Consider the following 85,118-nt stretch of genomic DNA (forward strand, 5'->3'; position numbering starts at 1 on the left):
GCCGGTCCCGCCCCGGTTCGACGGATCAGGCGGGTGTGCGGGTCCGCAGCGCCCAGGCGGTCGATACGGCCGCGACGACCAGAATCGCGGCGGCGACGGCGCTGGTGGTGTGGATGCCGCCGAGGAAGGCTGCGTGGGCGGCCGACAGCAGCGACTCGCCCTGCGAGCTGCCGAGTTCGGTGGCCGTGGCGGCCGCGGAGGCGATGCCCTCACCCGCGTCCGCCAGGGCGTCCGCGGAGACGCCCGGGGGCGTGCCGAGAGCCGAGCGGTAGGACGACAGGAGGACGCTGCCGAGGATCGCGATGCCGAGCGCGGCGCCGAGTTCGTAGCCGGTCTCCGACACGGCCGAGGCCGCGCCCGCCCGGTCCTCCGGTGCGGCGGACAGCACCGCGTCGTTGGTGAGGCTCTGGGTGAGTCCCATGCCGAAGCAGATGAGGGCGAAGGCGACGATGAGGTAGGGCAGGTGCGGCCCCGCGGCGAGCTGGGTGAACAGGGCGAAGCCCAGGGCCATCAGGGCCAGGCCCACGACCAGGACGGCGGTGACGCCCCACCACCGGGCCAGGGCCACGGCGAGGAAGCCCGCGACGATGGCGCACGTCAATCCGGGCAGGAGCACCAGGCCCGCCTGGAGGGGCGAGATCTCGCGGACGATCTGGAGGTACTGGGTGAGGAAGAACAGCGCGGCGATCATCGCGAACAGCGTGATCAGGTTGAGCATCACCCCGACGCTGAACTGAGGGATGCGGAACAGGCGCACGTCCAGCATGGGCGCCGCGCTGGCCAGCTGCCTGCGGACGAACAGCACTCCCACGGCCACGCCGACCGCGACGCAGAGCAGTGGCAGCGGGTCCGGACCGCCGACCGCTGCCTTCTTGACCCCGTACACCATCGGGAACATGGCGGCGGCCAGCAGGGCGACGCTGAGCGGGTCCAACCGGCCCGGCTCCTTCGCCCGGGACTCCCGGATCAGCACCGGCGCGAGGACCAGGATGAGGAGGGTCACCGGCACGTTGATGAGGAACAGCGAGCCCCACCAGTAGAACTCCAGCAGCGCACCGCCCAGCACCGGCCCCAGCGCCGATCCGCCGGACAGTGCGGCGGCCCAGATCGCGATGGCGATCTTGCGCTGGTTCTCGTCGTGGAACATGCTGCGGATGAGGGACAGGGTGGACGGCATCAGGGTCGCACCGGCCAGGCCCAGGAGGGCGCGGGCCCCGATCATCGCGGCCGCGGTGGGCGCGAGGGCGGCGGCCAGGGACGCGAGTCCGAAGCCGGCGGCTCCGAACACCAGGAGTCGGCGCCGTCCGATCCGGTCGCCCAGGGAGCCCATCGTGACCAGCAGCGCGGCCAGCACGAAGGAGTAGACGTCGACGATCCACAGCAACTGGACCGAGGTGGGCTGCAGATCCTCCCCGATGTGGGGCACGGCGAAGCTGAGCACCGTCATGTCCACGGAGATGAGGAGGACGGGGAGGATGAGGACGGCGAGTCCGGCCCACTGCTTCGCCCCAGCCCGGTCGGGTGCCGGTGGGGCCGTCGGGGCTCCGGTGTGGTAGTGAGTGCCCATTATTCTTTTCTGATTGTTGCGTGAGCGGCCAAAAACGTCTCCACTGCCATGACTGCTTGATCAGCATTCAGGCGTGGATCACAAGCGGATCGGTAGTCACAGAATTCGATCACGTCCTCTCCGGGGAGAAGTGATGTGCGTTCGATGACCAGGTCGGGCGTCGTTTCCAGATGAAGCCCACCCGGCCAGCCTCCGTGACCGGCCACCATTTCGACGAGCTGCTCGATCTCCTGGAAAATCACCGGAAGTGATCTGGTCTTGATGCCGCCTGGAGTACTGAAGGTGTTTTCGGGCATCGGATCGCACAGCCAGACGACCGGCACTTTCGCGTCCCGGATCGTACGGACGATGACGGTAAGTATCTCGGAAATGCGACCGGTTCCCATGCGGACGATGAACGTGAGGCGTCCTGGAGATTTCTCCGGGTTCAGCGTCGCCGGGAGTTCCAGGACGTCCCAGGGCGTGACCTCGGGTCCGCTCTTCACCCCCACCGGGTTCTCGGCGGACCGCGCCGGCTCGACGTGGGCGCCGCCCCCGCCAGCTCTCGCGGAGTGTGTCGAGAACGAGGCGCGCGCAGTTGTGGACGGTGAGCATGAGCTGCGGCTCGGGAGGGCGTAGGCGCAGGTCAGGGGTGAGGCTGTTCACCGCGTCCCCCCGGAAGATCTGCACGAGGACCGCGTGAGGCGCCCGTTGCGTGGGGACGGCGCGCGGTTTGGCGTACTGGTCGGCCATGTGTCCGACCGCGACGACGAGCAGTCCGGTGCCTCGCGCCTGAAGGAGGAGAGATCGCGAACTGACCGACTTCTCCGCGGACGGCGGCGGAGCCGCGGTCCGCGAACCGCTTCACGCAGTCTCCGTCCTGGAGGAGAAGGGCGGAGCCGCACGCCACGGTGGCGAGTCGGACTCTCGGCATGGCTGTCTCTTCCGGGGCGGTGAGCGGCGGCTGTTCCGCGATACGTCGCTCGACCTGGGCGACGGCTTCGCCGTCGGCTCAGGGCGACTGCTGTAATGCGGGAAGGCTCGTGGAATGGGGCGGACTACTCCTGACGGTGGTTGATCCAATTGCTTGACGCGGCAGGGTGCATCGTATGCAGAGCGAAAGCGCCTTCGACGCCCCGGTCGTACCTCACATTGGGATTTCGATGGCGATTGCGTTGCCGAGCTGCGGTCAGAATGCCCCGTTCAACCAAGCGAGGAACACGCTACACACGCGCACTCGGGCCGGTCCACCGAGAACTCTGACGGAGCGCCAGAAATCAGCCACTGGGCTGACCGGAAGTGAGGTCCTGCCGCGAACCGGAACTTGGGGCGACAGGGCCTCTTTGCCGATTGCTTTACCTCGGGCATGCTCCGCCTTTACCAGCACGGACGGGGCGTGGTCCGCCCTCGGAGGCATGTCGTCGGGAGGGCCCCCGTGCGGGTCGGCCTGTGCGCCGGGCCCGCCGGTCGGTCGGAGAATCCGCCGAAAATGGTCCCACCGAGAGGTCTGTTTCTGCTCGGAGCCGCCGCCCGAATCATGTCGGTCTCCGGGTCCCCTGCATGCCGGGAATCCTCTGGCCAGGCAGGGAGTCGCCCCGACAGTTGCGGGTCCCTCCTGCGCGCCGAAGGGAAGAGGGGCCGAGCGGACGGCCGTCACGCGCACGAGATGCCACCCCAGAACAAATCCCCTCTACCTGGGAAGTACCTCTCACCCTTGTTCCTGGGGGTCAAGGCGTCGCAGGCTCACATCTTGTCGTCCCGGCTGGGGTCAGTCGCAGGTGAGGGCCGGTTTCGGAGCGACCCGAAACCGGCCCTCGATCATTTCTGCGGACCGGTTGGGGTCCGGCGTCCTTGACCGGGGCAGCGGGTCAGGACGATGCGGGCGACAACCCGTGACGTGTTTCGCCGACGGCCTGGTCCTCCAGCCGTCCCGCGACACCGTGGGCAGGGTGGCCCGTCGCTGCTCCGGCGAGCTCCCGGCAGGCGCACGCCGCCCCCTCTGCCACCCGGACGGCGGGGTGGTCGGTGGCCGCCAAAGGCTCTGCCGCGGAATCGAGGAACACGGGTCACGAGCCCGGCTGCCCAGCGAGAACGCGGGAGTTCTGGCTCTCCTCGGCCATGACCTGAGGAGCGCGGTCGCGCGGGTGGAGAAGGCGGAAGCCGATGCCGGCGGCCGCGCCACCGGCGAGGGTCGCGATCAGGTAGACCCACAGGGCGGACCAGGCGAAGAGGCCGGCGAGAGCTCCGCCGAGCGCCACAGCCGGGTTGAACACGGCACCGGATATCCCGCCGACCGTCACCGCGCCCGCCAGTACGGTGAAGCCGATGGCGAGCCCGTAGAACGAGTTGTCGGGGTGGCTGGAGCTGGTCGCGACGTTCAGGACGACATAGGCCAGGGCGAAGGCGAACAGCGCTTCGACCACCGAAGCGGCGGCCAGCTGGTGGCCGGAGAGCGACAGGCGCTGCGTGGCCTCCGGAGACGCGACCCACCGGGCGACGGGCCCGGCTGCCAGGGCGGCCAGCACCTGCGCGCAGACGTACCCCGCCGCGGTCGCCGTGCTGANGATCCGGCCGCGGATCAGCACGGCGAGGGTGACCGCTGGGTTGTAGTGCGCGCCGGAGACATGGCCCCCGGCGTAGACCATGACCATCAGGACCGCTCCGATGGCCAGCGGGGCTAAGGGCGCTTCGGAGAGCACCGCTGTGCCCACGGTGAGGACGAGGAAGAAGGTACCGATGAATTCGACCGCGTAGCTGCGCAAGGGGGGCTCCTCGGAACGGGGTTCGCGTGGTCGGCTCTGCGACCGCGTCCCGGCCCGGCCTCAGGTGCGCGAGGGCACGGCGTGGCATGAGCTCAAGAACGCGACCGCATGGTGAAAGTAGTCACTCCCAGCCCGGGGACCCCAGTGGTGTCCGCCTTACAGAAGCGTGACGTCGATCGGCTCCGCCGCGGGTGGCCCGCCCCGGCTGACGTATCGCGGGCCCACCCCTCCCGGCATGCCGATGAAGGGTGCTGACAGGGTGCCAGTGGTGGTGGCCCCGACGAGTGCGAACGCGGGAGCAGGGCCCCTGCCGACCCCCGCGCCACATCCGTCGGCCCACCGCGACCAGCACGGATTCAGTGCCCAGGCTGTTCCAGCCCGGGGGCGCTCACGGGCCGGACAGGCCTCAGGCTGTTGCGGGAGCTGGAAGGACCGCCCGGCTCCTCAGGTGAGCAGCCTCGCCTTGGCCCTGTCGTACTCCTCCGCAGTGAGCGCGCCCTTGTCCTTGAGCTCCGCGAGCTTCGCCAGATCGCTCACATGGCCGCTCCCGCCGACCGGTCCGCCCGCCTCCGACGTGCCCGCGGCGTCGCGCACGTACGCGCGGAAGGCCGCCTCCGAGTCCTTCGCCAGCTTCGCGTCGCGCTCGTGCATGCTGCGCCCGCGCGCGATGAGGTAGAGGAGCACACCCAGGTAGGGCAGCAGGATCACCAGGATCAGCCACCCCGCCTTGGCCCAGCCGTTCAGCGAGTGGTCCCGGAAGAGGTCGGTCACCACCTTGAACAACAGGAAGAACCACATGACCCAGAGGAACAGGTACAACATGGTCAGAAAGACGTTCAGGAGCGGGTAGTCGTCCATGAGGGCCTACTCCGATCGTGGAGATGGTCCCTTATTCATACAGCTCGCCCGAGTAGTCCGCATCTGCGCCGCGACTGCGGTGTCCCTGACATCGCCCGCCCGCTGTCACTCGGCGAGCAGCTCCAGGAATCCGTGCAGCTTGTCGCGGGTCCGCTGTATCTGCTGTTCCAGCGTCAGCGACTCCTCGAACCGGCTGCCGGGCGCGGCCGCCTTCTTGCCCCGCACGTACAGCGAGCAGTCGAGATCGGTGCAGAGGTAGATCCCGACGGAATTGCCGTCCCGGCCGGACTGGCCCCGCTTGCGGGCGGTCATCAGGGAGACCCCGCTGCCCGGGTGGGTGGTCAGGCAGACCGAGCACATGCTCCGGTGCAGGAATCCGCGCTGATGGGAGGGGAAGCGCAGGGTGATGCCGACGAGCGTGCCGTGCAGCTCGGTGACGATGTAGCTCCGGTCCGGTGCGGAGAGGTCGCGCCATCCCAGGAAGTCCAGATCGTCCCACGGCCGCTCGTCCAGATCGCGGGGGAGCGGCAGACGCTTCGCTTCGCCCTTCGAGCAGTTGACGAACGATGTGCGGATGTCCTGTTCGGTCACGGCTTTCATGCCGACGACGCTAAGAGGACGCGCGGCCTCCGGGCAAACGATTAAGGGGCCGTCGGCCGGCGGAGTGCCAGGTCAGGCCCTGCTTTTGCCCGGGGCGATCCGCAGCAGACGGGCGGGCGGAGGGGCGAGGCCCAGCTCCGGCCGCCAGGCCGCCAGAATCTGTGCCGACGGGTCGAAGAGCGGTTGCGGCAGCTGGTCGAGCGCGGTCCACCGCCAGGCGCTGATCAGATGCGGCTCGGTGACTTCCGGCACACCTGTGGGGAGCCGCACGACGGCCGCCATGCTGATGCGGTTGATCCCGCCGATCACGTCGTGGAGCATCGCGAAGACGTCCACGGCCGCCTCCTCGACCACGAGACCGGTCTCCTCGCGAAGCTCCCGCGCGGCGGCCGCCGCGATGGACTCGTGCGTCGCGTCGACCTTGCCGCCCGGCAGCTCCCACGTACCGCTGTGATGGCGTCCCAGCAGTACGCGCCCCCGACCGTCCTCGACGACCACTCCGACCCCGAGGGCCGCCTGCGCGGTGGGCGGTCGGGTGTTGCGGGTGGGCCCGGTGGCATGGTCGGTGGTCATGGCGCTGGGTCTCCGTTCTGCTGGGCGGCGCCCACCACCGTAGCGAAGCGCTGGCGGCGGTCCGGGCCCCGCCCGGGCCCGCGCTCAGGGCGGCGGTCGCGGCGCCGTCGCGGTCGGCGTGCCGGCGAGAGGCGGGGGCTTCTCGCCGTACGTTCCCGGGAGCTTCGTCGAGCACGGGCGGCCGGTGACCNCCGCGGAGATCACCGGCCGCCCGGATCGCACGCCGCCCCCGTCCCCACGGTGCGGCGCCCGGTGGGCCGGCCCCATCCGCTGGGAGGGGCGGCCCACGTCTTTCAGGACTGCGGCGTCCGGGCCGCCAGTCCGAGGCTCGGAAGGATCGCGTCCCGCACGAACCTGGTCAGATACGCCGCGTCGGCGTAGCGCCCCTCCAGCAGCGGCCGGGCGCGCATCACGCCGAGCAGCTGGGCTGCCACGTAGTCGGCGGCCGGGTGGTCGGACGGGATCTCGCCGCGCTCCTGGCCTCGGCGGACCATCGCGTCGATCGCCGCCACCTCCGGGACGACCAGCGCCTCGCGCAGCGCGCTCAGCAGCTCCGGGCTCTGGAGCGCGGCGTGGCTGAGCGCGTGCATCAGCGGGGTGTCGCGCCCGGAGGCCTCGCCGATCGCCCGCGCCGCCTCCAGCAGGTCCCCCGTCAGTGTTCCGGTGTCGATCTTCGGGAGCCGCATGCGGCGGGTGCCGTGCAGCGCGGCGACGACCAGCTCCGGCTTGGAGCCCCACTGCCGGTACAGCGTCGACTTCCCGCAGCGGGTGCGCGCGGCGACGCCCTCCATGGTCAACGACTCGTAGCCGCTCTCCCGCAACAGGTCCAGCACCGCTGTGTAGAGCTCCTGCGCCCGCTCCGGTGTGATTTTCGACCGGGGGGACGTGAGGGCTGACTCCGGTGCGGAATCGGGCGACGGCATGGGCTGTACCTCCTGCGGCGGTGCGGTGAGGCTCTCGGTACGCCAGTGTACCGATACGGATGTGTACCGATACGACGACGTATCGGTACACTGGCGTATCGATAGGGCATGGGTCGCACCATGCCTCCTGACACCGCTTCGCATCCAAGGGGGCACCGGGTGGCATACGCCCGCACCGAGCCCGCGGACCAGGAGCCGGACATACGTGCCCGACCGCCCCTCGTCCGCGAGCTCCTTCTCGTGGCCGGCCTCTTCCTGGCCTACAAGTTCGGCCGCCGGGCGGCCAACGGACATGTCGAGGAGGCGTTCCGCAACGCGGGGGACGTGTGGGGCCTCGAACGGGCCCTGCACCTCCCCGGCGAAGGCATCGTCCAGGATCTGCTGCTGCACAGCCAGACCCTGATCCACGCGGCGAACACCTACTACGCCACCGTGCACTTCCCCGCCACGGCCCTCTTCCTGGTCTGGCTGTACTGGCGCCGCCCCCGGCACTACGTGTGGTCGCGCCGCGTCCTCGCCGTGCTCACCGCCTCCGCCCTGGTGCTGCACCTGGTGTTCCCGCTGGCCCCGCCCCGGATGCTCGCCGTCGCCGGCCTGGTCGACACCGGTCAGGTCTACGGACCGACGGTCTACGGACAGACGCCCGCGACCGACTCGATGGCGAACCAGTTCGCCGCGATGCCCTCGCTGCACGTGGGCTGGGCGCTGGTGGTCGCCCTCGGACTGATCGCCGCCACCCGCTCCCGCCTGCGCGGGCTGTGGCTGCTGCACCCCGCGCTGACCCTGCTCGTCGTGGTGGGCACCGCGAACCACTACTGGCTCGACGCGATCGTCGCCGTCGGGCTGCTCGCCGTCCTTCTCGCCGTGTGCGGGCTGCCCCGGTTCCCCCGGTCCGGCGGGGAAGAGACCGTGCCGGGCGCGGCCCCGGCGCCCGCGTACGCGCAGGAGGCCCGCGGGGAAGCGCGGTCGCGCGGCGTCCCGGCGGAGACCGGCGGCGCAGCCGCATCGGCGCGCGGGGACGGCGGCGCGGCGGCGGGGCCCGGGGCGCAGGCCCCTGCGGCGGTCTGTGGACCTTGGCAACCGGTACGCGCCACCGGTGCGACCGCAGCGCCCCGGGACCGGACCGGGGTCGCGCGATGAGCGCGACCCTGCTCGCCGTGGCGCTGTCCCTCGTCTCGGCGGGCGCCTACGCGGCCGCCGCCGTGGCCCAGTCCCGGCTGGCCGCCCGCACAGAGCCCGCCGCCGGAGCTCTGGGGCTGCTGGGCCGCGGTGCGTGGTGGTCGGCGGTCGGCCTCAACGCCGCGGGCGCGCTGCTGCACGTCGCCGCGCTCAACTACGGTCCGCTCACCCTGGTCCAGCCGCTCGGCGCGCTCACCCTCGTCGCCGCCGTCCCGCTCGGAGCGCGCGCCGCCGGGCGCCGGGCCGGCCGCACCGAGTGGCGCGGCACGGCCTTGGCCCTGCTCGGGCTCGGCGCGCTGTTGCTGACCGCGGGCGGCTCCGCCCCGCACGAGACCCTCAGCCTGCCCGAGGCCCTCGGCGTCGGTGCGGCCACCATGGCGGTCGTCGCCGGACTCGGCCGGCCGGGGGCCCGCCCGGGGCTGCGGCACGCGGCGGCCTCCGGCATCACCTCCGGTGTGGCGTCCGCCCTCACGCAGACCCTCACGGTCGCCGTCACCGACCACACCGGCGGCCCGCTCCTCAGCTGGCGGCTGCTGACGGTGGCCCTGCTCGTCTCCGCCTTCGCGATGGGCGGTCTGCTGCTGTCGCAGACCGCCTACCGGGGCGGGCTCGGCGCTCCGCTCGCCGTGGTCACCCTCGCCAACCCGGTCGCCGCCGCCGCGATCGGCCTGGCCCTCCTCGGCGAGCGCCTCCAGGGCGGCCCGGCCGGCCTCGCCCTGGCCCTCGTGGGCGCGGCGGCCGCCGTACGCGGGGTGGTCCTGCTCAGCCGGGCCCAGGCGCGACGGACGGACCGGTGCCGGGACGCGGCGGTCGACGCCCCGGACGTGGCCGCCCCGGCGCTCTCGCGGGTCGTCATCGCAAGCCCCCGGCCTGCGGAGAGCGCTTCCCTCGCCGCGGAACCCGGCACCGCGCGGGCGAGCGGCTGACCGGCCGCGGCGAAAGGCGCGGGGGTCACCCGCCGGTCCTGGACGCTCAGTGGTCCAGTTCGGTGATCGCCCGGGTCAGCCAGCCGACCCAGAACGTCTCCAGATCGATGCCGCCGCGCAGGACCAGGTGGCGCAGCCGACCCTCGTCCGTCGTCGGCGCGGGGGTGAAGTCCCGCTCCTCGATCTCCTGGTACTCGGCCAACTGGCGCTCGTGCAGAGCGAGATGCCGACACAGCTCCGCACCCAGCCCGTCCCTCCCGACGACCGCCGCCGCGCGCATCCGCAGCAGCAGCGGATCACGGACCGGCCGGGGGTCCTCGGGGAGCGCCACCCAGGCCGCCAGCTCCTCGCGGCCCGCGGGCAACACCTCGTACTCCTTCTTCTGCCCTCGCGCGGGCACGGCCGCGGGCAGCTCCCTGATCCGCCCGGCCTGTTCAAGTCTGCCCAGTTCGCGATAGATCTGCTGATGGGTGGAGGACCAGAAGTAGCCGATCGACCGGTCGAACCTGCGGGTCAGCTCCAGGCCCGAGGACGGCTTCTCCAGCAGTGCGGTGAGGATCGCGTGCGGCAGTGACATGGGGTGATCCTAAGGACGTGCGGTGACGGGGGCGCCGGGCAGGTGGAGCGGCGCCCCCGGGGCTCACAGGGCCGCGGCCAGCTCCGTGCCCTGACGGATGGCCCGTTTGGCGTCCAGCTCGGCCGCCACGTCCGCGCCGCCGATCAGATGGACCGTACGACCCGCCGCACGCAGCTCCTCGTACAGCTCCCGGCGGGGTTCCTGACCGGCGCACAGCACCACGGTGTCGACCGGCAGCACCCGTCGCTCACCGTCCACGGTGAGATGGAGCCCCTCGTCGTCGATCAGGTCGTAGGAGGCCCCGGCGATCATCTCGACGCCCCGGTGGCGCAGTTCCGTCCGGTGAATCCAGCCGGTGGTCCTGCCGAGTCCCGCGCCGACCTTGCTGGTCTTGCGCTGGATCAGATGGACAGTGCGCGGCGACGTGGGGCGCTCGGGGGCGCGCAGCCCTCCGCGATCGGCGTAGGCGGTGTCCACGCCCCACTGCCGGAAGAACGCGTCCGCGTCCAGGCTCGCCGCCTCGCCGCCGTCGGTGAGGAACTCCGCGACGTCGAAGCCGATGCCGCCCGCGCCCACGATCGCGACCCGGTCGCCGACCGGCGCCCCGCCGCGCAGCACGTCCAGGTAGCTGACCACGCCGGGGCGGCCGGCGCCGGGGATGGCCGGCGTACGCGGCTCGACGCCGGTGGCGAGCACGATGGCGTCGAAGCCGTCCAGGGCCGCGACGTCCGCCGGGGCGCCCAGGCGCAGTTCGACGTCCAGCTCCGCCAGCCGCGTGCGGAAGTAGCGCAGCGTCTCGCCGAACTCCTCCTTTCCGGGCACGCGGCGTGCCACGTTCAGCTGCCCGCCGATCTCCTCCGCCATGTCGAACAGGGTCACCGCGTGGCCCCGCTCGGCAGCCGTCACCGAGCAGGCGAGCCCCGCCGGCCCGGCGCCGACGACGGCGACGCGCCGGCGGGCCCGGGTGGGGCTGAGAACCAGCTCGGTCTCGTGGCAGGCGCGCGGATTGACCAGGCAGGAGGTGATCTGGAGGCTGAAGACGTGGTCCAGGCAGGCCTGGTTGCACCCGATGCAGGTGTTGATCGCGTCGGCCCGGCCCGCGGCGGCCTTGGCGACGAACTCCGGGTCGGCGAGGAAGGGCCTGGCCATGGAGACCATGTCGGCCCGGCCGGAGGCGAGGATCTCCTCCGCCACCTCGGGGGTGTTGATGCGGTTGCTCGTCACCAGCGGTACGGAGACCGCGCCGCGTACCTTCTCGGTCACCCAGGTGAACGCGCCGCGGGGCACGGAGGTCGCGATGGTGGGGATGCGCGCCTCGTGCCAGCCGATGCCGGTGTTGATGATGGTCGCGCCCGCCGCCTCGATCTCCCTCGCCAGCGACACGACCTCCTCCAGCGTCGAACCGCCGGGGACCAGATCCAGCATGGAGAGCCGGTAGATCAGGATGAAGTCGCTGCCCACCCGCTCACGGACCCGGCGCACGATCTCCACGGGAAACCGGACGCGGTTCTCGTACGAGCCGCCCCAGCGGTCGGTGCGGTGGTTGGTCGCGGAGACGATGAACTCGTTGATCAGATAGCCCTCAGAGCCCATGATCTCGACGCCGTCGTAGCCCGCGAGGCGGGCCAGCTCGGCCGCCCGGACGAACTCCTCTATGGTCTCCTCGACCTCGTCGCCGGTCAGCGCCCGTGGGGTGAACCCGCTGATGGGGGCCTTGAGCGCGCTCGGGGCCACCAGGTCGGCGTGGTGGGCGTACCTGCCGAAGTGCAGGATCTGCATCGCGATCCGGCCGCCCGCCGCGTGCACCGCGGAGGTGATCCGGGCGTGCTGCGCCGCCTCCGCCTCATCCGTCATCTTGGCCCCGCCGGGGAAGGAGCAGGCCCGCTCGCTGGGCGCTATGCCCCCGGTGACGATGAGACCGGCCCCACCGCGGGCGCGTTCGGCGTAGAAGGCGGCCATCCGCTCGAAGCCGTGCTCGGCCTCCTCCAGACCGGTGTGCATGGAGCCCATGAGCACCCGGTTGGGAAGGGTGGTGAAACCGAGGTCCAGGGGGCTCAGCAGGTGCGGGTACGGGCTCATCCGGATCTCCTCGGCGCGGGGTCGTCGCGTCAGTTGTAGACCACCGCGACGCTGTTATGCAACTAGTTGCACAATGATCCGTGCCGCAGCGCGCCCCCTCCCGGCCGGGCCGCCACCCGTACGGCCCAGCCAGACCGGCCACTGCGGCCCGGGCCGACGACAGTGGAGCCGTGACGGAGATCCACTCCGTGTCCCTCACCCCGGGAGTTCCCATGGTCTGCGTCAATCGGCGTGACGTCGGTCTGCTCGCCCTGCGCGTCGGCACCGGCGGCGTGCTCGCGGCACACGGCAGCCAGAAGCTGGCGGGCTGGTTCGGCGGCGGCGGAATCCAGGGCACCACGGCGGCGATGGAGGCGATGGGCTTCCATCCGCCCCGGCACAGCGCCGTGGCCGCCGGGCTCGGCGAGGCGGGCGGCGGTGTGCTGCTGGCGCTGGGCCTCGCCACTCCGGCGGCCGGCGCGGCGGCCGCCGGAGCGATGGCGGGCGCGGTGGCCGTGCATGCCCCGGCGGGCTTCTTCGCCCAGGGCGGCGGCTACGAATACCCGGCGTTCCTCGGCTTCGCCGCAGCCGCCATCGGCCTCACCGGCCCCGGGCGCTACTCCGTGGACCACGCCACCTGTCATGTCTTCGACCGCCCGTGGGTGGTCGCGCTGGCCTTCGCGGGCAGCGCGGTCGCCGCCGCCGCGGTGGTGGGCAGGCGGTCCAGGGGGCAGGCCCGGTCGCAGGAGGAAACGTGACGCGGGCCCGCCCCCGCACGCCTATCGGGGTCCGGTCCCGGCCGCCGCCCCGCTCCGGTGGGAGGTCCCCTCGCGGCTCAGCGCCCCGGGCCACCACGCCGTCGGGCCGATGTCCCTGACCAGGGCCGGGACGAGGAGCGACCGGACGACCAGGGTGTCCAGGAGTACGCCGAAGGCGACGATGAACGCGATCTGCAGCAGGAAGGCCAACGGGATGATGCCCAGAGCCGCGAACGTGGCGGCCAGCACCACACCGGCCGACGTGATCACCCCGCCGGTCGCGGTCAGTCCGCGCAGGATGCCCTCCCTGGCGCCGTGGCGCAGCGACTCCTCCCGCACCCGGGACATCAGGAAGATGTTGTAGTCGACGCCCAGGGCGACCAGGAAGACGAACCCGTACAGCGGCACCGAGGAGTCCGTGCCACTGAAGCCGAACACGTGCGTGAAGACCAGTGAGGAAACACCCAGAGTGGCGAGGAAGTTCAGGGCCACGGTGACGACGAGCAGCACCGGCATCAGCAGGGACCGCAGCAGGAAGACCAGAATCACCAGGATGATCGCCAGCACCACCGGCACGATCAGCGTGCGGTCGTCCTCCGCGGTCCGCTGTGTGTCGTACTGCTGGGCGGTGTAGCCGCCGACCAGGGCGTCCGCCTCCGGGACGGCGTGCACGGCCTCGCGCAGCGCAGCCACCGTGCTCTTGGCCGCGTCGCTGTCGGCCGCGTCCGCGAGGGTCGCGTCGAGGCGGACCCGCCCGTCGACGACCAGCGGCTCGCCGCCGCCCGGCCGCCCGCCGGCGGTCACCGGGGCTACCGAATCGACGCCGTCGACGCTTTCCGCGGCAGCCGCCACCGGCCCGAGCGCGTCGGCAGAGGCGATGATCACCGCAGGGTTTCCGGAGCCGCCGGGGAAGTGCTCGCTCAGCGTCTTCTGGGCCGCCACGGACGGAGCGTCGTTGACGAAGATCTCATCCAGCGGCACGCCCTTGGACGTGAGGGTCGGAGCGAACGCCGCACAGGCGATGAGGGCCGCCAGGGTGATCGCCCAGACCTTGCGGGGCGCCCGGTCGACCAGCTCGGCGATCCGGCTCCAGATGCCGTGGCTGCCCGCCTTCTCCGCGGCCGACCGGGGCTTGGCCGGCCAGTAGGCGCTGCGGCCCAGCAGCACCAGGACCGCGGGCAGGAAGGTGAGGGTGCTCAGGACCGCGCACACGATGCCGATCGCGCCGACGGGGCCCAGGGCGCGGTTGTTCGTGAGGTCGCTCAGGAGCAGGGCGAGCAGACCGAGGGCCACCGTGGCCGCGCTGGCCGTGATCGGTCCGAACGACTCGCGCAGCGCGGAGCGCATGGCCGCGATCCGGTCGCCGTGGACGGCGAGCTCCTCCCGGAAGCGGGCGGTGAGCAGCAGGGCGTAGTCCGTGGCCGCGCCGATCACCAGGATCGACAGGATGCCCTGGACCTGCCCGTCGACGCGCACGATGTCGTGGTCGGCCAGCGCGTAGACGATCGCGCAGGCGAGCCCGAGGGCGAAGACCGCGCCGATGATGATGACGAGCGGCAGCAGCACGCTTCGGTAGACGAGCAGCAGAATGACCAGTACGGCGCTCAGAGCCACGCCGAGGAGCAGCCCGTCGATGCCCGCGAAGGCGTCGGACAGATCGGCCTGGCTCGCGGCCGGGCCCGCCACCTGCACCGACGTGCCCTCGACGGACGCGCCGGCCTGTTCGAGGCGTTCCAGGACGTCCGGCAGTTCTTCCCCGAGATCGGGGCGGAGCTGCACGATGCCCTGGAGTGCGAGACCGTCCTCGGAGACGAGTGCGGGGGAGGGGCGGCCCGCGATCCACTCGGTTCCGCTCAGCGACTCCAGCGCCCGCGTGGCCTCCGCCCGTTGCCGTCCGCTCACGGCGTCGCCCTGGTCCGAAGCGGTCCACAGGAGGATCGCGGGCAGCGTCTCGTCCTGCTGGAACGCCTTCTGTGCCTCGATGACCTGCGTCGACTCCGCGTTCCGGGGCAGGAAAGCGGCCTGGTCGTTGGTGGCGACCTCGCCGAGTTTGCCCGCGTACGGGCCCAGCCCGCCGCCGATGCCCAACCAGGCGATCAGCAGAACGACGGGGATGATCCAGCGGGCCGGCCGTGCGGCGGTGAACATGCCTCTCCCGGGGGTGGTGCCAGTATCTCAATGATAAACAATCTCAATCGTTGAAATAGATTACCCCGGAGAGCGGCCAGCACACGCCTGGCGGGCGCGCCGACGCGCGGGGAGCCCCGCCCGCCCAGGGGAGAGGGGAGAGGGGCGCGCCTCAGCGGCGCGGCGGGAGCTCCCGGTCCAGCTCCTCGTTCATGGCGAGGAGGAACCGCAGGACGGTGGCCAGCTCGTCGTCGTCGAAGCGCGCCCTGGCCTGGGCCGTGGCAGCGGCGAGCGGCATGAAGTAGTCACGGGCGGCGAGCCTGGCGCTCGGTTCGTAGTGCACGTGGACCACCCGGCGGTCCGGGCTCTCCCTGACCCGGCGGACGTGACCCGCCCGCTCCAGTCGGTCCAGGCATGCGGTGACCGCGCCGGAGGTCAGCCCCAGGTGCTCCCGCAACGCCCCCGGCGTCAGGGGGGCGGGGGCGTCCAGGATGGCGGCCAGCGCCTGGACGTCGGTGGCGTGAAGGCCCTGACGCGTGGCGAAGCCGTGGGTCATGCGGTTGATCCAGCCGTTCATCCGGCGGAGCTCCACCGCGTACGCCTGAAGGTCGGCGGACGCCCCGCCTCCCGGGGCGCCGCCCCGGCTCTCACGGCTGTCGGCGCTGGTCACCTGCCCAGCGTATAGAACGCGGGCGCCCGGGCCGCGCGCGGAGCGGACCCGGTCCGCCGTCGGCGGGGCGCCCGCCGCCGTCACTGGTCCGGCATCAGCACGGTGTCGATCAGATTGACCGTGGCGTTGGCCGTCGGCACGTCACCACAGACGATCTTGGCCGTGTCGTTCACCGTGAACGTGGTGTCGGACCCCTGCGTCGTGAGCGTGCTTCCCTCCAGCGTCTTGAAGGAGCCGTCCTCCAGCTGTTGCGTCGTCAGTTTCTCGCCCACCACGTGATAGGTGAGGACCTTGGTCAGTTGCTCCTTGTCGTTGAGCAGAGCGTCAAGGTCAGCCTGCGGGATCTTCTCGAACGCCTCGTTCGTCGGCGCGAAGAGGGTGATGTTCTCCGCGTTGTTGAGTGTGTCGACCAGGCCGGCCTTCTTCACGGCGCTGACCAGCGTGGAGAGTTCGGGATTGCTGGACGCCGCGGTGGCGACCGGGTCCTTCGCCATGTCCTCGAGGCTGCCGGCGCCCTCCTCGGGCACTGCGGAACACCCCGGCCCGAACGGCTGGGCCGGGGTGGCGGCCTGGGCCGGCGGAGCGAGGAACGCCAGCGAGGCGGGGAGGGCGAGAGCCGCGAGGGCCGCGGCCGAGCGCTGCAGACGGGTGATGCTCATGGTGTCTCCTGAGGCGAGCGGGGCGCCCCGGACGTCGGGGCCCCCGGTGCGGACAGCGGGCCGCGTCGGCCCGCTCCGGTCGGCTGGGCCGTGAGCGCGTGGTCCGTGTGCCGCGGGCTTCTCCGCTCCCGAGATCACCCGGAAAGCTGACGCCTGTGGGTTCTCTCTCCGCGCACGTGACGACACATATCGTCGGGCCGTGAATGCCGTATTGCCAGTAGTGCACAGAATTCCCGGTCGGTCAACAGGTGTCGTCCATGCGCCGCGCTGACACGGAAAGGGCTGCGGTGGTGTGGGTGCGCCTTTCCCACGGGTGCGCGGAAGTGATCCGCACGGTATGCGGCAGCATTGCCAATCGACGCAGAATCGATGCGTCAAGACGGCGGGGCGTGGTCGCGCGAGACTGGTGGAGAGGCCGAGGAGACCGCTCGGCAGGAGAGCGGGCGATGATCGTCGCAGTGCCTCACCGACCAGGCTTGACCAGCGAAGTCGCAGCTGTTGCCTTCGAGGCGATCGGGCTGACCGGCGTTTCGTGGGGGTCGCTGTCGGGGTCCGGGCCGGGGTCGGGGCGTGAGGAGTCGAATCTGTCGACCGACGGGCGTCGTCACCGGAGAGAAGGTGCTGAGTTTCTCAGGACGGGAAATATCCTTGAATCAGTGGGGAAAGAGGGCGGCCGATGGCACGGAGTACGACTGCGAGTTCCGTACAGGGAAATCACGGCCGTGCCCGACGACTCGGGAAAGCGCCCTTGTGGGCGGGACGGAGAAAACGGACGCCTCACGCATTCCCTTTCCGTTTCCCGCCGGGAGGGAATCCTGGAACGTTCCGTCGTGGCCGCGTGCCCCGGCTCGTCCTTCGCGCGGCCATGCATCGTGGGAACGTGAGGGGGCATCCGGCCTCACATGGATACCCAAACGGCAACAGCGCGGGGTCGCGGTCAGGCGAGACGAGTCGCCCACAGCACGGCGATGGAGGGCGCGGCCCGTGCGGGCTTCGTCGCCCGCGGCGTCATCTATCTCCTCGTCGGCGCACTCGCCCTGCGCATCGCGTTCCCCGGCGGAGGGAACCAGCAGGCCGACCGCGGGGGAGCGATCTCGGAGGTGGCGAGCCGGCCCTTCGGCGCGGTGCTTCTGTGGCTGCTCGGCGCCGCCCTGGTGGGCATGGCCCTGTGGCGTCTGTCCGAAGCCCTGTTCGGCCAGGCCGGCCCCGACGGCCACAAGCCCGCCAAACGGGCCGCGGCCGCGGGCAGGTTCCTCTTCTACAGCTTCGTCGCCTACTCCGTCCTCGCCTTCGCGGCCGGCGACTCCGGCAGCGGATCGTCCGACCAGCAGACACGGGACGTCACCGCCCTGGCCCTCAAACTGCCCGCAGGGCAGTGGGTCGTCGGCCTCGGAGGGCTCGCCGTCGGCGTCGCCGGACTGTGGATCGCCGGGCGGGCGCTTCTGCGGAAGTTCCGCAAGCGCCTCAATATGTCCGGTGCCTCCAGGGCGGTGCGCCGGGCGGTGGACTTCGTCGGCATGTTCGGCGGGGCGGCCCGCGGTGCCGTGTTCGCCACGGCGGGCGGATTCGCCGTCGCCGCGGCCGTGCGGCACGCGCCCGGAGAGTCCAAGGGGATGGACGACACGCTGAGGTCCTTCGCGAGCACCCCCGTCGGACCGTGGCTGCTGGTCCTGATAGCCGTCGGCCTTCTCGCTTTCGGCGTCTTCTCGTGGGCCAACGCCCGCTACCGCAAGGTCTGACCCCGCTCGGAGCCCGGCGTGCCGGCCGAGCAGCCCGACCCCGTGGCGGGAGAGGGGACAGGAGGCGCACGACGGAAGGGCGGCGGCAAGCCGGACAGGAGACGGACGGAGACGGACATGGACAGGGAACTCGAAGGCCGCCGGGTGCTGGTGGCCGGAGCCACCGGCGCGATCGGCGGTGCGCTGGCCGGGGAGCTCGCGGATCGCGGTGCCCTCCTCGCGGTGGCCGGACGCGACCGTACGGCCCTGGAGACGGTGGCCGCCCGCTGCGGGAACGCGCCCGCCGAGCGGTTCGACGCGTACGCCCTGGACGTCCTCGCCGGGCTTCCGTCCTGGGCGGCCGGCCGTCTCGGCGCTCTGGACGCCGTCGTGTGCGCTGTCGGCGCCGTGGCGTTCGGCGATGCCGCGCAGACGCCGGACGCCGTCGCCGAACACCTCATGACCGTGAACGCCCTGGCCCCGATGGCCCTGCTGCGCGGAGCGCTCCCGGTGCTGGCTGCCCGGGGCACGGTCGCAGCTCTGACCGGTGTGGTGGCCGAGCACCCCCAGCCGTCGATGGCCGACTACAGCGCGTCGAAGGCCGCCCTGGCCGCCTGGCTGACCGCCGTACGCAAGGAGCAGCACCGCGGGGGTCACGACGCGGTGCGGGTGCTCGAAGTGAGCCTGCCGCACCTGGACACCGGCTTCGCCGGGCGCGCGGTGCGAGGCGCCCCGGGGCCGCTGCCCCCGGGGGCCGATCTCGGCGCGGCCGTCCGCCTCGTCGCCGACGCCCTCGCCGACGGCGCCGAGCGCATCGCCGCCGGGCGCGACGGAAGGCCGGTACGGGAACACCCCGCCCATCGCCCGCGCCGCTCGGTGGCCCGGTCTCAGGCCTCGGGCAGCCGCGAGCCGGGCTCACGGGACACGGCGCGTGACCCGGCGCCGCCGGTGAGCCGGGGCGGGCCGCCGGCCGCCGCGCCCCCGCGGACAGCGTCCTCCCGGGCGGCCTGCTCCGGATGACGGCTGCGCCAGTACGGGTTGTCGTGCGGCAGACCGCCGCTGACCCGCCCGTACATACCGAACGTGAGGATCAACAGCCCCATGACGAAGCTGAAGATGACGTTGGACATGCCGAAGTCGAGGATGTTGACGGACTTGTCCAGAATGAAGAGGTGGACGAATCCACTGAGCAGGAAGAGCGCTCCGACGACCATGTTCAGGGTGGACGCGGCGTCACCGCCCACCACCGCTCCGGCGATCAGCAGTCCGCCGACGATCACCGAGATCAGGCTGAGGAGACCGTTGGTCGACAGCCCCGCGATCTGGCTGCCGCTCGTGTCGAAGAAGGCCAGCCGGTTCGCGAAGCCGAGGATGCCGAACACCAGCAGGATGACACCGCACAGACCTGCGCCGACGCGGTACACGGTCGCGAGCCGGTGATCAACGGGGAGTTCGTCACTCAGTTTCATTGCCGTCTCCTGATGGGTGTGAGGGCCCTGGGGCCGCCTGCCCCCCTGCTTCCCCCGCCTTTCCCCTCTCCCTTCATCCTGGGTCCTCCCCGGCCCCTTCCGCCACCGCCAGCCGGATGCGCCGCATGCCCCGCCGGGCGTGACTCTTCACCGTGCCCAGCGGCAGGCCGGTCCGCTCGGAGATCTGGGCGTGCGTGAGGTCGTCGAAGAACGCCATGCGCAGCACGTCCCTCTGCGGCCCCGGCAGGCGGCCCAGCTCCTGCGCCACGAGCACGCGGTCCAGAGCTGCCTCCGGCCGGTCGCCGGCGGCCGACGGGACGAGTTCCTCGCGCGCGGCCGCCGCCGCGGCCAGCTCCGAGCGGCGGGTCCGTGCCGCATGGGCGTCCGCGATCTTGCGACGGGCGATTCCGATCAGCCACCCCGGCAGCGGGCCGCGCAGCGGGTGGTATCCCTGCCGACCGCGCCAGGCGGCGAGGAATGTCTGCTGGGCGACGTCCTCGGCCTCCCGGGCGTCCCCCAGCGAACGCGCGGCCAGCGTGTGCACGAGGGCGCCCCATCGCCGGTACACGAGAGCGAAGGAGTCCTCGTCCCCCCGCACGAAGCCCTCTATGAGTTCCCGCACCTCCGCGGCGTCGTCGCCGGGGGCGACGGCCGCCGCCACTCCCGACGGGCCGACGAGCGTGGTCATGACTGTCCGTCCTCTCCACCAGGGGAACCGGTCTGCCGCCGGAGGCCGACGCCCCCCACCGGCCACGAGCCCGCGAGAGCCCGGCGGCAGGCGGCAGAACAGTCCGCTGCGTCCCGTCGGCCACAGACAACCGCCTGGCCGACTCCCGGGCAACATGCATCGTTTCTGCGTCGTATGGTGGGTTCATGGAACCGGACGGCAGCATGCTCGCGGACGCGCCGGCGAAGTCCGCCGGGGGCCCGGCCGGCACGGGCCTGACCACCGGCGCGGTGGCCCGCCTCATCGGCGTCGCGCCGACGACCCTGCGCTCCTGGGACCGCCGCTACGGCATCGGCCCCGCCACCAGGGAGGGCGGTCGGCACCGCCGCTGGACCGACGCCGACATCGCCGCCCTGAGGGCCATGTGCCGCCTGACGAGCGCGGGCATGCCCCCTGCCGAGGCCGCCCGCACGGTGCTGGCGGGTTCCTCCCTGCCGGCCGCGGTGACGCCGTCGGCGACCCGGCGCGCCTCCCGGGCCCCCGGCCCTCTGCCGCTCGGCAGGGTCCGCCGGGAGAGCCGGGGCCTCGCCCGCGCTGCGGTCCGGCTCGACGCGCAGGCGATGGACGACCTGCTGGCCGAGGTGCTCCACCGGTACGGACTGCCGGCGGCCTGGGACGAGGTGATCATGCCGACGCTGCACGCCGTGGGGCGGAAATGGCAGTCCACGGGAGAGCGTTACGTCGAAGTCGAGCACCTGCTGTCCTGGCATGTCTCCAGCGCGCTGCGGCGGATCGCGGCGCCCTGCCCGCCCACCGTCTCGTCAGACGTCTCGCTGCTGGCCTGCACCCCGGGCGAGTCCCACACCCTCGCTCTTGAGGCGCTCGCCGTCGGACTCGCCCAACAGGCCCTCCCGGTACGGATGTTCGGCGCCGCTCTGCCTGCCGGAGCGTTGGAGGAGGCGGTGCGCCGCACGGGCCCCGCGGCCGTCGTGCTGTGGTCCCAGTCCCGCACCACCGCCAGCTCCTCACTCGTGGCGCGGGTGGAGTCGATCGAGTGGGGCGTACGGGGCGCACGCCGACGGCCGGAGGTCCTCGTGGCCGGTCCGGGATGGGCCGGGCGCCGGCCGCCCGGCGCCCGGCACCCGGCCTCTCTGGGCGAAGCCATGGACGCCCTCGCCGCGATCAGCGGGCGCTGAGCCCCGCTCCCCCTCCCGGCGCGGTAGGCCCGTCAGCGCAGAAAGTCCGCCAGCCCCGTCAGAAGCCGGTCGACGTCGTCCGCGTCGTTGTACGCGGACAGCCCGACGCGCAGTCCGCCGCCGTCGCCGAGGCCCAGGTGACGGGAGGCCTCCAGGGCGTAGAAGGAACCGGCGGGAGCGTGCACGCCCGAGCGGGCCAGGAAGCGGTAGGCGTCCGTCGCCTCCCTGCCCTCGAAGGTGAGGAGCAGCGTGGGGGTGCGCTCACCGGCCCGGGAGTGCACCGTCACCCCGTCCAACCGACGCAGTCCCGCCTCGACGCTCTGCCGCAGCGCCGCCTCGTGGGCCTCGATCGCCGCGTAGGCCGCCCGCAGCCGCTCCGGCCGGCCGTCCGCCGTGCTGCCGCCCAGGCCGGCGATGAAGTCCACTGCCGCGCGCGTCCCCGCCAGCGACTCGTACGGCAGAGTACCCAGCTCGAAGCGTTCCGGCACGGCGTCGGTGGACGGGGCGAGCTTGTCCGGGCGCAGGGTGTCGAGCAGTTGTGGCCGGGCGCTGAGCACTCCGTGGTGGGGCCCGAAGAACTTGTAGGGCGAGCAGACGAAGAAGTCCGCGCCGAGCCGCCGGAGGTCCACCGGGTGATGGGCGGTGAGATGGACGCCGTCCACCCACAGCAGCGCGCCCGCCCGGTGGACGAGCTCGGCGATGGCCGGGACGTCGGGCCGGGTGCCGATCAGATTGGACGCCCCCGTCACCGCGACCAGCCGGGTCCGCTCGGTGAGGTGTGCCTCGACGGACCGCGCGGGCAGCTCCCCGGTGGCCGGGTCGAAATCGGCCCATCGCACCACCGCCCCCGCCCGTCCGGCGGCCTGTACCCAGGGGCGGATGTTGGCGTCGTGGTCGAGTCGGCTGACCACGACCTCGTCCCCCGGCCTCCAGGTGTCGGCCAGGGTGCGTGAGAAGTCATACGTGAGCTGGGTGGCGCTGCGGCCGAACACGATCCCCGCCGGATCCGCGCCCAGCAGGTCCGCCATCGCCCGCCGGAACGCGACGACGATCGTCTCCGCGTTGACCTCGCCGGGCAGGCCGGCGCCCCGGATCGACAGGGGCCGGCTCCACGCCTCACCGACCGCGGCGATGACGGACGCCGGGGTCTGTGTGCCGCCCGGCCCGTCGAAGTGCGCCGTCCCCGACCGCAGGGCGGGAAACCGCTCACGCACCGCGTTGACGTCGTACGACATGCCAGGCTCCTCACTTCGCTGCACGGACGGGACGATCATCGCAGGGCGGCGTCGCACGGTGGAAGGGCCGACGGCGCCGAAAGCCCTCCCCGCACCGGGGGCCGCTCGAAAGGCGGGGGCGCGCCGGGCGGGCAGCGTTTTCGCGCGGGCGCACTGCCCCGCACCGCATATGCGCCTTGGCGTGCGAGATAACGCCCAGGGCGTGCGGAAATACGCCGTCCCGCGTCGGGGAGATCATCCTATGAAGCAATTTCTCGCGCAGGGGGAACTGTTCCGGCTTCCCGTTCCTTCCGGTATTCCGAACCCGGGCGAATCCCCTCTGCTTTCGATGGTCTGGTGGAGATTAAAGCCGTGGAAAGAGGAAATAGATGAGCTGGGCCGATGAAGCTGGGGGGCATCGGTTCACGTCACGGTCCGATGGTGTCGGAGCCGGGCGTCCGGAAGGCGCCGGCGCAGAGCCGGCTGCTGCCTCCCCGGCTGGTCCATCGCCCCATCAAGCTGCTCTGAACTGCATCGATGGTACGAGCGATGGTCTCTCTCCTGGATTGCGTTCGCGTGTGGAGGGTCACGGATGGGCGAGTTCGAGCGGTCCGTCGATGGCAAGATATATTCGACCGGATATCCGGTCGGGAAGAGGGGCGGGGGCGCATTGTGCCCAGCGCGCGCCCTGCGTGTGACTGCCTACCCCATACTCTTACTGGCCGTCGTCCTGGTGGGCTCGGCGGCACTGCGGTTCGATTGGGACCCCTCTCGGGTGAGCCCGCTTTTCCTCGTCGCGACGCTCCTCTACCTGGCCCTGCTCGAACGGCTGATTCCTTACGACCGGAACTGGCACCCGAGAAATGAGGAGTGGCGCTGGTACGGCGCCTACTTCCTGCTCACCATGGGCGGCAGCGCACTGGCGCAACTCCTGGTCACGCTGGCCGTCGGATGGCTCTCCCCCCAGGAGCCGGCCCGCCACCTCGCAATCGAGGTCCCCGGAGCCCTCCTGGCCGGATCGCTCGTCGGCTATCTGGCTCACCGGCTGGGTCACACCAACCCCCTGCTGTGGCGGCTGCACGGCATCCACCACGTTCCGCAGAAGGTCAACGTCGCCAACAACGGCGTCAACCACGTGCTGGACATCGTCCTGGTCCAGAGCCTCGTCCAACTGACTCTGGCCCTCGCGGGGTTCTCCCGCTCAGCCGTGCTGGTGACCGGGCTCTTCGTCGCCGCACAGGGGTACTTCGTCCACGCCAACATCGACGTGCGCATCGGCCCGTTCAACCATCTGCTGGCCAGTCCGGAGCAGCACCGACTCCACCACAGCACCGACCTTGCCGAGGCCGGGCACTACGGCTCCGACCTGTCGTGCTGGGACCACCTCTTCGGCAGCTTCACCTGGCGCCCCGGCCGCGAACCGGCAGCGGTCGGCCTCCACGACCCCGCCTCGTTCCCCGGCACCGGCGACATCTTCGCAGGCCTCCTGCACCCCTGGCGACGGAGACCCGAACCGGACCTCCGACCGGACTGACCGCCGACCCTTCGACGCGGTTCACCACGACTTGAGGAGCTCGACATGGCCGACGCGAACAACCGGGCGTCACGGAGCAAGGTGGCGATCGTCGGGATGGGCTGCCGGCTGCCCGGCGGCGCATCGGACCACCGCGCCTTCTGGCGCAACCTGGTGGAGGGCAAGGACTGCGTCACACCGACACCGCCCGACCGGTACGACGTCGGCACGCTCGGCAGCCGTTCCCGGGACCGGCCCGGACGCCTGGTGGGCTGCCGTGGCGGATACATCGACGGTTTCGACGAGTTCGACCCGGAGTTCTTCGGCATCAGCCCCCGCGAGGCCGACCACATGGACCCGCAGCAGCGCAAACTCCTGGAGGTGGCCTGGGAGACGCTGGAGGACGCCGGACAACGGCCCGCGGACCTCGCCGGCGGCCGGGTCGCCGTCTACGTCGGCGCGTTCACCCTGGACTACAAGATCCTCCAGTTCGCCGACCTGGGCTTCACCTCACTGGCCGCGCACACGGCGACCGGGACGATGATGACCATGGTGTCGAACCGCATCTCGTACTGCTTCGACTTCCGCGGCCCCAGCCTGTCGATCGACACCGCGTGCAGCTCCTCCCTGGTCGCCGTGCACCTGGCGTGCCAGGCCCTCGGCAACGGCGAGAGCGACGTCGCCCTGGCCGGCGGCACCCTGTTGCACATGGCCCCGCAGTACACGATCGCGGAGACCAAGGGCGGCTTCCTCTCGCCGGAGGGCCGCTCCCGCCCCTTCGACGCCGCCGCCGACGGCTATGTGCGGGCCGAGGGCGTCGGCCTCGTCGCGCTGAAGCGGCTGGAGGACGCCCTGCGCGACGGCGACCGGATTCATGCCGTGATCCTCGGCAGCGGGGTCAACCAGGACGGGCGCACCAACGGGATCACCGTGCCCAACCCCGACGCACAGACCGACCTCATCCACCGGGTCTGCGGCGAGGCGGGCATCACCCCCGGCGCGCTCCAGTACATGGAGGCGCACGGCACCTCGACCCCGGTCGGCGACCCGATCGAGGCGGGCGCCCTGGCCCGCGCCCTGGCGGTCGGGCGCGCGCCGGGCGCCCGCGCGTACGTCGGCTCGGTGAAGGCGAACATCGGGCACACCGAGTCCGCCGCCGGAATCGCCGGACTGATCAAGACCGTCCTGTGCCTCGAACACCGGCAGATCCCGCCCCAGATCAACCTGGAACACCTCAACCCCGCCATCGACCCGGCGTCCCTGCCCTACGAGATCCCCACCCGCCTCACCGCCTGGCCCGACCACGAGGGGCCCGCCCGCGCCGGGGTCAACTCCTTCGGATTCGGCGGCACCAACGCCCACGTGGTGCTGGAGGAAGCCCCGCCGCACCCACCGGAGGCGGGCCCGGAGCCGCCCCCAGAGCGCGGCTGGAGCATCCTGCCGCTGAGCGCCCGGCGTCCGGACGCCCTCGCCGCGATGGCGACCGGCATCCGCGGCGAACTGGCCGGCGGGCCCGGCCCGGCCGTGTCCCTCGCCGACCTCGGCCACACCCTGGCGCACCGCCGCCAGCACCTCCCGGAGCGGCTGTCTGTCGTCTACACCTCCCGCGCCTCCCTCGACGAGGCACTGGCCGCCCACGAGCGCGGCGAGCCCCACCCCCGTGTCGTCCAGGGCCGCGTGCGGGAGGCCGACGGGCGGCGCTCGGTGTGGGTCTTCACCGGCATGGGTCCCCAGTGGTGGGGCATGGGCCGCCAACTGCTGCGGGAGGAGCCGGTGTTCCGCGACGCCGTCCTTCGGTGCGACCGGGCCGTCGCGGAGTTCGCCGACTGGTCCCTGCTCGATGAGATGTCCGCCGACGAACCCGACTCCCGGATGGAGGAGACCTGGCTCGCCCAGCCGGCGAACTTCGCCGTGCAGGTCGGCCTGGCGGCGCTGTGGCGGTCCTACGGGGTGCGCCCGGACGCGGTGGTCGGGCACAGCACCGGTGAGATCGCCGCGTTCTACGAGGCGGGCGTCTACTCACTGCGCGACGCGGCCCGGATCGCGGTCCACCGCAGCCGGCTCCAGCAGAACCTGGCCGGCGCCGGCGCCATGCTCGCGGTGAGCCTGCCGGAGGCCGAGGCGGAGCGCCGGGTGCGCCCCCACCGCGACCGGATCTCGATCGCCGCCGTCAACAGCCCCGCCTCGGTCACCCTGGCAGGCGAGGAGGCGGCGCTGACCCTGCTGGCCGAGGAGCTGCGGGCCGAGCAGAGGTTCGCGAAGTTCCTCACCGTCCAAGTCCCGTACCACAGTCCCGCGATGGAGCGGATCAAGGACGAACTGCTCGCGGAACTCGCCCCTCTCGCGCCGCGACCGGCCCACACACCCCTCTACCTCACGGGCGCCGAGGGAACGGCTCGGGGCGAGGAGCTGGACGCCGCGTACTGGTGGCGGAACGTCCGCGACCGGGTCCGGTTCCGGGCGGCCGTGGACCGCCTCGCAGAGGACGGCCACCACCTCTTCCTGGAGATCGGCCCGCACCCGGTGCTCGCGCACGCGATCCGCGAATGCCTCGACGCACACGACGCTCAGGGGACCGTCCTCCCCTCGATCCGCCGCCGGGAGAACGAGACCGAGCGCTTCGCCGCATCCCTCGCCTCACTCCACACCCTGGGCGTCGACATCGACTGGCACGCCCTCCAGCCCACCGGCCACCCGGTCACCCTGCCCCGCCACCCCTTCCGTCGGGACCGCCACTGGACCGAGCCCCCCGCGGTCGCCCAGATCCGCCTGGGCCACCGCGACCACCCGCTGCTGGGCCGCCGCACCGACCGCACCGAACCGACCTGGCAGGCCCGCCTGGACACGGAGTCGCTGCCCTACCTCGCCGATCACCGCATCCAGGGCGCCGTGGTCTTCCCCGCCGCCGGATACCTGGAGATGGCGGCCCAGGCCGTCCTGCGACTCACCGGCCGCTCCACCGCCGTACTCGCCGACATCGACCTGCGCAAGGCGCTCTTCCTGCCCGACGGCGAGGACCGCGCCGTAGAGGTCTCCCTCTCCCTGGAGACCGCCGCCTTCACCGTCGCCTCTGCGGCAGGGGAGGGCGGGGAGCGGTCCGTGCACGCGAGCGGCGTCGTCCGCACCGGGCAGCGCCGCAGGACCGGCCCGCCCCTCGACGCCGACGCCGTCCGCACCCGAACCGTCCGGCGGCTCGACGGGCCGGCCTGCTACGCCGCGCTCGCCGCGCTCGGCTACCACTACGGGCCCGCCTTCCAGGCCGTCGAGGAGGTCTGGATCGGGGGCGGAGAAGCCCTCGCCCGCATCCGCCCTCCGCGCGCCGTCGGCGACGACGCCGCCCGACACCACCTCCACCCCGTCCTCCTCGACGCCTGCTTCCAGGCCCTGCTGACGCCGCAGCTCCTCGAAGACCCGGCGCCCGGCTCGGGGATCAGGCTGCCGCTCTCCCTCGACGAGATCGCGCTCGAACCGATCGGGGACCAGCCCTTCTGGGCGCACGCCACCCTGCTCCCCGGCGAGGAGGGCGCCACGCGGGGAGACATCGCCCTGTACGCAGAGGACGGCACGCCGCTCGGCCGAATTCACGGGTTCCGCGCCGCCGACGTGGAGAAGGCCGCGACCGCCGTCGCCCGCACCACGATCGACTCCTGGCTCGCGGAACCCGTCTGGAAGGACTGCGCGCCCACCCCAGGAGAGGCGGACGCCTCGCCGCCTCCCGGGGGCCGGGTCGTGACCGGCGCCCCGGCGGCCGGGAGCGACGCACCCGGGCGGCCGCCCGGTGCGGACAGCCGGTCCGGGCCCGCCGCGGCCGCGCGGGACCACGGCTGGCTGGTCCTCGCCGACACCCAGGGAGTGGCGGACGCCTTCGCCGCGCTCGCCGCGGCCCGGGGCGAGCGGTGCCGGCTGGTACGGCGGGGCGCGGCGTACACCGAGTCCCCGGACGGCGACACGTTCACCGTAGATCCCGCGTCCGACGCCGACCTGGAACGCCTCTTCGCCGTCGTGGACCGCGGCGACGGCCCGTTCGGCGGGGCCATTCTGCACCTGTGGAACCTCGACCGGCCGGACCTCTCGGCATGCGACCGGCAGGCTCTCGACGACCACACCGGCGCCGGGGCCTACTCACTCATCGCCCTGGCCCGGATTCTGCTGGCCCGAGGCGGCGGAGGAAGCCTGCACGTGGTCACCCGCGGGGCCCAGCCCGCCCTGCCCGGCGAGGCCGTCGAACCCCTCGGAGCGCCCGCCTGGGGCATCGGCCGCGTGCTGCGGCACCAGGAACTCACCGACCACCGGGGCAAGCTGATCGACCTCGACCCCCGACGGCGGCCGGGCCCCGGCGGTGACCGCGCCGACGCCGAGGCTCTGCTGCGCGAGGTGCTCAGCGACGACGAGGAGGAGATCGCCCTGCGTGACGGCGTCCGCCGCACCAGCCGCCTCCGCCCCACCGAAGGGCTCTCCCGCCCCCTGCCGCTGCGGCTGCGGGCCGACGGCAGCTATCTGGTGACCGGCGCGTTCGGCGCACTGGGACGGCTGTTGTGCCGCACTCTCGTACGGCGCGGGGCCCGCAGGATCGTCCTCATGGGCCGCACCCCCCTGCCCGCCCGCGAGAAATGGGCCGGCCTCGACCCCGCCACCGCGGAGGGGCGCGCCGTGCACCTGTTGCGGGAGCTGGAGACGCTCGGCGCACAGGCCGTCCCGGCGTGCCTGGACATCACGGAAGAGGACGCCCTGACCGGCTGGCTCGACGCCCACCGGCGGAGCGGCGCGCCACCCGTGCGCGGGGTGTTCCATCTCGCGGGCCAGGTCCGCGACACCCTGGTCACCGACCTGGACCGGCCCGTCTTCGACGCGGTGCACGACCCCAAGACCGTCGGCGCGTACCTCCTGCACCGCCATCTGCGGGACGAACCCCTGGAGCACTTCGTTCTCTTCGCCTCGGTCGCGTCCTTGCTGACCACGGCGGGCCAGACCAACTACGCAGCGGGCAACGCCTTCCTGGACGCCCTCGCCCACCACCGCCGCGCCCAGGGCCTGCCCGCCCTCAGCCTGGACTGGGGCCCCTGGGCCACCGGAATGATCGAGGAACTCGGTCTGGTCGACCACTACGTGCACAGCCGCGGCATGAGCTCGCTCTCCCCGGAAGCCGGCATGGCCGTCCTGGAACGCGTCATCGGACAGGACCACGCACAACTGGTCGTCGCCACCGTCATCGACTGGCCGACCTTCCTCGCCTGGTACCCCGCCCCGCCGCCGCTCGTCGCCGACCTGGCGGCGGCCTCCGCCCCGCCGCCTGACGCGGCGGCGGGCCACGGGTTCCTCGACTCCTTCCGCGCCGCCGACGAACAGACGCGCCGCACGCTGGTGACCGAGAGGTTCGCCGCTCTGTGCGCCGCGGTGCTCCGTACCGACGCCGACCGCGTCGACCCCGCGACCGGACTCGGCGAGCTCGGTCTCGACTCCCTGCTCGCCATGGAGCTGCGGGCCCGTATCCACGCCGACCTCGGCGTCGCCCTGCCCGTGGTCGCCCTGCTCAGCGGCGCGCCGGCCGGCGAACTGGCCGCCCAGCTCCACGACGGACTGACCGCCCTGGCCGCCGCCGACACCCCCGACGGCCCCGCCGGCGCCGTCGAACTCCACAGGGACGAGAGGAAGTACCCGCTGACGCACAATCAGAAGGCGCTCTGGTTCCTCAAACACCTCAACCCCGACGGGTACGCGTACAACATCGGCGGGGCCGTCGAGGTGAACGTGGAGCTCGAACCGGAGCTGATGTTCGAGGCCGTCCGCCGCCTCATCGCCCGGCACCCGGCGCTGCGCACCAACTTCCTGCTGGAGGACGGGCAGGCCGTGCAGCGGGTCTCCGCGGACGCCGAGCCGGACCTGGGCCTCTTCGACGTCCAGGACCAGGGCTGGGACACCATCCACGCGGCGATCGTCGCGGAGTACCGCCGGCCCTACGACCTCGCCCATGACCCGCTGGTCCGCTTCCGCCTCTTCAAGCGGGGCCCGGACCGCTGGGTGATCATGAAGGCCGTCCACCACATCGTCTCCGACGCCATCTCGACCTTCACCTTCATCGAGGAACTCCTCGCCGTGTACGAGGCGCTGCGCCACGGGCGCGAACCCGGGCTGCCGCCGGTAGAGGCGCGATACCTCGACTTCCTCAACCAGCAGAACGCCTTTCTGGCCGGCCCCGCGGCGGCGGGCATGCTCGAATACTGGCGCTCCCACCTGCCGGCCGAGGTGCCGCTCCTGGACCTCCCCGTCGACAAGCCGCGCCCGGCCGTCCAGACGCACAACGGGGCCTCGCAGTTCTTCGTCCTCGACGCAGAACTCAGCGCCCGCGTCCACGCCCTGGCCCGAGCCCACCGCGTCACCCCGTTCATGGTGCTGCTGAGCGGGTACTACCTCCTGCTCCACCGCTACTCGGGGCAGGACCACATCGTCGTCGGCAGTCCGGTGACCGGCCGCACCCGGCAGGACTTCTCCTCCGTGTACGGCTACTTCGTCAATCCGCTCCCGTTCCACGCCGACCTGTCCGGCGACCCGACCGTCGCCGAACTGCTGGAGCAGGTGCGCAGGACCGTGCTGGGCGGCCTGGACAACCAGGAGTACCCCTTCGTCCTGCTCGTCGAGGAACTGGGCCTCCAGCACGACCCCAGCCGCTCGGCGGTGTTCCAGGCGATGTTCATCCTCCTCACCCACAAAGTGGCGACCGAGCAGTACGGCTACCGCCTGGAGTACATCGAACTGCCGGAGGAGGAAGGACAGTTCGACGTGACGCTGTCCGTCTACGAGGACGAGGCGGACAGTCGCTTCCACTGCGTCCTCAAGTACAACACCGACCTCTTCCTCCCCGAGACCATGCGCCGCATGGCCGACCACTACACCCGCCTCCTGGACCGGATGACCCGGGCCCCGGGCGACCTGCCCGCCTCCCGCCTGGAGATGCTCGGAGCGGCCGAGCGGGAACGGCTCGTCGGCGAGTGGAGCCGCCCCGCCCTGCCCGCCGCCCCTCCGGACCCGGCCGGCCGGGCCGGGCGCGAGCCGTGCACCCCGGTCCCCGCGCGGATCGCCCGCGTCGCCGCCGAGCATCCCGCCGCGGTCGCCGTCACGTGGCCCTCCCCGCACGGCGACGCCTGCCGCATGACCTACGCCGAACTGGAGCGGCGGGCCGGCGACACCGCCGCCCGGCTGCGCGCCCTCGGCATCGGCGGCGGATCGGTGGTCGTGGTGTGCCTGGACAAGTCCCCGGAGCTCGTCGTCACCCTGCTCGCCGTGCTCAAGACCGGCGCGGCCTACCTCCCACTGAAGCCCGACCAGCCCGCCGACCGGCTCGCGCACCTCGTGCGGACCACCGGAGCCGGGCTGATCGTCACCGCCGGCGGCACGGGGGCAGGCCCCGCCGAGGACCTGCCCGCCCCGGCGGTGACCCCGCAGGAGCTCGACGGGACCGAACCGCACCCGGACGGCCCGCCCGCCGACGTGGACCCCGACTCCCCGGCCTACGTCATCACCACCTCCGGATCGACCGGCCGTCCCAAGGCCGTCCGGGTCAGCCACCGCAACCTCGCCTCCGCCTACGCCGCGTGGCGCGAGACGTACCGGCTGGAGACGGACGTGCGGGTGCACCTCCAGATGGCCGAACCCTCGTTCGACGTCTTCACCGGCGACCTGGTCCGTGCCCTGTGCTCCGGCGGCAACCTCGTCCTGGCCGACCGCGATCTTCTCTTCGACACCACACGCCTGTACCGGACGATGCGTCAGCACAAGGTGGACTGCGCCGAATTCGTGCCGGCTGTGGTGCGAGGGCTGATGGACCACTGTGAGCGCGAGGGGCTGCGACTGGACTTCCTGAGGTTGCTGGTGGTCGGGTCCGACGCCTGGAACGTGGGGGAGTACCGGCGGCTGAGCGCCCTGTGCGCTCCCGGCACACGCGTGGTCAACTCCTACGGCCTCACCGAGGCCACCATCGACAGCGCCTGCTTCGAGGGCCCCGTCGACGACCTGGAGCCCGGTCTGATGGTCCCGATCGGCCGCCCCCTGCCCAACAGCACCCTCCACGTCCTGGACGCCCACGGCGAGCCCGTCCCGCCGGGCGTGCCCGGCGAGCTCTGGATCGGGGGCGACGGCGTCGCGCTCGGTTATGCCGGCGACCCCCAGCAGACCGAGGACCGCTTCGTCACCCGGACCCTCGGCCGGGACGCGGACGCCCGGCCCGAACGGCTCTACCGGACCGGCGACATCGCCCGCTGGGACGCCCGCGGCCGGGTGCACCTGCTCGGCCGCACCGACGGACAGGTCAAGCTGCGCGGCCACCGCATCGAGATCGGCGAGATCGAGGCCCACCTCCACCGGTGGCCCCCGCTCGCCCGCGCCGTGGTCACCGTACGCACCGACACCCGGGGAGAGACCGCCCTGTGCGCCTACTGCGTGCCGCGGTCCCCAGCGGTGCTCGACGCCCGGGCCCTGCGCCGCCACCTGGCGCGCTCCCTGCCCTCGTACATGATCCCGTCCCACTTCGTCCACCTGCCCGCGCTGCCCCTGACGGCCAACGGCAAGATCGACACCGCGGCCCTGCCGGCCCCGCGCGCCGATGCGGGCGGACGGCCCCACGAGGAGCCCGTGACGCTCTACGAGACCACTGTGGCCCGCCACTGGAAGAGCCTGCTCGGCGTCGGACAGGTGGGCCTGGAGGATGACTTCTTCGAGCTCGGCGGCAGCTCGATCAAGCTCATCGAGCTCCTCCACCACCTGCGCACCGACTTCGGCGTCGGCGTCCCCGTCAGCATGCTCTACCGGGCCACCACCCTGCACGGCATGGCCGCCGCGGTCGAGGACGTCCTGCACGGCGCCGGCGCGGAGGACCTCCCCCATCTCACCTTCAACACCGGGCAGGGGACGCCCCTCTTCTGCTTCCCTCCCGCAGGCGGACACGGCCTCGTCTACCGGGGTCTGGCCGCCCATCTCCCCGACCACACCGTCATCGGCTTCAACTACCTGCCGGGCGAGGACAAGGCCGCCCGCTACGCCGATCTCGTGGAAGAGGCCTGGCCCGACGGGCCGTACCTCCTCCTCGGCTACTCCCTCGGCGGCAACCTGGCCTTCGAGACGGCCAAGGAACTGGAGCGGCGCGGGCGCCGCGTCGACCACGTCGTCATCCTCGACTCCCGTCGCATCATGGAGGCCTACGAGCCGGACGAGCACGGCCTCGCCGCCTTCGAGGCCGAACTCGCCGACCACCTGCGCAAGCACACCGGTTCCGAGGCCGTCGCCCGCGAGACGCTCGCCCACGCCGCCGAATACCTCGCCTTCTGCGGACGCACCCCCAACACCGGCACGGTCGTCGCGGCGGTCAGCGTGATCACCGACGAGGAGAAGGCCGCCCTGTACGCCGCGGGCGAGCACGGGACCTGGCACGGCAGCTCCACCGGCGTCACCGCCGTCCTGCGCGGCTCTGGCGTCCACGCGGAGATGCTCGACGCCAAGCACCTGCCCCGCAACGCCGAACTGGTGCGCACCGCCCTGACGGGAGGCGCGGCCCATGGCTGATGACCACGACGACTGGGCCAGCCCTGAGCGGACCCCCGGCACGCCGCCCCGCGTCATCGTCGTCGGCGCGGGCGTGGCGGGCCTGGCCACCGGCTGCTACGCGCAGATGAGCGGAGCCAGGACCCGCATCTTCGAGAAGCACGTGCTGCCCGGAGGCTGTTGCACCGCCTGGTCGCGCGACGGGTACCTCTTCGACTACTGCATCGAATGGCTCATCGGCACCTCCCCGGGCAACGACGCCCACCAGGTGTGGAGCGAACTCGGGGCCCTGGACGGAAAGACCGTCACCAACTTCGAGCTGTTCAACAAGGTCGAGGACGCGGACGGCCGGTCGGTGACGTTCTACAACGACCCGGACCGCCTGGAGGCCCACCTCCTGGGGATCTCACCCGCCGACGCCCGGCAGATCCGCGCCTTCACCCGCGACCTGCGAAGGTTCATCGACATCGAGCTCTATCCCTTCCTCACCGCACCCGCCCTGCGCTCCGTCCGGGAGAGGGCGAGGACCCTGCGCACGGTGCTGCCCGCCTTCCGGCTGTTCTGGCGGACCGCGGCCACCCCGATGCACGTCTTCGCCGACCGGTTCCAGGACCCGCTGCTGCGGCGGGCCTTCCGCAACATCTTCTTCCAGGACCCCCAGGGCTTCCCGCTGCTGCCCTACCTGTTCAACATGGCCGCGGCCCACCACGGCAACGCCGGCTTCCCGCAGGGCGGCTCGCTCGGGCTCTCCCGCTCGATCGAGGAGCGCTACCGGGGCCTGGGCGGCAGTGTCACCTACCGCGCCCGCACGGAGCGCGTCCTCGTGGAGAAGGACCGAGCCGTCGGTGTCGAACTGCGCAACGGCAAAAGGTACTTCGCCGAGCACATCGTCTCCGCCTGCGACGGCCGCACCACCGTCTACGGGCTGCTCGGCGGGCGGTACACCGGGCCCCGGATCGACAGGCTCTACACCGACGTCCTCCACCGCCCCGGAGCGCTCTTCCCCGCCGTCGTCTCCGCCTTCGTCGGCCTGCGCGGCGACCTGGCGCCCGGCGAGGCCCACAGCACCACCCACCTGCTCGCCCCCGACGACGCGGCCCGGCTCCCCGGCGCCCTGCAGGACAGCCTCGTGATCCAGGCGCGCTCCCGGTACTCCGCCGGGTTCGCACCGCCCGGCCACAGCGTCCTGCACTGCACCTACTTCAGCGACTTCGCCCACTGGAAGGACCTGCGCACCAGGAACCGCAAGGAGTACCGCCTGCGCAAGCGCGAAGTCGCAGACCTCGTCCGCGACTTCCTGGAACGCCGCACCCCGGGGACCGCCGACCGCATCGAACTCATCGACATCGCCACGCCCGCCACGGCCCACCGCTACACCGGCAACCTGAACGGTTCCATCCTCGCCTGGAAGGCGTTCTCCGAAGCCGACGACCTGTGCGCCCGCATGGTCGGCAGGGACCGCATGCGGCTGCCCGGTCTGAGCGGTTTCTCCATGGCCGGACAGTGGATCGGCATGGGCGGCCTGATCAGAGCCGCCTCCACCGGCCGCTTCGCCGCCCAGTACCTCTGCCGGGAGCTGGGCCTGGAGTTCCGCGCCCAGAAGAGCGAGGGGGCCGGACCCTGGCACCCCGGAAAGCTGGGCCGCCTCCCCCGGCTCGACCGGTCATCGGCACGGAAGGACGACGTCTCATGACCCCGCAGCACAGCGAGCGCACGCGACGCGGCGGGCGGCCGCCCAGAGAAACGATGATCATCATCGGCGGGGGTCTGGGCGGCCTGTCCACCGGGTGCTACGCCCAGATGAACGGCTACCGCACCCACATCCTGGAGATGCACGAGACGCCCGGCGGCTGCTGCACCGCCTGGGACCGCGGCGGCTTCACCCTGGACCCCTGCGTCAGCTGGCTCCTCGGCAGCGGCCCCGGCAACGAGATGCACCAGATCTGGCTGGAGCTGGGCGCCCTGCAGGGCAAGGAGATCCGCCACTTCGACGTCTTCAACATCGTGCGCGGCAAGGACGGCCGAGCCGTCTACTTCTACTCCGACCCGGACCGGCTGGAAGCCCACCTCATCGAACTCTCGCCCGGTGACGCCCGGCTGGTGCGCAGGTTCTGCGGCCAACTGCGCAGCTTCCGCAAGGCGCTCGCGGTCTATCCCTTCCTCAAACCCGTCGGCCTGATGGGCCGCCTCGAACGCTGGCGGATGCTCGCCTCGTTCCTCCCGTACGTCAACGCCGTCCGCACCACGATCACCGTGCTGATGACCGAGTTCTCCGCGAAGTTCACCGACCCCCTCCTGCGGGAGGCCTTCAACTTCATCCTGTACGAGAAGCACCCGGCCTTCCCCGTCCTCCCGTTCCACTTCCAGCTGGCCTCGCACGCCAACCTCTCCGCGGGCGTCCCCGAGGGCGGCTCCCTCAAACTGGCCGAGTCCATCGAAGCCCGCTACCGCCGGCTCGGCGGCCGCGTCTCGTACAACACGAAGGTCGACTCGGTGATCGTCGAGGACGACCGGGCGGCGGGCGTCCGGCTCAGCGACGGGAGCGAACTGCGCGCCGACATCGTGGTGTCCGCCTGCGACGGCCACACCACGACCATGAAGCTCCTCGGCGGCGCCTACCTGGGCGAGGACTACCGCAAGCTCTACACCCGCACCATCCACGAACCCGGCATGGTCTTCCCCGGCTACTTCACCCTCTTCCTCGGCCTCTCGCGCCCCTTCCCCCACGCGGACCCCTGCACGACGTACCTCCTCGACGACGCCACCGCGGCGGAGCTGACCGGAATTCGCCACCCCAGCGTCAACGTCCAGTTCCGCAGCCGCCACTACCCCGAGCTCTCCCCGGACGGGACAGCCGTCGTCTACGTCACCTACTTCTGCGACATCGCCCCCTGGCGCGCCCTGGACGAAGGCCCCGAACAGGTCACCCGCACCCGGGGCGGCCAAGAGCTGCACACCCTGCCCGTACGACACGGACGCGGCTACTACGCGGCGAAGAAACGGGCCCGCGAGGCGCTCGTCGACTTCCTGGAGGAGCGCTGTCCCGGCCTGCGGGACGCGATCGTCGTCCGCGACGTCTCCAGCCCTCTCACCCAGGTCCGCTACACCGGCAACCACGACGGCACGGTGCTCGGCTGGCAGCCGTTCGTCGAGAGCGGCGAGACCCTCGAGGAGCTGATCAAGAAGCACGGCCCGGGGCTCCCCGGACTGCGCGACTTCTACCAGTCCGGGGTGTGGGCCACCACCGGCGGACTCATCCGCGCGGCAGCCGCCGGACGTCATGTCATGCAGTTCGTCTGCCGTGACGACGGCAAGCCCTTCACCGCCTCCGTCGACGTCACCGCGCCGCCGCCCACCCACCGCGTGATCCCCGTTCCGGCACGCCCTTCACCGCCCGCGGGCCGGACGCGGGCGCGGCAGCCGGGGAAGGCAGGGCAGAACCCATGAGGATCGAGGAATGGGTGGTCCGTGAGCACGTCGGGGGAGCCCCCGACACGGACCGCATCTACGAGAAGACCGTGCGGGACGTCGAGGTCTCCCTGGCCCCCGACGAGATGCTCCTGCGCACGCTGTACGTCTCCGTCGACCCCTACCTCCAGGGCATCGCCCTCGACACCCCGATCGGCCGGCACATGGGCGCGGACTCGATCATGGAAGTGGTGGAGGCCGGGCCACGGGCCGCCCACCGCGTCGGCGACCTCGTCCAGGGCTTCGGCGGCTGGCGCTCCCACGTGGTCAGCACCGGCGCGGCCGAGCTCTGGCAGACCGGCACCTTCCCCATGGTCTTCCCGGCCTACCGCAGGCTCGACCCCCAGTGGTACGACGACGCGCTGCCGCTGGCGACCGCTCTCAGCGCGATGGGCGGCCCCGGCATGACGGCCTGGGGCACCCTCACCAACTACATGACGGTCAACCCCGGCGACACCTGTGTCGTCAGCGGGGCCTCCGGCGCGGTCGGCACGCTCGTCGGACAACTGGCGGCGCTCGCGGGCGCCCGGGTGGTCGGCACCACCTCGTCCCCGCAGAAGGCGGACTACCTCACCGGGATCGGCTTCGACGCCGTCGTCGTCTACCGTCACGGCGACAGCGCCGACCACGTCCGCGAGGCGCTCTGGCGCGTCGCGCCCGACGGCGTCGACCGCTACTTCGACAACCTCGGCGGCACGGTCACCGACGTGGTGTTCCCGATGCTCAACGTCGGCAGCCAGGTGGCCGTCTGCTGGCAGTGGTCGACCCAGGTCGGCGACGAGGGCACAGGCCCGCGGCTCCTGCCGTACCTGATGTTCCCGCGCGCGACCGTCCGCGGGATCTTCTCCCTGGAGTGGTTCACCGAACAGAACTGGCAGGACCTCCACACCGACCTGGGCGGCCGGGTGCGGCGCGGCGAGATCGTCTGCGACCACACCCTGCACCACGGCTTCGACGCCATCCCCGCCGCGTACCAGAGCCTCTTCGACGGCCGCGCCGCCAACCGGGGCAAAGTGCTCGTCCGGCTCTGAGCGCCCCGCCCCCGCCCGCCCATCGCCCAGGAGACGCCATGACGACCCCCGAGGAACCGCACCCCGCCCCGGTCCCGCTGCACCGCCTGCACTTCGAGGAACCAGGGCCGCCGCGCCCCGCACGACTGCCCGGCGGAACCCACGCCTGGCTGGTCAGCCGGTACGGCGACGTCCGCCAGGTGCTCTCGGACCCGCGCTTCGGCAGAGCACGGCTGTACGACGCCGACGCGCCGGCCCTCTCCGACGTGCCCGACCTGGTGAACAGCCCGGACCTGATGTTCAACCAGGACGGAGAGGACCACCTGCGGCTGCGCCGCACGCTGCGCCGCGCCTTCACCCCGAGGGCCGTCACCCGCTGGCAGCCGTGGATCGCCGCCATCGTCGAGGAACTCCTCGACCGGCTGGAGGAACGACGCCGGCCGGCCGACATCGTCCAGCAGTTCACCCTGCCCCTGCCGGTGGCGGTGATCAGCCGGCTGATGGGCCTGGACGCCTCCGCCCATGGCCGGTTGCGGCACTGGAGCGAACACGCCTTCTCGGACGGCAGCCACGCCGGCGAACAGGTGGAGACCGTCCTGAAGGAGTTCCACGCGTTCGGCGCCGACCTTCTCGCCCAGCGGCGCCGGGCGCCCGGCGAGGACCTCATCAGCAGCCTGGTCCGGGCCGCCGACGACGAGGGGGGCGTGCCCGAGGCGCAGTTGACTGCTCTGGTGTGCGGGCTCGTCGTCGGCGGCCACGACAGCACGATGACCATGCTCGGCAACGCTCTGCTCTACCTCCTGGGCGAACGCCCCGAAGCCTGGCCCCGCCTGGGCGCCGACGAGGAGGCCGCCGGACGCGCCGCCGACCGGCTCGTCCACCTCGTACCGTTGGGCGACGACAGGGGGAGCATCCGGCACGCAGCCGTCGACGTCGAGGTCGGCGGCGCGACGATCCCGGCCGGCGCGATCGTGATCGCCGACTGCGGGATGGCCAACCGCGACCCGGAGGTCTACCCGGCCGTCACCCGCGACGACCTCTTCGCCCCGTTGGAGGCCCCGACCCTCTCCTTCGGCGCGGGGCCCCACTACTGCCTGGGCGTCTGGCTGGCCCGCACGGAACTCCAGCTCGCCCTGCACCGTCTGGCCGCCCGCTTCCCGGCCCTGCGCCTGGCACAACCCATGGACGCGGTCCTCTGGCGGACCGGGACGACGTCACGCAGTCCGCAGCGGCTGGAGGTGAGGTGGTAGCCCTCGTACGGGCCGGTACGAGGGGCGTCGCATCTCCGCCACGGCGGCCGCCGCCCCGCGTCCCCGCCCCGGCGGACGGAGCAGGAGAGCGCTCCCGCCCCAAAGCGGCCCGGCGGTAGGGTGCGGACATGACCAGAAAGGCGCCCACGCTCGAGGACGTGGCCGATGAAGCGGGCGTCTCCCGCGCGACCGTCTCCCGCGTCGTCAACGGCATCCGCAACGTGGACCCCGCCATCCGCGAAGCGGTGCGGGAGGCGATCGCGCGGACCGGGTACGCCCCCAACCGTGCCGCCCGGTCCTTGGTGACCCGGCGCGCGGAGACCATCGCCCTGGTGGTCTCCGGGGCGGGCGACGACTCGGAGAGCGAGCAGAACGCCTTCGCGGCCCGTGTGTTCGCGGACCCGTTCTTCGGGCGCGTGGTGAGCGGCGTCGTCGGATTCCTGCGTCCGCGCTCCATGTACCCGGTCCTCATGTTCGCCGAGACCGAGACGGCCAGGGAGCAGGCGCTGGCCTATCTGCGGCAGGGGAGCGCGGACGGTGCGCTGGTCTTCTCCACCCACGCGCAGGACCCGCTGCCGGCGCTGCTCGCGGCCGAGAGCCTGCCCTGCGTCCTGTTCGCCCGTCCGGCGCGGCCCGCCCCCCTCACGTACGTCGACGTCGATCACCGGCGCGGCGGGCAGCTGGCTGCCGAGCACCTGCTGGGGCGGGACTGCCGTCGGCCCGCCACGGTGGCGGGCCCCCTGGACCTTCTCGCGGCCCAAGACCGCCTCTCCGGCTTCCAGGACGCGATGGCGCGCCACGGCCACCCTTACGTCCCGATCGCCGAGGGAGGCTTCACCTTCGAGAGCGGGGCGTCGGCCATGACCCGGCTGCTGGCCGAGCATCCGGGGATCGACGGGGTGTTCGCGGCCAATGACCTGATGGCGCAAGGCGTCTGCCAGGTGCTGCGCGAAGGCGGGAAGCGGGTGCCGGAGGACGTCGCGGTGGTCGGCTTCGACGACTCCAGCGCGGCTGTCGCCTGCCGCCCGCCGCTGACCACGGTCCGGCAGCCGATTGAGGAGATGGCCGCCACGATGGCGCGGCTGCTCCAGGAGCAGATCGAGGGAAAGCTCACCGAGCCCACATCGATGATCTTCGAGCCTGTGCTCGTGCGCCGCGCCTCGGCGTAGGCGGGGGGAGCCCCGGACGGCGCGGGTCCCGCCCCTGCCGCTGGGGAGGGCGGTCGGGGCGGGGCGGCTCATGCGGGCGACCGCGCCTCCGGGGAGCCGTGTACGGCTGGGCTCCCGGAGAGAGGCCGGTCAGGGCAGCCGGTAGCCCTCGTTCAGCGCGTCCCCTCTCTCCGGGTGCTCCTGGTCGTAGCCGCGCGGGTCGCCGTCGACCGCGGCGGTCGCCGGAGCGCCGTGGTGTTCCGGGCTGGAAGCCGTCACCGGCTTGCCTCGGGAGAGCAGCGTGGGCGCGGCCCGGGCGGTGGCTTGCGGGGCGAACAGCAGGGGGCTGACACGAAGGGGGGACCACAGCGCCGGCAACGCCCTGACGTGCGGAGACAGGGGGTATGAGAGGCGGCGGAGCCGCGCGGGCAGGTGCAGGAAGCATGAGAAGTGCTCCTCGTCCGAAGGGGCAAGCGCGTGGAGAGCGCTCTCCGTGAAGGGGATGCTTGCTCGCTCACGCTGCTGCGGTCAAGAGATGTGCACTGGCTATTTCCGTGCCGGCTCCTTCGGCGCGGCGGCCAGCGTGCGCGTCTCCATCGCGACCCGCCAGCCCGTCTGCTCGACGGAGACCTCGCCTTCCGTCACCTGCTCGTGGAGGCGGCCGCCGCGCGCGAAGAAGGCCGCGAGGGGCAGCGTCGCCGCGCCGACGGTGACGGCGTCGGGTCCGAGTCGTCCCAGTTCGATGGTGACCCGCTCCGCCGGGTGACGCAGCGCGTACGCCTTGGCGTGGCGGCGTACGGCGTCCAGGATGTACGGGGCCAGCTGGAGCCCCGCCCAGCCGCACAGGAGCACGCGCTCGGGGCTGTAGAGGTTGATCAGATCGGAGATTCCGGCGCCCAGGTACTCCGCCGTCTCGTCCAGCACGCCCAGGGCCACCGGGTCGGCCGGGCCCTGCTCGGGGTAGGCACCGGCGATCAGGGCGGTGACCGCCGTCTCCTCGTCGGTGTCGGGAGGCAGCGAGGCTCCCGCCTCCTGCCAGCGCCGCACCAGCGCTTCGGCGCCGGCGTAGGCTTCCAGGCAGCCCCGGGCCCCGCAGCGGCACTGCCGCCCGCGAACGTGCAGGGTGGTGTGGCCCCATTCGGTGGCGTTGCCGCGCGCTTCGCCGAAGACGGCGCCGTCGGTCACGATGCACGCGCCGACGCCCGAGCCGAACAGCACGATCGCCGCGTCCCGAACACCGCGGCCGCCGCCGAACCACATCTCGGCCTGGCCGAGGGTCTTGGCGCCGTTCTCGATGAAGAACCGCGTGCCGGCCGGCAGGACGGCGCAGTCGCGCAGCAGCGACTCCAGTGGTACCGCGTCCCAGCCGATGGTCTGGCCGTGCACCACGGCGTCGGCGTCCTCGGACGCGCGGTCGACGATGCCGGGGATGCCGACACCGACGCCGAGCAGCAGCTCAGGGGCGACGTCCGCCTCGTCCAGCACGTCCCGGATGCCCTCGCTGATGTGCCGGACGACGGAGGCGACGTCGTAGCCGTTGCGCCGCATCGGCCGCTCGCAGCGGGCCAGTTCGGCCAGGGACAGGTCGAACAGCTCGACGCGCACCCGGGTCTCGCCCACATCGACGCCGATCAGGTAGGCGCCGGAGGGCGCCACCCGCAGCAGGGTGCGCGGTCGCCCGCCGTCGGAGTCGACGGTCCCGGCCTCCTCGACGAGCCCCTCGCCGACCAGCTCCGCGACGATGGTGCTGATGGAGCCCGAACTGAGTGAGGTGGCGCCGCCGAGGGCCTGCCGGCTCATCGGGCCGTCGAAATAGAGTCGTTGCAATACCGCCTTCCGGCTGGTTCGGCGCAGGTCGCGGACGGTTCGTCTGCTCGGCGTGGCCATGTGGCTCCCTTCCTCCGTGCAACATACCGCCGCTTCAAGTCTTGACGCGACCCTCCCTCGGTACTTAACTCAGCCTCTGAATTAAGCCGTGAGGTTGTGTTTCGATGCAGAACGCTTCCCGGCACACCCATCTTCGAAGGGCCGTCTCCGCCATGCGCAGAATCCGAGCCGCGGCAGCCATAGCCATCGCCACCTCCCTCGCGACCGCCGCCACCGGGTGCGGTGGCGGCGAGGGCGGGGGAGGCAACTCCTCGCCCGACACGCTGACGTACTGGGCGACGAACCAGGGCGCCAATATCGAGGCCGACAAGAAGATCCTGACTCCCGAGCTGAAGAAGTTCGAGAAGGAGACCGGCATCAAGGTCGAGCTGGAGGTGGTCCCCTGGGCCAACCTCCTCGACCGCATCCTGGCCGCCACCACGTCGGGCCAGGGCCCGGACGTGCTGAACATCGGCAATACCTGGTCCGCCTCCCTCCAGGCCACCGGTGCGCTGCGGCCATGGGACGAGGCCGCCTTCGACAAGATCGGGGGCCAAGGCCGCTTCACAGAGGCGGCGGTCGCCTCCGCGGGCGCCGAGGGCCAGGACCCGGCTGCCGTACCGCTGTACTCGATGTCGTACGCCCTCTACTACAACAAGAAGATGTTCAAGGAGGCCGGCATCGAGAAGCCGCCGACCACCTGGGACGAGATGGTCGAGACGGGCAAGAAGCTCTCCAAGGACGGCAAGTGGGCGCTCGGCGCCGAGGGCTCCAACCTGTCCAACAACATCCACCAGGTCTTCGCGCTCAGCCAGCAGCACGGCGGAAACTTCTTCGACGCCTCCGGCAAGCCGGACTTCACCTCGGACGCCAATGTCGCAGCCGTGAAGCAGTACGTCGACCTCATGGGCAAGGACAAGATCATCGCCCCGGGCAACGCCGAGTACGCCCAGAACCAGTCCCTCCAGGACTTCGCCAGGGGCAAGACGGCCATGGTGCTGTGGCAGTCCGCCGCCAGCACGTTCAAGGCCCACGGCATGACGGACGAGGACTGGGGCGTTGCCCCGGCCCCCGTCCAGTCCGGCTCCCCGGGCCAGGGCCGCCAGGTCAACTCCATGGTCTCCGGCATCAACATCGCCGTCTTCGAGAACACCGACAACGTCGACGGCGCCATCGAGTTCGTGAAGTTCATGACCAGCGACGAGGAGCAGAAGATCCTCAACGGAACGTACGGGTCCATCCCGTCGGTCAAGGCCGCCCAGCAGGACGGCGCCTTCGACACCCCCGACGGCACCGTGCTGCGCGAGACGCTCACCAAGAGCGCCGCCCCGCTGCCGCAGGTCGCCAACGAGTCCCAGTTCGAGACCGCGGTCGGCACAGCCGTCAAAGAGCTCTTCGCCGACGCCGCCAACGGGCGCACGGTGACCACCGAGTCCGTCAAGGCCGCCCTGTCCAAGGCCCAGCAGCAGATGCCGAAGTAGGTCCCCTGTGACTCCCGCCGCCACCGCCGCTCACCGGCAGGCACCGACGCCGGCGGGCCGCTCGACCGAGCGGCCCGCCACCGGGAAGGGCCGACCGCGCCGGCCACGCCTCCCCGGGCGCCTCCGTCGCGTCGGCCTTCCCTACCTGCTCCTCCTGCCCGCCCTGCTCCTGGAGATCCTCGTCCACCTGGTGCCCATGGTCATGGGCATCACGATGAGCTTCAAGGAACTCACCCAGTTCACCATCCGGGACTGGGCCGACGCGCCGTGGAACGGGCTCGCCAACTTCTCGGCGGCCGTCGACCTCGACGCGCCCGTGGGGGAGGCGCTTCTCCACTCGTTCATGGTGACCTGCGTGTTCACCGTGCTCTCCGTCGGCCTGTGCTGGCTGATCGGCACCGCCGCAGCGGTCTTCCTCCAGGACGTCTTCCTCGGCCGCGGCCTGCTGCGGACCCTCTTCCTGGTGCCGTACGCGCTGCCGGCCTACGCCGCCGTCATCACCTGGGCGTTCATGTTCCAGCGGGACAACGGCCTGGTGAACCACGTCCTGCACGACCAGCTCGGCCTCACCGACGGCACCTCCTTCTGGCTGATCGGCGACAACAGCTTCATCGCGCTGCTCGTCGTCTCCGTCTGGAAGGGCTGGCCCTTCGCCTTCCTGATCATCACGGCCGGCCTCCAGAACATCCCCAAGGAGCTGTACGAGGCCGCCGCCCTGGACGGCGCGGGCGTCTGGCAGCAGTTCCGCAAGATCACGCTGCCCTCGCTGCGGCCGGTCAACCAGGTCCTCGTGCTCGTCCTGTTCCTGTGGACGTTCAACGACTTCAACACGCCGTTCGTGCTGTTCGGCAAATCGGCCCCCGAAGCCGCCGACCTCATCTCCATCCACATCTACCAGTCGTCGTTCGTCACCTGGAACTTCGGCGCCGGATCGGCCATGTCCGTCCTGCTGCTGCTGTTCCTGCTGGCGGTGACCGGGGCCTACCTCCTGGTCACCTCGCGCGGAAGGAAGCAGGCCGATGTCTAGCGCGACGACGGGGGCCTCCGCCCCGGCGGCGCCCCGCCGCTCACCGACCGCGCCCCCGCGGTCCTTCCTGTGGACCCGCAGGATCTTCCTCACCGTGCTGACCGTCTTCGTGGCGGTGCCCGTCTACGTCATGGTCAGCAGCTCGCTGAAGCCGCTCCAGGACGTCTCCGGCGAGTTCCGCTGGCTGCCCAGCGGGCTCACCATCCGCCCGTACATCGACATCTGGTCCACCGTCCCGCTGGCGGACTACTTCCTGAACTCGCTGATCGTGGCGAGCGCGGCGACCGTCTGCTCGGTGATCGTCGCGGTCTTCGCGGCGTACGCCGTCAGCCGCTACCGCTTCCGCGGCAAACGGCTGTTCACCGTCACGGTGCTGTCGACGCAGATGCTCCCCGGCATCCTCTTCCTGCTGCCGCTGTTCCTCATCTACGTCAACGTCGGCAACGCCACCGGGGTCGCCCTGTTCGGCTCGCGCGGCGGCCTCATCCTCACCTACCTCACCTTCTCCCTGCCGTTCTCCATCTGGATGCTGATCGGCTACCTGGACTCCGTCCCCCGCGACCTCGACGAGGCCGCGACGGTCGACGGCTGCGGCCCCCTCGGCGCGCTGTTCCGGGTGGTCGTGCCCGCGGCCGTCCCGGGCATCATCGCCGTGGCGGTCTACTCCTTCATGACCGCCTGGAGCGAGGTGCTGTTCGCCTCCGTCATGACCAACGAGGCGACCCGCACCCTCTCCATCGGCCTCCAGGGCTACGCCACCCAGAACGACGTCTACTGGAACCAGGTCATGGCGGCCTCCCTCGTCGTCAGCGCCCCCGTCGTCGTCGGCTTCCTCTTCCTCCAGCGCTACCTCGTCTCCGGGCTCACCGCGGGAGCCGTCAAGTGACCCTTCCCGGCAAGGCCCCCGTGTCCCGTCGGGGAGAGGCGCCCTCTCGCACCCGGTCGCACCGTCCGCGCATCGACGGGAGCGGTGAACCGGCACAGCGGTTCACGCCCCTCCGGCAGGCCGGCAAGTCCTCCGGTGGCGGACCGCGCCCTCATCGGGATGATGCCGCCCGGCGCAGAGCCGCGAGCAGTTCCCGGTTACTCACGCCTTTGCGTACGTACTCGGAAGCGCCGGCGTTGATCATCTGCTCGACGGAGCCCTTGTCGTCGTACGCGGAGAATGCCACGATGCGGCTGGCCGGAGAACATCGCGCGATGCCCCTGGCAACGGAGTCGCCGCCGCCGGGAAAGCGGACGTCGAGGACCACCAGATCCGGTCGATGGTGGCGTACGAGCTGAAGTGCCTGCTCGCCGTCGCACGCGGTGCCCACCACCCTCAGATCGGGTTGTGCCCGCACGACCTCGCTCAAGGTCTCCAGGAGCATCACGTTGTCGTCGCACAGGAGCACACTGAAGGGTGAGCCGGGGGAGCCGTCCGGCACTGTCGCGGTCACGTCGCGTCGCCCGTCCGCTCCGACGCAGGGAGCCGCAGCGGATTCGGCACCCAGAACTCGACTGTCGTGCCCGTGCCGGGCCGACTGTGCATGGACCACCAGCCTCCCGCCGTCTCGGCTCTCTCCCGCATCTCGATGATCCCGAAGTGATCGCGGGCACCGTCCTGGGACATCGGTGCGCCGGTGCCGTCGTCCACAAGACGCGTCATGATGCCTCCGTCGGATGCCTTGATGACGAGGTCGACTCTGCTTCCACGCGCATGCTTGCGCACGTTCAGCAACGCTTCCTGGACGATACGGAAGATGGTGATGGCCGTCTCCGGCGTGGGCTCACGGTCCAGCTGGTGTTCGAATGAGTAGGACATCCCCCACGAGGAGCTCACGACGTCGTCCAAGTGGCTGGAAAGCCCTTCGACCAGGCCGTGCCGGTCGATCCCCGGCGGATGCAACCGGAAGGTCAGACTGCGGAGGCGGCCGATCGCCTCGCGCACTGACACGTCGAGACGCCGCAGTTCCGCGCGGTACGACTCCGGCACCCGCTCCGCCAGCAGTTCCAGCCGCATCGCGACAGCGACCATGGATTGGATGGAGTCGTCATGGACATCCCACGCGATGCGGCGACGTTCCGTCTCCTGCGCCTGGACCAGGTGGTCGAACAACCGCCGCCGCTCGTGGAGGGCGTGCTGTGCTGCCCGCCGTTCGGACATGTCGCGGGTGACTTTGCCGAATCCCTGTAGTACACCTGCTTCGTCCCACAGAGCGGTGATGACCACGTTCGCCCAGAACCGTGAGCCGTCCTTGCGGACGCGCCAGCCCTCGTCCTCCAGTCTGCCCTCGACCACGGCGGTCTCCAGCTCCCATTGGGGCTTGCCCGCCGCCTGGTCCTCAGGAGGGTAGAAGACCGAGAAGTGCTGTCCGACGATGTCCGCGGCCCTGTATCCCTTGATTCGCTCCGCCCCTGCGTTCCAGCTGATGATGTGGCCCTGCGGGTCGAGCATGAAAATGCCGTAGTCCAGCACCCCTTGGACCAGCAGCGTGAAGGCCGCGTCCGACAACGGAGGCGTCTGCTTCCGTACCCCTGGGCCCTGTCGCGGCTCCCTCGTCACTTGAGGAGTCCTTCGCGGCGTGCGATCGTCACGGCTTCCAGCTGGGAACGCGCTCCCAGCTTTTCCAGGACTCGCTGGACGTGGTTGCGCCCCGTGTTGAGGGCGACTCCCAGCTGCTCGCTGATCTCCGCAGTGGTGCGGCCTTCCCCCAGCAGGTGAAGGGCCTCCCGTTCCCGCGGAGTCAGATTCGCGCCGGGCCCCGACGTCCTGCCGGTCAGCCGCCCCAGCACGTCGCCCAGAAAATCCTGGCTGAACACGACTTCGCCCGCCGCCACTCTGCGAACAGCGTCCTCCAGTTCGCCCAGACCCCGAGCCTTCAGGATCAGGCCTGATCCGCCCGCCTCCGCGACGCGCGCGGCTACGGACCCGCTGCCCTCACCCGCCAGGATGAGGATGCGTACGCCCGGTGCGAGTGCCAGCAGATCGGCAATGGCGGTGACCCCGTCGCCGTCGGGCAGCCGTCGGTCCATCAGTACGACGTCTGGCTCACACCGCCTGGTACCGGCTAGGGCCGACGCCACCGACGCCGCGCGTCCCACGATATGCAGATCGGGTGAGCGCTCCAGGGCGAGGCAGATGGCCTCGGCCACCATGTCGTGATCCTCGACCAGCAGGATCTTGATCGGACGGCTGTGCGGAGAAGGGGAGGGCAACGGTGCATCCTTGCAGGTGGCGGAACGCACGATCATGCCAGAAGGTCTGGCGAGGGCAACGGCAACGGTGACTCGGCGATGGCCGCCGCCTCCGCATCACGGCGAAGGGCGCCCGTGCCCGAAGAACAGCGAGCCGCCTCCACGTCCGTGGAGGAGTTCCTCGCGGGGAAGACCTCGTCCGCCCCGATCAGGGAAAGCAACCGCGCCAACTGTGTTCCCATCCCTTCCACGACGAGATCCACGCCTGTGTGAAGGGCAGCCGTCCGCGCTCTGAACAGGGCGCTCAGGCCGGCGCAGTCACAGAAGGAAACGCCGGTCAGATCGAGGCAGAGCTCCGTCGGCTGCTGCTCCAGGCAAGCCGTGACCGCCTCCTGGACGTAGGGCGCGGTGTCCAGGTCGAGTTCACCGGCGAGAGTCACTCGCGCCAGACCTGAAGGTAATGAGGCATACGACGTGAACAAGTAGGCAGTCACAGTGCCCCGCGCCTTCCCGGGGGGCGTTCAACTGCGCGGCGCGGTCCCCTGAGCTCTCCCGCAGAAGAGTCCTCTGTCGTCAGCTGACACATCACTACCTCATAGTGCGAGGACATCAATTTCACCCTAGTGAATCTGCACTAGGCGCGTCAGTCAACATGGACGAGGGAGCGGGCAGCGGCGGACGGGCTTGCGGGATGCTCGGCGTTCCTGCGGCAGCGTGATCGGCGAGCAGGCGCGAGCCTGCCGCAAAGCAGCGGCGAGGGCCCGACCTGGGTGCGCCGGTCGAATGCCCCGCAGCGCACCGAGGTTCTCGGCGCTGACGTGGGGCCGTGGTCCAAGCGGCTGAAGCCCGCCGCCCAGGCAATGACTTACTCGATCGCTACGAGGCCCCGCCTGCCCCTCGGATTTCCGCCGAGCCCTGCAAATGCGTTGCTCCCGAACGCCAACGGGGCCGACTGCCCGGCGTGGCGCCACCACCGGGTGACTCGGTCAGGTATAGCTGGTCGCTGTGCCCGGGCTCCACCAAGGCGGCGACGTCGACAAGCAGTCCGCGGTGCTTTCGGCCCGGAGCGTCTCACGGCACGCGGGCTGCCCCCGACACCACACGCATACCCAGCCCCCGCACCCGGTAGATGCACGTATCGTCGCCCCACAGCGACGCGTCCGCCACGGCATAGGGCCCCAGTGCGTCCACGCCGCTCTCCACGACGTCCATGTCCACCCGGATCAGTCGGCTGGACGGAGTGATCTGGCCGCGATACGTCCAGGCCACCTCGCGGCCGGGCAGCACCGGTTCGAACCTGGGGCGGGGGACGCCCTCGGCCGCGCCGCTTTCGAGCAGGTGGTACTGGAGCAGTTGGCACATGGCCTCGATGCCCAACGAGCCGGGCTGTACCGGGTCCTGGAAGAAGTGGGCCCGGAAGAACCAGGCGTCCGGGCGTACGTCCTTCTCCGACCGCAACCGGCCCAGTCCCGCGCTTCCGCCGTCCGGCCAGTAGCCAGTGATCCGGTCCAGCATCATCAACATCGGCCCCGGCAGGCGCGGTTCCCCGGCGCAGTGTCGGGCAGGACGGGCGGTCAGATCGACCACATGACCGTACGGCTCCTTCAGACGGGCCCGGTCGTCCGACGATGTCGCGAGACCCTGCTGGTCGTCGAAGGCCGACCGAGGGAAGTAACCGAAAACGGTGGTGAGTGCGAACACGGGCACATCGTCGGCCGTGCACGTCACCCGGAACGACTCGATGACCATGTCTCCGCTGCTTGAGACGCTTGTCAGTTCGGCCCTGGTACGGACCGTAAGCGTCGCAGGGGTGACCTCGCCGGTGACCGTTCCCGACCCGTCGAGGTTGCGGAACAGCAAGTCCGCCCCGGTGGTCAAGGCGCTGCCCGCGTACGAGGCCAACCACCCGCAGGGCTGTAGTGCGGCCTCCATGAGGACGGCGAACGGCATCGAGCGGCCACCGCTCTGCTCGAAATACCAAGCCCGGTCCGGCACGTCGTACTCGGCAACGACGACGCTGCCCTCCCGCATCCCGCCCTGCGGACCGTCCACCGACACGATCCGGCTCATGAAGTGGTAAGGCGGGCCGGGGAGCCGGGCGACCCTGCGGACGCCGTCGAAGGGCTCGTACATCGCGCCGAACGCCTCGCTCGGCCTGCCCCAGGCACACGCCATCAACGAGGCGTAATCGAAGGGGAACCCGTCGGCCGCCGCTGCCACCGGCTTCTCCTCCCGGTGCCCGGCCAGCCCGCCGAGGCGCGGCAGCGGTACCGGGACTCCGCCGGCCTGCACGGCGGGTGGGCCCAGATGCCGCCAGTGCGACAGCGGCCAGTCGGGGACCAGCCGGAGCGCCATGTCGCGGCCCAGGAACGCCCTCACCCCGTCCACCGAGCCGAGGACGTCCGCGTAGAGCGTCGGCACCGGCCCGGCCGAGACACCGCGCACGAACACCTCGTAGACGACCTGCTGGTCCTCCGGGGTCGCCTGCCCCCGGCACATCGCCCTGGAGGGGTGTTCGCTGACCGGTTCGAAGCGCCAGCCGTCCCGGTCGATGGTGAAGCCCATGGCCGCCAGATAGAACGCCATCGCCTGGAGGCCGCCCTGCAGCATCAAGGTGCCCGGCATGCAGGGGTCGTTCTTGAAGTGGCCGGTGAAGAACCAGTCGTCCGGGGACAACGAGGTCTCGGCGCGCAGGTATCCTCGCCCCCACGGCCCTCCGGCGGGGTCGAACGCGGTGACCTCGTCCAACAGCCGCAGACGGTCCCCGTCGAGCCTCGGCGAGCGGACATGAGCCGCTGTCGCCTCCCAGCCGGGCCCGAAGCAGTCCGCAGGCCGCCCCCGCACCAGTGCTCCCACCCGGTCCACGCCGAAACGGGTCCGTTCGCAGCGTACGGCCGGCGGGTCGAGCGGCAGGTCGTCGCCGGGCGCGTGCTCGCCGGGTTCCCAGCGCACACCACCGCTGTCGGCGAGCTCCGCGGGGGTGAAGAACCCGGCCTGGCCCTCGCGGACACTGAGCCGCAGCTCACCGTCCACGAAGCAGTCGTAGTGGAAGAAGGCCAGCCGGACCCCGTCCGCCTCCGCGTGGCCGTCCACATGGATCTCGAAGCACAGGGTGTCGCCGGGTCGCGGCGGGCCGCCGTGGAAGGTCACCTCGCAGCCGAGGAGTCGGTAGGCGCGCTCGCCCCGGTTGAGGAGGTCGACACCGAGCCAGCTGAGCAGAAGCAGGTCGGCCTGGCCCGCCTCGATCAGCACGCCGGCCGGCATGCGGCCCGTGGAGTCCAGGTACCAGCTGTCGGGCAGGACGTCGGTCTCCGTCCAGATCCTCCCGTCCGTGCGGACCGGTTCCGGCAGGGCGAGCGCTGCGGGCACCGCGTCGATGCCTGTCACCCGGTCGGCGAACAGCATGGGCGGTCCGGGCATCCGGGTCTGTACCTCGTATCCGTCCTGTTCGGTGAAGCGCGGGCCGAAATGGGTGGAGACCTCGTGGGAGGCGAGGTGCTCCAGTTGGGCGCGGTCGAACGTCGGCCCCGGCTTCGGAGCCGGTGCCGGCACCCGGGAAGCGGGCAGCGGACGTGGCACGGACCGCATCGGGGCCTGGGGCGAAGGCTCGGTGGGCGGAGGCGGCGCAGCAGGGCCGGACGGTCGTACGGGAGCGCGGCCGGGCCCGGAACTCGTCGGGCCGAGGGTGGTCAGCGCCGTGACGGCGAGCGCGGACACCCGCAGGAACCGCTGGTGGGCCTCGGTGTGCGCGGCCATCACCTCCTGGTGCAGCGTGGCGACCCGCAGACTCTGCCGGGCGGACGCGGCCCGCACCCCGGTCGTCCCCGGCCCCTGGTCGCCTGCGGCAGGCGGCCGGGAGGGCTGTCCCGCAGCGGGAGAAGACACGGCGACGGCGGTCGGGGCGGGGCGGCGGCCGGGGAGCCGGTCCGGTGCGATGGCGGAATCGTCGGGCAGGCCGGGGCGCCGGTCCGGTACCGGGGCCAGCTCGGGGGCCCGGGGCAGAACGGTCACGGCAGGCTCCAGGTGCGGTAGGCGCGGAGAGGGGGGCACGGGGACGGTGACGGTGGGGCCGGGCCGCGGGAGTTCTGTCGCGGCCTCGGCGAGCCGGGCGAGCAACGTGTCGGCCTGCACCGGCACACCGGCGACGACGAGTTCGCCGACCGCGAGACACAGTTGCCGCAACCCGACGTCGCCCGGGGCGTCCAGCGCGACGGCCACATGCTCCCGGTCACCGAGCACCCGCTTGATCCATCCGGTGCAGAGCCTTCGCGGCCCGTGCTCCACGAAGACCCGGACACCGTCCGCCCACGCCTGCTCGACCGTGGCCGCGAAGTCGATCGTGCCGAGTCCCTGAGCGGTGAGCGCCTCAGCGGCCCGCTCGGTCGTCGGCCGGTACGCTCGCCCGGTCGCCCCGCTGTAGAACCGAATCCCGGGCACATCGACCGTGGGACGACGGTGAGCCTCGCGCCACACCTCGCGGACCTCCGCCAACTCCGGGGCGTGGGCCGCCAGGTCGTAGTCCAGCTCGATCGCCCGGTCGGCGCCGATCCTGGCCACGACGGCCGCGCACGCCCGGGACTCGCCACCGATGACACATACCCCGGGCGCGTTCACCGCCATCAGATGGACCGCGGCCTCCGCGGCGAGCTGCGCGCGGACGGTTTCCAGGGGCGCGCCGACCAGGTAGCTCGACCATCGGGAGCCCTGGATGCCCCGCCGCTGCCAGTAGCGCCGGACCGCCCGCAGCTCACCCGTGAGTTCGGTCGTGAAAAGGCCGCTGTCCCGGGTGGCTTCGTGCAGCCCCGAGGCATCAGGCCAGGCCCCCAGGGCGACCAGCGCCGTCGACTCTCCCGAGGAGTACCCGAGCGCGGCGTCCGGCCGCAGCCCGAGCACCTCCCGGCTGAACACTGTGTGAAAGGACGCCAGTTCGGCGGCGGCCCAAATCCGGCCGAGCACTTCGGGCTCCGTCCGGGACCGCAGCCGCGTACCCGTGGCCCCGTGCTCCTCACGGACCCGCTCGCCCAGCGAAGGCAGGGCGAGCGCCAGCTCATGGCCCATCCCCGGGTAGGCGGCCGAGCCGTTCGTGTACACGAAGGCGGTCTGCCCGGTGACCGGCCCGTCCCGGTACAGCACGTCGGCCGGCCGGACCCCGCCCTCCGTCAGCCAGCGGCGGGCGGCCTCCCTGCGGTCCGGCGGCATGGTGTCGCCGTCGACCACGAGCGCCAGCCGGGCCGGGCCGGCCGAGGACTCCTTCCCGGCCTCCAGCGCGGCCAGCACCTCCCGACGGTCGGCGCCGGAGAAGACGTGCAGGCGCGGAGCCGGACCCCGCAGCCACGGCCGGGCGTCGCCCGCGCGCAGCCGTACGCTCGCGGCAGGCCCTTCCATCGGAGTGACCACGGCCCGCGCGGTGAGCGGGACGGCCGCGGTGTCCGCGGGTTCGCCCGGACGGGGTACGGCGCGGTGCTGGAGCGACAGCGCCGCGACCGCCACGGAGACCAGCCCGGACGCGGCATGAGCACGCCCGAAGGCCGACGCCGGATCGAACACCGCGCCGAGGCCGTCGCCGATGACCATGTCAGGTTCGTCGGCGGCCTCCTCGTCCAGCAGGGCGACGACGGTGTCGCCGTCCCTGCGCGCGGCGTCCAGGGGTTTGAGGACCAGGACGACGGCGGCATCCCCGAGCTCGCCCTCGCGACCGAGTTCCCGCTGGGCGGCCCGGTGAACCGCCTCGCAGGACAGGTCGGTGGCGCCGACGAGAGCGGCGTCGGCCTCCCCCGACCGGATGGACCGGGCCGCGATCTCCAGTGCGACCAGTCCGGACGCCTCCTCTGCGGACACCGTGAACCCGGGCCCTGCCAGATCCAGTTGCGTGCTGATGCGGTTCGCCGCGAGGTTCGGCATGCTGCCCACCACGCCTTCCGCCGTCATGGGCGGAGCGAACGCCTCCCGCGCGAGATCTGCCGACGCCACGGTGACCGGCGTCTCCGACTCCTCCAACCAGTACGGAACCCGCCAGCGGGCGCCTGCGCGGGCCACCTCGGGGTCCACCCCCGTACCGATGACCACCATGGTCCGCTCGCGAGGCAGGCTCACCGTCCGCACGGCCTCCCGGGCGGCCTCCAACACCAGGAGCTGATGGCGCACGGTCCGCTCCAGTCCCAGGGGCGGGAAGCACAGGTCCGTCAGTTCCACGGCGATCTCCGCGACGGGACCGCGCCGCTCACCGCCCAACACCGCCCGGCGGAAGTCCTCAAGCGACGTCCCTTCGCCTACCCGGGCGCCGACGGCAACGATCGCCACCGGTGTACGGGGGCCCGGCGCGTCGAGCGCCGGGACCGGGGCCGTCGCACGGGCGGATGGCCCGCCGCGCCGGACGGCGGACACGGGCGGGTGCATCGGCCGGGGCACGGCGGACGGGGGAGAGTCGTCCGAAGCGTCGACGATGAGATGGGCGTTGGTCCCGCCGAACCCGAACGCGCTCACCGCGGCCCTGCGCCGCCCCTCCCATTCCTCCGGCGCGGTCAGCACCCGCAACGGCGTGCCAGCCAGCACGTCCAGCGGCCGACCGGCGCCCAGGGACGCCGGACGAACTGCCGCACGCATCGCACCGATCACCTTCAGCAGCCCCGCCACCCCCGCCGAGGCCAGCAGGTGCCCCACGTTCGACTTCGCCGAACCGATGGGCACGTCCTCACCCGACCCGAAGACTCGGGCCATGCTGCGCGCTTCCACCGCGTCCCCGACCGGCGTCCCCGTGGCGTGGCACTCGATGAGCGACACCGACTCGGGCGCGACGCCCGCCATGTCGTACGCCAGACGCATGGCCCGTACCTGGCCCTCTTGCGAGGGGCTGATCAGCCCGGAACCACGCCCGTCGTTGGACAGCCCCACACCGCGGATCACGCCGAACACGGGCAGGCCGGCGGCACGAGCCTCGGACAACCGCATCAGGGCGACGAATCCGGCGCCCTCTCCGTGCACCAGCCCGTCCGCGTCCCGGTGGAAGGGGCGGCTGCGTCCCGTGCGGCTCGTCGCGGACAGGCCGCAGAACCCCACGTGGAGGTAGAGGGGGTCAGGGCGGCTGACCGCACCGGCCACCATCAGGTCGGCCGTGCCGTCATGCAGCCGGTCGCACGCCAGCTTGATCGCGTACAACGAGGACGCGCACGCGGCGTCAAGGGACCACGCCCCCGCGCCGAGCCCGAGCGCGCGGGCCGCGATCCGGGCTGGCAGCCCGGAGGAGAAGCGGTTGCGGGCGTCCGGGCGCGCACGGCGCCCACCCATCAGCAGAGCATCACGGAGCGGGGGCCGCTGTGCGGACAGCCAGACGTGTTCGGCGAAGGCCGCCCCGGCGGGTGTGGGGTACGACAGGTTTCCCAGCACCAGCCCTGCCCGCGGCAGTGGGCCCGCGCGGCCCGCTTCGACGAGCGCCTGCCGCACCCCGTACAGGACCCAGTGGAAGAGCGGGTCCAGTGACGCGATGCGCTCCGGGCGGATGGGGAAGCCTCCCGGATCGAAGACGGACTCGAACCCGTGGACGTAACCGCCGACATCTGTCCAGGTGCGGTCGACGTGATCGTCCACGGAGCCCATGGCCCAGTGGCGCGGCAGCCGCCATCGGCCCGCCGGGGCGGCCGACAGGCTCATGCGGCCGGCGGCGAGATTGTCCCAGAACGTGTCCGGGTCCAGCGCGCCGGGCAGTACGCAGCCCCGGCCGACGACGGCGATCGGTTCGAAATGCATGCAGGTCTCACTTCACGGCTGGGCAGGGGCCGGGGACGGGGTCAGGAAGGGCGGCGGACGAGTTCGACACCGATCAGTTCCAGCCGGACGGACCCGTCGGCGTCGATCAGCGCCGCGTCGCAGCGCGCACCCGTGTCGTGCGCCTTCCGGCCCCGCACCACACACCGCGCGGCGCCGTGCACCGGGCCGCGCCGGTGCACCCGGCACTCGGCGACGGCCATCGGCAGCGTCGCCGCCCCGAGCACCTCCTCACCCCAGAGCAGGGCGAGTTGGAGCGCGCCGTCCACGGCGGCCGGGTCGAGCGGCCAGTGCTCACCCGCCCAGTCCAGGGCGCGCAGGCCCGCGACGGTCGCCTCGGCTCCGTACTGCGAGACACCGCGCACCGTGCGCAACGCGTGGAACCGGGGGCCGTGGAAGAGGACCTTCCCGTCGTACGGATCGGCCCGGTCGAGAGGCTTCAAGCCGTCCGGGGTGCCCCACGCGGCCGCATCGGGCTCCCCGTCCCCGGTGTTCAGGACGGTCCGGAAGTGAGCCAGGCCGTCCTCGCCCCGCAGCTCCGCCTCCAGACCCGACGGTGAACCGGGCGCGCCGCGGCTGCCGAGCACGGTGGGCCGATGGCCCACGCCAAGCAGTTCCGGCAGGTCGTACTTCTTGTACACCCGCAGATCGCAAAGGACGAACTGTCCGGCAGCCGGCAGCCAGGCCGTAGCCGCGCCCGCGAACCAGTTCAGGACCAGGGCCACGGGCAGCACGGGAACTCCGGCGGGCGCGTGGTCGGCCAGCTGCGGCAGGGTGTCCGAGCGGACGAGCAGCTGTGCGCGACGCGGCTCAGCGGCCGGGGACAGGGCGGCCGGGTCGTCCCCGGCGGCCAGAACGACGCGGGCCTCACCGGCGGTCCCGTCCAGCTCGGCCGTGAAGGCCGCAGCGCCTTGGTCCAGCGGGATGAGCGGGACCCCGGACCGGCCGAAACGCGCGGCCAGGGCAGGAGTGACCATGCCGCCCTGCCAGGGGCCCCAGGCCACGCACCTCACCAGGCAGCCGGGACGGCGGGCCTGCTCCGCCGACGCGACCTGATGAAGGACCTCGTTGGCCATGGCGTAATCGCTCTGCCCCGGGTTGCCGAAAACGCCGGCCACCGAGGAGAACAGGCAGATAGTGTCCAGGGGATCGTCCGCCGTCGCCGCCAGCAGCGCCCGCAGACCGTCCACCTTGGTGGACATCACCAGTTCGGCCTGCTCGTCGGTCTTGTCGACGATCCGCTTATCGGCCAGCACTCCCGCACCGTGCACGATGCCGGTGACCGGCCCCCACGTGTCGCGCACGTCGCGCAGGGCGACCGCGAGGGCGTCGCCGTCGCGGATATCCACCTGGACGTACCGGACGGGGGACCCCGCCGCCTCCAACCCCGCCAGTGTCGCCTGCACCTCGCGCGCGGCCAGGATCTCCCGGGCCCGCTCCGCGATGCGGGCGGGTGACAAGTCCGCCGCGTCCCCGGCCGAGCGCTCCGCGAGCAGACGGGTGAGCGTCGGTTCATCGGTCACCGTCGCCAGTCCGGCAGGCTCGGCGGCCAGGTCCGTCCTGCCCAGCAGCACGATCCGTGGACGGTGGGTCCTGGCCAGGTCGAGCAAGGCCGCGGCAGTCACCCCGCGGGCTCCTCCGGTGGCCACGATCACGGACGTGGCGGAGATCCGCCGTGCGTCGCCAGGCGTCGCGGGCTCAGGCGTCATCCGCAGGAGGGCGCGGGTGCCGTCCGCTCGGAGGCCGACCTCCACGTCGACTCCGCCTTCGAGCAGTTCCCGCACGATCGCCTCGGCAACCTCCTCGTCGCCCCGACCGCCCCGCTCGCAGTCGACGACCTTGACCGAGGCGTCCGGCCACTCCTTCGCCGCGGTCCTGGTCAGACCGGCGACCCCGCCGAGCCACGCGCGGCCGGGGGCGTGGCCGCCGAGCCCGAAGTCGCCCCCGGTGTCCTGGACGGTCACGAACAGCCCGCCGCCTCCGGCCGCTCGTGCCGCCACGGCACGCGCCGCGCGGAGTGCCGACCGGTGGACCTCCCGCGCCTCGTCCGGAGTGCCGCTCGCGGTGAGCCCGCCGAGATGGACGACACCGCGTGCGGCTGCGGGCACTTCCGCCACAGCGCTTGCGTCCACGCCGCGCTCCGTCAGCTTCCGGGCGACGAGGCCGACGATCCCGCACTCGCCCGGGCCCTCGCCGGTCACCACGACGGGCCCGTCCAGCAGGCCCGCCGTGGCCAGCCCGGACGCCGACGACTCCACCGTGCGCGGTACCAGCCTGGTCAGTGGCGTCCGCTCGCCTGCCCCGGTGCGCGGGGCGGGCGGTTCGGGCACCTCGGAGAGGGCGGGGGCATCGGCGGTTTTGGAGGGCCCGTCATGCTCACGGGACTTTGCCGCGGCGGAGGCCACCACGTCCGTCAGGGGCCTGGGCACGGCGCGGGCGCCCGGCTCCGGGGCCTCGGGAGGACGGACGCCGCCGGTGAGCGCCTCGACGATCTCGCGCAGCGTACGGAGCTTGCCGAACCGCCCGACGTCTCCCGTCGCCACGTCACCCACCTGCCGGCGTACGGCTGACAGGATCTCGACGCGCTTGATGGAGTCGACGCCCAGATCGGCCTCCAGCTCCATGTCCACGTTGAGCATGGCGGTGGGATAGCCGGTGAGCCGGGCCACCACCGACAGGAGCAGTTCCTCCAGCTCCACCGGCGACGGAGGCGCCGCATCGTCGGCGGGAGCGGGGGCCGCCGCCGGTGTGGGGGAAGACACCGATCCGGCCCCGGCGGATGCGGAGGCTGGTACGGGCGCGGCTGCCGGGGCTCCGGTCGTGACCGGAGCGGGCGTCGCCACGGGTACCGGTGCACGCCGGGGCGACGAGGGACCGGGCAGCGGCAGCGGGGGAGTCGGTACGTCCATCATCTCACCCGCGTGCGCCCCCCCGAGCATCGCGGCCAGGGTCGTCTCGGTCATCCGCAGAAAAGCCACATGGCTGTCCGTCAGCATGCGTTGGCAGGCGGCGTGGGTCTCCGCCGTCTGCCGCTGGACACTCTCGACGGCGGCGAACCAGTCACCGCCGACGGCGCCCCCGGCCCCGGCGTTGTCAGAGGCCTCGGCCTCTGACGCCGGTTCGATCTCCGGCCGCCAGGGGGCGGCAGCCGCCCCGTACGCCGACGGCTGCGAGGTGTCGGCCGGAGAGGAAGCGGACGCGGGCATGGGAACCGCCGGGGTGTCGGACGCGTATGCGTGTACAAGGGAAGACTGAGGTCGGCGTTCCGGCTCGGCGGTCGCGGCGCGGGCCGGAGGGATCTGACCGCAGTTGGCTCCGCTGATCTTCACGGTCATTCGGGGCTCGCGCTCCTTCGCTGAGGTTTTGGGCGGGGTGTATGGCGCCCAGAGAATGTCGAGATCCAGAGGGACACCGCGTACGGCGAGTTCGCCGAGCGCGGCGTGCAGGGTGTCGGCCCCGGGCCGGGCCGGCCGGTCCAGGGGGACGGCCGCGTGCTCACGGTCGCCGAGGATCTGTCCGACCAGGCCGCTCAGCGCGGTGCCCGCGCCGACCTCGACGAAGGTGCGTACCCCCGCCGCGTACATCGCCTCGATCTGCTCCTGGAAGAGCACCGGGGAGGCGAGATGACGGGCGATCCGGCGGCGCACCTCGTCGGGGGACGACGGGTACCGCGCCCCGTCCGCGTTGCCGTAGACCTCGATGCCGGGCTCCGAGAGCGGCACCGTGCGCAGGTACGCGGCGAGCGGCTCGACGGCCGGGGCGACCAACGGGCTGTGAAAGGCGGTCGACGTGGCCAGCCGACGGGTGGCGACGCCCTTGGCCGAGAACGCCTTCACGGCATGCCCGACCGCCTCCACCGATCCCGAGAGCACCACTTGGCGCGGGGCGTTGTGGTTGGCGGGCCAGATGTCGCCGAACCCGACGTCGGCCAGCACCTCCGCCACGTGCGAGCGGTCCGTCGCTACTGCCAGCATCGCGCCCGGGGCGAGAGCCGCGTCCCGCATCAGCTCACCGCGGCGACGGGCCAGACTCACCAGCGCCGTGGCGTCCAGCGCACCCGCGCAGTGCAACGCCACCAGCTCACCGAAGCTGTGACCCGCCACGCAGTCCGGCCGCAGCCCCAGCTCGCGCACCACCTCCAGCAGGGCGAGCGCGTGCACCGCGAGCGCGGGCTGTGCCCACTCGGTGGCATCCAGCAGGGCCCGCCGGGCGGCTCGTTCCTCGTCGGTGAAGGAGGGCGGGGGGAACACGACCCGGTGCAGGGGCTGTCCGTCGAAGCGGGGGCCGCCCAACCGGTCCCACACCGCCTGGGCGGTCGGCGACAGCATCGCGAGATCGGCCCCCATCCCGACGTACTGGGACCCCTGCCCGGGAAACAGGAAACCGATGCGGCCGGGTGCGGCCTTCCCGTACGCGTACCGAACACCGGCGGGCGTGGAGAACGCCGCGTCGGGGCGCCGCCGGATCAGCCCGATGGCCTGCTCGTACTTCTCCCGCAGGTCCTCCGTATCCGTGGCGACGACGGCCAGTCGCATCCGGGCGGCGGGCGAGAAGGAGACGTGGCTCTCGCGTGCCGACGCGGCCAGCGGGCGGCCGTCTTCCGTCCGGGGCGGTGCCAGGTCCGACGGGGAGTCGCCGCTGAACAGTACGAGTTCGCTCGGGGCGGAGCGATGGCGCAGGGCCGCACGGCCCGGCGTGCCCGAGGGAACGTACTCCTCCAGCGTGACGTGGAAGTTGCTGCCGCCGAAGCCGAAACTCGACACCGCCGCCCGGCGCGGATGACCGGCCGGCCGCACCCAGGGGCGGGCCTGGGTGTTGACGTAGAACGGGCCGTCCGGGGCGGCGGCCGCCGGGTTCGGCCGTTCGACCTTGACAGTCGGCGGCAGCACCTTGTGATGCAGGGCCATCACCGCCTTGAGAAGCCCCGCCGCGCCCGCCGCACACTTGGTGTGGCCGATCTGCGACTTGACGGAGCCGATCGCGCACCACTGCCCGTCCGTACGGCCTGCCGCTCCGAACACCTCCCTGAGCGCGACCAGTTCGGCGGTGTCCCCGGCCTTCGTCCCGGTGCCGTGCGCCTCGACCAACTCCACGGTCTCCGGTCCGTAGCCCGCCTCCTCGTAGGCGCGTCGCAGAGCCCGCGCCTGACCACCGGGCAGCGGGGCGTAGATCGCCGTGCTCCTGCCGTCGGACGAGGAGCCGATGCCGCGGATCACCGCGTGAATCCGATCGCCGTCACGCTCCGCATCGGACAACCGCCTCAGCGCGTACATGACGACTGCCTCGCCGAGCATGGTCCCGTCGGCCGCGGCCGAGAACGGCCGGCAGTCACCGCTGGGGGACAGCGCGGGCGTCTTGGAGAAGCACAGGAACATGCCGATGTCGTTGCCGGTGTCCACGCCGCCGCTGATCACCAGGTCGGCCCGGCCGAGGGACAGCTCGCCGACAGCGGTCGACAGGGCCGCCAAGGAACTGGCGCAGGCGGCGTCGGTGGTGTGGTTGATGCCGTGCAGATCGAACCGGTTGGCGATCCGGCCCGCGACGACATTGCCCAGCAGCCCGGGAAAGGACGACTCCTGCCAGGGCTCGAAGCGGGCCGAGATGCGATCGCACACGGCTTGGGCCTCGGTCTCCCCGAGTCCGCTCTCCCGCAGCCCCGCGAGCCACGCGGGACGCTGAGTGCGCCCGTACATATGCGGAAGGAGTTCGAGGGCGGCCGCGCCGAGGACGACGCCGGTCCGGTCACGGTCGACCCCGTCCGTACCGCCGGCGTCCGTCAGCACCTGGTCGGCGACCATCAGGGCGAGCAACTGGGAGGTGTCCGTCGCCGGCAGATTGGCGGGGGGCACCCCGTAAGCCATCGGGTCGAAGTCCACCTCGGAAAGGAAGGCGCCCCGACGGGCGTACGTCTTGTCGGGGGCGGCCGGGTCCGGGTCGTAGTGGTCCTCCACGCGCCAGCGGGAGGCCGGCACCTCGGTGATCAGGTCGTGGCCGCCCGTCACGATCCGCCAGTAACCGGCCGCGTCCGTCGCGCCGGGTACCAACGCGCCTACGCCGACCACGGCGATGGGGGTCTGGTGGGGGGTTGAGCCGGACACTGTCCCTCCTCGGGGTCGTGCTGTCGTCGCTGACGTCTCGGCGGCGCCGGTGCCGCTCACGCCAGCTCGCACGGCGTGTAGGAGAACGCTTCGGCCGGCAACGGAACGCCGTACGTGCGCAGCTGGTGGGCACGGGTGAACACGGCGGCGCCTTCGAGCAGGTTGAGCGCGATCTGCACCACGGACCGATGCGCCGGCTCGGCCAAGAACGTGCCCGCCACCCACCGGTTGAACGCGCCCATCGCAGGCCCGCACCAGATCTGGTAATCGGCCCGCCGCGCCCCCTCTCCGGTGATCGCCCACCGGCTCGAACTGCCCAGGTACCAGCGGAAGACCAGGGCCATGCGGTGCTTCGGGTCGGCCTCCGCACGGGCGATCTCCGCAGGATCGCGCTGCTCCCAGAAGGCGCGCGTACGCTGCCAGACCTCGGCGAACGGGGCGCGCAGCACGTCCCGCTCGATCGAAGCACGCAGCGCGGACGGGATCTCCTCGAGCGAACCGTGGGCCCGGTACGCGGCGTGGAGCCGACCGGCCCGCTGGGCGAACATCGTTCCCCGAGAAAGCACTTGCAGCTTCACGCCGAGCTCGAACATGTCGGCCGCCGGCGCCATGGCCACATCGGAGACGTCCGCGTCGCAGAGCATCGCCTTGGCCTCGTCGGACAGGCCCGCCTCGACGGCCGTCTGGTTCACCGAGCCGACGACCACGTAGGACGCGCCGAGGGCGAAGGCGGCGGCCACTGCGTCCGGTGTGCCGAGACCGCCGGCCGCGCCGAGCCGAACCGAGCGGCGGTAGCCGAACCGCCGGCACAGCGTGTCGCTCAGGGCGGCGATCCTCGGCAGCAGGACCGACAGGGGCCGGTTGTCGGTGTGCCCACCGCTGTCCGCCTCCACGGTGATGTCCTCGGCCACCGGGACCAGAGCCGCCAGATCCGCCTCCTCCCGGGTCAGCTTCCCCTGGGCGACGAGGGGCCCCAGCAACGCGGGCGGGGCGGGGGAGAGGAACCTCTCCGCCACCTCGGGCCGGGAGACCTTCGCGAACAGGCGCGTACGCCGGACGATGCCGCCGTCCGCGCCCCGGCGGAGCCCGTGGGCCGAGCACAGCACGACCGCAGGGGTCAGCTCCATGAACGCCGACGCGGAAATGCGAGGAACACCGCAGCGCAGCAGCAGCTCGGCGACGCGCCACTCCAGCGTCGGCTCGGACGGCGAGTGGATGAGGTTGACGCCCCAGTTCGGGCGGGACCTCAGCTCGTGCGCCAGTGTGCGCACGGCTCGCTCCACGTCGGGGTAGGCAAGACCGCCCGCGCCGAAGAAGCCGATCATCTGCGCCCGCGCCATCTCCGAGACCATCCGGGTGGTCGCGATGCCGCCTGCCATCTCACCGGCGACATAGGGAAAGCGGACTTTGTGCGCCTCGCAGAAAGTGCGACCGCCGAGCCACTCGGGGTACAGCGGCGGCAGCGTACCGAGCACCGGACCGCCGGGTAAGGGGCCGGTCGCGATGCCCAGCTCCCGGCCGTCCGGCCCGCTGACGACGTGGACGGGTTCCCGGATGTGCCGGACACGGGCTGTGATCCCCTCGGGCGAGAAGACCGGCGAGGACGCAGCGGGGAAGCCGGGAACTGCGAGGACGGACACGGAATGGCTCCAACGGAAGAGGATGTCTGCTGGTCAGGCGTACGGGGCGAGTGGAAGGGCGGCCGGGGGGACGCCCGGGGACAGGAGGAGGGGCCCGCCCCACGGGGCCAGCCCGGACCGGAGGTAGTCGAGGCTCATCGGGGCGCAGACCACCGACGGCCCGAGCCGGGTTCTGACCCGGGTGTCGTCGAACCGCCGCCGGTGGGCCAGGTACGCCGTCATACCCGGGTAGAAGTCCAGCAGCGCCTCCAGCGCCGACGGGGCGTCCGGCTTGGTGGCGACCAGGTCGATCGAGATCGGAACCAGCTGTTCCAGGAGTGCCACGACCGTCGGCACGGGCACATCACGGTTATGGACGACGTGGTACGTGTCGACCCCGCCCGAGGGCGGCAGCCCGGCCAGCCGCACCATGACCTCGGCCGCGTGCTCCACCTGCAACAGGTTCAGCCGGCCGTGCGGATGCCCCACCGTACGGACGCGGGGCCGGCCGCCCGGGCCGGGGCTGCGGCGCACGCGGTTCCAGGGGCGGGGAGCGCTGCCGCACCAGCTTTCGTCGTCGGCCGGGCCCGGGACCGGGGGCTCGGCGGCGCGTCGCGCGTCACGCAGGATTCGCTCGATGACCAGCAGCGGGTGCGAGGGCAGCTCGGGGTGCGACGGCAGGTCGGTGACCAGGATGCTCGGCCGCAGGATCAGAACCGGGCGGCCGTGCTCCCGGGACCACGCGTGTACCAGCAGCTCCGCCTCGTACTTGGACTGCTCGTAGGCGTTCTCGAAACCGTCCGAGTCGTCCAGCTCGTCCTCGTACGCCACTCCGGTGCGGCGTCGGCCGGCCACGAACGCGGTGCTCACGTGATGGATCACGGGTGTCCGACGGCCTGCGGCCGCGAACTCCAGTACGCGCCGGGTCCCTTCGACGTTGGTCCTGCGCAGCTCGGGAAGGTCCCCCTCCAGATTGATGCTGCCCGCGCTGTGCCAGATCGCGCCGATGCTGTCGGCCAGCTTCTGGAACGTCCGCCCGGACAGCCCCAGCCGAGGCAGTGCCAGATCGGTCTCCACGATCCGAAGTCGGTGGGGGAGCCCGGCGGTGAATGCCTCCGGCGAGCCCGTCAGTTCGAAGAACCGGGTGATGCGGTGCAGAGCGTCCCCCGACCCGGCGTGGGCCAGGACCGTCACCGACCGGTGCGTGTCGAGCAAACGACGTAACAGGCGCAGTCCGAGGAATCCGGTGGCGCCGGTGAGGGCGACGTGCACGAGCGTGTCTCCAAGGGCGGTGAGAAGGGCGGGCCTGCGACCGCGTGCGGAGGCGGGGTACCGCCGTTGCAGCGACCGGGCGCGGGTGCACGGGGAGCCATGGGCCGTCCTGCGACACGGATCGTCACTGGCGGTCGCACCCGCATGGCTCGACTGGTACTCGCCGGTTCTCCGACGCCCCCGTCCGGCCCAGGGTGCTTCAGGCTCTGGAGACCCGGTGACCTCTGGCGCACGGCACACAATGGCAGACGCTGGGCCGGGCGCGAGCCTCGATCCTGCCTGGCCACCCGAACGGAGTACGCCGCACCGTGACCGTGCGCGTCCCTTCGGTCCGGTGCAACCCGTCGCAGGCCCTGCCGTCCGGCTTGCGGAGCTACCGGACACGGTCGGAGCCGTACGGCGGGGATCGGAGCGCCTTCCCCCTTTCGAGGGAACTCGCCGGCGGGGGACCTGGATCGGTCTGCCGGGGGCCACCATGCCGGCGGCGGCTGGGGGCGTGTAGGACAGCAGGCCCGTCAGGCACGGAAACCGGGAGCTACAGGGGTCCGGGAGCGGCCACGGCCGCCCGCCGCTGGGCTGACGGGAATCTGGGCGCCGAGGCCGCGGCGGCGTGCGGGCGCCGGACGGGCCCCCTCCGTTCGGTGGTCATCCTGATGATCGGCCGGTCCGGGCAGCGGTGTGCTGCGGCCGGCCGGGTGAGTGGGCTGCCCGGCGCTGCCGCCTCTTGCCGTACACCCGCTCCCGCCCCCTGTCCTTCCCGCGGTCAGCGCGATCGCCCCGGCCCGAACTGGAGCCCCGAAGCCCATGCCTGATTCCGAGCAGTCCGCCCTGTCCGCCCCGTCCGTCCGCCCCGTCAGGCCTGATCCGTCTGTTCCTCCGCCCCGCCGCCCGGCCCACTCGGTCGACCGGGCGTTCCTCAAGCTGGAGCGTCGTCGACCCGACGTCCGCTGGGACGCGGGCGGTGTCGCGTACCTCAGCGGTCCGCCCCCGGCCCTGGCGGACCTTCGCGCGTACGTGGGCTTCCGCCTCGGCGGGTTGCCTCTGCTCACGAGCCGGGTCGAGGGCGGACGGCGGCCCCGGTGGCAGCCGGACGCGGACTTCACCGTCGACCGGCATGTGCACGAGGTGGTCGCCGACGGCCCCGCTGCCTGGGACTCCGCCCTGCACACCGCGCTCAACGCCCCGTTCGCCCCCGGCGCCTACTGGGGAGTCTGGCTGATCCACGGCCACGAACCCGACGCGTACGCCGTGTGCTATCGCTTCCACCACGCCTGCCAGGACGGGGCGGCCGCCGCCATGACCTTTCGGGCCATGCTGGGCGAGGGAGAGCCGTCGGCGCGCCCGGTGCCGGGCCGGAACCGTCGGTTCGGGATGCCCCGACGGGTGGGCGCGGCCCTCGGGCTGGCCGCGAAGTTCGTGGTCGGCGCCATCGCCGTTCGCGGGCACCGTCCAAAGACGCCCTTCACCCCTTCCGGGGAACGGCGGCTGTGGCGGGGCCGCGTACCGGCGGACACCCTCCGCCGAATCGGTACGGCGCGCGGCGGCTCGGCCCACGACGTGCATCTGGCCGCACTCGCAGGGGCGTTGTCGGTCTGGTCGGCCCGCTCCGGCGTCCCGCTTCCCCGAGTGACGGCCGTGCTCCCCGTCGACGCACGCCGGGCCGACGAGGAACAGACATGGGGAAACCGCTGTTTCGCGCTGCCGATTGAGTTGCCGGTGCAGACCGTCTCGGAGCACCCGGACGGGTCCCGGGACGGCGAGGAGTCCCTGCGGCGGCTGGATCATGTCATGGCGACGACCCGGAAGCTGAGGGGCGAGGCATGGCGCCAGGCCATTCAGGACCTGGTCCGCTTCATGCCGGGCCGCCCCACAGAGTGGTACCTGCGAAGGATGCTCTCCCCACGCGTCACCAACGTCATGGCCACCTCCATGCCGCTCGCCGACAAGGGGAGCCTCGGGGAGACGCAGGTGACGGGCACCGCCCTGTTGCCCCTGCTCGTGCCAGGGCACCTCTTCGCGGTAGGGCTGTCGTTCTTCGGTGACTGGGCCGAGGTGTCTTTCGTCGCCGACCGCGCTCTCCCTCTCGGGGAACTGCTGCCGGGCCTGTGGGAGCGGGCCGTGGGGGAGCTGGAGGAGAGCTCGGCGCCCGTGTGAGCCGGGCGGCGACACGACGCACGAAGTGAGTCTGCGGGCCATGCCTCCTGCCCCGTGCCGCCGGTGATGTGGTGAGCGTGCGGGCGGTACGTATCACCCAGCGTCGGACGCGGGAGCGGGAGCGGCCACGCCGGTCCGCGGAGGGACCGCAGCACGTGCTCGACGCCTGCCTGCTCGGAGTTCCCGGCCAAGGGCCCGCCGGTAGGAGCGGATGTCGATCTCGATACCGTGGCGGTAGGTGGGCGCGTAGACCTTGTCATGCCGTCGCCAGGCACGGGCGATCGCCCGTGTCATCTCCACCGGCGACGGCAGGCCGACCGTTCCTTCGATCAGGTCGGCGACCCATTCCGCCTGAGGTTCGAGCAACGGGAAGGCGGCGCCGGCGGGTTGAGCGAGGCCCATGAAATAGAGCCCTGGGGAGCGGGGCGGCACCGTGCGCAGGTAGAGCTCCGTGCGGCCATCCGGGGCGGCGAAGACGGAGGGGGCCAGGAAGGGGAAGGAGATGGAGTATCCGGTGGCGTACACCACGGCGTCCACGGGTTCGCGACTGCCGTCCGTGAAAGTCGCCGTGTCCCGGCCGAAGGAGCTGACGCCGGGCTTCGGGGTGACCGCGCCCCGGGCCAGCTGAACGAGAAGTTCGTCCGAGGTGGAGGGGTGGGCGGCGAGGGGCCCGCGAACCGGTTCGGGAAGTCCGTAGTGAGCTGGGGCGCCACGGGTCAGCCGCAGGAGAAGCGCCATAGCCGGGTCCTTGAGGAACCGCGGGAGGCCGGACAGCGGGCTCTCCGCCAAGTGATCCGCCGGCCGGCCCAGCAGCATCTTGGGGAACACGTGCGCCGCGTCGCGTGCGGAGAGGAACGTCCGTGTCGCCGTACGAGAGATCTCCGCCGCGATCTCGCACGCGGAGTTGCCCATGCCGATCACCAGCACCCGGCGGCCGGCGTACAGCTCGGGGGAGCGGTAGTCGTGCGAGTGGACAGCGCTTCCCTCGAAACCCTCGGCCCCTGGCACGGCAGGACTCGGGAAGCGCGGGTCCCAGTGGTGCCCGTTGGCCACCACCACCTCGGTGTAGTGCTGCGTCTCCACCTTCGCGCCCGCGTCCCTCCGGCGGCGGGCGACCTCCCAGCCGCCGCCGTCCAGCGGCCGCACCGAGGTGACCTCCGTGCCGAGCTCGATATGGCGGTGCAGGCCGAACGACGCGGCGTAGTCCTCCAGGTAGGCGAGGACCTTGCTGTGGTGCGGAAAGACCGGGTAGGCCTCCGGCATGGCCAGTGAGGAGAAGGACATGCTCTCCTTCGAGATGTTCGCGTGCAGCGACGCATACACCCCCGACATGCCGTTGTCGTTGCCATACCGCCAGAGCCCGCCGATGGCCGAACCTGCCTCGAAGCAGTCGAACGGAATGTCGCGCGAGGCAAGGACCTTGCTGGTGGCCAGGCCGGACGGGCCCGCTCCGATCACGCACGTTCTCCGCATGGCTGACCGGCCTTCCCCTCATGTGCACGTGACGACGGTGGTTCGAGCCCGGTCACGCTAGCCACCCCCACCGCCCAGGGAGTGGTTTCCGGCGTCGGTCCCGTCGCACGTATGAGGGGGCGTGCACCAGGTTGACGCCTGGAAACGGGCGCGCGTCCGGTGCCGTTTCCGCCGCGTGGTCTGCTCGTTGGGCACGAGCGGATCGGTTCCGCCCGCCGAGCGGCCAACCGGAGGGCCCACCGGCCGGAAGACGCGGACGGGGTCCGCGGCCATCAGGCAGACCTGGTACGACGGAGTAGCGCTATGGACGTCAGAGATGTGCACCACTCCTACCGGCAGCACGCCGTCCTTCGAGGCGTCGACCTTCGGCTGCGGCCCGGCACTCTCGCGGGGATCGTCGGGGAGAACGGCGCGGGCAAAACGACTCTGCTGAAGATTCTGTCCGGAGAACTCAGCCCGGACCGTGGTTCGGTGCATCACCACGGCAGGTTCGGCTACTGCCCGCAGTCCGTGGTTCTGGACGACTCCTTCACCGTCCGCCAGCATCTCGACTTCTTCCGGAGCGCGTTCGGTCTCGCGGACCTGCGGCGGGCCGAAGAAGTGATGGAGACTCTGGCCTTCACCGAGTACCTCGACCAGCGTGCGGGCCTGCTCAGCGGGGGCTCCCGACAGAAGCTGAACCTGACCCTGGCGCTCATGCACGATCCGGACGTACTCCTGCTGGACGAGCCCTACCAGGGTTTCGACTGGGAGACGTATCTGCGTTTCTGGGAGCTGGCCACGAGACTGCGCGACGCCGGCCATTCGGTGCTGGTCGTCTCGCACCTGGCGTACGACATCGACCGGCTTGACCTGCTCTGGCGCCTGGAGAACGGACGCCTGCACCGCCAGGAACGGCGTACGGAGGCGGCGGCATGAAGCGGCACTGGTCCCTGTTCGCCACGGCGTCCCGGTACGCGTTGACCGGGCACGCCCGCAACCGGTTCGCGATGCTGCTGGTGGTCGTGTACATCCCCGTATGGATCGCCCTCGCCTATGTGACCATTCCCGATCAGCCGGCCCCGTTCCGGCTGCGGGCCACCGGCGAGGTCCTGTCCCCGCCAGGCAACCACCTCACTCAGATCACCGGTGCGCTGAACGCGGTCACACTGATCGCCGGGTTCATGATGTTCGCGGCCACCTTCACGGGAGGCGCTTTCGACCGCCGCCTCGCGATGGCGGGCTATCCTCGGTACCACCTCGTCCTCGCCAAGCTCTCCGCGCTCACGCTGGTCTGTGCCGCCGTCGCCGCGTATGCCACGGCCGCCGTCGCCTTCGCCTGGCCGCCGCAGCAACCCTTCATTCTCGTGGCTGCCCTGTTCTGCGCCGCCCTGACCTATGGTGCGCTCGGTGTGGTCCTGGGTTCGCTGCTCCGCCGAGAGGTGGAGGGCATGTTCGCCATTCTGATGATCAGCATCCTCGACGTCGCCCTGCAAAACCCCCTCTCCAGCTCCGGGTCGGACAGCGCCGTCGTGCGCTTCCTGCCGACGTACGGCGCTGTGCAGGCCAGCATGTCCGCAGCCTTCTCGGACGCGTCGGCCGCCCGGGGTCTCGTGATCCAGTCCCTCTGGCTCACCGGTGCCGCGTCGGCCGGGTTCCTGGTCTTCCGCCGGCGTACCCGAAACGCGCTCACATCAAAACGGAGGCCATCGGTTCTGGCTCCCCGCGGACACGGAACGGCCGAGGGCCCCCGCGTGCCCCTGCCCTCGGCGGAGTCCGGCCCGGGCGCAGAGCGCGCGGGGCGCACGTGATCGCCGGGCCATCGAGCGTCCTGGGGGCCTTCACTCATCGCACGGACGACCGACGATCCTGTGTGCCACCGGCTGTGCCGCGGACAGGCCCGTGACCTGGGAGGGCGGTGATCGTTCTGTAGCCGTCGGGCGCTGACGCGGTGTCCGGACCCCCACATCCTTTCCTGCAAGGAGACTGCCCCCATGACTCTCTCGCGTACTGTCCAGCGCACTGTCCTCACTGCGGTTCTCCTCTCCGCCTCCACGCTGGCCGTCCCCTCCACCGCGCAGGCGGCCCCGCTGCCTCCCGCGTGTCAGGAGGCGCTGCTCGAAACCCTCGACAAGTTCCCCGTCGTGGACTTCACCGTCCCCGACAAGGCCAAGAACACCATGCTGGGCCAGGTGCTGGGACTGAGCGAGGCGGAGCAGGAGGCGCTCACCGAGGTGGCGTGCGCGGCCTGGAACACCTGGGCGACCCAGAACGGCCAGGCTGTCGCAACGGACCTGGACACCCGCTACCGGAACGCCGCCGGTCCCGTGTGCAACAAGTTCGCCAGGTCCTCGATGGCGACGATCAAGAAGTACGCCCCGGGCGTACCCGCCGAGACCCGTGAGCTGGAGAAGCTGGCCAAGAAGGTCTGGAGCGACTCCATGGCGAAGCTGGCCGCGGAGGCCACCAACGCCGATTGCCGTACGGCCTACAACGCGGTGAAGGCCGGCTGGTAGCAGGACATCGGACGAGCGGTGCCGCGGGGTCGGCCCGGCCTCCTGGGGCAGGTGCCGGCGCGTGGGGCGCGGGCCGGCTGGTTGACGGCAAGGACGCCCGCCCGGCCGCTGCGGACGACGGCGCTTCGTCCGGCGGATGAATTTCTCAGAATGTGTCGTGAGCGCTGCGCTTCCCGAGATCTCCCGGTCGGGGTGCGGCTTTCCGGCGCATTACCGCACCGAGAAGGAAGCCGCCGACCTGCAAGGCGTAGACACCTGGCAGACGCCAGATCCTGCCCGACGCGGAAGGTTCGCGATCGGCGTCCTGCGGGCCGCGCTCTCGCTCGATGTCACGCAGGACACCGGTCTACCGCCCGTCTTCCGCGGTAGAGACGGTCCTGGAGACGTCAACCTCGCTAACCTCGCTGAGGTGCCTGAGGCGGGCCTACGCCACACCAGCCGCGGTGGGTGCGGCGTGCACCAGCCCCACGCACATCTGCGGACGCCGCCGCCCCGCCCAGACCGTCCAGCCGGCCGCCGCCACGGGAAGCGCGGCCGCCGGCCCGACCCCTACCAGTGCTCGGGCTGCCCGCTGCCGGCCCAAAACGAAGTCCAGGACCGCGGCGGAGATCCGGCTGCCCAGGGCAGCTGCACCATCAAGGGATGCACGGGAGGCCCCAGTCACCGGCCGTGCAGAACATCCCGATCCCGGCCCGGGAGCAGCGCCCTCACCGCACTTCGCGCTGCGTCGACCAGCGGGTCCACCCGGCTCGGCACGCTCGACGCGGTCCATCGCAGCCAGGGCGCGCCTTGGCCCCGCGTCGGACGGCAGGCCGTACGGAGAGCACACGCCAGCCTGCCCCACATTCCTGAAGTACCCACGCACCCCGTCTGGCCCACCAGCGTTCCTGGGAACAGGCCAGCGCCAACGTGACCGGACGCGAAACAGCCCGCCTCGCGGCCGCACAGCGCGGGAAGGATTCTTCAGACGCGCCGACAAGCTCTCACCCTGATCGCGCAGGCACCCCGTCACCGCGGCCGGTCGGGGGCCTGTGGTTCGGCGTCGTCCACGAGACGGGGCGGCCCGTCGGCGGAAAGCACGCTGCGCCACCCCCACACCGGGGCCCGGACGTCCTGGTCTTCGGCCCCAGCCTCATCCCCGGCGCACCGGGGCACGGGGCAGGGCACGCCTGCTGACCTCCGGTCTTCGTCCTATCGCAGCCGCCATCACCCGGCTCGCGCGCTCCGGTCGGCCTCGACTACCCAGTGGGCCTTACGGACCGCCACCGTCTTCGTCCGGCAGCACGTGGAACCGCCGCCACCAGGGGCACGCGAACCCGAGCCGCACGTTCCTACGGCCCTGGGGATCACGTAGCCTCCGGGGCCCGGGCTATGAAGTCGCGTCGCCTATGCCCAGCCCCTGCCCGGTCGGTACAGGTGTGCCGTCAATGTGGAGATGAAAGTCCGACTCAGCCGCTGTTCTTCTGCAGTAGGCAGTCGTACCCCAACTGGATGGTGTCAGCCACTGCCAGGGCGGTGACGCCTCCTGTGACGGCGCGTGTGGCACGGGGCCACAGCAGGTGAGCGCCGGTGAAGGTAGTTGTCAGCCAGACGCTGAGGCAGAACGGACAGGTGGCGAGCTCGCCTACGGTTGACCTGATGAGGCCCCCGCGAGGGCTTTCCTTCACTTCGGCGGGTCCTGCCGACCCCTCGTACCGCGTGAACGGCGCCCGGAGCGGGCTCGTGACGGAGCCCTTGCTGAGTAGTCGACCGAGTCGGAACACTGCGGCTGCCGTCATCAGAAGATCCAGCGGTTGGTGGCGGTCCGGTAGCGCAACCCTTCGCACGCCTACGACAGCGCCCCAGGCAGCGGTGTACGCACCGAAAGCGGCCAGGGCGCCCAGATGTCCGGCCAGCGGATGCTCCTTCGGCGGTGCGTAGGCCCTGTTCACTCGCCGAAAGGCTTCCCCCGCCCTCGACAGGAGAGCGCCCTTCTTGCCTTCGTTCTGATCCATGACGGAAACCTCCGGTATGCGCGGGTTGCGAGATCGGCCCTCGCTTCGAACAAGGGGCAGCCTCGCCGTCGAGGGGTGCCGTCCTCCCCCTCCGGGGCGCAAAGACTGCCTCAGTCTGGCTGCCGACCAGCTGTGCGCGTTCCAGTCGTCCCTGAGCAGAAAGAACCCTCCACAACCGCGGCCCCTGGCCCGGCGGACGCCAGCACGCCCGTCCGTTGTTCTGCCGCCGGTCGGGTCCAACGGCGAGGCAGCTCCCCTGTCGTGTGTCATCACGGCGTGATCAACTCCGGTATTGGGTCGGCGTTACTACGCCAGCTTTCTGCTGTTAGGCCGAACGGCCGACGGTTGCCCCGTCCAAGCCGACGAATTGCAGGGGGTTTCCAGGACACAGGGAAGTGAGAACTCGTGCACGTGAAATGAAAAGTACTTTCCGACCACCGCCTGCTGACGTCTACGAAGTCGAGTCGTCACCGTCGGGTCCCCGGCCCCCTTCGGCCTGGGGGGTGTACTCACCTGCATGAGCCGGCTCTTTCCTTATCGTGGGTGGGCGCTGAGGCATCGCCGCACGCGAGTAAGGAAGGAGTGCCCGTTTTGGAGAGCGGTAGACCCTCGCCCGACGATCCCGCTGCCGCATGGGCCAACGTGCGATCTTCACTCGGGGCGGGCTGATAAGCGGTGGGGCGGCCCTCGGCCCCGTCGCCGCACTGACGGATCACCCCGGAGAGGGCCGCCCGCAGGGTTATGGGCACGGGCTGCTGAGCCGCGTCACTTTTCGACGGTCCGTCCCGAAGGGCGGCCCGGGCCGCGGTGAAAGCGGAAACTGGGAACGGGGAAGGACACACGTGATGATCGACGAGCCCTGGTCCGCGAACTGCGGGGCGCGGCGGACGACGACGCCGCCCTCATCCTGTTGGAGGGCTGCGCCCGGGTGGCCGGCGGAGTCCGCCCTCGACGGCGACGATCTGCGCCGTGTGGCGGTGGTGCTGACGCGGACGGAGCTCGAGGACCGATCGGGCGCCGCGCACCCCACCCCGCAGACCTGACCCTGATGGCGGCGTCGCTGGACGACGCGGTCGGCAAGCTCGGCGGCTGAGTCCGCAGGGCGGCCGGGCTTCAGCCGGGCGGTGGCGCGTGCCTTCCGGCGCGGGAACCCGCGTACGCGGCGACACGCAGGGTGCGCATGCGGTCTACGGGGCGGAGGTCGGGCAGCAGGTTGCGGTAGGGGTCGAACGCCGCTCCGCCCTGGGCCGGCCCGGCGGGGCCCTCGCCCAGCAGAATGAGCTGGGCCAGGGGCTGCCAGGCCGCGTCCGTCCCGAAACAGAGTGTGAAGGCGAGGGGCCGCGTCGCGGTGGCGGCCCCTATCGCCGCCGGGTCGCTGGGAACCCGCGGGAAGCCGGGCTCCGGGAACACGGCCAGCACTCCACGCCGTTCACCGACGGCATAGGGCAGGAGCGTGGAGTACGGGCCAGCAGTGGGGGACATACGCAGAAGCGGCATGTGGCGGGACCAGCGTCCGCGGCCGCTGGTCGTCAGAAGCAGGTCCAGAGGGCGACGCGGCCCGTCGGCGTCCGCCACCCGCAGCGCCAGTCCCGCCGCGTCCGGCATGGGCCGTGGGAGCCCGGCGGCGCGGGACCAGCGCGCCGTCACCGCGTATGAACCAGGCGTGTCCAGCCAGGGCACGTCGCAGTGGGCCGCTCGCGCCGGAATGTAAAGGCGGCCCGCCAAGAGCACCCCGTCGGGGTGCAGGGCCGGCCGACTGCCGCGCCGACGGGCTGCGACGCGGGCCGTCCGGAAGGCGAGACGTTCGAGACGGTTCATCGAGCTGTCCGTTCCTGGTGCCGACGGCGATGCGGGTGGTCCCCACCCCATGGCAGCGAGTGCCCATTCCTGGCCGTTTCTCACGGTCCGCCGCCCGACCCTGCGCGTGAGCTGACCTGCCCGCCCTGCTCGGCGAGGGCGCCCGCCTATCCGACCGGGCACCGTACGGCCTGCTCTTCCGGAACAGCACGGCCGTCATCTCGCGCTGTCGCTGGCTCTCCGCCAGGCGCCTTACACGGTCGGCCCGCTCCCGGGCGCCGTCCTCGTCTGGGGAGCCGAGCTTGGGCTGGATCGCGGGCTCGGTGACCGGCTCGGTGGAGCCGTGGGCCTCGGCGGCGAGCTGATGCGCCTGCTCGTACGCCTGCCGGGCGCGAGGCCGCGTCCGGGAACCGTGCAAAGCCGCCCACGTCGACTCCGTGCCTGGACTGTTCACAGCCCGGTGTCACCGATGGCGCCGGGCGTCCCTGGAGCCCTGCAGTGGACCACCTGACAGGCCTTGGGCATGGCTCACTTCGAAGGCCGAGCCTGGCCAGGCTGGCATCACCACGTCACCCTCGTCTCGGCCGCCCATGCCTTCTGCGCCCTGCAGCGAGCCGATCCCCAAGAGAGTCGGCGTCGGCCTGAGCCTCTACCGAGTCGTCCGCGGACTCCAAGAGAGCCTCGGGGCCTGGACCGGTGCCCCCCACCTGTCACTGCACCATGCCAGAACCTGCCCCATGACCAAGCGCTATGAGGCCCCGGGCGCCCACCAGGTGAGAGCTGTCCCGATGAACAGGCAGGCCAGCGCCAGCGCGACGGCCCGGCGAGCGAGCGTCAGCCGGCGCGCCGCCCGGATCGCGGTGGCGAGCTCGAAGGCATCCACGGAGCCGTACTCACGCTGGATGTCGGCCAGCGTGACCGCCAACGGCTTCGTCCCGGACTGTGCGGCCAAGGCGTGCCACAGGCCCGTTACGGCGAGGGCGAGACCGCCGCCGATCAGTACCGTGACGGCCAGCCGCCACAGCGGCGGAAGGTCGACTGTGGTGGTCCGTCCCTTGATCACGACCGCGGTGCCGATCAGGGTCACAAAGGCCGCCAGACCGTTGCGCCATGCCTCCGCGCTGGCCCGCACGCTCGGCAGCGACTCGCGCACCAACGCCTGGAACCGGTCGCGATCCGCCAGATCGGTCTGGGTGGGCGGCCGTTCCGGCAGGCGGGGCACCAGGTTCATTCGGCGTCCATTGCGATCCGGAAGCTGGCCCCGCAACCGATCGCCCCGGCCGGGGCGTTCCCGTGCTCGCTGCCGCAACTGCAGGTGACATCCAGCACCACGAAGGCCGGCCGTTCGCCGTCCCCGCCGCGGCTGGGCCCTGACAGGCCGGTGAGCGCAGTGGTCACCTGACGGTCCACCAGGTGGTGGTCGCAGCGGGGGCACCGACCGGAGACCACGAAGCAAGGCGCGCCGCCTCCTTCGTACGGGGTGACGGTGAGTTCGCGCCTCCCCAGGAGTTCAAAGGCACGTTCGGTCCACGTGTAGTCGGCGCTGAGCAGGTAGTCGAGGGCGTCTGCTTGGGACATGACATCACTGTAGTGAGTGGCGGCCTACAGTGAGGCCATATCCAACTTTCCGCTGCGGCAAGGGGGGCCATGCCGGTCAACGAGGGCGAGTACGGCGGTTTCCGACGAGGGCGAGCAGGACGGTCCCACCGGAAGGGTGCGCGCGCATTGAGACGGCACCAGTACGCGCAGGCGTTCTACTGGTTCTCCCGCGCGCACGCCGCCGGGCACCCGAAGGCCGCCGGCCTGATGTACACGTTGGCCCACCTCGCGGGCGAGCCGAGCGATTCTCCTGTCATCTGGCGGCCGACGACCGAGCCGGTGGTGCTGTGGGCGGCCGCGGCACGCTCGCACCGTGTGTTCACGGCCACAGGTGACGTCGACCTGTTGGACCGGGCGGTCGCCCTCAACCGGGAGGCCGTGCGGTCGGCGCCTTCAGGCCTCCCCGCCCGTACTCTCATGCTGGCCTCGTTGCGTGACGTGCTGAGAGAGCGGTATGACCACCGGGGACTGACCGCGGACCTCGTCGAGGCGCTGGGCGCGGCGTACGAGGTGCTGAACGTCCTGCCGACCGGTCACTACGCGCGGTTGAGGTCCACTCAGCTCCTGATCGCCCTGGAGCGGGCGCGGTGCCAGGCTGTCGGAGCCAACGGCCCGCTCCGCATCGCCGTGGCGGAGTTCGGCAGACCGGCCCTGACACAGCCCGGTGGCACCCCGCAGGACCGGGCGACACTGGAGTCGAGCCTCTGCGCGGCGCTGCTGTTCCTGGCCCGGGACTCCGACGAGGACGCCCTTTTGGACGAGGCCGTCGACCTGGGCTGGGCGGCGGTCGGACGTACGACCTCCGCCCACCCCGACGTGGTGTCACGGAACAACCTGGCGGCAGCACTGTGCACCCGTGGCACACGGCGCGGTTCACTGGACGACCTGAACTCTGCGGTCGAGGTGCTGCGGGTGGCGATGACAGCGGTTGACGCCAAGCACGCCGCCTCGGTAGCGACAACGCTCATGGGAGCGTTGTCCGCGCGGGCCGACATGATGGGACGGGCCCGGGACAGGCAGGCCGCCGAGACGGTAGAGGACTACCTGAAGGAGACATTGCAGGGCGCGCCGGCGGGCCACCCGCAGAGGCTGCTGCAGGAGATCATCGCCGCTCACGGCGAGGCCGCGGTGGACGCGGCCCGTCGCGCGCTGGACTCTCTGCCGCCGGCCCATGTGGAGCGGCCGTTCGTCGCGGTGCGGTTGGCGCAGGCGCTCCGCGACGCCGGTCGGTGGAGTGAGGCTGTCGAGGTGGCGCGACAGGCTGCTGACCTGGCGACCGGCGGGAGTTCGGTCGTTGACGCGAACATGATCCTCGGTAACTTGCTGATGTCCGCCGACGAGCATGGGGTAGTCGTCCACGAGGGTGAGGTGTTGGCAGCCTTCAATGCAGCCGCCGCGGCGTGCGCCGAGACGGACTACGCCTACGCCAAGGTGAAAAACAACCAGGCCGGGGCGTTCATCGGCCGGTTCCTCCGCGACGGGGGGGAACCGGACCGCCAGGCGGCGGTGGCGGCTTTCCGGTCGGCGGCGGAAGCGACGGGCTCCTCCGTTCAGGACCGGCTGTTCGCCGCGCGCTGCTGGGCCGGGGCCGCACGGGAGGCCGACGACCACGCCGACGCCCTGGCGGCCGCCTGCGCCGCGGTCGCGCTGCTGCGGGAGTTCGGCTGGGCGGGCCTGGACCGGGACGACCAGGTGCAGAGCATCCAGGACGGCGCGGCGATGCCGCGCGAGGCGGCGGCCTTGGCGATCAGCGCCGGGCAGCCCGAACTGGCCGTGGAACTGCTCGAACAGGGCCGGTCGGTGCTTTGGGGCTCGACCCTGCACCTACGCGCGGACCTCACCGCTCTCGCGGCCCACGACCCCGCTCGCGCCGCTGAGCTGGAGCAGGTCCGCGCGACGCTCAACAAGGACGGAGGACTCGACCAGGAAGCACGTCTGCGGCTGGCCCGACGCTGGCAGCGGTTGGTGTGCGAGGTACGGGAGCTGCCAGGGTTCGCCACGTTCCTCGGACCGGCCACGTTCGACGAACTCGTACCTGCCGCGGCGGAAGGGCCCGTCGTCATCGTCAACATCAGCGCCATCCGCTGCGACGCGATCCTCCTGCTACCGGGTGGAGCGATCGACGTAGTAGAACTGCCCGACGTGAACGTACCGGGCATCGACGAGATCGCCCGGGCCTACCTGAGCCACCTCGCGGCCGCGGCGATGCCGGACGCCGGGTGGTTGACCCACGAATGCGCCCGGTCCACCGTGCACACGACTGTGAGGTGGTTGTGGGAACACATCGCCCGGCCGGTTCTCGACCGGCTCGCCTGGCCGACCGAGTCAACGACCCCTCCCCGGCTGTGGTGGTGTCCCACGGCGTCCCTCACCGCTCTGCCACTGCACGCCGCCGGACGCTACCCACGCAGCACCGCTGACCGCACGGCACCGGTCGGGCTGCCGTACGCGGCTGTGTCTTCGTACACCACCACACTCTCCGCCCTGATCGAGGCGCGGCGGCGGCCAGCGCCCGCGGACCCCACGCTGCTGGCGGTCGCGCTGACCGACACCGAACGCGGCCACGCCGTGTTGCCCGCAGTAGCGGCGGAACTCCGTGCGCTCGACGAGATCCTCGGCCGCCACAGGCTGACGGTTCTCGCCGACAGTGCGGCCACTTCGGCGGCCGTACGGCAACACCTGCCCGCGCACACCTGGGTGCACTTCGCCTGCCACGGCTGGATCGACATGACGGCGCCCGCCGGCTCGGGCCTCAGCCTGCGGGACGGCGACCTCAACCTCCTCGACATCGCTGACCTGCGACTCGACACGGCTGACCTGGCGTTCCTGTCCGCCTGCTACACCCGACTGGGCACCAGCCATCTCCCGGACGAGGCCATGCACACCGCCGCCGCCCTGCGCGTCGCGGGGTTCCGGCACGTCGTGGCGGCTCTGTGGTCCATCAACGACCAGGTCGCTCCTCAAGTGGCCGCCACCTTCTACCGCCACCTCGCCGGCCCGGACGGCCCGACCTCCGCCGACACCGCCCGGGCCCTCCACCGCGCCGTCGCCGAACTCCGCGCCCAGCACCCCACCGACCCGACCCTCTGGGTCCCCTTCGTCCACGACGGCCCGTAACCGAGACTGCGGGGCGGTCAGATCGTTGGCCGTGGGCCAGCGGCCTGCGGCTGTGAGCGGCCGACCGACCCGCACGCCTGGGTCTGCCTCGATCTTCGTGTCGTGCCGCGGTCTGCTTGGCAGGGGCTGTTTGCAGGTGGTGCAGACGCCGGTCCAGCGCCCCAGGAGGTCCTGGGCTGTGGGGGAGTAAGCCCGGTTTCGGTGCTTTGGGAGCCTGACGCTGTTCGGTGAGAAGTGCGTGGACGGCGGTCACGAGGGCGAACCGCCCCGGGTTCGGTAGGGACTCGATCATTTGAGAGGATCGAGTCATGGCTCGTCTTTCCCCTTAACCGCTTGAGCTGCGCCGTCGTGCGGTGCGGATGGTCGCCGAGGTGCGGCCCGACTACGACACCGAGTGGGCCCCGATGAGAGCGGTCGGGTCCAAGCTCGGAATCGGCACGACCGAGACGCTGCGCAAGTGGGTCCGGCAGGACCAGATCGACGTCGGCACGCGGCCGGGCACCACGAGTGAGGAGTCGGCCGAGCTGAAGCGGCTGAAGAAGGAAAACGCCGAGCTCAGGCGGGCAAACGAGATCCTCAAGGCCGCGGCGTCTTTCTTCGCGGCCGAGCTCGACCGGCCACACACACGCTCGTAGCCTTCATCGACGAGCACCGGAACCGCTTCGGCGGTGTCGAGCCGATCTGCCGCGTGCTGAGCGCACACGACTGCGAGATCGCCCCTGCCACCTACTACGCCCACCGCAATCGACGGGTCGCGCCGTCCGTCAGAACCGTGCGGGACGCCGAGCTGAAGGAGCACATCAGCGAGGTCTTCGAGACCAACTACCGGGTTTACGGCGCGAGGAAGGTCTGGCGGGAGCTGAACCGGCAGAGCCACACGGTGGCCCGCCGTCCGCGGCCGACACGTGATCACCACGCTGCCCGGCGGTCAGACCGACCGGGCCCCGGACCTCGTCGACCGCGACTTCGTCGCCGGCACCCTGAACCGGTGCTGGGTTGCGGACTTCGCCTATGTGAAGACCTGGGCTAGTGTCGTCTACGTCGCCTTCGTCGTGGACACCGTCTCCCGTCGGACCGTCGGCTGGCCGGCCGCCACCGTGAAGGAAACGGTCTTCGTGCTGGACGTCCTGGAGATGGCGCTGTGGCAACGTGACCGCGGCCAACACCCGGTGCAGCCGTGCGAGTTGGTACACCACTCGGATACCGGGTCGCAATACAGGAGTTTCCGCTCGCCGACCACCTGGGAACCGCCGGCATCGCCGCCTCCATCGGCCCGGTCGGCGACGCCTACGACAACTCCCTGATGGAGAGCACGATCGGCCTGTTCAAGACCGAACTGATCAAGCCCATGCGGCCATGGAAGACGCTGTCCGACGTCGAGCTCGCCACCGCCGAGTACATCGACTGGTACAACCACCGGCGACTCCACGGTGGGACAGGCCACGTCCCACCGGTCGAATACGAGAACAACCACTACCTCGCAACCACGAAACCCCAGGTCACACCCAATGTCTGAGATCTCTACCGAACCCGGAACGGTTCAACCTCGGGTCCTGGAGACGGGTGGTGTGACCGCATTCTCAGTTCAGCGGCGAGCGGTGGGGCTCTCCGCAGGCACCGTTCGGTTCGAGATGCGGGGCGTCCCGGTCCGCGGCCGTCCGACGCCATGAGCGGGGAAGAGGCGTGGGGGCGCGGGCCGACAACGCCGAGGGCACCGCCGAGCACGTCACTTCACGCAGTGGAGGCGCTGATGCTCGGCGTCGCCGCACGGGAAGCGATGCACAGCGGGCCGCCCAGACGACAGGCTTCGCCGCCTCGTCTTCCGTAGGATTACGATCCGGCTGGGGCCCGATCTCCGCAGGCTGAGCGCGAACAGCGGCGCACGCGTGCTCCGCTGTTCGCGGTAGAGACGACAAAACCTCGGCAGGGCTGTGCTCAGCGGGTGCTAGTCAGTCCGCCGGCGACGGCGATGATTTCGCCCACGGTATAGCTGGAGTCCGCGTCAGAGGCCAGGTGAACGTAGACCGGAGCAATCTCCTCGGGCTGAGCGACCCTGCCCAGCGGCCCTTCGCTGCCGAGTTGGGCGAGGCCTTCTTGGGGCATATGCGGGTCGGCTACGTTGAGCACAGTCCAGGTCGGCCCAGGGGCGACGATGTTGGCCCGGATGCCGTCTTTGGCCAGGTGTGAGGCGATCGATTTTGTGAAATTGACCAGAGCGGCCTTGGAGGCCGCATAGTCGATCATGGTGTCGCTACCCTTGAGTGCTTCCTCCGATGCGGTGGCAATGATCGCGTCACCCGCCTTGAGATGGGGACGCGCGGCCTGCACCAGGTGGTAGTACGCGTAAACGTTGACTTTGAAGGACCGGTCCCAGTCTTCGTATGACAGTTCCGACAAGTCCAACTGGCTGTTCAGATGGGCAGCGTTGTTCACAAGAATGTTCAAACCGCCAAGCTCGCGCACGGTCTGCTCGACGACCTCCCGACAGAAGGACGCCTCGGCCAAGTCGCCGGAAAGCAGCAGACAAGTGCGACCCTCTTCCGCTACCGCCCGGCGGGTCTCTTCCGCGTCCGGTTGTTCCTCGGGCAGGTGTACGACAGCGACATCGGCACCCTCGCGCGCGTACAGGACCGCCACAGCCCTGCCGATGCCCGAGTCCCCACCGGTGATCAGCGCGACCTTGCCGCGGAGCTTGTCAGCCGCACGGTAGCGTGAGGCCTGGAAATGCGGCTTGGGGTCCATGTCCCGTTCGAGGCCGGGCGGCTGCTGGCGCTGATGCGGGTAGGGCGGCACCGCTTCCGAAGTGATTTGCGGGCCCGGATCGCGCATATTGCCGCTGTCATGCATGGGAAATCCTCCTGCCGTCTTGCGGAGTCGTTACTCCTCGTCACACGTGATCGCGTAACCGCTGAAACGCCTGAGTAAACGGATGCACGCGGACGGCAGAGAATGCGCTGCACACCGCGCCCCTGCGTTATCGGTGGCCAGGCCCGAAACCTGAGAGCGTGGGCGGACGGCCGGCCGCCGCGTCCGACAGCGGCCTGACCGCGGGGTCCCGCCTCTTGTTCAGGAGTAGCGCGCTGCGTCCAGCGCCGACGCCACGACCGCGAGCCGCGAAACCGGTGCGCTTCATTGGCCAGCTCCCTCGTGAGCCGGTGTTGGCAGCAGGCACTCTTTGTGCTGACACGGTCTGCCGGAACTTCGGCCAGCCCACCGGCATGGCGCGGTCGGCCCTCCCTCCCCATGCCGCAAAGGCAGTAAGGAGTTCAGTAGTCCTGTGAGCTGCTGTAGGGCGTGGCGTAAGGAGCGTGGGGCGGGGCGGGGCGGGAGCGAACACGGTGGAGGTGCAGATGGCGGGTGAGGCGGATGGCGGGCCGGAGGAGGAGCTCAATGCTGCCTATGAGGAAGCACCATGTACCGGCCGTAGTCCACTGTTCGGAGAAGAACATGATGCTGCCGACGACGAACCACACTGCGATGAGGGCGTCGTTGGCAATACTGGCGGCTTCGTAACGTCGCCCGATGACTAGCTCTTGCCCGCCCATGCGGATGACCAACGACGTGCTCTCCTCGGTGTTCTTCATCCCCCCACGGTACGGACGTTGCAAGCCGAACGCGGCGGAGCCGCGCTGCGGGATCGGTCCGGCGGCCCCATCGACTCGCCTCCTCACCGGCCTTCGGCAACGCCCCGGCCGGGCCGCCCGCGTGCCATCATCACCTTCTACGCGTCCGGGAGGGCGCTGCCCGCGACGGACACGTGGCCCAGTCACAGCACTGAGGTGGATGGGGTCCGGGTGGCTGCCCGCGCCTCGCTCCGGGCGGGGCGGCCGAACAGGTCGGCCGGTGGAGCGGCGGCCAGGTTCGAGAGTGGAGGCGGTGGGCTCTTCCGTGTTGACGCGGAGACTCGGTAGTTGCATGGGCTGCCAGCCCGTGATCCGAGTCCAGGCCGGCCGGGGCCGCCAACGGTCCAGATACATGGGTTTCGTGGTGCCGTAGGCGTGGCGGCGCAGGCCCGTGGTCCGGGGCCACAGGCGCACGGCGCGCAGCCCCTTCGCTTTCTCGGTTCCATCGCGTCCGGGGAGGGCGGTGGAGAGCGGGAGCGGTGGGCTGAGGGTGAGCGCCGGGGAAGCGCCGGGATCGCGTCTCACCAGCGAGGTCAGCCGGCTCCACAGGCACGGAGGCAACGCGTTCGCGACCTACCCCGGTGCCACCCGCGCGGCCGCGCCGAGAACCACTTGTGGCTGCCGCTGGCCTTTATCGAGGACGGGGGGACGCAGGTCCGCCTCGACACCGCCCGCACCATGACTGAACGCCTACAGCGCGCCGTCACCGCGTACGCGAAGTCCCTCGGACATGACCAGGGCGACTACGTGGTCCCGGCTCCGCTGCGCGAACCGCCGGCCCCCACCGAGTGCCGGAGCAAGCGGCGGTGCGCGAGCACAAGCTCACCTACGAGGCATTGGAGGCCCCCCTGCGACGGGTCCACGCGGCGACAGCCATCTTCCCCGGCCGGGCGCACGAGGCGTACGGGCAGACACGCGGGCAGGCGTTCGTCGCTGCGGCCGCCACTGTGCTGGACCAGGCGGAGAAGAAGGTGAAACAGGCTGCCGAAGAGTCCGGCAGGGCGATCAACACGCGGGCAGAGGCCAAGCAGAAGGACACGTACCTGCGCGAGTACCTGAAGTCCAAGCGGGACCTGAGCCTCTTCGAAGGACATCGCGCCGGCGTCACTCTGAAGTAATTGGAGGCCGACATCTTCGAAGCGTCGGCCGAGCGGCCTTGCGCGCTAAGGTGCAGGCCGCCAGTGCAGGGTCTGGCGCTTTATATGCATCGACTTCCGCCCTCACGGCGCGGAGGCGGCGTTCCGCCCGGCGAACGAACGCGTCTCCCGTAGGGTCGTGAGGACACCTTGGACGCTGTGCCGCCGCCGTAGGGCTGGTGCCAGGTAGGGAGCCGCACGGGCATGGACTGGCAGGATTTCGCGCAACAGATGGCGACGATGGCACGCGACCTGTCGGCGCAAGACTGCGTATCCGACATGTTCGAGCTGATCACCACGTCCGCGACCGAGCTGGTCGAGGGCTGCGACGCCGCCGGCGTCCTCGTCATGCGCGAAGACCGAGTGCGGACCCTCGCAGCCACCGAGCAGTGGGTCACCGACAGCGACCGGCTGCAGGAGCGTCTCCAGGAGGGCCCCTGTTTCGACGCGGCCCGCCACCGGGATGGGGAGCGGGTCTACCGCGTCGTTGACATGACCGCCCCGCATCAGCGCTGGCCCGCCTTCGCGTCTTCCGCCCGCGGACTCGGAGTGGGCAGCATGGTGGGCGTCCTGCTGTTCACCGAGGACGACAACCTCGGCGCGCTGAACCTGTATGCCAGGCATCCTGGACGGTTCAACGAGGTCGGTGAGGCCTCCGCCTGGGTCCTGGCCTCCCACGCTGCCGTCGCCCTCTCCAGCGCACGGGTCCACGAGCAACTGGAGCAGGCGATCGCCTCCCGGCACGTCATCGGTGAAGCCATGGGCATTCTCATGGCCGGCCACGGCCTCGCCGAGAACGAAGCCTTCAACGTCCTGCGTCGCTTTTCGCAGAACCACAACATCAAGCTGCGCGAGGTCGCCCGCCACGTCGCCGAACTCGGTGCCCTGCCCCGGCCGGAGCACGGGGGGAGCGGCTCCCCCGGCACGTGACAGAACCGGAGGAACCTCAGCCGAACCAGCCCCCAGGGGAACGCCGCCGGCCCGGCCTGCACCCGGAGTTCCCAACGTCCGGCAGTCCACACACTGGTG

Annotated in this window: 54 protein-coding genes and 5 pseudogenes; 25 read left to right on the forward strand and 34 right to left on the reverse strand. The window is 71.5% G+C overall.

The annotated features are described in order from the left end of the window. Positions 1 to 25: 25 nt before the first annotated feature. From V9U70_RS13315 to V9U70_RS13345, 9 genes and pseudogenes are all read right to left on the reverse strand, one after another. Complete coding sequence (locus V9U70_RS13315) at positions 26 to 1,567, reverse strand: MFS transporter (RefSeq protein ID WP_336675033.1); 1,542 nt, start codon at positions 1,565 to 1,567, stop codon at positions 26 to 28. Next, on the reverse strand, positions 1,567 to 2,196 hold the full coding sequence (locus V9U70_RS13320; protein WP_336675105.1) for a 3-deoxy-7-phosphoheptulonate synthase: 630 nt from the start codon (positions 2,194 to 2,196) through the stop codon (positions 1,567 to 1,569). Before V9U70_RS13320 ends, V9U70_RS13315 begins: the two co-directional genes overlap by 1 nt. Further along, a pseudogene (locus V9U70_RS30585) lies at positions 2,114 to 2,323 on the reverse strand (3-deoxy-7-phosphoheptulonate synthase); the annotation flags it as partial. The gene V9U70_RS13320 and the pseudogene V9U70_RS30585, both read right to left, overlap by 83 nt. A 55-nt stretch (positions 2,324 to 2,378) precedes the next feature. After that, positions 2,379 to 2,543, reverse strand: a pseudogene (locus tag V9U70_RS30590) (3-deoxy-7-phosphoheptulonate synthase); the annotation flags it as partial. A gap of 1,069 nt (positions 2,544 to 3,612) precedes the next feature. After that, on the reverse strand, positions 3,613 to 4,308 hold the full coding sequence (locus V9U70_RS13325) for an MIP/aquaporin family protein (protein ID WP_336675035.1): 696 nt from the start codon (positions 4,306 to 4,308) through the stop codon (positions 3,613 to 3,615). Between the two features lie 444 nt (positions 4,309 to 4,752). Then, positions 4,753 to 5,166: an SHOCT domain-containing protein gene (locus V9U70_RS13330; protein ID WP_336675037.1), complete on the reverse strand. Its 414-nt coding sequence runs from the start codon at positions 5,164 to 5,166 to the stop codon at positions 4,753 to 4,755. A gap of 105 nt (positions 5,167 to 5,271) precedes the next feature. Further along, positions 5,272 to 5,766, reverse strand: coding sequence for an FBP domain-containing protein (locus tag V9U70_RS13335; protein ID WP_336675039.1), 495 nt, complete (start codon positions 5,764 to 5,766; stop codon positions 5,272 to 5,274). Positions 5,767 to 5,838: 72 nt separating this feature from the next. After that, positions 5,839 to 6,339 carry a nucleotide triphosphate diphosphatase NUDT15 gene (locus V9U70_RS13340; RefSeq protein WP_336675040.1) on the reverse strand — a complete coding sequence of 167 codons (501 nt, stop codon included), beginning with the start codon at positions 6,337 to 6,339 and terminating at the stop codon, positions 5,839 to 5,841. Positions 6,340 to 6,632: 293 nt separating this feature from the next. Further along, complete coding sequence (locus V9U70_RS13345; RefSeq protein WP_336675041.1) at positions 6,633 to 7,262, reverse strand: TetR/AcrR family transcriptional regulator; 630 nt, start codon at positions 7,260 to 7,262, stop codon at positions 6,633 to 6,635. 159 nt (positions 7,263 to 7,421) lie between these two features. On the opposite strand from V9U70_RS13345, the gene V9U70_RS13350 reads away from it, so the two are divergent. Together V9U70_RS13350 and V9U70_RS13355 are read left to right on the forward strand one after the other, a co-directional pair. After that, positions 7,422 to 8,402 (forward strand): phosphatase PAP2 family protein, encoded by a 981-nt coding sequence (locus V9U70_RS13350; RefSeq protein WP_336675042.1) that lies wholly within the window; start codon positions 7,422 to 7,424, stop codon positions 8,400 to 8,402. Beyond that, positions 8,399 to 9,367 (forward strand): DMT family transporter, encoded by a 969-nt coding sequence (locus V9U70_RS13355; RefSeq protein ID WP_336675044.1) that lies wholly within the window; start codon positions 8,399 to 8,401, stop codon positions 9,365 to 9,367. Before V9U70_RS13350 ends, V9U70_RS13355 begins: the two co-directional genes overlap by 4 nt. Positions 9,368 to 9,413: 46 nt before the next feature. Here the strand turns inward: V9U70_RS13355 and V9U70_RS13360 are convergent, their stop codons facing one another. Together V9U70_RS13360 and V9U70_RS13365 are read right to left on the reverse strand one after the other, a co-directional pair. Beyond that, positions 9,414 to 9,944: a PadR family transcriptional regulator gene (locus V9U70_RS13360; RefSeq protein ID WP_336675045.1), complete on the reverse strand. Its 531-nt coding sequence runs from the start codon at positions 9,942 to 9,944 to the stop codon at positions 9,414 to 9,416. 63 nt (positions 9,945 to 10,007) lie between these two features. Next, positions 10,008 to 12,023 (reverse strand): NADPH-dependent 2,4-dienoyl-CoA reductase, encoded by a 2,016-nt coding sequence (locus V9U70_RS13365; protein ID WP_336675046.1) that lies wholly within the window; start codon positions 12,021 to 12,023, stop codon positions 10,008 to 10,010. A 212-nt stretch (positions 12,024 to 12,235) separates the two neighbouring features. On the opposite strand from V9U70_RS13365, the gene V9U70_RS13370 reads away from it, so the two are divergent. Then, positions 12,236 to 12,760, forward strand: coding sequence for a DoxX family protein (locus V9U70_RS13370; RefSeq protein ID WP_336675107.1), 525 nt, complete (start codon positions 12,236 to 12,238; stop codon positions 12,758 to 12,760). 21 nt (positions 12,761 to 12,781) lie between these two features. Here V9U70_RS13370 and V9U70_RS13375 read toward each other — a convergent pair whose 3' ends face one another. The 3 genes from V9U70_RS13375 to V9U70_RS13385 form a co-directional block, all read right to left on the reverse strand. Beyond that, positions 12,782 to 14,908, reverse strand: a complete 2,127-nt coding sequence (locus V9U70_RS13375) for an MMPL family transporter (protein ID WP_336675047.1) — start codon at positions 14,906 to 14,908, stop codon at positions 12,782 to 12,784. A 151-nt stretch (positions 14,909 to 15,059) separates the two neighbouring features. After that, on the reverse strand, positions 15,060 to 15,557 hold the full coding sequence (locus V9U70_RS13380; RefSeq protein WP_336675048.1) for a MarR family winged helix-turn-helix transcriptional regulator: 498 nt from the start codon (positions 15,555 to 15,557) through the stop codon (positions 15,060 to 15,062). A gap of 80 nt (positions 15,558 to 15,637) precedes the next feature. Then, positions 15,638 to 16,216: a fasciclin domain-containing protein gene (locus tag V9U70_RS13385; RefSeq protein ID WP_336675049.1), complete on the reverse strand. Its 579-nt coding sequence runs from the start codon at positions 16,214 to 16,216 to the stop codon at positions 15,638 to 15,640. Between the two features lie 968 nt (positions 16,217 to 17,184). On the opposite strand from V9U70_RS13385, the gene V9U70_RS13390 reads away from it, so the two are divergent. Beyond that, the gene (locus V9U70_RS13390) at positions 17,185 to 17,955 is read left to right on the forward strand and encodes a DUF1206 domain-containing protein (RefSeq protein WP_419723978.1); all 771 of its coding nucleotides are present in this window, start codon (positions 17,185 to 17,187) and stop codon (positions 17,953 to 17,955) included. A 117-nt stretch (positions 17,956 to 18,072) separates the two neighbouring features. Next, a pseudogene (locus tag V9U70_RS13395) lies at positions 18,073 to 18,633 on the forward strand (SDR family NAD(P)-dependent oxidoreductase); the annotation flags it as partial. A 188-nt stretch (positions 18,634 to 18,821) separates the two neighbouring features. Here the strand turns inward: V9U70_RS13395 and V9U70_RS13400 are convergent. Together V9U70_RS13400 and V9U70_RS13405 are read right to left on the reverse strand one after the other, a co-directional pair. Then, positions 18,822 to 19,403, reverse strand: coding sequence for a DUF4383 domain-containing protein (locus tag V9U70_RS13400; protein ID WP_336675051.1), 582 nt, complete (start codon positions 19,401 to 19,403; stop codon positions 18,822 to 18,824). Positions 19,404 to 19,476: 73 nt separating this feature from the next. Beyond that, on the reverse strand, positions 19,477 to 20,091 hold the full coding sequence (locus V9U70_RS13405; protein WP_336675052.1) for an RNA polymerase sigma factor: 615 nt from the start codon (positions 20,089 to 20,091) through the stop codon (positions 19,477 to 19,479). A 185-nt stretch (positions 20,092 to 20,276) separates the two neighbouring features. Between V9U70_RS13405 and V9U70_RS13410 the strand changes: the two genes are divergently transcribed. Beyond that, positions 20,277 to 21,266 carry a MerR family transcriptional regulator gene (locus V9U70_RS13410; protein ID WP_336675054.1) on the forward strand — a complete coding sequence of 330 codons (990 nt, stop codon included), beginning with the start codon at positions 20,277 to 20,279 and terminating at the stop codon, positions 21,264 to 21,266. Positions 21,267 to 21,298: 32 nt separating this feature from the next. Here the strand turns inward: V9U70_RS13410 and V9U70_RS13415 are convergent, their stop codons facing one another. After that, positions 21,299 to 22,501: a cysteine desulfurase-like protein gene (locus tag V9U70_RS13415; protein WP_336675056.1), complete on the reverse strand. Its 1,203-nt coding sequence runs from the start codon at positions 22,499 to 22,501 to the stop codon at positions 21,299 to 21,301. Positions 22,502 to 23,072: 571 nt separating this feature from the next. Here V9U70_RS13415 and V9U70_RS13420 point away from each other — a divergent pair. The 7 genes from V9U70_RS13420 (at position 23,073) to V9U70_RS13450 (ending at position 40,421) form a co-directional block, all read left to right on the forward strand. Next, positions 23,073 to 24,014 (forward strand): sterol desaturase family protein, encoded by a 942-nt coding sequence (locus V9U70_RS13420; RefSeq protein ID WP_336675057.1) that lies wholly within the window; start codon positions 23,073 to 23,075, stop codon positions 24,012 to 24,014. Between the two features lie 45 nt (positions 24,015 to 24,059). Continuing rightward, complete coding sequence (locus V9U70_RS13425) at positions 24,060 to 33,545, forward strand: non-ribosomal peptide synthetase/type I polyketide synthase (RefSeq protein ID WP_336675058.1); 9,486 nt, start codon at positions 24,060 to 24,062, stop codon at positions 33,543 to 33,545. Then, complete coding sequence (locus tag V9U70_RS13430) at positions 33,538 to 35,217, forward strand: phytoene desaturase family protein (RefSeq protein WP_336675059.1); 1,680 nt, start codon at positions 33,538 to 33,540, stop codon at positions 35,215 to 35,217. Before V9U70_RS13425 ends, V9U70_RS13430 begins: the two co-directional genes overlap by 8 nt. Next, a complete protein-coding gene (locus V9U70_RS13435) occupies positions 35,214 to 36,971 on the forward strand; it encodes a phytoene desaturase family protein (protein WP_336675060.1) in 1,758 nt (585 codons plus the stop codon). Before V9U70_RS13430 ends, V9U70_RS13435 begins: the two co-directional genes overlap by 4 nt. After that, a complete protein-coding gene (locus tag V9U70_RS13440) occupies positions 36,968 to 38,023 on the forward strand; it encodes an MDR family NADP-dependent oxidoreductase (protein ID WP_336675062.1) in 1,056 nt (351 codons plus the stop codon). The genes V9U70_RS13435 and V9U70_RS13440 overlap by 4 nt, the downstream gene beginning before the upstream one ends. 38 nt (positions 38,024 to 38,061) lie before the next feature. Beyond that, positions 38,062 to 39,252: a cytochrome P450 gene (locus tag V9U70_RS13445; protein WP_336675064.1), complete on the forward strand. Its 1,191-nt coding sequence runs from the start codon at positions 38,062 to 38,064 to the stop codon at positions 39,250 to 39,252. A gap of 128 nt (positions 39,253 to 39,380) precedes the next feature. Beyond that, on the forward strand, positions 39,381 to 40,421 hold the full coding sequence (locus V9U70_RS13450) for a LacI family DNA-binding transcriptional regulator (RefSeq protein WP_336675065.1): 1,041 nt from the start codon (positions 39,381 to 39,383) through the stop codon (positions 40,419 to 40,421). A gap of 129 nt (positions 40,422 to 40,550) precedes the next feature. On the opposite strand, the gene V9U70_RS13455 is transcribed toward V9U70_RS13450, so the two are convergent. Continuing rightward, the gene (locus V9U70_RS13455; RefSeq protein WP_336675109.1) at positions 40,551 to 40,679 is read right to left on the reverse strand and encodes a hypothetical protein; all 129 of its coding nucleotides are present in this window, start codon (positions 40,677 to 40,679) and stop codon (positions 40,551 to 40,553) included. Positions 40,680 to 40,946: 267 nt separating this feature from the next. After that, entirely contained in the window at positions 40,947 to 42,287 is a 1,341-nt protein-coding gene (locus tag V9U70_RS13460; RefSeq protein WP_336675066.1) for an ROK family transcriptional regulator, read from the reverse strand. 152 nt (positions 42,288 to 42,439) lie between these two features. Between V9U70_RS13460 and V9U70_RS13465 the strand changes: the two genes are divergently transcribed. From V9U70_RS13465 to V9U70_RS13475, 3 genes are read left to right on the forward strand one after another with little or no spacing between them, the layout of a single operon-like run. Further along, positions 42,440 to 43,747, forward strand: a complete 1,308-nt coding sequence (locus tag V9U70_RS13465; protein WP_336675067.1) for an ABC transporter substrate-binding protein — start codon at positions 42,440 to 42,442, stop codon at positions 43,745 to 43,747. 7 nt (positions 43,748 to 43,754) lie between these two features. Continuing rightward, positions 43,755 to 44,774, forward strand: a complete 1,020-nt coding sequence (locus V9U70_RS13470) for a carbohydrate ABC transporter permease (protein ID WP_336675069.1) — start codon at positions 43,755 to 43,757, stop codon at positions 44,772 to 44,774. Then, positions 44,767 to 45,660 (forward strand): carbohydrate ABC transporter permease, encoded by an 894-nt coding sequence (locus tag V9U70_RS13475; RefSeq protein WP_336675071.1) that lies wholly within the window; start codon positions 44,767 to 44,769, stop codon positions 45,658 to 45,660. The genes V9U70_RS13470 and V9U70_RS13475 overlap by 8 nt, the downstream gene beginning before the upstream one ends. A gap of 151 nt (positions 45,661 to 45,811) precedes the next feature. Here V9U70_RS13475 and V9U70_RS13480 read toward each other — a convergent pair whose 3' ends face one another. The 8 genes from V9U70_RS13480 to V9U70_RS13515 all read right to left on the reverse strand — a co-directional run bounded on the left by V9U70_RS13480 (position 45,812) and on the right by V9U70_RS13515 (position 64,701). Next, complete coding sequence (locus tag V9U70_RS13480) at positions 45,812 to 46,213, reverse strand: response regulator (RefSeq protein ID WP_336675073.1); 402 nt, start codon at positions 46,211 to 46,213, stop codon at positions 45,812 to 45,814. Next, the gene (locus V9U70_RS13485; RefSeq protein WP_336675075.1) at positions 46,210 to 47,319 is read right to left on the reverse strand and encodes a PAS domain-containing sensor histidine kinase; all 1,110 of its coding nucleotides are present in this window, start codon (positions 47,317 to 47,319) and stop codon (positions 46,210 to 46,212) included. Before V9U70_RS13485 ends, V9U70_RS13480 begins: the two co-directional genes overlap by 4 nt. Continuing rightward, the gene (locus V9U70_RS13490) at positions 47,316 to 48,008 is read right to left on the reverse strand and encodes a response regulator transcription factor (RefSeq protein ID WP_336675077.1); all 693 of its coding nucleotides are present in this window, start codon (positions 48,006 to 48,008) and stop codon (positions 47,316 to 47,318) included. Before V9U70_RS13490 ends, V9U70_RS13485 begins: the two co-directional genes overlap by 4 nt. Beyond that, complete coding sequence (locus tag V9U70_RS13495; protein WP_336675078.1) at positions 48,005 to 48,445, reverse strand: STAS domain-containing protein; 441 nt, start codon at positions 48,443 to 48,445, stop codon at positions 48,005 to 48,007. Before V9U70_RS13495 ends, V9U70_RS13490 begins: the two co-directional genes overlap by 4 nt. A gap of 577 nt (positions 48,446 to 49,022) precedes the next feature. Continuing rightward, positions 49,023 to 55,694, reverse strand: coding sequence for a beta-ketoacyl synthase N-terminal-like domain-containing protein (locus V9U70_RS13500; RefSeq protein WP_336675079.1), 6,672 nt, complete (start codon positions 55,692 to 55,694; stop codon positions 49,023 to 49,025). 41 nt (positions 55,695 to 55,735) lie between these two features. Continuing rightward, entirely contained in the window at positions 55,736 to 61,810 is a 6,075-nt protein-coding gene (locus tag V9U70_RS13505; protein WP_336675081.1) for an SDR family NAD(P)-dependent oxidoreductase, read from the reverse strand. A 56-nt stretch (positions 61,811 to 61,866) separates the two neighbouring features. Beyond that, positions 61,867 to 63,450: a PfaD family polyunsaturated fatty acid/polyketide biosynthesis protein gene (locus V9U70_RS13510; protein WP_336675082.1), complete on the reverse strand. Its 1,584-nt coding sequence runs from the start codon at positions 63,448 to 63,450 to the stop codon at positions 61,867 to 61,869. Between the two features lie 33 nt (positions 63,451 to 63,483). Next, a complete protein-coding gene (locus tag V9U70_RS13515) occupies positions 63,484 to 64,701 on the reverse strand; it encodes an SDR family oxidoreductase (protein ID WP_336675083.1) in 1,218 nt (405 codons plus the stop codon). An 804-nt stretch (positions 64,702 to 65,505) separates the two neighbouring features. Here V9U70_RS13515 and V9U70_RS13520 point away from each other — a divergent pair. Further along, positions 65,506 to 66,855, forward strand: coding sequence for a wax ester/triacylglycerol synthase domain-containing protein (locus tag V9U70_RS13520; protein WP_336675085.1), 1,350 nt, complete (start codon positions 65,506 to 65,508; stop codon positions 66,853 to 66,855). A 93-nt stretch (positions 66,856 to 66,948) separates the two neighbouring features. On the opposite strand, the gene V9U70_RS13525 is transcribed toward V9U70_RS13520, so the two are convergent. After that, a complete protein-coding gene (locus tag V9U70_RS13525; RefSeq protein WP_336675087.1) occupies positions 66,949 to 68,313 on the reverse strand; it encodes a flavin-containing monooxygenase in 1,365 nt (454 codons plus the stop codon). 318 nt (positions 68,314 to 68,631) lie between these two features. Between V9U70_RS13525 and V9U70_RS13530 the strand changes: the two genes are divergently transcribed. The 3 genes from V9U70_RS13530 to V9U70_RS13540 all read left to right on the forward strand — a co-directional run bounded on the left by V9U70_RS13530 (position 68,632) and on the right by V9U70_RS13540 (position 70,823). Next, positions 68,632 to 69,246 (forward strand): ABC transporter ATP-binding protein, encoded by a 615-nt coding sequence (locus V9U70_RS13530; RefSeq protein ID WP_336675088.1) that lies wholly within the window; start codon positions 68,632 to 68,634, stop codon positions 69,244 to 69,246. Continuing rightward, a complete protein-coding gene (locus tag V9U70_RS13535; protein WP_336675090.1) occupies positions 69,243 to 70,118 on the forward strand; it encodes an ABC transporter permease in 876 nt (291 codons plus the stop codon). Before V9U70_RS13530 ends, V9U70_RS13535 begins: the two co-directional genes overlap by 4 nt. A gap of 183 nt (positions 70,119 to 70,301) precedes the next feature. Continuing rightward, positions 70,302 to 70,823: a hypothetical protein gene (locus V9U70_RS13540; protein ID WP_336675092.1), complete on the forward strand. Its 522-nt coding sequence runs from the start codon at positions 70,302 to 70,304 to the stop codon at positions 70,821 to 70,823. A 1,448-nt stretch (positions 70,824 to 72,271) separates the two neighbouring features. On the opposite strand, the gene V9U70_RS13545 is transcribed toward V9U70_RS13540, so the two are convergent. Beyond that, positions 72,272 to 72,817, reverse strand: a complete 546-nt coding sequence (locus V9U70_RS13545) for a DUF1360 domain-containing protein (RefSeq protein WP_336675093.1) — start codon at positions 72,815 to 72,817, stop codon at positions 72,272 to 72,274. A gap of 1,113 nt (positions 72,818 to 73,930) precedes the next feature. Continuing rightward, on the reverse strand, positions 73,931 to 74,635 hold the full coding sequence (locus V9U70_RS13550; protein ID WP_336675095.1) for a phosphodiesterase: 705 nt from the start codon (positions 74,633 to 74,635) through the stop codon (positions 73,931 to 73,933). 490 nt (positions 74,636 to 75,125) lie between these two features. Here V9U70_RS13550 and V9U70_RS30595 point away from each other — a divergent pair. Continuing rightward, positions 75,126 to 75,368 (forward strand): annotated as a pseudogene (locus V9U70_RS30595) (hypothetical protein); the annotation flags it as partial. On the opposite strand, the gene V9U70_RS13555 reads toward V9U70_RS30595, so the two are convergent. Together V9U70_RS13555 and V9U70_RS13560 are read right to left on the reverse strand one after the other, a co-directional pair. Continuing rightward, the gene (locus tag V9U70_RS13555; RefSeq protein WP_336675097.1) at positions 75,363 to 75,845 is read right to left on the reverse strand and encodes a hypothetical protein; all 483 of its coding nucleotides are present in this window, start codon (positions 75,843 to 75,845) and stop codon (positions 75,363 to 75,365) included. The pseudogene V9U70_RS30595 and the gene V9U70_RS13555 overlap by 6 nt on opposite strands. Beyond that, entirely contained in the window at positions 75,842 to 76,192 is a 351-nt protein-coding gene (locus tag V9U70_RS13560; RefSeq protein WP_336675098.1) for a hypothetical protein, read from the reverse strand. Before V9U70_RS13560 ends, V9U70_RS13555 begins: the two co-directional genes overlap by 4 nt. 147 nt (positions 76,193 to 76,339) lie before the next feature. Here V9U70_RS13560 and V9U70_RS13565 point away from each other — a divergent pair, with 147 nt between their 5' ends. Then, positions 76,340 to 79,330, forward strand: coding sequence for a CHAT domain-containing protein (locus V9U70_RS13565; RefSeq protein WP_336675099.1), 2,991 nt, complete (start codon positions 76,340 to 76,342; stop codon positions 79,328 to 79,330). A gap of 359 nt (positions 79,331 to 79,689) precedes the next feature. Continuing rightward, positions 79,690 to 80,846 (forward strand): annotated as a pseudogene (locus V9U70_RS13570) (IS3 family transposase). A gap of 419 nt (positions 80,847 to 81,265) precedes the next feature. On the opposite strand, the gene V9U70_RS13575 reads toward V9U70_RS13570, so the two are convergent. Together V9U70_RS13575 and V9U70_RS13580 are read right to left on the reverse strand one after the other, a co-directional pair. Then, positions 81,266 to 82,177 (reverse strand): SDR family oxidoreductase, encoded by a 912-nt coding sequence (locus tag V9U70_RS13575; RefSeq protein ID WP_336675100.1) that lies wholly within the window; start codon positions 82,175 to 82,177, stop codon positions 81,266 to 81,268. A 419-nt stretch (positions 82,178 to 82,596) separates the two neighbouring features. Then, positions 82,597 to 82,914: a YrhK family protein gene (locus tag V9U70_RS13580; RefSeq protein ID WP_336675101.1), complete on the reverse strand. Its 318-nt coding sequence runs from the start codon at positions 82,912 to 82,914 to the stop codon at positions 82,597 to 82,599. 845 nt (positions 82,915 to 83,759) lie between these two features. Here V9U70_RS13580 and V9U70_RS13585 point away from each other — a divergent pair. Together V9U70_RS13585 and V9U70_RS13590 are read left to right on the forward strand one after the other, a co-directional pair. Then, positions 83,760 to 84,071 (forward strand): hypothetical protein, encoded by a 312-nt coding sequence (locus tag V9U70_RS13585; protein ID WP_336675102.1) that lies wholly within the window; start codon positions 83,760 to 83,762, stop codon positions 84,069 to 84,071. Positions 84,072 to 84,293: 222 nt separating this feature from the next. Next, entirely contained in the window at positions 84,294 to 85,019 is a 726-nt protein-coding gene (locus V9U70_RS13590; protein WP_336673417.1) for a GAF and ANTAR domain-containing protein, read from the forward strand. Positions 85,020 to 85,118: the final 99 nt, after the last annotated feature.

The organism is Streptomyces pratensis (genome assembly GCF_037137275.1).
Classification (GTDB): Bacteria; Actinomycetota; Actinomycetes; order Streptomycetales; family Streptomycetaceae; genus Streptomyces; species Streptomyces pratensis_B.

What these genes read in the sequence shown, in the direction of transcription:
- V9U70_RS13415 (WP_336675056.1), bottom strand. Translation starts at nt 22,501, where the DNA reads ATGTCGTACGACGTCAACGCGGTGCGTGAGCGGTTTCCCGCCCTGCGG.
- V9U70_RS13430 (WP_336675059.1), top strand. Translation starts at nt 33,538, where the DNA reads ATGGCTGATGACCACGACGACTGGGCCAGCCCTGAGCGGACCCCCGGC.
- V9U70_RS13360 (WP_336675045.1), bottom strand. Translation starts at nt 9,944, where the DNA reads ATGTCACTGCCGCACGCGATCCTCACCGCACTGCTGGAGAAGCCGTCC.
- V9U70_RS13530 (WP_336675088.1), top strand. Translation starts at nt 68,632, where the DNA reads ATGGACGTCAGAGATGTGCACCACTCCTACCGGCAGCACGCCGTCCTT.
- V9U70_RS13340 (WP_336675040.1), bottom strand. Translation starts at nt 6,339, where the DNA reads ATGACCACCGACCATGCCACCGGGCCCACCCGCAACACCCGACCGCCC.
- V9U70_RS13440 (WP_336675062.1), top strand. Translation starts at nt 36,968, where the DNA reads ATGAGGATCGAGGAATGGGTGGTCCGTGAGCACGTCGGGGGAGCCCCC.
- V9U70_RS13520 (WP_336675085.1), top strand. Translation starts at nt 65,506, where the DNA reads ATGCCTGATTCCGAGCAGTCCGCCCTGTCCGCCCCGTCCGTCCGCCCC.
- V9U70_RS13545 (WP_336675093.1), bottom strand. Translation starts at nt 72,817, where the DNA reads ATGGATCAGAACGAAGGCAAGAAGGGCGCTCTCCTGTCGAGGGCGGGG.
- V9U70_RS13400 (WP_336675051.1), bottom strand. Translation starts at nt 19,403, where the DNA reads ATGAAACTGAGTGACGAACTCCCCGTTGATCACCGGCTCGCGACCGTG.
- V9U70_RS13385 (WP_336675049.1), bottom strand. Translation starts at nt 16,216, where the DNA reads ATGAGCATCACCCGTCTGCAGCGCTCGGCCGCGGCCCTCGCGGCTCTC.
- V9U70_RS13370 (WP_336675107.1), top strand. Translation starts at nt 12,236, where the DNA reads ATGGTCTGCGTCAATCGGCGTGACGTCGGTCTGCTCGCCCTGCGCGTC.
- V9U70_RS13460 (WP_336675066.1), bottom strand. Translation starts at nt 42,287, where the DNA reads ATGGCCACGCCGAGCAGACGAACCGTCCGCGACCTGCGCCGAACCAGC.
- V9U70_RS13405 (WP_336675052.1), bottom strand. Translation starts at nt 20,091, where the DNA reads ATGACCACGCTCGTCGGCCCGTCGGGAGTGGCGGCGGCCGTCGCCCCC.
- V9U70_RS13435 (WP_336675060.1), top strand. Translation starts at nt 35,214, where the DNA reads ATGACCCCGCAGCACAGCGAGCGCACGCGACGCGGCGGGCGGCCGCCC.
- V9U70_RS13365 (WP_336675046.1), bottom strand. Translation starts at nt 12,023, where the DNA reads ATGAGCCCGTACCCGCACCTGCTGAGCCCCCTGGACCTCGGTTTCACC.
- V9U70_RS13540 (WP_336675092.1), top strand. Translation starts at nt 70,302, where the DNA reads ATGACTCTCTCGCGTACTGTCCAGCGCACTGTCCTCACTGCGGTTCTC.
- V9U70_RS13345 (WP_336675041.1), bottom strand. Translation starts at nt 7,262, where the DNA reads ATGCCGTCGCCCGATTCCGCACCGGAGTCAGCCCTCACGTCCCCCCGG.
- V9U70_RS13355 (WP_336675044.1), top strand. Translation starts at nt 8,399, where the DNA reads ATGAGCGCGACCCTGCTCGCCGTGGCGCTGTCCCTCGTCTCGGCGGGC.
- V9U70_RS13500 (WP_336675079.1), bottom strand. Translation starts at nt 55,694, where the DNA reads ATGCATTTCGAACCGATCGCCGTCGTCGGCCGGGGCTGCGTACTGCCC.
- V9U70_RS13560 (WP_336675098.1), bottom strand. Translation starts at nt 76,192, where the DNA reads ATGTCCCAAGCAGACGCCCTCGACTACCTGCTCAGCGCCGACTACACG.
- V9U70_RS13410 (WP_336675054.1), top strand. Translation starts at nt 20,277, where the DNA reads ATGGAACCGGACGGCAGCATGCTCGCGGACGCGCCGGCGAAGTCCGCC.
- V9U70_RS13335 (WP_336675039.1), bottom strand. Translation starts at nt 5,766, where the DNA reads ATGAAAGCCGTGACCGAACAGGACATCCGCACATCGTTCGTCAACTGC.
- V9U70_RS13315 (WP_336675033.1), bottom strand. Translation starts at nt 1,567, where the DNA reads ATGGGCACTCACTACCACACCGGAGCCCCGACGGCCCCACCGGCACCC.
- V9U70_RS13575 (WP_336675100.1), bottom strand. Translation starts at nt 82,177, where the DNA reads ATGCATGACAGCGGCAATATGCGCGATCCGGGCCCGCAAATCACTTCG.
- V9U70_RS13535 (WP_336675090.1), top strand. Translation starts at nt 69,243, where the DNA reads ATGAAGCGGCACTGGTCCCTGTTCGCCACGGCGTCCCGGTACGCGTTG.
- V9U70_RS13445 (WP_336675064.1), top strand. Translation starts at nt 38,062, where the DNA reads ATGACGACCCCCGAGGAACCGCACCCCGCCCCGGTCCCGCTGCACCGC.
- V9U70_RS13555 (WP_336675097.1), bottom strand. Translation starts at nt 75,845, where the DNA reads ATGAACCTGGTGCCCCGCCTGCCGGAACGGCCGCCCACCCAGACCGAT.
- V9U70_RS13475 (WP_336675071.1), top strand. Translation starts at nt 44,767, where the DNA reads ATGTCTAGCGCGACGACGGGGGCCTCCGCCCCGGCGGCGCCCCGCCGC.
- V9U70_RS13550 (WP_336675095.1), bottom strand. Translation starts at nt 74,635, where the DNA reads ATGAACCGTCTCGAACGTCTCGCCTTCCGGACGGCCCGCGTCGCAGCC.
- V9U70_RS13390 (WP_419723978.1), top strand. Translation starts at nt 17,185, where the DNA reads ATGGAGGGCGCGGCCCGTGCGGGCTTCGTCGCCCGCGGCGTCATCTAT.
- V9U70_RS13425 (WP_336675058.1), top strand. Translation starts at nt 24,060, where the DNA reads ATGGCCGACGCGAACAACCGGGCGTCACGGAGCAAGGTGGCGATCGTC.
- V9U70_RS13590 (WP_336673417.1), top strand. Translation starts at nt 84,294, where the DNA reads ATGGACTGGCAGGATTTCGCGCAACAGATGGCGACGATGGCACGCGAC.
- V9U70_RS13330 (WP_336675037.1), bottom strand. Translation starts at nt 5,166, where the DNA reads ATGGACGACTACCCGCTCCTGAACGTCTTTCTGACCATGTTGTACCTG.
- V9U70_RS13580 (WP_336675101.1), bottom strand. Translation starts at nt 82,914, where the DNA reads ATGAAGAACACCGAGGAGAGCACGTCGTTGGTCATCCGCATGGGCGGG.
- V9U70_RS13420 (WP_336675057.1), top strand. Translation starts at nt 23,073, where the DNA reads ATGGGCGAGTTCGAGCGGTCCGTCGATGGCAAGATATATTCGACCGGA.
- V9U70_RS13375 (WP_336675047.1), bottom strand. Translation starts at nt 14,908, where the DNA reads ATGTTCACCGCCGCACGGCCGGCCCGCTGGATCATCCCCGTCGTTCTG.
- V9U70_RS13465 (WP_336675067.1), top strand. Translation starts at nt 42,440, where the DNA reads ATGCGCAGAATCCGAGCCGCGGCAGCCATAGCCATCGCCACCTCCCTC.
- V9U70_RS13450 (WP_336675065.1), top strand. Translation starts at nt 39,381, where the DNA reads ATGACCAGAAAGGCGCCCACGCTCGAGGACGTGGCCGATGAAGCGGGC.
- V9U70_RS13490 (WP_336675077.1), bottom strand. Translation starts at nt 48,008, where the DNA reads ATGATCGTGCGTTCCGCCACCTGCAAGGATGCACCGTTGCCCTCCCCT.